The organism is Rhodococcoides kyotonense, from assembly GCF_001645385.1.
Taxonomy (GTDB): Bacteria; Actinomycetota; Actinomycetes; order Mycobacteriales; family Mycobacteriaceae; genus Rhodococcoides; species Rhodococcoides kyotonensis_B.
Map to the genome: position 1 here is coordinate 1 of NZ_LVHI01000041.1, position 115,343 is coordinate 115,343.

Sequence of the window (115,343 nt, forward strand, 5' to 3'; positions counted from 1 at the left end):
TCCTGCCCGCCGCCGCGTCACAACTTCACCGAACTGCCCCGTATCCGTTCCGAGCGTCCCGCGTTCGAGCTGCACTACCCACACATGGTCGAACGCATGCGCTCCGAAGCCCACGTCGGACCCGGCAGCCACGGCGGACACACCACCGAAGTACTCGAACAGTCCCGCCGTGCACCTCTGAGCACCAGCGACCACGAACACTCCGGCGACCCCGACGCGTAGTTCGCAGCTCTCTCAGATCGTTCTCAGCAGCGAAAGCAATACTCGACCGATGTCCGACTCCCCCGCGCCGAGGCTGTCGGCATGCCGATAGCCCGACGCGGGCGGTCGCCGCATTTCTCTCTGCACAGTCGGATTCGCCTGCTGATCATGAGCGTGGCCGCGTTGGCGGTCGCCGTCAGCGCGCTCGCGATCTATGCCGTCACCGAACAAGCCCTGCGCGCTCAGGTCGCCGATCGGGTCAGTCGCAACGCGGACGCGCTGATCGCCAGCGCAACATCGGGCGTGACGGCCACGCTGTTCGGTTTCGGCGTCGGTAGTTCCGATGGACCGGCGATCAAGGTCGCCCTCGTCTCCGTGGACGGCGAACTGATCACCTTCACCGCCGAGTCCCGTCCGTTCACCGGAACGAGCGGTGTCCTCGACCCACCCGAACAAGCGGTGGCCGACGGCAATGCCGAGACGTCGCTCCGCGAAGTGCGCGGCTACATGATCTCCGCGAAACGAACGGTGTCGGGAGAGACCGTGATGGTGGCCGAATCTCTGGACACCAACGCGCCCTTACTGGGCAAGCTGACGCTCGCACTCGTGATGATCGGCGCATTCCTCGTCGCGCTCGCCGGCATCGCGGGCGCGGCCGTCGCGCGCACGGGTCTGCGTCCGGTCAAACGACTGCGCAACGCAACCGAACGCATCGCCCGAACCGGCTCGCTGGAGCCGATCGCAGTGACGGGCGACGACGAACTCGCCTCGCTCGCCACGAGTTTCAACGAGATGCTGCTCGCGCTCGACAAATCGGGTGCCCGGCAGAACAAATTGATCACCGACGCGGCCGAAGAGCTGATGGAACCGCTGAACACTCTGCGGTCCAGGATCGACATCCTGATGTCCGTCGACACACAGAACCCTCCCCTCACCCCGGCCGAACACGACGAACTGCGCGCGGGAGTCATGGCCGAGATGGACGTCATCATCCGACTCGTCCAGGAACTCGTCGACCAGGCCCGAGAGGTTCCCGAGTCAACGAATGCGTGACTCTTTCTCGACCCGGTGGACGTCGACGTCTCCGAGAACACCGTCGGTGATCGTCGCCGTCATATAGGTGCAGTAGGGCTGACGACGACGGTCGGTCGGCGAGCCTGGATTGAGCAAACGCAGACCGGTATCCGCCACCGTGTCCCACGGAATGTGGCTGTGCCCGAACACGAGTACATCGGTATCCGGATACAGCGCAGCCATTCGTTTCTCGCGTCCCGCTGCCGCACCGGTCTCGTGGACGACCGTCAACCGCAGCCCGTCGAGTGTCACGTCGGCCCGTTCGGGCATGACGGCCCGCAAGTCGTCACCGTCGTTGTTTCCCCAACACGCGATCAGTCGCTTCGATCGGGCGGAGAGATCGTCGAACAATCCGATTTCGACCCAGTCACCTGCGTGGATGACGACATCGGCGTCGTCGACGGCTGCCCACACCTGCTCGGGCAACGCCCGGGCTCGCTTGGGAACGTGCGTGTCGGCCAACAGAAGTAACTTCACGACGACCAGTGTGCCCGTCAGCGCGCGTAGACCGCAGTTCTGTTGCCGTCGATCGTGTGCACGCGGACCGACGTGTCGAAGACGTCACTCAGAATGTGATCCTGCATCATCTCGTCCGAGGTACCGCCCGTCACGATGATTCCGTCACGCAGTGCAATGATGCGATCGGAATAGGCCGCAGCGAAGTTGATGTCGTGGACGATGAGCACGATGGTCTTGCCGAGTTCGTCCGCTGCTCTGCGCAGCTGCTTCATCATCAGGACCGAGTGCTTCATGTCGAGGTTGTTCAGCGGCTCGTCGAGCAGCACGTAATCGGTGTCCTGCGCCAGCACCATCGCGACGAATGCTCGCTGACGCTGACCTCCGGACAGCTGGTCCAGAAACCGGTGTGCCAATCCGTCCAGTTCGAGGAACGCGAGCGCCCTGTCGACATGTTCGGTGTCGGCTGGGCCGAGCCTCCCCTTCGAGTGCGGGAACCGACCGAATCCGACGAGTTCACGCACCGTCAGACGCGCGGTGATGTGGTTGTCCTGCCGCAGGATCGACAGGTGCCTGGCCAGATCCGCCGATCTGGTCGTTCGAATGTCCATGCCTCCGACCGTGACCGTCCCCGATGTGGGGTCGAGCAGCCGACCGATGACTGTGAGCAACGTGGACTTGCCCGCGCCGTTGGGGCCGATCAGCGATGTGATGCCCCCTTTCGCGATGGTGCCGGTGACGGGCCCCAGCACACGGTGGTCCTGATACGACATGGCAACGTCGACGAATTCGATCACAGCTTGCCCTTACGAAGTATGACGGCGAGAAACAGTGCGCCGCCGACGAATTCGATGATGACCGTCAGGAATCCACCGGCGTAGAAGATATGTTGCATGACGAATTGGCCCAGCACGAGCGTCAGCAAGCCGAGCAGGAAGGCCATCGGCATGACATACACGTGCTTGTAGCTACCGGCGAACTGATACGCCAGCGTTGCGACGACGAAGCCGTAGAACGTCATCGGGCCCACCAACGCCGTCGAGAATGCGACCATCACCGCGATCAGAATCAGCATCAGCGTCAGTTCGCGTTTGTGCGAAACCCCGATGCCCATCGCCGCTTCCCGGCCCAACAGCAACGCGTCGAGATGATGTCTGCGCTTCCACAGAATCAGACCGATCACGATGCAGACGCCGAAGGCCAGCGGAAGGTAGTCCCCCTTGACCGCGCTCAGCCGACCGAACAGCTTGACCGACAACATGTCGTACTCGGTCGGAGACAGCAAACGCTGGAGGAACGTCGAAATGCTGTCGAACGCAAGGCCGATGACGACCCCCACGAGCAGCATCAGGAACAGGCTCCCGAGTTTGCCCGAGAACATCCAGCGGTACAAGATCGTCGCGAAGACGACCATGAGCGCCGTCTGGGCAAGAAGTTTCGGAATGCCCTCGGTGTTCGCCATGACCGTGCCGCCGAAGACGAACACCATCAGCGTCTGCATCAGCGTGTACATCGAATCGAAGCCGATGATCGACGGCGTCAGAATTCGGTTGTCGGTCACCGTGTGAAAAACCACGGTGCCGACTCCCTGCGTGAACGCGGCAATCACCATGGCGCCCAACATGTTCAACCGTCGTGGAAACGCGAATGCGAAGGACCCACGGACGAACAGAAAGAGAAAGCAAGCGATAAGGGCGACCAGAACCACCGACACCAGCACGAGCCGGACACCGGGACTGAGGTACGGGCGCGGTATTCGCCGTCGCACCGGCTCGCGACGCGACGCGACGTGAGATTCAAGCACTGACATAGCGACGCTGCCTCACTATCAACAGAACGAACACGACCGCACCGACGACACCCAGAATCACCGAGGCCGGAATCTCCATGGGCGCGACGACGATTCGTCCGACGATGTCGCACGCCAACAGCAAACCGGCCCCGATGAAGGCAACCCACGGCAGATTCTTGTGCACGTCGTCGCCGAGGATCATGGACACGAGATTCGGCACGATCAATCCGAGGAACGGTATGAAACCGACGACGACGCTCGTGACGCCCGTGGCGACGGCGACCATCGTGACGCCGACGAACACGATCTGTTCGTAGCGTAGACCCACCGACGTCGCGAGGTCCTTGCCCAGACCGGCGACTGTGAACCTGTTGGCCAGCACGTACGCCAGGACTGCGATGACCAGGACAGCCCATAGTGGTTCGTAGAAACCGCGCACGACACTGCTGAATCCGCCGGACCGCCATGCGGACATCGATTGCAGCAGATCGAAGGTTCCCGCAAGGAACGTCGTCACGGCGCCGACGACGGCCCCGAGCATGATTCCGACGAGGGGAACGACCAACGACGACCGTACCGATACCTGACGAAGCACGCCGACGAAGATCATCGTGCCGACGAATGCGAAGCCCGTGGCAACGATCATCTTGACCATCGGGGTAGCACCCGGCAGCACGATGAACGTGAACAGTACTCCGAGTCCGGCCCATTGAGCCGTGCCTGCCGTGGTCGGTTCGACGAACTTGTTCTGCGTGATCATCTGCATGATGACGCCGGAGATGCTCATCGCCATCGCCGCGAAGATCAATGCGAGAGTACGGGGTACACGCGATATCAGGAACATGTTGCGCGCCTCGGGATCGTCGAGCAACGTCCGAAGGGTGATGTCGTAGCCGCCGACGAACAGCGAGAGGACGGCGAGACCGAGAACGGTCACGACGATCGCGGTGAGAAGCAGTGTTCGATGCTTGGTCATGGAGATACCCGTGTGCCGCGGCTTTCGACGGAAAGCCGCGGCACAGCCGGCCGACGAATCAGGCGGCGTTCGCGAACGCGGTCGAGATTCCCTCGAACGCCTCGGTGTACGCCTGGATGCCCTCGCGGGTGTAGAAGTACGGGTCGAGGTAGATGATCTGATCCTGCGTCGTGAACGTGGTGTTCGCGAAGGCCTCCTGTGCTGCGAACACAGCCCCAGCCGGGGACGCACCCTCTTCGCCTGCGGCGGCGTCGCGGTCGAGCACGATGACCCAGTCGGGGTTGGCCTGCGCGATGGTCTCCGGCGCCAGACCCGAATCCCCGTGCACGTCACCGGCTTCTCCGGCGAAGACGTCTCGCAGGTTCAGCGGCTCGAGAAGACGGCCGATGCGCTGGGCACCATTGTCGATCTTGCCGCCGTTGACGTTGGCGAGGAACACAGTCTGCCCGGTGGTCTGGGCGGCAGCGTCGGCCTCGGCTGCGTCGAGGGCCGCGATGATGTCGGCGGCCTGATCCTCCTTGCCGAAGATGGTGCCGAGCTTCTCGGTCTGCGCCTTCAGCGACTCGACGTAGTTCTCGTCGGTCGGCGAGATGTCGATCGTCGGGGCGATTTGGCTGAGCTCGTCGGTGTACTCCTGGAAGCGGTAGCCGCCGATGATCAGGTCGGGTTCGGCTTCGCTGACGACCTCCAGGTTGGGCTCGCGGTGCGTACCGACGTCGAGAATGGCGTCGTTCGAGATCCACTCCTCGAAGCCCTCGTCCGGCATCAACGGCTTGGGGAGCGCGACCGGCTCGATCCCGAACGCCTGCAGCGTTTCGAACGACGTGTTGTCGAGCGCGGCCACACGCACTGGGTTGGCCGGAATCTCGACAGGACCGTTGGCGGTCTCGACGCTGACCGTGTCCGAGGACGAAGCGCTGTCGGCGTCGGTCGACGATTCGCTGCACGCCGACAGAACGAGCATCGACGCAGCGGCGCCGGCCATGAGCAGCATCGACGTACGAGAGATCTTCACGCGTTTCCTCACCAAGGTTTGTTTACGAAGTCTTTAGTCGACGAGAAAAGTAATGGTTTAGGTGAGGCTATGCAAATCATAACGGGGTGACGCCAATCACTGAAAATCTCTGGACTTGGAACGGACACGGAGGTCCATCAGCTGCAGATGATCGGCCACGACGGTGACTGCGCCCTCGGCGTTCTGGACCTTGCCGCGCACGAGCAGAGCCGGTGCCGTGAGGGCCAGTTTGCGGAACTTGGCCCACAGTCCCACCGAGCAGACGACGTTGACCATGCCCGTCTCGTCCTCGAGGTTGAGGAACGTGACACCCCCTGCCGTCGCGGGCCGCTGACGATGCGTCACCGCGCCGCCGACGAGAACACGATCTCCGTCGGGCACCTGCAGCAATCCGTTGGCCGGGACGACACCCATGTCGTCGAGTTTCTCCCGGAAGAACTGTGTCGGGTAGGAATCGGGCGAGACACCGGTCGCCCAGACGTCGGCCGACGCGATGTCCAGGTCGCTCATGCCCGGAAGCATCGGTGCCCGCGTCGACGCGCCGAGACCCGGTAGCAGATGCGACCTTTCCCCCGCGGCCGCACCCGCCGCCCACAGAGCCTCTCTTCTGGTGATGCCGAAACATCCGAGAGCGCCTGCAGTGGCAAGAGATTCGGCTTGCGACGTCGACAGTTCCACTCGTCCGGTCAGATCGAGGAACGACGCGAACGGGCCGTGCAGGACGCGAGATTCGACGATGCGTTCGGCGAGGTCCTGCCCGATGTGCCTCACGTCGGCGAGGCCCATTCGGATTTCGAGGCCGGAGCCGGTGAGATCGGCGTACCACGAACTGGCGTTGACGTCGGGACCGTGCACCTGGACTCCGTGACGACGCGCATCGGCGACGAGGGACTGCGGCGAATAGAAGCCCATCGGCTGCGCGCGGAGCAGACCCGCGCAGAACGCCGCGGGATGATGCAGCTTGAACCACGACGAGTAGAACACCAGCGACGCGAAACTCTGCGAATGACTTTCGGGGAAACCGAAATTGGCGAATGCGGCAAGCTTCTCGTAGATCCGGTCGGCGACGTCGCCGGTGATACCGTGCAGGTTCTGCATGCCGTCGTAGAACCGATCACGCAGCTGGTTCATCTTCTCCGGAGACCGTTTGGACCCCATGGCACGACGCAACTGATCCGCCTCGGCAGGACTGAATCCTGCGACGTCGATGGCCATCTGCATCAATTGTTCCTGGAACAGCGGCACCCCGAGGGTGCGTTCGAGCGCCTTCTTGAGCGACGGGTGATCGAACGTGACGGGTTCGAGTCCGTTGCGGCGCTTGATGTACGGGTGCACCGAACCACCCTGGATGGGGCCGGGCCTGATCAGCGCGACCTCGACCACGAGGTCGTAGAACTCGGACGGCTTCAGTCTGGGCAGCGTCGCCATCTGCGCGCGGGATTCGACCTGGAACACACCGACCGAATCCGCGCGTTGCAGCATGTCGTAGACAGCCTTCTCGCTCAGATCGATGTCGGCGAGATCGACATGGAGGTCCTTGTGCTCGGCCACGAGGTCGATCATGTAGTGCAACGCCGACAGCATGCCGAGCCCCAGCATGTCGAACTTGACCAATCCGACTGCGGCACAGTCGTCCTTGTCCCACTGCAGCACACTGCGATCGGCCATGGTCGCCCATTCCACCGGACACACGTCGGCGATGGGGCGATCACAGATGACCATGCCGCCCGAGTGAATTCCGAGATGCCGCGGAAACCCCTCGATCTGCTGCGCCAACTCGAGGACGGACGCAGGAATCTCACTGTCCTCCTGATCCCCCACCTTGGACCATCGGGTGACCTGCTTGCTCCAGGCATCCTGTTGTCCTTGCGAAAACCCCAACGCGCGAGCCATGTCTCGCACCGAGGACTTTCCTCGATAGGTGATCACATTGGCGACCTGCGCCGCGTACGTGCGGCCGTACTTCTCGTAGACGTGCTGAATGGCCTCCTCACGCCGGTCCGATTCGATGTCGATGTCGATGTCGGGCGGGCCGTCCCGCTCCGGTGCGAGAAAACGTTCGAACAGCAGCTTGTTCGCCACCGGATCCACGTTGGTGATGCCGATGGCGTAACACACCGCAGAGTTTGCCGCGGAACCTCTTCCCTGACACAGGATGTCGTGTGTCTTGCAGAAGTCGACGATGTCGTGCACGACGAGGAAGTAGCCGGGAAATTGCAGCCGTTCGATGATGTCGAGTTCGTACTCGATCTGCGCGTAGGCGGACGGATGCTGTTGCCGCGTACCGTACCTGCGGGCAGCGCCGTCGAACGACAGTGCCCGTAGATAGCTGATTTCGGTATGCCCCGGTGGCACGTCGAACGGCGGGAGCTTCGGCGCGATCAGGCGAAGATCGAACACACACTCGCGCCCGAGTTCGACCGCGCCACGCACGGCGCCGGGGTGATGCGCGAACAACCGTGCCATCTCCGCCCCGGATCGCAGATGCGTGCCCCCGGTCGGAGCGAGCCACCCGGACGCGTCGTCGAGACTGCTGCGGGCGCGAACCGCGGCCATCGCCATCGCGAGTCGGCCGCTGTCGGGTGTCGCATAGTGTGCAGCCGTCGTCGCGACGATCGGGAGCTCGTATCCACGTGCCAGTTGCGCGAGGGCGTCGTTGCGCTCGTCGTCCTCCGCAATGCCGTGATGGGTGAGCTCGACACTGACACGGTCCGCACCGAACCGGTCGACGAGGTCGGCCAACGCCGCGTCGGCTGCCGACAGGCCCCCGGTATCCAGGGCTCGTCGAACATGACCCTTGCGGCACCCGGTGAGAATCTGCCAATGCCCGCCCGCGGCGTCGGACAAGCCGTCGATGTCGTACTGCGGTTTGCCTTTGACGCCACCGCGCAGATGCGCCGCCGCGATCTCGCGTGACAGCCGTCGATACCCTTCCTGTCCCCTGGCCAGGACCAACAGATGGGAACCGTCCGGATCCAGCTCTCCCGCGCGAGACCGCGCCGTGCCCAGGGACAGCTCGGCCCCGAAGATCGTCCCGATGCCGAGCGCTTTGGCTGCCTCGGCGAAACGCACCACACCGTAGAAACCGTCGTGATCGGTGATCGCGATGGCCTCCAGGCCCAGCCGCACCGCCTCTTCGACCATCACCTCCGGCTGGCTCGCGCCGTCGAGGAAACTGAAAGCAGAGTGAGCGTGCAGTTCCGCGTACGCCGTCGTCGACACCGCCGGGCGTGTCACCTCGTTCTCGTATGCTTCGCGTTTACGCGACCACGCCGGACTGTCGCCGCCGTCGCCGACGACCTCGGGCACCGGCCGCGCCGGGCGGCCCGACAGCACACGTTCCATCTCCGACCACGTGGGTGGGCCGTCGTTCCAACCCATGTGCACCTCCGGTCAGTGTTCGAACGTATGTTCCCATTACACCTCGAGCCACCGACACGAATCAATCGTCGGCTCGCGGCACCGATAGGCTCGCCCGGAACACATGCGCGGCCCCCTTCGACCAGATCCGGAGATCTCGAGTGACACGTTGGGCTTCATTCGTCGTGGCCAGGAAGCGATGGGTGCTCACCATCGCCGTCGTCCTCGTCGCACTCGGTGGCATCTGGGGACTCGGGGTGTTCGGCAAGCTCAGCGAAGGCGGCTTCATCGATCCCGGTAGCGAAGCAGCCCAGGTGAGCTCACTCGTATCGGGACTCGGACAACAGACACCCGACATCGTGGCCATCTACACCCCGCCCGAGGGCAAGACCATCGACGACATCGGCCCCGAGGTCGAGGCCGTGTTGAACGACTTCCAGAGCAAGTACACCGTTCAGAACGTCACGTCGTACTGGACGGCGGAGAACCCGGCAGCCAAAGAGCTTCTGGTCTCGAACGACGGAACGAAGGCACTCGCCACCGTCACGCTCGGCTCGAACTCGGGTGTCACGTTCTCGACGTTCGGTCAGCTTCCGCCGCAGCTCGAAGTGCCAGGGGTGACCTCGCAGTTCGCCGGGGGCTCGGTCGTCGGCGTCTCGTTCAGCACGACGCTGCAGAGCGATCTGGTTCGCTCCGAGGCCATCGCAATCCCGATCACGCTCGTCCTGCTCATCGTGATCTTCGGCGGTGTCGTCGCCGCGGCGGTCCCGGTGTTCGTCGGCATTCTCAGCGTCGTCACCGCTCTGACGATTCTGTACGTGCTGACGACGATCACCGAGGTGAGCTCGTTCTCGATCAACGTCGCATCGCTGCTCGGTCTCGGTCTCGCCATCGACTACGGCCTGTTCATCGTCAGCAGATTCCGAGAAGAGATGCGCGACGGCAAGACCCCGGCCGACGCGACCGTGCGCACCGTTCTGACCGCGGGACGAACGATCGTCTTCTCCGGCCTGCTCCTGATCTGCGCGTTCGCAGGCATGCTGGTGTTCCCGCAACCGGTCGTCAAATCGCTCGGCTTCGGCGCGATGGCCGCCGTCGCGGGCGCCGCCGTTCTGTCGCTGACGGCCGTGCCCGCCCTGCTCGCGATCCTCGGGCCGCGAATCAACTCGTTGACGTGGAGCAAGACCGCCTCCGATCGGGGCGACGCACGCGCACAGAAGTTCTGGGGAGGCGTCGTCACCCGGGTGATGCGCAAGCCCGGCATCGTCGCGACCGTCATCGTCGCCGGACTGCTCGTGTTGTCCGCGCCCATCCTGAAGGTGACGCTCGGCGAGGTCGACTACACCGCGCTGCCCGAACACGACCCGGCACGCGTCGCCGTCGAAACCCTCAGCAGCGAGTTCCCGTCCACCGGCGAAGGCGCAGTCGTCGTCCTTCGTGGCACCGACGGCACGAAACCGCAGGGCTCACCGATCGCCGAGGTCACCCGCGAAGCCGGTGAGGTCGACGGCATCGGCAACGTCCAATTCCGTGGATCGACCGACGACGTCGTCGTTCTCCAGGCAACGTACAGCGAACCGGCGGACGGACGGACCGAAGCCGAATCGCAAAGCGCTGCAGTGCAAGGACTGCGCGACATCACTCCGCCGGAGGGCACCGAGATCCTGGTCGGCGGCAACAGGGCCTTGACCGACGACGGGAACGCCGCGATCGCGACGTGGTTACCCGCGATGATCGCGATCATGGTGATCTCCACCCTGATCCTGTTGTTCCTCGCCTTCGGCTCGATCGTGCTGCCGATCAAGGCCGTGCTCATGGCCGGACTCAGCCTCGGCGCGACGTTCGGAGTGCTGACCTGGGTGTTCCAGGAAGGACATGGTGCCGAACTACTCGGGGTGACGCCCGCACCGCTCGAAGCGACCTTCGTCGTCCTCATCCTCGCCGTCGTGTTCGGTCTCTCCACCGACTACGAGGTGTTCCTGATGTCGCGGATGGTCGAAGCACGAGCAGCAGGTGCGACGACCGAGGAAGCCGTCGTCCTCGGCGCCCAACGCACTGGACGCATCGTCACCGCGGCCGCTCTGATCCTCATCGTCGTGACCGGAGCGTTCACGATCTCCGAACTGTCGATCATGCGATTCCTCGGCCTCGGCATGATCGTCGCGCTGATCGTCGACGCCACCATCATCCGCATGCTCCTCGTGCCGTCCCTCGTCAAGCTCATGGGAGAGGCCAACTGGTGGGCGCCTGCGTGGATGAAGAAGGTGCACGACAAGGTGGGGATCGGGCACTGAGCTGCCCCATTACGGACCGAATGTCACACGCGGTCACGTGAGTGAGCACGGGGCGCCCTCGCCCCGTCCCGGCCGCGCGGCGGGTCGGAGCGAGGGCGTCCCTCGGTCACTTCACGTAACCGAGGGTGACATTCGGTCACTCGGGGCGGGACGAACCGAACTGGCCACAGAACTTACTTCGGAGTAAGTTGACGCCCATGGCGAACTACATCGTTACCGGCGGTACGGGATTCCTCGGGCAGAACGTGCTGCCACTGCTGCTTGAACGTGACCCGTCGGCGCAGATTCATGTACTCGTTCGCCAGCAGTCCCTCGCGAAGCTCGAGCAGCAGATCGCCGCACTCGACGGCAAGGACCGCATCCACCCACTGGTCGGCGACCTCACCGAGCCCGCACTCGGCCTGCAGACCACACCTGCGAACATCGACCACATCGTGCATCTCGGGGCGATCTACGACATGACCGCCGGCGACGAACAGGCCGCCACCAATGTCGACGGCACCCGTTCGGTCGTGGAACTCGCGGTACGCACCGGCGCCCGGCTTCACCACATGTCGTCGATCGCCGTCGCGGGCGATTACACGGGCACGTTCACCGAGGACGACTTCGACAAAGGACAGGGCTACCCGACGGCGTATCACCGCACGAAGTTCGAATCGGAAGCGCTCGTTCGCGAATCGGCGACGGACTGGCGCGTCTACCGTCCGTCGGCGGTCGTCGGACGCTCGGACACCGGCGCCATCGACAAGGTCGACGGCCCCTACTTCTTCTTCCCCCTGTTCGCCGAACTGGCGAAGCTTCCCGACGCGTTGCCGGTCACCGTTCCGGACATCGGCGCCACGAATCTGGTGCCGGTCGATTACGTCGCGTCGGCGATCGTCGAGCTGATTCATCGCAACCCGTTGGAGCAGAAAGTCTTTCATCTGGTGAACCCCGAGCCCCAGTCGATGGTCGAGGTCTACCGGGCATTCGGCCGTGCCGCGGGATCGAAGGCGAAGGTCGTCGGACTACCGGGTCTCGTCGCTGCACCTGTCGTGTCCCCGCGGTTCGACGTCGTGAAGACCGGCCGCGACGCGCTCGTGTCCCGACTCGGCGTGCCGCCGGTGATGCTGGACCATCTGACACTGCCGACGACATTCGGTTCGTCGGCGACACGAAACACACTGCGCGACAGTGGCATTACTCCACCTCCCCTGGCCGAGTACGCCGACGCACTGTGGACCTACTGGCAGAAAAATCTCGATCCGAACCGGGCTCGTCGTCAGGATTCGCGCGGACCGCTGGTCGGACGCCACATCGTCATCACCGGCGGCTCGTCGGGTATCGGTCGGGCAAGTGCGGAAGCTGCAGCCCGCAAGGGTGCGACGGTCATCCTGCTCGCCCGGGGAGCCGAGCAGTTGGCATCGGTCGTGGAGGACATTCGCGGACAGGGCGGTGACGCCTACGGCTACCCGTGTGACGTCACCGATTCGGAATCGGTCGACCAGACCGTCAAAGCCATTCTGAGCGAACACGATCACGTCGACATGCTCGTCAACAACGCGGGCCGGTCGATCCGTCGCTCGCTGTACCGCTCGACCGATCGGCTGCACGATTTCGAGCGGACCATGGCCGTCAACTACTTCGGCGCGGTTCGGCTCGTGCTTGCACTGCTTCCCCAGATGCGCGAGCGTCGCTTCGGTCACGTCGTCAACATCAGTAGCGCTGCGGTGCAAGGACATACGCCGAGGTTTGCCGCCTACGTCGCCAGCAAAGCCGCTCTCGACGGGTTCGCCGATGTCGCCGCAGCCGAAACGCTCTCGGACGGCATCACGTTCACGACCATCCACATGCCTCTCGTCGCAACGCCGATGATCGCGCCGACCGGAGACAAGAACGTCGGCCCGGTCGTGTCACCGGAGAAGGCTGCAGCCATGGTGATTCGAGCGCTCGTCGACAGACCGAAGCGCATCGACACCCCGCTCGGAACACTGGGGCAGTTCAGCAGCATCTTCGTTCCGAAGCGCAAGGACCGGACGATGCATCAGTTCTACCGTCGATACCCGGACTCCGCCGCGGCGAAGGGCGAGACGACCGAGACCCCGCCGACGCTCGCCGGCTACGAGCAACGCGCGCAATACGATTCGTCCACCGCAGCCGCGCAGGTGGCGAAACTGGCCCGTCGGCTCGGACGTCTGGTGCCCGGCGCGAACTGGTGAGTGCGCTCAGCGTCGAAGCGCGCGCGACCACACTCCGGTGAACCCAGCGCTCAGGTAGGCCAAGCATCCGAGCGCCAGAACCCATTTGCTCACGCTCACCACGGTCGTCGCACGAACGACCTTGTCGGTGATGTGCTCGGGATGATCGAGCAGATGCAGTCCGACGACGTTCTCGATGTAGTCACCGGCAGCGGAGATCACCGGCGTCGTCGCGAGAATCCGCGCGGTCCGCGGATCGAGTTCGGTGAGCTCACCGAGTCGTGCGGCGCCGGCGCGCAGCGCCAGTGCGTAGAGCGCCGGATGCACCATGTCCGGGTAGTAGTGGCTACGGAAACGGGCGGTCGTGGTCGTGTCCATCGAGTCGAGAATCTGCCGATAACGATCGGCCGACCAGGCCGTCTGAACCTCCAGAACGTGCGGCCCCGCCGGACCGAGCAACCTCACGATGTTCGCCTGCGATGCAGCGAACACGGCCGACCAGCCGATGAGTCGCACATCTCGTCTCCCCAGTCCCATACGCAGATCGTAAAGGGTCGTGTGTCAGTTCCGATGTCGCATCAGAAATGGCATCACAGCTGCTTCGAACTCGGCGTACTTGTCGCGGTGGATGCTGTGTCCCGTCCTGAACGACACGACCGAACAGTCCGGAATCTCGCCGGCCAACAGATCGAGACGCGTGTCGTCCATCATTCCGCCTGGGCCTCCGCGTAGCACCAGCGTCGCCGCGGTGATGTCGGCCAGCTTCTTCCACCATTCGGAGTTGGGGCGACGAAACTGCGCGAGTGCGGGCCCGGTCATCGACCGGTCGAACACGAAGACGGCACGGGGATGGCGAAGGATACTTGTTGCCGCATGCCAGAGTTCGGTGATCGACGGAAGGCGGCCGGTGAGTGTCGGCTCGGCGTCGCCCTGCCGAATGGGAATCGGCATCTCCTCGATGACCAACGACCGAACCGAGCTCGGACGCTCCTGCGCGACCAGCGTCACTGCGTATCCGCCGAGCGAATGTCCCACCAGATCCACCTCGGTCAACCCCAGATGATCGAGGACGGCGACGATGTCGCGACCGAACGACGCGAACGAATAGTCGTCGGTGTGGGAACTTCGGCCGTGGCCACGCAGATCGACGGTGACGACGCGTCGCCCGGCGGCGACCAGCGCCGTCGCGAATCGATCCCATGTGCCGCTGTCACCGCCCATTCCGTGCACCAGCACGACCGGGATGGGCTCGGTGCCGCCGAAGTCTCGGTAGGCGATGTCGACTCCCCCCACATCCAGATGGGCGACGCGCACTCTGTCGGGCTTCAGACCGATCTCCTCCTCATTCGTAGATTCCCTCGACGTGCCATCCTTCCGAGTCGTACGCCAACAGAAGTACCCGGTTCTCGTCGATGTGCACTTGGACCCGCGCGCCGCGGTGACCGACTGCAGGATCCCACCACCGTTCGTCGACCGACCACGGCCCGGCCCATCCCGTCACCGCCCACTTCTTGCTCCCCCATCGCAGGACTGCGGGCGCACGGTCGAAGTCGCCTCGTTCCGAGGTGTGCACCGACGATCCGAGTGCATCTTCGAGCAACACCTCGGGACGTGACTCCATCACCGCCGCGGGCGCCGGCTGCGGCAGCTTCCCCGGCCACGGCGCCGACGGATCGCGCAGCGGAACGAGCTCGTCGCCCAACGAACGAAGCGTCACCTGTTCGACGGGACCACGCCCACCGCTGAGCACACCGATCTTCACCGCGTCACCGCCGAGAAGTCCTTGCACCCGCACCAGAGCGCGACGCGCCCGTTCGTCCTCGTCGCCGACGCTTCCCCACAACCCCAACTGGAGTTCGCCTGCCGCGACGACCTCGACGGGTTCGAGCCGAAGCGTCGTGATGCCCGCGGTCGGCTTGTTCTCACTGCGCCCGGTGAGCCATCCGTCGAGCTGCCACCGCACGCGATCGGCCGTGCCCTCGGGGGTCAACGGCTCGGCACAACGCCAGATGCGCGACAGGTTCTCGCCGTTCCCGGTCGATGCATGAACGAGCAACCGCGTACAGGCAACCCCGGCCGCCGCCAGCTTGGTGTGCAGCTTCATGGCCATGCCTCGACCGGCGAACGCTGCGGCGTCGACGCGGTCGATCGGCGGATCACACGAGTGCTCCACGTTCAGGTCCGGCGGCAGCGCACGAGCGGACGGCGGACGTTCCGGTTCGCCTCGGGCACTGCGATGCGCCAACACGGCATCGGTCCCGAACCGGGACGCGACGTCACCGGGCGTGAGTGCGGCGAACGCCCCGATCGTGCGGAGGCCGAGGCGTCGCAGCAGATCGATCAACTCACCTCGCTCCTGCGCGGCGAGACTCGGCTCTGCGGCGAGTTCGGCGACCGGCAGCGCGGACAGGAACTGCGCACCCCCACCGCGCGGAACGACAGCCGCGTGACGTGCAGCGATGACGGCCGTCGTCAATTCGTCGGCAATGCCGATCTGGCACTCCACCCCGGCGCTCGACGCCTGGTCGATGAGCCGTTCGGCGGCAGCGTGTTCCGAGCCGAAGTACCGACTCACTCCGCGAGCACCGAGTATCAGCAACCCGGGACGCAGAATTTCCACACCGGGTGCGACGGCGTCGATGGCAGCCGCGACAGGTTCGAACAGACGCCCGTCGCGATCCGGATCCGCCGTCGCGACGTGGACGTCGGGGCACCGCGCCTGAGCCTCCCGTTTGCGCAGTCCCCGGCGAACGCCCTCGGTGCGGGCCGTCGCCGAACACGCGATCACCCGGTTGGCCGACGTGACCGCCACCGGATGCGTCGCGGGAAGATCCGCGACGGCGGCAGCGGCCACCGCAGGCCAGTCCGGACACCACAGCGCAAGAACGCGGCTCATGCCAGTACCGCGAGATCGTCGGCATCCGAATCCACTGCCGCACGACGAATCTCAGGTGCGACGGTCCACTGCACCCGCCCCTGCTCGGACCGGAGATCGACACGCGTGGTGCGCGGACGCATCGCCTTGCCCTGCGCCCGCACTTCCAACTGCAGGGTGCGCAGCCGTCCACGTCCCGATCGCGCGCCGGTGCCGACGCCGCCGTAACTCCGCACGACCGCGTCGAGACGCAGTTCGATGCCGTCCCACTGCCCGTCCGTCACCAGCAGCGTCGCCCCTTTGCTTCGGGCGCGCGCCACGACGGCACGGGCACGTGACGGCGGCACCGACCGCCCACCGAGACCGAGTACGACGAGGTCGAGCCCGTCGAGCAGGATCGCGGCCACCTCGACCGGGTCCTCGCCCGGATCGGGAACGACGGCCAGCCGATGCAGCTCGGCACCCATCTCGGCAGCCGCGAGCAGACCGAACCGTGGCTGGCCGATCACCGCGACGTGCTTGCCCGACGCAGTGACCGCAGCCACCATGCCGAGCAGCAACGAACCGGCTCCCGACACCGCGGCCACCGACCCCTGCACCAAACCGCCGTGCGGAAGGATCGACGCGAGAGCATCGGGTACGGCCAGCACCGGCTTGCGAGGAACTTCCGGCTGCGATGGGTGTCGATGTCGGACCATGGGTGCAGGATGGGATCCGTCACTCCGAGATGCGGGAGCCGAAATCTGGACCGGGTCCGCGCGCGTCTCACCACGCGCAGGGACCGACGCCATGCGTCGTCTCAGGTACTCGACTCGCTCCGGCAACGACATGTCTGCCAGAGCTGGGTCACCAGCTGGATCACCGGCAGGAACGGACATGCTTCACTCCCCGAAAATAGACGAACCCACGACACTCGAGCCGGTTCGAAAGGCACGGGGAAGTCTTGCCTTTCGAACAGACTTTCGAACTGCTATCCAGTAAAGCCGGTGCATCGCCACTCGTCAAGACGGCCCCGTATCCGCAGGTAGAGGCGTCGATACGACCCGCCGAGACACCTCGTCGGCACAGAGTGCAGCAGTCAACTAACCTATGGTCGTGACAGAGCAGAAGCGCGCCGCCCGGGTCGTGGGACCCGACTATCTCCTCGCCGGTCGATACCGTCTCGCCTACAAACTCGGCGGTGGTGGAATGGGTGCGGTGTGGCTCGCGCAGGACACACTCATGGGCCGCAAGGTCGCCGTCAAACAGGTCACGTCGACCGTCGGACTGAGCGACAAAGCCGCACGCGAGATCCGCAACCGCGCGATGCGTGAGGGCCGCATCGCCGCACGCCTGTCGAGTGCACATGCCATCGCGATGCACGACGTCGCGATCGAGGACGGCGAACCGTGGCTCGTCATGGAGTACATGCCGTCACGCAGCCTCGCGCAGGCGCTCAACACCGTCGATACGCTGCCGCCGTACGAGGTCGCGCAGATCGGCGCGCAGATCGCCGACGCCCTGACCGAGGCACACGAGGCAGGCATCGTGCACCGCGACATCAAGCCGGGCAACATTCTGATCGCCGATCGCGGGCGCGAACTCGGCGTCGTCAAGATCAGCGACTTCGGTATCTCCCGCGCGAAGGGCGACGTCGAGGAATCCGACTCCTCCGTCATCACCGGAACGCCCGCGTACTTCGCCCCCGAGGTCGCACGCGGACAGGATCCGACGGAGGCCAGCGACGTCTTCTCGCTCGGCGCGACGCTGTACACCGCCATCGAGGGCAAGCCTCCGTTCGACATCGATCAGGATTCCATCGCGTTGCTCCACCGCGTCGCGAAGGGGCAGATCATTCCGCCCACGAAGTCGGGCGATCTGACGAATGCGTTGCTGCACATGCTCGAACCGGATCCGGCTCGGCGCCCGACGATGGCGCAGGCGCGTGACGAGATCATCGTCGCGGCGATCAGCAGCCGGGGAAGTATCGCCCAGATGCGGGGCGTGCCACTGACTTCGGCCGACGGCACCGTGCCGCGGTGGGCACACCGGTCGACGCCTGTCGCCGACACGCGTCGTGCATCGCGCGAATTCGGAAGCACCATCGCAGGATTGCCCGCGGTGCGCTCGGACGGTCTCACCGACTCGCCCAAACCCTATGCGCCGCCGCCCTTCGACCCGCCCAAGAAGAAGAATCCTCTCGATCTCGTCCTCGACTGGATCGACGACGTCGTCGGTGACAAGACCGACATCGAACCGGGAATCATCCTCGCCGGCGCCGTCGCCCTGGTCGTCGTGATCCTCGTTCTGCTCGTCGTTCTGCTGTGATCACGCCCGTCGAGGGCACTCCGGTCAGTCGATGCGACGCTTGTGCGCCCACCGGGTGAGCGCATTTCGGTTGGACTGCTGAGTCTTTCGCAGCACGTTCGACGCGTGGGTCTCGACGGTCTTGACCGAGATGAAGAGATCCTCGGCGATTTCGCGATAGGTGTATCCGCGCGCGAGCAGCCGTAGGACCTCGAGTTCGCGAGGCGTCAGCGAATCGAGTTCGGGGTCGAGCGGAGGTTCGGGTGCAGCGGACTTGCCCGTGAACGAATCCAGCACGAACCCGGCGAGGCGAGGCGAGAACACCGCATCTCCCCCGGCGACGCGTCGGACACCGTCGGCGAGTTCGGAACCGGAGATCGTCTTGGTGACGTAGCCTCGCGCACCCGCTCGAATGACGGCGATGACGTCCTCCGCGGCGTCGGACACCGACAACGCCAGGCACACCGGGCCGTCCGAGATGCGACCCAACACCGCGACGCCCCCACCGTCGGGCATATGCACGTCGAGCAGCACGACATCCGGCTTGGTCGACTCGATCCCGGCTACCGCGTCGGCGACGCCACCTGCCTCACCGACGACCTCGATGTCGGTCTCCCGACCCAATTCCGCGCGTACACCCGAACGAAAAACTGCGTGGTCGTCGACGAGAAAGACACGAAAAGGGTCGGTCACCTGTGCTGCTCCTGCGGTCGAGGTTCTGTCGTCTCGGTTCGATTGTGCTTGGAAGTGTCCTTGCTCGCAGAATCCCGGCCACTACCGCCCCGTGGCATCATGATTCGAACTTCGGTGCCCTTGCCGACGCCGGAGCGCACCGACACCTCTCCTCCTCGCCGTTCGATCCTGCCGCGAATCGATTTGGCGAGGCCGCGGCGATCCTCGGGCACCTGGGACTCGTCGAACCCTGTACCGCGGTCGCGGACGAACACGGTGACCTTGTCGTCCTCGGTCTCGGCGAACAGGTCGACGTTGGTCTCACCCGAATGCTTGGCTGCATTGACGAGCGCCTCACGGGTGGCACCGAGTACCGCGGTGAAGGTCTCGCGCGTCAGACCCGCGCTCGAATCGTCCAGCGCCAACTGCACGTCACCGACGGTGATGGGGCGCACGGTGATGCCGTGCTGGTCCTCGACCTCACCCGAGATGGTCTTCAGTGCTTCGGCAAGCGACGAGTGATCGGGATCGCCGTCCTCGAACAGCCACTTGCGCAGTTCACGTTCCTGGCTGCGCGCCAACCGCATGACCTCACCGGGCTGATCCGACTGCTTCTGAATCAACGCCAGTGTCTGCAGAACCGAGTCGTGCAGATGCGATGCGATCTCCTCGCGCTCGTCGTTGCGGATACGCGCGGAACGTTCGGCGTTCAACGCGCGCCACATGCGCAACCACACGGGAACCGTTAACAATGCGGCGCCCACCAACGTGACGATGACCGCCAGCAGCGACGAGCGCAACGACGCAAGATCCACCCTGGCCAGCACGACGACGCCGAGCCCCAACACGATGAGCGTCGCCCCGCCGACGACGCGTGCCCACCCGAGCACCGTCGGCTTCTTCGCCAGGCCGAGAACAGAACGCGGTCCGTCCGAGTCGAACTCACGCCAGACCAGTGCCGCTCCGACGACCACGACGACGATCGGTACCAATGCCGACGCTGCCGTGCCGTCGAGCAACCAGGCCACCGCTGCCGCCAGTCCGAGACCGACGGCCGCGAGACCGAGTGCCCGTTGACGCTCGACGCTGGTCGGCCGATCGACGTCGTCTCCCGCGGGGCTGAAGATCCACAGCAGTCCGTACGCGAAGATTCCCGCGCCTGCCATGATGGCCAGCAGCACGAACGCGACACGCACCTTGAAGACGTCGACGCCCAGATGGTCGGACAGCCCACCCGCGACTCCACCCACGATGCGTCCACCACCACGCCGGTGGAACGTGGCGGGTTCGTAGCCTCCGGGGGCGGCCGGCTGGTCGACAGGGTGCACTGTTCGATCCTGGCACGAATCGGACACCGTTCGCATCAGGGTCTCCCCTGATCTTCGTTCAGGCGCGCCACTCCGCAGGGCGTTCCTCGGTCGCTTCCGTGAGTGCGGTCGTCACGCCGTCGGCGTCGTAATCCTTGCCGTAGACGGGAGTACCGGGCTGCTGACGCCACGACTCCTCGAGCGTGCCGCCGTCGACCGGGTCGAACCCCAGCTGATCGACGACGTCGAACACGAGCTTCTTGCCCGCGCCGTCCGCGCCTGCGATCGGAAGCGCGATGCGTCCTTCGGATCCTGCGGGAACGCCCTTCTCGAGCAGGTGCTTCCAGTAGATGCCGTTGAAGACCTTCACGACGTCACCACCGCGCGCACCGAGATGCCGTGCAACCCAGACACTTTCCGGTGTGCCGTTCTCGATCTCGGCAATCAGGCCGTCGCGCTGCTGCGGGTAGTAGTTGTTCGTTTCGATGATCGGTGCGCCCGGGTTCGCCGAATCCACGATGTCCGACGGCAGATTCGGGGTGTTCTTCTGCGGAATACTCACGATCACGAGATCGGCGTCCTGCGCCGCCTCGGTGCTCCAGACCGCCTGTGCGCCCGTTTCGGCGGCGAGTTCGGAAAGTGTTTCGGGTGCACGGGAATTCGAGACCCGAACCTCGTGACCCAACTCCGTCAACCTGCGGGTCAACGTCCCACCGATGAATCCAGCTCCGATGATGCCGATCTTCACGTCGATAGCTCCTCGAGAATCGCGATACAGTTCCTCTGCTTCCAAGCCGTTCGGGCGCCGGTTCATTCCGACCCCGACGACCGAAGATCAGGGCGATCCCTGATGCGACAGTCGGCGCCGCGGGCCACGATGGTTCCATGAGCAACGCAACCGTCTCCGATCAGCTACAGCAGATGTGGCGCACACGTCCGTATCGGTTGCCGCAGCGGGGCCACATTGCGGGTGTCGCGGCGGGCATCGGGTACCGCTACAACGTCGATCCGGTCCTGATCCGGGTCGCCTTCGTCGTCGGCACGATCTTCGGCGGCGCCGGGATCGTCCTCTACCTCGCGGCCTGGCTGCTCTTCAGCAAAGCAGGCGACACGGCCTCTCCCGCAGAATCTCTCGTCGGCAAGGGAAACAGCTCCGAGTCCAACACCAAGATCGTGGTGCTGATCGTTGCGCTGATCATCGCCGTCACGACGCTCGGGCCGGTAGGAGTCGGACTCGGCGGTTCCGGCGTCATCAGCGTGCTGGCACTGCTTGCCGGGTGGTGGCTGCTGCACCAGCGGCAACCGGAGCCACCTGCCTTCCTCCCCGGCGGAACCGTCACATACCGACAGCAGGGATTCCCGATCTCGTTCGACAACCCGTACAACCCGTGGGCAGGGGCGAACTACCGTCCGCCGCAGTTCGAGCAGCGCACGACGTCGTACCAGCAGTACACGCCGTACACGCGGCTCCCGAAGAGCTACGTTCCGACGCCCCCGCCCGCCAAGCCCGTCTCCACGCCTGCTGCGGATTCGACAGACCACGTCGACCTCACCAAGCACGACACCCCGGCCGAACCGGCGCTCCCCGAGTCGCCGACGCCACCGTCGTGGGACCCGCTCGGCGTGGCACCGTTCGCCTGGGATCTTCCGGAACCCACGTCGACGACGGTTCCCGCCGTCCCCGAGAAGAAGCGGCGGTCGAGATGGACGTCCAGCTTCATCGGCCTGGCACTCGTCGCGGCCGCGATCACCGGAGCCGTTGCCGCAGCGACCGATTCGGAATGGTTGACGCCGGCCCGTATCGCCGCCGTCGCACTCGTGGTCGTCGGTACCGGTCTCGTGCTCGGCGCGTTCCTTCGCAAGGGCTACGGGTTGCTGATCGTGACGGGTCCGCTCGCGGCATTCGTCGTCTTCGCCTCGATCGTCGGGCCGGTGCAGTTCGACGGCCGGTACTCGGGCCAGCAGAACTACGCGCCGACCACCGTCGCCGGACTGCAGCCGACGTACACCGTGCAGGGCGGGGACCTTCAGCTCGATCTTCGCGGGCTGACGTTGACCGAGGACAAGACGATCGAGGTCGACGTCACGGCAGGCAACGCCACCATCACGTTGCCCCCGAGCATGAACTACCGCACCGAGTGCGTCGCGATCGCAGCGAGCACCACTTGCGCGGAACCTGGTGTGCAGCAGGGAAATTCACCGGACAACAGCGCAGTTCTGACGATCGACGCCACCGCACGCGCAGGAAACCTGGAGGTCATCCGTGGCTGAGACATGGCAGTACGGCGACAGCGACACCGACACTCCCGAGGAGAACAAGGCGCGGACTCGCCCGTCCGCACTTCTGTTCCTCGTCGGACTCGCAGCGCTCGTCGTCGGCATCAGCGCTCTGATCGGACCGTCCGCGATCGAAGCCCTGGGGGACGTGCAGTTCCGCTGGGTGTTCGTCGTCGCGGCGATCGTCGTCGGCCTGGCGCTGCTCATCGCGCCAGGCCGCTCACGCGGCTAGCGCGTCACTCCCACTCGATGGTGCCCGGCGGCTTGCTCGTCACGTCGAGAACGACTCGGTTGACCTCCGACACCTCGTTGGTCACCCGAGTCGAGATCGTTTCCAGGACGTCGTAGGGCAGTCGCGTCCAGTCGGCCGTCATCGCGTCCTCGCTCGACACGGGACGCAGCACGATGGGGTGACCGTAGGTGCGGCCGTCGCCCTGCACGCCGACGCTGCGAACGTCGGCCAACAGCACCACCGGGCACTGCCAGATCTGCTGGTCGAGACCGGCGGCGGTCAGTTCTTCGCGCACGATCGAATCGGCTTGACGCAGCGTCGCGAGGCGATCCTGCGTGATCTCGCCGACGATGCGGATCGCCAGACCCGGGCCGGGGAACGGCTGACGGTTCACGATGTCCTCGGGCAAGCCGAGTTCGCGGCCCACCGCCCGCACCTCGTCCTTGAACAACGTGCGCAGCGGCTCGACGAGCGTGAACTGCAGATCCTCGGGCAGCCCGCCCACATTGTGGTGGCTCTTGATGTTGGCCGTCCCCGACCCTCCGCCGGATTCGACGACGTCGGGGTACAGCGTGCCCTGCACGAGGAACTCGACCTCGGCGCCGTGAGATGCGTTCTCCCCCAACACCTCCGACACAGCGCCTTCGAAGCTGCGAATGAACTCGCGGCCGATGATCTTGCGCTTCTCCTCCGGGTCGGAAACGCCTTCGAGAGCCGACAGGAAGGTGTCGACGGCGTCGACGGTGACCAGCTTGGCCCCGGTCGCCGCGACGAAATCCTGCTGGACCTGCTCCCGCTCACCCTCGCGCAGAAGGCCGTGGTCGACGAACACACACGTCAGACGGTCGCCGATCGCGCGCTGCACCAACGCCGCTGCCACGGCGGAGTCGACGCCGCCGGACAGACCGCAGATGGCCTGACCCGTCGGGCCGACCTGCTGCTGCACCTGCTCGACGAGTGCGTCGGCGATGTTGGCCGCGGTCCACTCGCCCTTGATGCCCGCGGTCTCGTGCAGGAAGCGGCTGAGCACCTGCTGTCCGTGCGGCGAGTGCAGCACCTCGGGGTGGTACTGGACACCTGCGAATCGACGTTCCGTGTTCTCGAACGCCGCGACGGGCGCGCCCGCACTCGTCGCCGTGACGATGAATCCCTCGGGGGCGTCGGTGACCGCGTCGCCGTGACTCATCCATACGGGCTGCGTCGCAGGAAGACCGTCGTGCAGCACGCCGCCGTCGACGGACAGCTGCGTACGGCCGTACTCGCGAGTCCCGGTGTGCGCCACCGTTCCACCGAGCGCCTGCGCCATGGCCTGGAATCCGTAGCAGATACCGAAGACAGGCACTTCGAGATCGAACACGCGAGGATCGAGCGCAGGCGCACCCTCGGCGTACACGCTCGACGGACCACCGGACAGCACCAGAGCGGCCGGATTCTTCTCGGCGATCTCTTCGACCGTCGCGGTATGCGAGATGACCTCGGAGTACACGTTCGCCTCACGCACACGACGTGCGATCAGCTGGGCGTACTGGGCACCGAAGTCGACGACGAGTACTGGCCTGGGCAGCGCGGGATCGGGCTGTTGCGTAGCGGTCACCGGGTCAGTCTAGTTGCGTACGCGTCGTGCACTTACGCTGCACCCGTGGTGGCAGGCTTGTCGCGGCGAACCGGGGTGATCGTGAGCCGCAGTGCCGCCGGCGCGGACACCGGCACGACCGGATTGTTCGGTGCGATCGGTTCGATGCGCTCGTACGGCAGACCCTGCCGCGGACGTAGGTCCTGCTCGCCCTTGTTCGGCCACAACGCCGCCGAACGCTCTGCCTGGGCGCTGATCGTCAACGACGGGTTCACACCCAGATTGGCCGACACGGACGAGCCGTCGACGACGAACATCGTGGGGTAGCCGTACACACGGTGATACGGGTCGATGACACCGTGCTCCGCGTCCGACGCGATCGCACAACCACCGAGGAAGTGCGCGGTGAGCGGGATGTTGAACAACTCGCCCCACGTGCCACCTGCGATTCCGCCGATCTTCTTCGCGATGCGTCGGGTGGCGTCGTTGCCCTCGGGAATCCAGGTCGGGTTCGGTTCGCCGTGTCCCTGCTTGCTCGACACCGTGCGGCCGAACAGTCCGCGCTTGGTGAACGTCGTGATCGAGTTGTCCAGGTTCTGCATGACCAGCGCGATGATGGTCCGCTCACTCCAGTTCTTCACGTTCAGCACTCGCACGAAGTCGAGCGGACGCGCGACGACCATGACGAGGAATTTCAGCCATCGCGGGATTCGACCGCCGCCGTCGGTCATCAAGGTCTGCAACATGCCCATGGCGTTCGACCCCTTGCCGTAGCGCACCGGCTCGATATGCGTGCTCGCCGACGGGTGGAACGACGACGTGATGGCCACTCCCCTGGTCAGATCCACGTTCGGATCGACCTTCATCTTCGCGGCGCCGACGATGGACTCGGAGTTGGTGCGGGTGAGTTCACCGAGCGTGTCCGACAGCCGGGGCAGGGCACCCTCGTCCTTCATCTTGTGCAGCAAGTTCTGTGTGCCCCACGTGCCCGCGGCGAGTACGAGATTGGCGGCCGTGTACGTCGTGGGGCGTTTGCGCATCCAGGCACCCGTCCGCTCGGTGGCGACGTCCCAGGTGCCGTCGGGCAAGGCTCGAACGCCCGTGACGGTGGTCATCGGGATGATCTCGGCGCCTGCGCGCTCGGCCAGGGCCAGGTAGTTCTTGAGCAGTGTGTTCTTGGCCCCGTGACGGCACCCCGTCATGCACTCGCCGCACTCGATGCACCCGGTGCGCTCGGGGCCGACGCCGCCGAAGTACGGATCCGCGACCTTCTTGCCCGGCTCGTCACCGAAGAACACACCGACGGGCGTCTGAATGAACGTGTCGCCGACACCCATGTCTTCGGCGACGGACTTCATGACCTCGTCCGCGGGCGTCATGTGCGGGTTGCGTACGACTCCCAGCATGCGGGTGGCCTGCTCGTAGAAGGGAGACAGCTCGCTGTTCCAGTCGGTGATGTGGGCCCACTGCTTGTCCTTGAAGAACGGCTCCGGCGGCTGGTAGAGCGTGTTGGCGTAGTTCAGCGAACCGCCGCCGACGCCTGCTCCCGCGAGTATGAGGCAGTCACGCAGCAGGTGAACGCGTTGGATGCCGTAGCAGCCGAGCTTGGGAGCCCACAGAAATCGCTTCAGGTCCCAACTCGTCTTGGCGAAGTCCTTGTCCTCGTACCGTCTTCCGGCCTCGAGGATGCCGACCTTGTAGCCCTTTTCGACGAGTCTCAGCGCAGTGACGCTGCCACCGAAGCCCGATCCGACGATCAACACGTCGTAGTCGGTCTTGCGAGCCTGTGAACCCATGTTCGACCTCCGCCTCTACGCGCCCACCCCGACGTGTGACCGGAGCCACATTTCAGGCGACATTTCTTCCGAAGTGCCAACGGTCCTGTGACAGTCGGCACAAGCCACTGTAGCTGTAACCCGGAGTATCACCAAGTGCGGCTGCGCCACCCGTGCGGGGATAGTTGCAACCTGGGCCAACTATGCGCGCACGGGCGCCGTAGGCGCATGAAAAAGCGCGCATCCCGAAGGGACACGCGCTTTTTTCGTGCGGCTACGACGCCTTATGCCCGAACGTTCAGTCCGACCTTCTGGAACTCCTTGAGGTCCGAGTAGCCCGATTTAGCCATGGACCGACGGAGGCCGCCGACGAGGTTGATGGAACCGTACGGATCGTTCGACGGCCCGTGCAGCACCTGGTCGAGGCTCGGACGGTCACCTGCCGCGACCGGCAGGAGGGCGCCACGCGGCATCGACGGGTGCGCTGCCGCCGACGGCCAGTACCAGCCACCGCCGGGAGCTTCGGCGGCAACGGCGAGCGGCGCGCCGAGCACAGCGGCGTCGGCGCCGCAGGCGATCGCCTTCGCGAGGTCGCCCGAGGAAACGATGTCACCGTCGGCGATGACGTGGACGTAGCGTCCGCCGGTCTCGTCGAGGTAGTCGCGACGTGCAGCCGCGGCGTCGGCGATGGCCGTCGCCATCGGTACGCCGATTCCGAGCACCTCGCCGGTGGTGGTGCCGCCCTCTACGGATCCGTACCCGACGATGACGCCCGCCGCACCGGTACGCATGAGGTGCAGCGCGGTGCGGTGGTCGCTGACGCCGCCCGCGATGACCGGGACGTCGAGATCGGCGATGAACGTCTTCAGGTTCAGCGGCGTCTCGTCACCGTGCGCGACGTGCTCGGCGGAGATGATGGTGCCCTGGATGACCAGCAGGTCGATTCCGGCCGCCACCAGAGCGGGCGTCAGGCTCGCCGCGCTCTGCGGGCTCACTCGAACCGCAACCGTCACCCCGGCGTCGCGCACCTGTGCGACGGCGGCAGCCAGCAGATCCGGCTGCAGCGGTGCCGCGTGCAGCTTCTGCAGGAACTTCACCGGCGCGTCGGCGTCGAACTCGTTCTCCGCGATGGCCACCAGCTCGTCGAGCTTCGCCTGAACGTCGGCGTGCCGACCCCACAGCCCTTCGCCGTTGATGACACCGAGGCCACCGTGCTTACCCAGTTCGATGGCGAACTCGGGCGAGACCAGCGCGTCGGTCGGATGCGCCATCACCGGAATGTCGAACCGGTACGCGTCGAGCTGCCACGCCGTCGACACCTCCTTCGACGAACGAGTACGGCGCGAAGGCACGATGTCGATGTCGTCGAGCTGGTAGGTACGCCGGGCTGCTCTGCCCATGCCGATTTCAACGAGGTCGCGCACGCGCGCCCCTTTCTCGAGAGGTTCGGGAACTGTTTCTGGCCGGTCGGGTCAGCGCGTGGTGTAGTTCGGCGCTTCCGCGGTCATGGTGATGTCGTGCGGGTGGCTTTCCTTCAGACCGGCCGCCGTGATCTGCACGAACTGCGCCTCCTGCAGCTGCTCGATCGACGTCGATCCGGTGTACCCCATCGCAGCACGCAGACCACCGGTCAGCTGGTGAATGACCTGCGACAGCGGACCCCGGTAGGGAACCCGGCCTTCGATGCCCTCGGGCACCAGCTTGTCCTCGGCCAGCACGTCGTCCTGGAAGTAGCGGTCCTTCGAGTAGGACTTGGCGGCGCCACGTCCCTGCATCGCACCGAGCGAACCCATGCCGCGGTAGCTCTTGAACTGCTTGCCACCGACGAGGATCAATTCACCGGGCGATTCGGCGGTACCCGCGAGCAGCGAGCCGAGCATGGCCGTCGACGCGCCCGCTGCGAGTGCCTTCGCGATGTCGCCGGAGAACTGAAGGCCGCCGTCGGCGATGACGGGAACGCCGTGCGGCTTGCAGGCTGCGACGGCCTCGAGGATGGCCGTGATCTGCGGCGCGCCGACGCCTGCGACGACTCGGGTGGTGCAGATCGAGCCGGGTCCGACGCCGACCTTGACCGCGTCGGCCCCTGCCTCGACGAGCGCCAGTGCGCCCGCACGGGTCGCGACGTTGCCGCCGACGACCTGCACGCGCTCGCCCACCTCGGACTTGAGCTTGCTGACCATCTCGAGCACGCCCGAGTTGTGCCCGTGTGCAGTGTCGACGATGAGGACGTCGACGCCCGCGTCGGCCAGCGCCATCGAACGCGCCCACGCGTCCTGTCCGACGCCCACCGCCGCACCGACGAGCAGTCGGCCGTCACGGTCCTTGGTGGCGTTCGGGTGCTGCTCGGTCTTGACGAAGTCCTTGACCGTGATGAGCCCGGTGAGAGCTCCCTGGCCGTCGACGATGGGAAGCTTCTCGATCTTGTGGCGACGCAGCAGACCGAGCGCCGCTTCGGCGGTGACGCCTTCCTGCGCCGTGATGAGCGGTGCCTTCGTCATCACATCGGCGACGCGACGGTTCTGATCGACCTCGAAGCGCATGTCGCGGTTGGTGATGATGCCGACGAGCGCACCGGTCTCGTCCGTGACGGGGAGGCCCGAGATGCGGAAGCGGGCGCACATGGCGTCGACCTCGGCAAGCGTGTCGGTCGGCTTGCAGGTGACCGGGTCGGTGACCATGCCGGCCTCGGAGCGCTTGACCGTCTCCACCTGGGACGCCTGGTCTTGCAGTGACAGGTTGCGGTGCAGGACCCCCATGCCGCCTGCGCGCGCCATCGCAATGGCCATTCGCGCCTCGGTGACGGTGTCCATCGCGGACGAGACCAACGGAACCCGCAGCCGGATCTCCTTGGTGAGCTGGCTGGACGTGTCGACCGCGCTGGGGATCAGATCCGACGCAGCAGGAAGCAGCAGAACGTCGTCGAACGTGAGACCGAGCATGGCGACCTTGTTGGGGTCGTCGCCACCGGTACGGACATGGGCTCCGGAACTACTCATCTAAATCTGGCCCTCCCTAGAGCCGGGTGCCTCTCGGGCGCACGGACGGCGGCACCAGAGATAGGCGTGTTCGAGAACGGATGGAGACAGTGCGGCATCGAAACATGGACGCGGGCGCGCGGCGCCTCGTTCCATGGTATCGGCTCCGCTGTGCCAGCGTGAACGCGCATCGGGCACTCCGCTGCATGCACCCGGAACCCTTGCCGACGTCCCGGATATTCCCGCGCGAGAGCCGAACAGCTGGCGCATACCCACCGATCCTGCGTACCGTGGAGGCGTGCGCGATCAATTGCCTCCAGGTCTACCGCCGGACCCCTTCGCCGGAGACCCAGCCGACCCCTCGGCCGCCCTCGATGCCATCGAGCCGGGCCAGCCGCTGGATCCTCAGGAGCGGCTCGCCGTCGAGGAGGATCTTGCCGACCTCGCCGTCTACGAAGCACTCCTGGGCCACCGAGGCATTCGCGGCCTCGTCGTGTGCTGCGAGGACTGCCAGCAGGACCACTATCACGACTGGGACATGCTGCGAGCCAACCTGCTGCAGCTACTCGTCGACGGCACCGTCCGTCCCCACGAGCCCGCCTACGACCCCGTCCCCGACGCGTACGTCACGTGGGACTACTGCCGCGGCTACGCCGACGCGTCGATGAACGACGCGCTGCAGGGCGACGGCTTCGAGAACTAGCACTTCGGACACGAAGAAGCCCGGCTCCGATGTTCGGAGCCGGGCTTCTTCGTGTGTCGAGCTCTGGGTGGCTGATCAGCCGCCGTTCTGAGAGGTGTCGATCCGCGGCGACGAGACATCGGCACCGGTGGATCCACTCGCCGACGCCGTGGTCGGGCTCGGCTCGTTCAGAATCGTCGGAGCAGGCGGCACAGTGGTTTGCGTGACCTGAGGCAGCGACGGCTCCTGGCTGATCGGACCGCTGGTATCCGTCGGCGGTACCTGACCGGTCGACGTCACCACGGGCGGAACATCCGGGACCGACGTCGTCGGAATCCCCGGCAGTATCGGAGACTGCAGAACATCGGGCGACGGCAGCTGCGGAATCACCGTCTGCACGGGCGGTACGGGCGGGAACGTCGGGATCAGCGCCTGCAACTGCTCGTTGAGTCGCTGCAACCAGATCTCAAGATCCGACTTCTGGCTCGGGTCGATGACACCGCCGCTGGTCTGCGATGCGCCGTCGAGCAGCGCGCGTGCACCGTCGACGTCACCGGCAGCGATCAGCTCCTCTGCCTGAGACAGCTTCGTCGTCGTATCGATCTGCGCGACAGTGGAATCCGCCTGCTGCGAGAAGACGACCGACTTGACGCTCCACAGTGGATCGCCCGGCGCAGAGTTGTACGAGAAGACCACGAGCCCACCGAGGACCACGGCGATCGCGGCGGCTGCTCCGGCGACCGGTCGCAGCAGTCCGGAACGGGTCCGCGATCGAGCCTTGCGGTTCATTCCAGCGGCACGGATCTCTTCGTCCACCGCGGCGGCGACGTCATCGAGCGAGGGGCCGGTAGGTAGAGCCGGTGTCGTGACCTCGGCTCGCCAGCCCGCGAGCAGCAGCGCGAGCTGGTACTCGTCGGCATTGTCGGTGGCGATGGGGCCGTCGCCGCGAATGGCTTCGATGAACTCGTCGTCCCGGCGTACCGACGCGATGTCCACGGGACCCGTCTCCGACGCCGAATCCGCGTACGCGCTGTCGGCGGGAGTGGCAGCCGACCCGTCGGGTCGACCGATACGGGGAATGCCATCGCGGCCGTTGTTCCTAGCCATACATTTCACCCGCCTTCACGACTTCGTTCTTCAACTTCGCGATGGCTCGGTGTTGAGCCACGCGGATGGCACCTGCAGTACTGCCCACCGCGGCTGCTGTCTCCTCCGCCGACAGTCCGACGATCAAACGAAGCACGAGAATCTCTCGATGCTTCGCCGGGAGAGTGTCCAGCAATGCGGTCATCTGTCTACTCGACTCGGACTCCAGAGCACGCTGCTCGGGACCGTGTTCCGTGGACACGACATCTGGTACTTCGGCGGCCGGGTCCGATTTGTTACGCGACGCGCTTCGATGCGCATCTGCGACCTTGTGAGCGGCAATTCCGTATACGAATGCCATGAACGGCCGACCTTGATCCTGGTACCGCGGCAGGGCGGTCATGACTGCCAAGCAGACCTCCTGCGCAACGTCGTCCGCCGAGAGTTGACCACGCTCGGCGGACCCGACTCGCGCACGGCAGTACCGCACGACGAGTGGACGGATTATTTCCAGTACCCGGGAGAGTGCGGCACGCTCGCCCTGCGCTGCGGCAGCGACGAAGGAGTCCAACTCCTCACCCGTGTTGTTCATCGCTCAAGGAATCCCCGCGTTACAGCGACGCCGTCGGCCTTCGACAGGCGTATCCACCCCAGGTGGAACCTTGTAAGGATAGCGACCTCGCCGCTCCCGGATCGAACCATGCGGTCCGCAATCTCACGAAGCAGCGACGAAGCCACCGCGGTGCGCGAGAAGCGCCCGGCACTCCGCCACGATCGACTGCGCAGGCGTTACCTCACCGAGACCGCACAGCAGCATCGCCGACGCCCACGCCAAGGGAACGAGCCCGTGCTCCGAGCAGGCCTCGAGCACCGCCCTCGCGCCGTCCACCGCCGTCCGAACCTCGCCCGCGGAACTCAGGGCCGCGGCCACTATCAGATCGGTCTTCACCCTGTGACGTAACGAATCGGTATCGGAGGCACGGTCGCGCGCGTCGTACGCGTGCCGGACGGCGGCGGGCCCGTCGCCCGACATCATCGCGAGTTCGGCGGACACCCAGAGCTCCCGCAACCGACACCGCCACAGGCCGTCGGATTCGGCGTCGCCCAGGACTTGCCTCGACCTCGCCAGCAACATGGCAGCACGGGCGAAGCCCCCTGACCCGAGTGCGTCGGCGGCGAGTCCGGTCAACGCGTCGCAGCGTGCTTCCAGAACGAGGAGCGACGACGGCTCCCGAGGCAGACCCACTCGAGCGAGAGCGGACCCGTCGTGGCGTGCGGCGTCCGCGTGTCGGCCGACCTGGCGCAGCCACGACGCACGCGTCGACGACGCGAGCGAGGCCAGGGCGTCGTCGGTCCGCCCGACGCGTTCGAGCGCGTCGAGTTCCGCAGCTGCCTGGCTGTATCGCCCTTGGCCGCCGAGTGCCACGGCACGGTCCCATCGCTCGGACGGCGTACGGGCCGACGGCAACGGCCACGCACCTGGAACGTGCCCCCACGCAGCGTCTCGCAATGCCACTGCCGCACCTGTCACGTCGGCAACAGTACTGCGCCCTCCGCCCGATCCCGGCCGTCGCGGTCGATCGGTACCCGGTATTCGGTCGAATCAACTGCTTCGCCGAGATTGTCCGGCCGTTTCACGCTTTGTTTCATGGAATTAACAAAAAGGGCGAGTTACGCGCAGATGAGCATTTTCTGACATTCATGTGGCCGTCAGGTTAATCGCCGACGTCGCACTGCTCCGAAAAAGACCGGCTTCGATTCGAGTCTCGCGCGGACGCTCATCGACGACAGGACGGTTTCCACCGCGTCGTGTGGAGATCGCATGCGGAGAACGCGGCGTCGACCGACTGCGCCAGAACGGCGTCGAGCAGCGGAAACACAAACAGCGTCGATATCGTCAGCGCCGACGTGACAGGTGCCCGGTCCTATCGAGAACGCACCCATGGTCTCGCGACTCCACGACTTTTTCAACACGAAACGCACGCACGAAATCGTCGCGAAGTAAATGTCCGGCGCGTTAATTTATCGAGTTCGCCTATGGAAATGGCCACGTTCGCGCGGCATTGACGTCATTTCGCCGCCCAACATAACGTTGTTTCCGTTCGACAGAGATTCGAGAAGTCTCCCGCGAATCACGACAGCAGAAACGGCCCCTGCGGCTCATGAGGCGTCAGCGGCACCACACCGAGGTGCGGCTGCTCCACACGAGGCAAGCACAACACCCTAGGAGTTCCCATGCCACAGCCGAACCACCTCCCTGGGCCCAACGCCGACATCTGGGATTGGCAGATGCACGGCGTGTGCCGTGGAGTCGACTCGTCGATGTTCTTCCATCCCGACGGTGAACGCGGACGCGCCCGCGCACAGCGCGAGATGCGCGCCAAGGAGATGTGCCGCACCTGCCCCGTACTGGCTCAGTGCCGAACGCACGCACTGAGTGTCGCCGAGCCCTACGGCATCTGGGGCGGAATGTCGGAGACCGAGCGCGAGATGCACGCACGGCACGCGCGCCGCCGCATCGCGGTCTAGACGAGCCAGGCGCACAACCGATCGACCACCGAGAACGGCCCCCTTCGTCACGGAAGGGGGCCGTTTTCGTTCGGCCACTCGGTGGTCGACTATGGGTTCGCTCACATACCACCCTGATTTGAACGGTTCCAGAAACCGATTGCAGGGCTTATAGCCGGGCGCTATCGAAGATCGCGGGATCATCGATTGGTGCGATCAATCTTCGGTCGTTAGGGTCGAAAACCGACACACCAACAACCGAGAACGAATGAGGCTGTACATGTCGCTCATCAACAAGAAGATCAAGCCCTTCACCGCGGAGGCCTTCAAAGACGGTGCGTTCGTGACCGTTTCGAACGAGGACATCACGGGCAAGTGGGCCATCTTCTTCTTCTACCCGGCCGATTTCACGTTCGTGTGCCCCACCGAATTGGGCGATCTCGCCGATCACCACGAAGAACTGCAGCGCCTCGGCGTCGAGGTGTTCTCCGTCTCCACCGACACGCACTTCACGCACAAGGCGTGGCACGCGTCGTCCGACACCATCGGCAAGATCAAGTACACGATGATCGGTGACCCGACTCTGAAGATCAGCACCGACTTCGAGGTGCTCCGCGAAGAGCAGGGCCTCGCAGACCGCGGCACCTTCCTCGTCGACCCGGACGGCGTCGTCCAGTTCACCGAGGTCACCGCAGAAGGCATCGGCCGCAACGCTGCCGAGCTGCTCCGCAAGGTCAAGGCCGCGCAGTACGTTCGCTCGCACCCGGGCGAGGTCTGCCCCGCGAAGTGGGAAGAGGGCGAAGACACCCTGGCCCCGTCGCTGGAGCTCGTCGGCAAGATCTGATCCACGCGACAGCAAGCATGCGGCGGCACGGGGCGTTCGTCCCGTGCCGCCCGCATCTTCCCTGTTCGGATCGCTCGGCTCGAGCCGAGAAGTTCGCCGACCGAAGTGACCGCCCTTTCAATCACAGGAGTAACACTCGTGCTCGAAGCCGCCCTCGCCACTCAACTGAAGTCGTTGCTGGAGAAGGTCACTCAGCCCATCGAGCTGGTGTCCTCGCTCGACGACAAGCCCAAGTCCGTCGAACTCGGAGACCTGCTCGACCAGATCGCCGGCCTGTCCGAGTCGGTCACCCACTCGCGCACCGGCACCGATCCTCGACGTCCGTCGTTCGCTATCCGTCGCGTCGGCACCGACATCGAGGTGCAGTTCGCCGGCATCCCCCTCGGTCACGAATTCACATCCCTCGTGCTCGCGCTTCTGCAGGTCGGTGGACACCCCTCCAAGGAAGACGCCGCTCTGCTCGCTCAGGTGCGAGACCTCGAGGGCGACTTCTACTTCGAGACCTACTTCTCGCTGTCGTGCCAGAACTGCCCGGACGTCGTGCAGGCACTGAACGTGATGGCCGTCCTCAACGCGAACGTCAAGCACATCGCGATCGACGGCGCCCTGTTCCAGGACGAGGTCGACGATCGCGGCGTCATGGCCGTGCCGTCGGTGTTCCTCAACGGTGAGCCGTTCGGATCCGGACGCATGACTCTCGAACAGATCGTCGGCAAGCTCGACACCGGTTCCGCCGAGCGCACCGCGACCGCGATCTCGGAGAAGGACCCTTTCGACGTCCTCGTCGTCGGCGGAGGCCCTGCAGGAGCGACCGCGGCGATCTACGCCGCCCGCAAGGGAATTCGCACCGGTGTCGTCGCCGAACGCTTCGGCGGACAGGTGCTGGACACGATGGGCATCGAGAACTTCGCGTCCGTCGCCTACACCGAAGGCCCCAAGTTCGCAGCCGAGCTGGAGAACCACGTTCGTCAGTACGACGTCGACATCATGAACGTCCAGAACGCCACGAAGCTCACCCCCGCGGCCACCGAGCAGGGCCTCGTCGAGATCGAACTCGAAAGCGGTGCACGCCTGCTCTCGCGCAGCGTCATCCTGTCCACCGGTGCCCGCTGGCGTTCGATGAACGTCCCCGGCGAGACCGAGTACCGCAACAAGGGCGTCACGTACTGCCCGCACTGCGACGGCCCGCTGTTCAAGGGCAAGCGCGTCGCGGTTATCGGTGGCGGTAACTCCGGCGTCGAGGCCGCCATCGACCTCGCGGGCATCGTCGAACACGTGACCCTCGTCGAGTTCGACAGCCAGTTGCGCGCCGACGACGTGCTGCAGCGCAAGCTCCGCAGCCTGCCGAACGTCGACATTCTGCTCAGCACGCTGAGCACCGAGGTCATCGGCGACGGCGCCAAGGTCACCGGTCTGGCCTTCACCGATCGGACCACCGACACCTCTCACTCGGTCGCTCTCGACGGCGTGTTCGTCCAGATCGGTCTGCTCCCCAACACCGAATGGCTGTCCGGCAGCGTGGATCTCACTCCTCGCGGGGAGATCGTCGTCGACGATCACGCTCGCACGTCGGTGCCCGGTGTGTTCGCGGCCGGTGACTGCACCACGGCCCCGTACAAGCAGATCATCGTCGCCGCCGGATCGGGCGCGACCGCCGCTCTCGGCGCGTTCGACCACCTGATCCGCACCAGCACCCCGGCCGAGGAATCGGTCGCGGTCGGCTGACCCGTAACGATCCGACGACCCGGTCCGCATGTGCGGGCCGGGTCGTTATGCTTTCGGGCTTCCCACCCGTCGAAACCGGCAACTACCCTGGCGGCATGGACCCGCTGACGACGTGGTACGTCCAGCGCGACGGTCACGCACTCGCCTATCAAGCTGCGGGTGCAGGAAACAGTGCAGTCGTGTGGTACTTCGAGATCGGCCTGCACCCCGACCTGATGTGGACGGACCCACATCTCCACTACCTGCTCGACCGGATCGCTGCACAGAGCCGCACATTCGACCTGCAACGCCGGGGCCTCGGAATGTCCGACCCGGTCGACCGCATCCCCACGCTGGACGAGCAGGCAGAGGACCTGATTGCCGTCATGGACGCGGAAGAGCTCGACTCCGCTGTGGTCTGCGGGACCGGAAGTACGTGCGGTCCCTGTCTGCTCGCAGCCGCACTGCATCCCGACCGGATATCCGGACTGGTGTTGAACACGCCGTTGGTCGAAGGGCTCGTGCGCTCCGACGGCACCGTCCCTCCCGGATGGGAAGGACATGACCTCGCCGGCTATGTGTCGGGCTGGCAGGACGCGTACGACGCCTGGGGTTCGGGGAGCTCTCTGTCCATGTGGGACTCCACGACGAATTCGCCGTTGAACCGCCGCTTGATGGGCTTGCTGGAACGGTCCGCAGCGTCTCCCGCAGTTGCTCGCGTGCACCTCGAATGGACGCTGCGACAGAATCTCTGGGACGTTCTCGGCTCGGTGCAGTGCACCACGCGAATCCTGCAACCGGGTGGATCGCCGCGTCCGCAGTCCGTCGCACAGCGGATAGCCGACGCAATCCCCGGCGCGACGCTGCACGTCCTTCCACCGCCGAACCCGGCGCAGCGCTCGGCGAAGCATGGCTGCCGGTTCTCGAGAACGTCGAGGCGGTGCTCGCACGGGAGGACGCTCGGCCGGTCGACATCGATCGTTTTCTCGGCTGCGTCCTGTTCACCGACATCGTCGACTCGACTTCACTGCTCGCGACGCTCGGTGACCACGACTATCGAGACCTGCGCTCGGCACACGAGCGCGATGTCCGCCTGGCCGTGGACACTGCGGGCGGCCGGTTGGTCAACGTGACCGGTGACGGCACGTTCAGCGTCTTCGACGGCCCGACCGAGGCAGTGCGCTGCGCCGAGACCGTCTGCCGTGATGGCCGGAACCTAGGCTTGGAGGTCCGCGCGGGCGTGCATTCGGGCGCTCTCGAGCGCAGCGGATCCGACCTCACCGGAATGACCGTGCACACCGGGGCACGCATCGGCGCCCTGGCCGGGCCGGGTGAAGTCCTCGTCTCCGGTACCGTCCGCGACCTCACGGGTGGTTCCGGCCTCACCTACACCGAGCGAGGTACGCACACCCTGAAAGGCGTTCCCGGTCGATGGCCTCTCCATGCGTTGACGGCCGACGTCGCCACCCCGGTGCCGCGCCGACGCCCGCGACTCACAGCCGTGGATCGTGCTGTTCTCGCCTCGGCCCGACGCATACCGTCGGCGCTTCGGGCGGCCGCACGCGTCGCGTACGTGTGGCAGCGACGACGCAGCCATCGACAGTGAACACGCAGAACGGCCCCCTTCCGGGTTCGGAAGGGGCCGTTCTGCGTGTTACGAGTCGATCAGTGGCTGTGACCGTGGCCGGCAGCCGGCTCTTCCTCGTCGGCAGGCTTCTCGACGACGGCGCTCTCCGTCGTAAGGATCATGCGTGCGACGGAAGCAGCGTTGACGACGGCGGAACGCGTCACCTTGACCGGGTCGACGACGCCGTCGGCGAGCAGGTCACCGTAGGTGAGTGTCGCTGCGTTGAAGCCGTGCCCTGCACCCAGCTCGGCAACCTTGGAGACGACGACGGACCCGTCGATGCCCGCGTTGGTCGCGATCCAGAACAGCGGCGCGTTGAGTGCGTCGCGAACCACGGCGACACCGGTGGCCTCGTCGCCCGACAGCCCGAGGTTGTCTGCGAGCGACAGAGCAGCCTGCGTCAGGGCGGTACCACCACCGGGGACGATTCCTTCCTCGACAGCAGCCTTGGCTGCGCTGACCGCGTCCTCGACACGGAACTTGCGTTCCTTCAGCTCGGTCTCGGTGGCAGCGCCGACCTTGATGACGGCGACGCCGCCCGACAGCTTCGCAAGGCGCTCTTCGAGCTTCTCGCGATCCCACTCGGAGTCGGTGGCTTCGATCTCACGACGCAGCTGACCGACGCGAGCGTCGATGTCGTCCTGCGTGCCCGCGCCGTCGACGATGGTGGTCTCGTCCTTGGTGACGACGACGCGACGTGCCTTGCCGAGGAGCTCCAGACCGGCTTCCTTCAGGCTGAGGCCGACATCGGAGGTGATGACCGTACCGGCGGTGACGACGGCGAGGTCGTCGAGGAACGCCTTGCGACGGTCCCCGAAGAACGGCGCCTTCACGGCGACGGCCTTGATCGTCTTGCGGATCGAGTTGACGACGAGCGTCGACAGAACTTCGCCTTCGGTGTCCTCGGCGATGATCAGCAACGGCTTGCCGCTCTCGGCGACCTTCTCGAGCAGCGGAAGGAAGTCGGGAAGCGACGTGATCTTCTCGCGGTACAGCAGCACGAAGGCGTCTTCGAGGACTGCCTGCTGCGCGTCGACGTCGGTGACGAAGTACGGCGACAGGTAACCCTTGTCGAACTGCACGCCCTCGGTGACGGCCAGTTCGGTGTTCAGAGTCGACGACTCCTCGACCGTGACGACGCCGTCCGCGCCGACGCGGGTGAGCGCCTCGCCGACGAGCTCGCCGATCTCGGGATCGCGCGACGACACGGTGGCGACCTGCGCGATCGCTTCCTTGCCGTCGACGGGCGTCGACGCGGCGAGAAGCGCCTCGGCAACCTTGTCGGCCGCTTTCGCGATGCCGGAGCCGAGTGCGATCGGGTTCGCGCCCGCCGCGATGTTCTTCAGACCGCCGCGGACGAGAGCCTGCGCGAGCACGGTCGCGGTCGTCGTTCCGTCACCGGCGACGTCGTTGGTCTTCGTTGCGACGCTCTTGACCAGCTGCGCGCCGAGGTTCTCGAACGGGTCTTCCAGTTCGACCTCGCGAGCGATCGAGACGCCGTCGTTGGTCACCGTCGGGCCACCGAATGCCTTGGCCAGTACGACGTGCCGTCCACGCGGGCCGAGCGTCACCTTGACGGCGTCGGCGAGCTTGTCGACGCCACGCTCGAGAGCGCGGCGCGCGTTCTCGTTGAATTCGATTTGCTTGGACATCTCTTGGGGCAACTCCTTCGAGGAGGAAAGTACGTGAACGCAGTCCGCCCCGGGACCGAGTGAGTCGGGCTCCGGGGCGGAAGGCGTGAGGCTTACTTGGCGATGACAGCCAGCACGTCGCGTGCCGACAGGATCAGGTACTCCTCGCCGGCGTACTTGATCTCGGTGCCGCCGTACTTGCTGTAGATGACGGTGTCGCCTTCTTTGACGTCGACCGGGATGCGGTTGCCCTTCTCGGTGACACGGCCTTCGCCGACGGCGACGACGGTGCCTTCCTGAGGCTTTTCCTTGGCTGTGTCGGGGATGACCAGACCAGAGGCGGTCGTCGTCTCGGCCTCGTTGGCCTGGACGAGGATCTTGTCCTCGAGCGGCTTGATTTTCACGCTCGCCACGTTGAGCCCTCCATTGGGTACGGGGTACGCGTTCGGGGTCGGATCCCCGAACTGCTGTATCTGTCTTCTACTTCGACGGCTCTGTGCTCGTTCCCGTCGTCGCGGGTGCCGGGACTTCGCTCAGCGCTGACTAGCACTCTATACACGCGAGTGCCAGCACTCAAGGTTTAGGTTCGCCAGAATCGCCGACGGCGCTACGCCTCCAGCGAAAATCCCGCCATCGCGTCGCGCACACGCGGCGCAACTTCCTTACCGAGCAATTCGATCGCGCGCAGCACCTTCTCGTGCGGAAGTGTCCCGACGCTGATGTGCAGCATGAAGCGTTCCAGTCCGAGTTCCTGCGCCGTGCGCACGATCTTGTCGGCCACGACGTCGGGGTCGCCGATGAACAGCGATCCGTCAGGTGAGCGAGAGTCGTCGAACGACGCCCTCGAGATCGGCCCCCATCCGCGCTCGCGGCCGATGTGCGACATCGCGACTCGATAGGGAGGAAAGAACTCTTCGGCCGCGGATTCGGTGTCGTCGCCGACGTAACCGTGCGCGTGAACGGCGATCGGTGCCGGGCTCATGCCGTACTCGGTCAGCGCCTGACGATGCAGATCGGCGAAGGGAGCGAACCGTGCCGGCTCGCCACCGATGATCGCCAGTGCCATGGGCAGACCGTACGACGCCGCCCGAATCACGGATTCGGGATTGCCACCGACGCCGACCCACACCGGCAGCGGATTCTGGAACGGCCGCGGATAGACCGCATGATCGACCAGCGCACTCCGATGCGTACCGGACCACGTCACTCGCTCGGAGTCGCGGATGGCCACGAGCAGGTCGAGCTTCTCGGCGAACAGTTCGTCGTAGTCGGCGAGGTCGTATCCGAAGAGCGGGAACGATTCGACGAACGAACCGCGACCGGCGATAATCTCCGCACGTCCGGACGACATCTGGTCGAGCGTCGCGAAATCCTGGAACACACGGACGGGATCGTCGGAACTGAGAACGGTGACCGCGCTCGTGAGACGGATCTCGCGCGTCGACCCGGCGATGACTCCGAGTACGACAGCGGGCGACGACGCCGCGAAGTCCTCACGGTGATGTTCACCGACGCCGTAGATGTCGAGCCCGCCTGCTTCGGCCTGCTGCGCTTCCTCCACTACTTGACGCAGACGGTCTCCGTGGGAGGTGGTCAAGTTCGTCTGCGGGTCCGGATACGTCTCGACGAAAGTGGTGACACCCAGTTCGAAGGGCTGTGTACTCATGACACGAGGTTAGTGTTTGCGGCGCGCCTGTCCTCGTCGGATGGCTGCGACGAACAATCTGCCGCCGAGCGCGATGATCAACAGATTGCAGACCATCTGCACGGTGACGATGGCGCGCGTGAAATCGGTCGAGGCTGCGATATCGCCGAATCCGACGGTCGCGAACACCGACATCGTGAAATAGAGGCTTCCCATTCTGGAGACCGGTTCGGTGAAATTCTGAGAGGACGCTGCATAGGCCAGGTAATAAACGGTCGAAAAACCGATCAGATATGCCGGAATCACGGCCGCGAGGGCTTCGACGGCCTGAACCGCCGGATAGTCGGATCGAATCACCCTGACCACCTGCCACACGCAGACGACACCCACGACGACGAGTACCAGCGCGAGCAGAGCCACCGTCGTGATGTCCCTGATGTCCTTCATCGGAACGACGAAGTAGACCGTGGTCAGGACGAGGGCGGTGACGAGCGGCCGTGCGATCGCGCGTCGCAACAATGCTCGACGCTGCTGGTCGGTCAACGCCGAATAGGGGTTGCGTTCGTCCATGATCACCTCGATGGCTCCGACGAAAACAGCGAACTTCCTTGTCATAGCGTTTTTCGAGTGCCGAGTTTCACATACGCGGGAATTGTTCTGTAACGTTAAGATAACGGGGCGTGATAGTCGGCGCAGAGCTGTGCGCGCGAAAAGCAGAAATTCTCGGGGCGCGATGACCGACGAACAGGGCAGGAGGTGCACGATGCGAGTCGGACTCGGAGTCTCGACGGGAACCGAAGTCGTGTGCGCCGCCCTCGTCGTCGCCGAGGACGACGGCTCGACCACCGTCGAGTACCGCACGGTGTCGGCCGATTCTCAAGCGAACACCGACATCGGGGAGCTCGTGGCCTCCGCCGTCGAGCTGATGACGTCGTTGGCGCCCGTCTCTGCCGGTCACGGCACACATTCGACCGAACGGCACCAGCCGGACGCGATCTCCGTGTCGTACCGCACTCCCGAACAGGCAGCGTCGATACGGTCGGCACTTGCGCAGTCCCGCCGCACCGTCGCCTTGATTCCGGAGACCACCGCTGCCCATGCGTTCCTGGCCGAATCCGGTCTCATCGCCCGCTACGGCAACGTCGCGATCGTCGACGTCGGCGCGTCCGGCACCACCGTGTCGGTCGTGGACTCGTCGTCGGGCGTCGTGCATGCAAGCGAGCGCACCGACACCTTCGGTGGTGACGTCGTCGACACACTGGTCAAGGACCTCGTTCACGGCGATCCCACCCGCCGCCGCGACGTGCGTGACGACCTTCGCGACGAACGCGGCGTCGGTTCGGCCCGCTACCGTTCGACGAAGGAACACCTGTCCACCCAAGATTCGGTCGACCTCGGCACGTCCACCGTGAGCCGGGCAGATCTCGATGCCGCGATGCGCCCGCTGGTGACGACCGTGGCACAGACTGCGGGCCGTCTCGCCACCGATCACGACGTCGATGCAGAGGCCGTCGTGCTGGTCGGCGGCGGCGCGAACACGCCGTCGATCCGCACCGTGTTCGAGGCAGTGCTCGGCGTGCCGGTTCTCGTGGTGTCCGAACCCGACACGGTTCTCGCACAGGGAGCCGCGCAGGTGTCCCTCACCGGAACCGGGCATCTGTACCCCACCATCGGTGCGCGCGGCGACGGCCAGACGAAGTCCGTCGGCCGCTTCTCGGGCGCACTGGTCGGCGCGCTCGTCGTCGGCGGAATCGTCCTGGCATACGGCGTGCAGATGTTGGTGCCGTCCGACGACGCGGGCTACTCCCCCGCAGGCTCCGCTTCCCCGTCGCAGCCGCAGACGTCTCAGGTCGGCGAGGAGGTGCCGAACGCGACGACCGGCACTTCGTCGGCAGCCACCTCGCGTGAGCCCGCCCCCGCCCTGTCGACCGACAGCGATGCGTCGTACTCGCAGCGGCCGACGTCGCCAGATGCCGTCCCGGCCACGCCTGCTCCGTCGTCGACCCGCACGCCGACACTGCATCCGGCGCCGGACCTGCCGCTCATCCCGTACCCGGCACAGCCGACCGAACCGTCGACGCCGCCGGTGACCCGGACGCCGGAATCGTCGACGCCTCCTCCGCCCGAGAGCACGACCGAACCCGTGAGTCCCACGCCGTCGCCGGGAGGACCGACAGAAAACCCGTCCGACACACCGTCGAACTCGCCGTCGGAGCCGACGGAGCCGACGGCCATCGTGACCGTGCCGTCCATACCGACCACGGTCGTCGACAGCTCACCCACGTCACCGGAATTGGCTCCGCCGCCCACCGTGTGGTCCCCGCCTGCACCCACGCCCAGCGCGTCCGCGCAGCCTGCGCCCACGACGGCGTCGCAACCGAACCCGACCACCACGTCGAGCGAGTAGGTACTAGTCGCGCCCCGACACGATCGAGGTGGACACTTCGAGTCCCGGATCGGTCGCGGCACGCAGGTCCGACGGCGCGGCTCCCCCGGCGACGAGGTGCGCACCCAACGACGCGATCATGACCCCGTTGTCGGTGCACAGACGCGGCTTGGGGATGCGAAGCGTCAAACCTGCTGCTGCACAGCGTGACTCGACCAACGAGCGAATACGCGAGTTGGCGGTTGCGCCGCCACCCAGAACCAGGGTGTCGACCCCGACGTCCTCGGCCGCGCGCACGGCCTTCATCGTCAGGACGTCCGCGACGGACTCCTGGAACGACGCGGCGATGTCCGCCACGGGGACGGTGTCACCGGCACGCTTGCGCGCTTCGACGAATCGGGCCACCGCCGTCTTCACACCGGAGAACGAGAAGTCGTAGCGGGCGTCCCTCGGACCGGTCATGCCACGCGGGAATGCGATGGCGTGCGGATCGCCCTCGCGCGCAGCGGCATCGAGCGCGGGCCCACCGGGGAAACCGAGGCCCAGCAACCGCGCCACCTTGTCGAACGCTTCACCCGCTGCGTCGTCGACGGTGGTGCCGAGCTCGGTGATCGGCGAGCCGAGATCCTTCACGTGCAGCAGATGGGTGTGGCCGCCCGACACCAGCAGCGCGACGCACGACGGCATCGGACCATGCTCGATCGTGTCGACGGCGACGTGTCCGCCGAGATGGTTGACGGCGTAGAACGGTACACCCCACGCTGCCGAATATGCTTTGGCTGCAGCAACTCCCACCAGGAGGGCACCGGCAAGACCAGGACCGATCGTGACTGCGACGGCGTCGGGACGGTCGATGTCCGCGGCCGCGAGTGCACGACGCATCGTCGGGACGATCGCCTCGAGATGCGCGCGCGACGCGACTTCGGGCACGACGCCGCCGTAGCGCGCGTGTTCGTCGACACTCGATGCGACCTCGTCGGCGAGCATCTCGCACACACCGGGCTCGCGCCACCGGACGACTCCGACACCCGTTTCGTCACACGAGCTTTCGATCCCCATGACGATCACGACAGTTCACCTTCACTTCCAGCTGCCGGACGCCGCATCGTGTACGCGTCCGCGCCGCTCGGCTGATAATAGTTGCGCCGGGTGCCGACGACGACGAAGCCTTCGCGCACATAGAGTTCGATGGCGGCGGTGTTGTCGGTGCGCACTTCGAGGAACACCGGGCCGCCGTGCCGATCTGCCGCAGCGAGAAGGTCGTTCATCAACGCGCCGCCGACTCCGCGGCGGTGCATCGACGGGTCGACGCCGATGGTGTGCACTTCGGACTCCGCAGATTCACCCCGCCCGAGCAGGGCGATACCCGCATACCCCACCAACAGGCCGTTCTCGCGCGCCGCAACGTAATGATTGTGCGGCGCAGCGAGTTCCGACAGAAACGCCTGTGCCGTCCACGGGTCGTCGCCGGGAAACAACACCGTCTCGAGCTCGGCGCACGCCTCGGCGTCGGCTGGTGTCAACGGCGACAGCGTCACGGTCACGACGACGCCTTCTTCTCGGCCGCGCGCTCGTCGAGAGTCTTGGCGTCGGGCCTGCGCAGATACAGCGGAACGAGCGGAGCCGGCTCGATTCCGTCCGTCAGCAGATTCTGTGCTGCCAGAACGAGTCCCGTCGGGCTCGGCGACGTGACGTCGCGCGCGGGCAGATCGAACAGCGCGGTGTGCGGCGGCGAGCCTGCGGTCGCTGTGGCACCCGCGACATCGAGCGCACCGGGGGCGCAGACGTCCGGCCCTGACACGCGGACACCGTCTCGATAACGCGCCCAATAGATTTCGCGTCGGCGAGCGTCGGTGATCACGAGCAGCTCCGACTCGTCGGCGAGTTCGGACGCGATGCCGTCGAGACTGCAGACGCCGTGGACGGGGATCGACAAGGCGTCACCGAATGCGGCCGCGGTGGCCATACCGACACGAAGACCGGTGAACGGTCCCGGTCCGACGCCCACGACGACGGCACCCAAGTCACCGGGCGCCAGGCCGGCGTCGGACAGGCATTCGAGAATGTTCGGGGTCAGGATCTCGGCGTGCAGGCGAGCGTCGACCACCACGCGCTGCGAGACAGGAACGACGGTTCCGTCGGTGAGCCGCACCACACCGGCAGTGACGGCGGGCGTGGAGGTGTCGACGGCGAGAACAAGCACGGTTGTTCAGGGTACCCGCACGTCAGTGCGCCTACGACGCCGCATCGGACGATTCGACACGGCGCAGCTGCACGGTTCGAACGTCGGATTCGGGGTCACGCCGGATTCGCACCGACACGTGCCCGTCGCTCAGCTTCTCGACCAGCCCCTCGCCCCACTCGACCACGACCACCGCACCATCGAGGTCGGTGTCGAGATCCAGGGCGTCGAGTTCGTCGAGAGCCGACTGACCCGTCATGCCCAGTCGGTACGCGTCGACATGCACGAGAGCCACCGGGGCATCCCCGTTCGGACGCACTCCCGGTCGATGCTCGCGCGCGATGACGAACGTCGGCGAGCTGACACGGCCCCGCACGCCGAGGCCGGCCGCGATACCCCTCGTCATCGCGGTCTTGCCTGCGCCGAGCGGACCGTCGAGCACCACGAGGTCACCCGCAACGAGTTCCTGCGCGAGCCGGTACCCGAACGCTTCGGTGTCCGCTGCCTCGGGCAGGAAGATCTCCCGACCGTCGAAGAACAGCTCGTCGTGCTCAGCCAATGCCCCGCCGCCCCGCACGTCGTCGACTACGCAATTCGGTTGCGCGCGAACCCAATCGGATCAGAGCAGCATTGACCTTGTCGGGGAACTCCAGCTGAACCAAGTGCCCGGCCTGACGGATGCGCACCATCTCCGATTCCGGCAACGCGTCGGCGAGCGCCTGCGAGCTCGCGAACGGAATGATCCAATCGTCGTCACCGCAGATGACCGACACGGGAATACGCTCGAGTTCGGTCAGAGCATCCTTCTCGTCGTGGAGTTCGAGCGTCTTCAGGAAATTGACGATGGTCACGACGGACGTGTCGTCGATCATCGACTGCGAGAACTCGACGAGGCGTGGACTGACCCGCGTGCCGTACGACGCGGCCCGCAGCACCGGAGCGATCAAGGCGCGCACCGCGCCCCGCCCGAACTGGACCACGCCAGGCGACGTCCGCACCGCGAGCCGGAACGCGTCGACGACGGGGTTGTCGAGACTGCGACCGAGGCCCGTCTCGGCGAGACCTGCTGCCGTCGTCGAGATGAGTCCGACGCCGACGACCCTGTCTCGCACCGATTCCGGGCGTTGACGGACCATCGACAGAATGGACATGCCGCCCATCGAGTGGCCGATCAGCATCAGGTGTCCGCGCGGGGCAACGGCACGAATGACGGCGTCGAGATCGAGACCGAGTTGCTTGATGGTGCAGCTCTCCGGCGTCGGGACACCGGAGCGTCCGTGCCCGCGCTGGTCGTAGAAGACCATCCGAATCGACGAGCCCCACTCTTGTTCGAGGGCTTGCCGCTGAAAGTGCCACGACGCCATGCGAAGGCAGTATCCGTGCACGAACACCACGGTGATCGGCGCGTCGGAGGGACCTACTTCTCGCACGGCGAGCGAAACCCCGTCGTCGGCCGTCACGATCGACCCGCGATCGGCGTCCATCAGGTCCAGGTTCTCACCTGCCAGCGGATCCTTGTTCGACCTCAGAACCGTCTCGCGCAAGGCGATGCCGACGCTGCTGACGATGCCGAAATTGGACGACCACTTCACGCCTGCACCTCCCCCGCTGCAGTGTTGCCCGCTCCGACTCCCCCGAATTCGCGCTTGATTCGCCCGCCGATGCCGGTGACCACCTCGTAGTGGATGGTGTCCAACGTGTCGGCCCAGTCCTGCGCGACCGGCTCGCCGTTCTCCCCGGAGCCGAACAGTACTGCAGTATCGCCGACCGCGACGCCTGCGCCGTCGGGCCCGAGGTCGACGACGAATTGATCCATGCAGACGCGTCCGACGGCGGGGAACCGACGGCCACCGATGCCGACGTCGAAGCGGCCGCTGAGGTTGCGTCGGACGCCGTCCGCGTAACCCATCGGAATCAGGGCGACGACGGTGTCCTCCGGCGCGCTCCAGGTGTGCCCGTAGGACACTCCCTGCCCGGCACGGACCTTCTTCACCAGCGCGACCTTCGTCGACACGGTCATGGCCGGCCGCAGACCGAAGTCTCCGAGTTCGGGTATCGGCGACAGACCGTAGGCAGCGATTCCGGGTCGCACGAGGTCGAAGTGCAGATCCGGCCGTGTCAGAGTGGCCGCGGAGTTCGCGAGGTGAGTGACCTCGGGGTGCAGGTTCGCCGCGCGAAGCCTCGCCACCGCGGCGCGCAACGACTCGGCTTGCTCGTCGTTGGCCGGATGATCGGGCACATCGGCGCACGCGAGATGGGAGAACACACCGCGCAGCCGGGCCGTGCCGTCGGCCACTGCGCCGCGGAGCACGTCGATCACGTCGTCCAGGTCCGCGGGGTCGATTCCGTTCCGGTTCAGTCCGGTGTCGATCTTCAGCGTGACCGTGGCTGCCCTGCCGACCGATCGCGCGGCGGTGAGGACCGCCTCGAGCTGCATCGTCGACGACAGCCCCAGTTCGACATCCGCGACGATCGCAGGCGCGAAATCGGTGTCCACGTGGTGCAGCCACGCCAGGATCGGCGCAGTGATGCCTGCGTTGCGCAGAACGAGAGCCTCGTGGACCGTTGTGACGCCGAGTTCCCGCGCCCCAGCTCCGAGAGCCGTGCGAGCCACCTCGACAGCACCGTGGTTGTAGGCGTCCGCCTTGACTACGACCATGACCCCGGCGCCACCCGCGTGGTCGCGCAGAATTCGTACGTTGTGCGCTATGGCGTCGAGATCGACGAACACCGTGGACACGGCATCCGAATCACCGCGATCCCGGTCGATAGGTTCCGTCGTTCCACTCTGCACAGCATTCGATAGTGCCATTCGACCCCGCCGAAGCCCCATTCGACCCGACGAGCTGCTTCTCTCGTTACTCGCCGGTGGTGACGGACCGCACAATCCTGATCGCATCCGGTAGTGCCGACAGCAGCGGACTCGCCGAGATGGGGGCGGCGAACTCGCCGTCGACCCCATGGGCGGCCGTCGCCGCGGCGAGAGCGTGCACCCGCGCGCCGCATGCCGCGGCCGTCGACGGGGTCATGCCCGACGCCAGCAGCGCGCCCAGAATGCCGGACAGCACATCTCCCGAGCCGGCCGTCGACGCAGCCGACCCACCCGCGTCGTTGACGTAGGTGTTGCCGTCGGGATCCGCGATGACGGTCGCCCTGCCCTTGAGCAGCACGGTCACACCCCATTCGGCAGCCAACGCGCGAACCGGGGCGACGCGGTCGGGGCCGGGCGCCTGTCCCGTGAGCCGCTCGAACTCACCTGCATGCGGGGTCAGCAGCGTCGGCGCCGTCCGGGCCCTCACGAGCTCGGGGTTCGACGCCAGGACGGTCAGCCCGTCGGCATCGACGACGACGGGGAGATCGGTGGCCAGGATGGTCGTGAGCCACTGCGTGGAGACGTCGTCGGTGCCGAAGCCAGGCCCGACCGCCCAGGCCTGCACGCGGCCACTGCTCTGTGGGTCGGACGCGGCGATGACTTCCGGGTAGTGCGACACGACCTCTGCCGCAGCACTTCCCACGTATCGGACCATGCCCGACGTCGCCGCGACGGCCGCGCCCGTGCACAGCAATGCCGCGCCCGGATAGCGATCGCTACCCGCCGACACTCCGACGACGCCCTGGGTGTACTTGTCGTCCGTCGCTCTCGGAATGGGCCACAGGGCACCGACGTCCGCGGGCTCGAACGCGGACAGATACGGATCCGGCAAATCCAGGCCGATGTCGACGAGTTCGACTCTGCCGCAATACGGTACGGCCAGCACGTGCGCGGGCTTGCGCGCGCCGAACGCCACCGTGACCGCAGCGCGCACGGCCGGGCCGTCGACACTGCCGGTCTCCGGGTCGACGCCGCTCGGGATGTCGGCGGCGACGATCGGTGCGTCGAGGGCGGATACGAGTGCGTCGGCGTCGCGACGCAGCGGACCCTTGCCGGAGATTCCGACGATGGCGTCGACCACGAGGTCCGGCTGACCGGGAGACTCGACGACCTTGCCGCCCGCTCTCCGGAATGCGGCGAGGCCCTCGGCATGCGCGCGATCCGGCTTCAGCAGAACGGCTTTCACCGCGACGCCGCGTTGTCGCAGCATCGCACCGGCCCACAAACCGTCGCCGCCGTTGTCTCCCGATCCGACGAGCACGCAGACCTCACGGCCGACGACGCCGCCCGTCCGGGCGAGCAGTTCGCCGACCACGACGTTCGTCAGGCCGTATGCGGCGCGGCGCATCAACGCCCCGGGCGGGCCCGCCTCGAGCAGCGGTCGTTCGGCGTCGCGGACCTGGTCCGGTGTGTAGTAGCCCCGCATGGTCGTCCTTTCGGGCGGCTGCGCCACCCGTGCGCGGATAGTCGGCCCAGAGTCCGACCATCCGCGCACCGGCGCCGCAGGCGCATCACTCGACGGTGACGGATTTCGCCAGGTTGCGCGGCTTGTCGACGTCGTACCCGCGTGCCTGCGCCACCTCGGCGGCGAACGCCTGCAACGGAACGGTCGACAGCAACGGCTGCAGCAGCGTGGGTGCCGCCGGGATCTCGATGAGGTGGTCGGCGAACGGACGCACGGCCTCGTCGCCTTCCTCCGCGATGACGATGGTCAGAGCGCCACGTGCCTGGACCTCGCGGATGTTCGACAGCAGCTTCGAATGCAACACCGCGCGGCCCTTGGGCGACGGCATCACGACGATGACCGGGACGCCGTCCTCGATCAGCGCGATCGGACCGTGCTTGAGCTCGCCTGCGGCGAATCCCTCCGCGTGCATGTACGCGAGTTCCTTGAGCTTCAAGGCGCCCTCCAACGCGACCGGGTACCCGACGTGCCGTCCCAGGAACAGGATGGTCGACGTGTGTGCCAGCTCGCGGGCCAGAGCGCGGATCGGCTCGACGGTGTCGAGCACCCGTTGCACCAGCTTCGGCATCGCCTCGAGGTCGGCGTACTCGCGAGCCACCTCGTCGGGGTACTTCGTGCCGCGGGCCTGCGCCAACGCGAGTCCGACGACGTAGTTCGCGGTCACCTGGGCGAGGAACGCCTTGGTCGACGCGACGCCGATCTCCGGACCGGTCCGCGTGTAGACGACGGCGTCGGCCTCACGCGGAATCTGCGAGCCGTTGGTGTTGCAGACCGCGAGGACGCGCGCGTTCTGTTCCTTCGCGTGCCGGACGGCTTCGAGAGTGTCCGCGGTCTCACCCGACTGCGAGATCGCGACGACCAGAGTCGACCGGTCCAGAACCGGGTCGCGGTAGCGGAACTCGCTGGCCAGTTCGACCTCGACGGGAAGACGCGTCCAGTGTTCGATCGCGTACTTGGCGAGCAGGCCCGAGTGGTACGAGCTGCCGCACGCGACGACGAAGACCTTGTCCACGTCGCGGAGCTCCTGTTCCGACAACCGCTGCTCGTCGAGCACGATGCGCCGGTCCTCGAAGTGGCCGAGCAGTGTGTCGCCGACCGCAGCGGGCTGCTCCTGGATCTCCTTCAGCATGAAGTAGTCGTAGCCGCCCTTCTCCGCGGCCGCGAGGTCCCAATCGATGTGGAACGGGCGTCCCGACGCCTCGTTGCCGTCGAAATCGGAGATCTCGTAGCCGTCCGAAGTGATGACGACGACCTGGTCCTGCCCGAGCTCGACCGCGTCGCGCGTGTGCTCGATGAACGCCGCGACATCCGATCCGATGAACGTCTCGCCGTCACCGACGCCGACGACCAGCGGCGTCGAACGACGTGCCGCGACGATCGTGTCCGCGTGATCGGAATGCGTGAACACCAGCGTGAACGCGCCTTCGAGTCGGCGCAGCACCGCCTTGGCGCTCGCGACGAAGTCACCGGCCGTCGGACCGCTCGCGTACGCCAGCGACACGAGGTGAACGGCCACCTCGGTGTCGGTGTCGCTCTTGAACTCGACGCCCTCGGCTTCGAGTTCGGCCCGCAGCGGACCGAAGTTCTCGATGATGCCGTTGTGGACGACCGCCACCGAGCCGGAGACGTCCCGGTGCGGGTGGGCGTTGCGATCGGTAGGACGACCGTGCGTCGCCCACCGAGTGTGGCCCATACCCGTCGTCCCGACGAACTTCTCGGTTCCGACCTCGTCGAGCTCGGCCTCCAGATTGGCGAGTCGGCCCGCCTTGCGCTCGATGGCGGTGTTGCCCTGACCGTCGAGGATCGCAATGCCTGCGGAGTCGTACCCCCGGTATTCCATACGCCGAAGCGCCTCGACAACGACCCCGAGAGCGGGGCGATGGCCGACGTATCCCACGATTCCGCACATGGTGGTTCAGGCTACCCGCGCCGGAACCGTCAACCCGAATCCGTTCGTCGTGGGTCACTTTCTCGCCACTCGTCGGCGGCGCTCACCCCCACACTTCCGGCTATCCGATAGCGTCTACTTCCGTGGCGACATCCAGCAAGCTCGCAGCACAGTTGACCAAGCGCGGCCCGCACAAGGTGCTCCGCGGTGATCTCGCGCTCGCCGGACAACCCGGTGTCGTCTACACCCCCGCCGAGGGCTACAACCTCCCTGCCGTCGCGTTCGGCCACGGCTGGATGCTCGGTGCAGCTCGCTACTCGGACACGTTGAAACACCTCGCGTCCTGGGGCATCGTCGCCGCGGCACCGGACACCGAGCGCGGCCCGATGCCGTCGCACCGCGGGCTGGCAGCCGACCTCGGCACCGTCCTCGACATCATGACCGGGGTGCGCTTGGGCACCGGAGACATCAGCGTGCACCCGGAGAAGTTGGCCGTCGCCGGACACGGCATGGGTGCCAGCGTCGCCGTCCTCGCGGCTGCAGCACGATCGGACGTCAAGGCCGTCGCCTCGCTCTTCCCGGCACCGAGCACCCCCAGTGCGGAAGAAGCCGCTGCCGGACTGACCGTTCCCGGTCTCGTGCTGGGCGACGCCGCCTTCACCGACTCGCTCGACGACAACACTCTCGCGCTCGCGGGCGCCTGGGGCGGACCGTCCGTGCTGCGCCGGATCGACAAGGCGTCGTCCGACGGCATCGTCGAAGGCAGGCGACTTCTCGCGCCCATCGGCGTCGGCGGCACCGAGAAGTCGACGGTCAAGAGCGTGCGTTCGCTCCTGACCGCGTTCCTCCTCTTCCACATCGCAGGCGAGAAGAAGTACGAGGAGTTGGCGGGAAGCGTGGAACTGAAGGGCAGCCGCGTCATCGACCCGCACGCGCCCATCGAAGAGCAGCCCAAGCCCAGTCCCCTGTCGGCTGCACGCGCCCTCATCGGTCGCTGATCAGACCAACCAGCCTGTCGACGGTTCGTCGGCCGCGGGCCGGGGAGCGACCCGGCGGGTATCCAGGTTCGCCGGGAGCAGGAACGATGGCTCCGATTCGTAGGCCGGTTCGATAGACGGCGGCTTGTCCGGCGGCGATCGTCTCGACGCGTTCTCCAGCCGTGTCGACGCTCTGCCCACCGCGTGTCGATGGGCTTCGCGAACGACGTCGAGTTTCGCCTGCCATTCGTTCACAGCGGACCTGCCTCGACGAGTCGTGCGCCCGATGAGCTGTCGGGTGGTGGTGATCCTGTGATCGATTCAGCCGGAACCGGCTCCGGCTCGGCAGGCTCCGGAGGGCAGTGCGCGACCGCTGGCGCGGGCTCGGAGTCCGGCTCGAGATACGGCGCCGGCGCCGCATCCGGCAGCGGGCTCGGCTGGGGTGCGACGGGTGTCCGGTCGACGACCGGCGCGGGCGGCTGCTGACCAGGTGCCGTTTCCGGTACGGGTGGAGTCACCTCCGGCGCGACGTCCTCGTCGAACATTTCGACGACGACGGGCAGACCCATCGGACCGATCCGCAACTCGAACCGCCTGCTCCCACCGTCGGGTGTGCCGAGATTCAAGGACAACGTGCCGTCGTGCGCCAACGCGACACGGGCGTGGTAGCCGTCGAGCTCGGCTTCGAGGTGCCCGCGTTCGGTGCCGTCACCGGGCAGCCCAGGAGGCGGCGGAGGGCCCGGCTGCGGGTTCGGTTCGAGAAGTGAATCATGTTGCGACGGTTCATCATCGGCGGATTCGGGTGATGTCTCCGGTCGTTCGACGGCGGGCGGTGCATCGCCGGACTGCCGGTCGTCGTCGAGTGGAGCCGCGTACTCCGACGGTGCGGCATGCTCGTGTTGCTGCCGGAAGTCGTCCAATGCAGCTCGTATCTGTTCGCCGATGTCGTCGGCGACCGTCGCGACGGCGGCCTCGACCACCGCAGCGAACTCGGCGAGACTCGGAATCCGTTCGAGCGACGGGGATTCGAGCGCACGGACGTCGGGCATCTGCGAACCGGATGGCGAAGGCTTGGACTCCGGAGACGGCAGCGTCGCAGCGGGCGTGGACGTGGGCGCCGAATCATGCTGCTGCACAGCACTTTTGTTCCCGCACGACGGAGCAGGCTCCACCGATGCAGGCCGCACGGGCGCGAACTGCGCATCCGGTGCCGTGGGGAAAGCCGATGCGTCCACCGCCTCGGCGGCCTGCGCGACGACCGCCAACGCGTCGCGCACCGCGGTGTCCGTGCCCGCGCAGAGGTCGACGAACGCGGCACACGTCTCGATCACACAGGTCGCGAACACGGACCCCAGCCAGTCGCGGCACAGTTCCTGCACCTGCCGAAGTGCGGCGTCGTCGAGTCGGTCCCGCTCGCCGACGTAGTCGGCGACCGCCGGGAGCCACCGCGTCAGCATCGGCACGTCCAGGTTGGCGACGATGCCGATGTTCGCGCCTGATCCGATCGTCGTCGTCCCGTACTTCACGATCGCGGCCACGGCCGACGCGGGAACTCCGTCGATCTGCGCGTCGTCGATCCGTCCGCACGTGTCCGCCTTGTCGCGAACGCTTGCGGCGATCACGTCGGCAGCGTCATGCATCGCCACCGACAACTGCCCCGCCGCGTCGACGCGATCGGCGGCGTTGCGCGCATCCTGGCGGGCATCCTCGACCGCAGCGACGCCGCCCTCACCGATCCACGACTGCCCGAGTGCCGATGCGAGGCGTTCCGACTCGTCGACGTGGCGCCGGGCCTCCACGACCATCCGACCGAGCGCATCTGCATCGGCCCGCAGCCTCGTGAGGTCCAGCCCTCGCTGCTGGTCGTAGCGAGCGCACAACTCCGGGTAGGTCCAGTCGGTCTCCTGGCCGAGCATCTCGAGCACGGGCAGGTTCCGCTCGAAGTACTGCAGACCGTGCGCGCCTGCGTCGAGAAGGTGGTCGACCGACATGCCCTGCACGGGCGAACTCACCGCGGTGCGCCGATCGATGCCGCACTCTCGACATCCGCGGCGCGATACGCGTCGACGCTCACCCGTAGCCGTCCGGCGTTCTCGTCCAGCGCCTCACCCCATCGACGAAACGCCGACGCGACCTGCTCGTACCCCGCGACGATGCGGACGGCCACATCACCGTAGCCGCGTCCCGCCGCCGCGCGGCCGAAGGCGAATCCGGATACCGAGTCCGCCAGAGCCGACACCGACCGCGCCGTGCCCTCGACCGTGGTCGCCACCTCGGTCACCGCGTCCACATCGAGTTCCATGCCGTGCCCCACTGGACCCACCCTCTCGCTCACCGTCTCTGTGAGGTTGGACGCATCCCCGGTGACACAGGTTCCACCCAGTCGGCTAACGTCCGACAAGAGAAACTCGGGTCACAGATAACGCTCACACCTGCGAGGAGTCCCATGCACATCGGAACGATGCTCAATTACTCGGGCGGTTTCACCGAAACCGTCGCCGAGGTTGCAGAACTCGAGAAGGCCGGGCTGGACATCATCTTCGTCCCCGAGGCCTACTCGTTCGACGCCGTGAGCCAGCTGGGCTTCCTGGCGGCGAAGACGTCGACGATCAAGATCGCGTCGGGCATCTTTCAGATCTACACACGGACGCCGTCGCTGACTGCCATGACGGCAGCAGGCCTCGACTACGTCTCGGACGGCCGTTTCGTGCTCGGCCTCGGAGCCTCCGGACCCCAGGTGGTCGAGGGATTCCACGGCGTCAAGTACGACGCCCCGATCGCTCGCACGCGCGAGGTCGTCGAGATCTGCCGCCAAGTGTGGCGTCGGGAGAAGGTCGAGCACCAAGGCAAGCACTATCAGATTCCGCTGCCCGCCGAGAAGGGCACCGGCCTCGGCAAACCACTCAAGCTCATCAATCACCCTGTGCGCGAACGCATTCCGGTGGTCATTGCAGCGCTGGGGCCGAAGAACGTCGAGCTGACTGCCGAGATCGCCGAAGGGTGGCAGCCGATCTTCTACTTCCCCGAGAAAGCCGATCAGGTCTGGGGAGACGCGCTGGCAGCCGGTCGAGCCAAGCGGGACGAGTCACTCGGTGACCTGCAGATCTTCGCCAGCCCGACGCTCGCCATCGGTGAGGACGCCGACAAGTACCTGCCGTGGGTCAAGCCGCACCTCGCGCTGTACATCGGCGGCATGGGCGCGAAGGGCAAGAACTTCTACAACGACCTCGCGCAGCGCTACGGGTACGAGGCCGAAGCCGAGACGATCCAGGATCTTTACCTGGCAGGCAAGAAGGAAGAGGCCGCCGCGGCGGTGCCGGACGAACTCGCGCGCGCGGTCAACCTCATCGGTCCCGAGAGCTTCGTGAAGGAGCGCGTCGCGGCGTTCGCCGAAGCAGGCGTGACGACCCTCAACGTCGCGCCGCTCGCGGAGAACACCGCGGGCCGCGTCGCGCAGCTGACTGCGCTCCGCGAGCTGACCGACTGACCCTCCGGCTCAGACCTGCCCGACCCGGTCCGCGAGATCCTGCGCGAGCCGGCGGGCCAGGTCGGGCTCGGAGGCTTCGACCATCACACGCACCAGCTGCTCGGTTCCGCTGGGACGCAACAGCACCCGACCGTTGTCCCCCAGCTGCCGTTCCACCTCGGCGACGCCGTCGACGACGATCTTCGACGACGCGACGGCGGCCTTGTCGGACACCTTCACGTTGATCAACACCTGCGGCAAGGTCTGCATCACCGACGCCAGATCGGCCAGCGTGCGTCCGGTCTGCGCCATCCGTGCCATCAACCGCAGCGCGGTCAGAATGCCGTCGCCGGTGGTGCCGAGCGCTGGAATCACGACGTGCCCGCTCTGCTCGCCGCCGAGCGAGAAGTTTCCCGCGCGCAGCTCTTCGAGAACGTAGCGGTCACCGACCGCGGCGGTGCGCAGGGCGATCCCGGCCTGACGCATCGCGATGTGCAGTCCGAGGTTGCTCATGACCGTGGCGACGAGCGTGTTCTCGGCGAGCTCGCCGGACTCCTTCATCGCGATCGCCAGCACCGCCATGATCGCGTCGCCGTCGACGACGGCACCCGACGCGTCGACGGCCAGGCAGCGGTCTGCGTCGCCGTCGTGGCCGATTCCGATGTCGGCTCCGTGCTTCACGACGGCGTTCTGCAGATCCTCGAGGTGGGTGGATCCGCACTCGTCGTTGATGTTGAGACCGTCGGGATCGGCATGGATGGCGACGACCGTCGCGCCCGCTGCCGAGTACACCGCAGGAGCAACCGACGATGCGGCGCCGTTCGCGCAGTCGACGACGACGGTCAGTCCGGCGAGGTCGTGGCCCACAGCGGTGCGCAGATGCTCGACGTACTTCTCGCCTGCATCGGCGTCGACGCGAACGCGGCCGATCGCGGCACCGGTCGGTGCGGGCAACTCGCCGTCACCCGTGATGAGCGACTCGATGCGGTTCTCGACGTCGTCCTCGAGCTTGTGTCCGCCGGAGGCGAAGATCTTGATGCCGTTGTCGGGCATCGGGTTGTGCGACGCCGAGATCATGACGCCGAGGGCCGCGTCGTACGAGGCCGTCAGGCACGCCACTGCGGGCGTCGGGAGCACGCCGACGTCGACGACGTCCACACCCGACGCGGTCAGACCGGCGATCACGGCGGCGGACAGCATCTCGCCGCTCGCACGGGGATCGCGGCCCACGACCGCGACCGGACGCGACCCGTTGCGTGGCGCCAACACCGTGGCCGCTGCCCGGGCGACCTTCACCGCCAACTCCGGAGTCAGCAACGCGTTGGCCAACCCTCGAACGCCATCGGTACCGAACAGTCGAGTCATACGCACCCGTCCCCCTTGCCGCAAAACGAAAGTGATCCATCGGTGAAAAGCCACGAGGGCAGGCATCCGGTCGTTGCCGGGCGCCTGCCCTCGCAGGTGGAACTGTAAGACGCGTCAGCGCTTGGAGTACTGCGACGCCTTGCGGGCCTTCTTCAGGCCGTACTTCTTGCGCTCGACGGCACGCGCGTCACGCGTCAGGAAGCCTGCGCTCTTGAGAGCGGGGCGATCCTCCGGGGTGACCTCGATGAGTGCACGCGAGATGGCCAGACGCAGTGCGCCTGCCTGTCCCGACGGGCCGCCACCGTGCAGCAGAGCGATGATGTCGAACGACTCGGTGCGGTCGACGAGAACCAGCGGAGCCTTGATGAGCTGCTGGTGGACCTTGTTCGGGAAGTAGTCCTCGAGGCTGCGGCCGTTCAGCGTGAAGCCACCGGCACCCGGCGCGAACCGGACACGAGCGACAGCTTCCTTACGACGACCGACGGTCTGAACCGGGCGGTCGAACACGATCGGAGCAGGCGCTGCAGCAGCGGCTTCGATCTCGGCGGTGACCTCGGGCTCTTCCACGGACACGAACTCGTCCGCAGCGATCTCGGCCTCGTTGACCTCGACCTCTGCCGGGTTTTCCTGCGACGTCACGTCATTTCCCTCCGGCGCCGTCACTGGGACACCTGCTTGATCTCGAACGGAACGGGCTGCTGCGCTGCGTGCGGGTGGTTCGGTCCCGCGTACACCTTCAGCTTGCTCGCGATGGCATTACCGAGCTTGTTCTTCGGGATCATGCCCTTGACGGCCTTCTCCACGAGACGATCGGGGTTGTTTTCCAACACCTGACGCGTCGAGCGCGACTTCAGACCGCCCGGGTGGCCGGAGTGGTGGTGGTGGAACTTGTCGTCGAGCTTGTTACCGCTGATGGCAACCTTCTCGGCGTTGATGATGACGACGAAGTCGCCACCGTCGACGTTGGGTGCGTACGTCGGCTTGTGCTTGCCGCGAAGCAGAGTCGCGGCCTGGACGGCAAGGCGTCCCAGCACGACGTCCGTCGCGTCGATCACATGCCACGCCCGGGTGGTGTCCCCGGCCTTCGGGCTGTATGTAGACACGTAAGAGTCCTGTCTTCATGATGTCGCTGCTGGCCACGGCGTGTTGATGAGCTCGGCGGCCAGTTGAGACCCGAGATCGAGAGCTCGTCCGCGCACGAATGCATGCGGCGAGCCCGTACACGCCAACGAAGGACGATACCGGCTTCGGCCGGCCCAGGTCAAAACGCCTCTTCGGCGTCGACCCCCGAGTCAGCGACGGCCGGTGCAGTCGATGCAGCGACGAGCCGTCACCAACGCCTCCAACCGGGCGTCCGAGATCGCCGAGCCACACCGTTCGCAGCGACCGTAGGTTCCGGCGTCGAGCCTCGCGGCGGCTGCGTCGAGCTCGCGCAATTCGTCTTCGGCGTCGCGCGCGAGGCCTGAGATCTTCGCGCGCTCGAAGGCGATGGTGGAGCCTTCGGGGTCGTGCTCGTCGTCGGCAGTGCTGAATTCCGACCCTGCGACGATCGCGGCGAACTGCTCACGCAGAGAAACCAGGCGCGCGGCAGTGGCGGCACGCACCTCGTCGATGCGATGCCGGGCGACGTCGGGGTCCATGACACCAGTGAACACCACGAAGGCCGGGCCCGACATCGTCATGACGTCGGCCCGGCCCGTGCAGGTGTCGCCGATCAGGCGAAGCGAGCCCGGTTGATCGCTTCCTGCTCGATCATCTTCTGGTTGCCCGCGGAGACGGCGCCGATGAGGCTCTGCAGGACCGTGTTGAGTTCGGCTTGAGCGGCGTTCCACTCGCCCTGGCGGACCTGGTACGCATCGGCGTCGGCGCCCTGCCACGTGGCGACGAGCGGCTGGATCGAGGACTTGATCTCGTCGAGTTTCTCGTTCAAAGACTGCCACTTGACCGTCATGCCGCTTGCCAGATCGGCGATCGAGCCGAAGTTGTATCTGATTTCGCCGTCCATGTGTCGGTTCCTCTTTCTCGGTTCGGTGCGTGGATGGGGTGACGGTCAGAGATTGAGGGTGCCGGCGACCGAGTTGATCGACGAGACGTTGTCCTGCTCGGACTGGTCGTACTCGACACCGGAAGTCTTGATGGCCTGGCTGATACCGGCCAGAGCGTTCTCCAGCTTGAAGGCGCTGGCATCCCAGTTGGTCATGACCTGGGCGAACGTCGTCGACGCCGCACCCTTCCAGATTCCCGACGCGGCCAGGTCGACATCGCCCCGAAGCGCTCTCAACTGCCCCGCGATCTGATCTCGCAGCCCGTCGACCTTCGCGGCGACGGCGAGCATGGTGTCGATATTTGCATCTGCCATGTCAACTCCTGATTCTTCGATGATGGGTTCTCGCGGTGGGTCCGCCGCAGCGATGGACGTGCGGGACGAAGCTGCCGGTATGTCCTACATCTGCTTGGACGCACCGACGCACGTGATCGGTTCCGCCATCTCTCACTTGTTCTCGGACTCAGTTCGGTCGAACCGTCAACGACGTGGTGGCCCGTGCGCAGTCGTCCTCGAGGACGGCCTCCTCCCCGAGCGTCGACTGGCAACCGATGGCGATCTGAAGATCGTCCTCGACGAAGACGCGCCACCTCACGATCGACTCGTCGTCCGGCGACTCGGTGTACGACAGGGCCACTCGCCCACCGACATCCGTTGCACGCGTGAGGTTTCCGAGAGACGTGTCACCCCCTCTCCGATCGGCCTCGGCGAACAGGTCGTCGGCGACGTCGTCGAACGTCGCACCGGGTGTCAACGGGGTGGTCGCCACCACGATCCGCCGGTCAGGCAGGTCGTCGGGGACCAACACCAGCCGGTCGGGTTCCTCGCGCGCCGACCACGTCGACGGAAGTTCGAGCCGGACACGCCCTACCTCGAAGCCGGTTACCGCAGGTGGGGACGGCGAGGTCGTCGCCGGAACGACAGGCGGTGCTCGGACCGCCGTCGAGCCCACGACCGACGTCGTCGGCGGTGGACGAGGCGTCGAGAGATGTCGAGCCGCAGCGGGTTGGGTCGGTGCAGGCGCGCCGCGCATCAGAACGACGACGAACGCGACGAGAATCACCACGGCGACCGCGATCAACGTAGCCGGAATCGCACCACCGCGTCGACGAACCTCGTCCGACTCCGCCGTCACTTCACTCAACCAGGCAGCCGACCGCACCGGCAACGGAATGTCCGAGATGTAGTCCGCTACCTCGATTTCCGGCACTCGCCCCTCAGGGGAGATACCCGCTCGACCCGCCATGGCACGCACGACGTCACTGCCGTCGAGTCGACGGAGAACGTGAGGCACCGTAACGGAGAGCGGATTCGGCTGCGCCCCAGCGGAATCGACGACGAAGACGTGCACCGGATCTCGGCTCGGCCGGGAGGCGATGGCGGCGGCGACGCGCTCCTCGACCCGTCGCCAGCCCGAGCCGTCGGCCACGAGATCCAGCGCCCCGGTGGTGATCCAGTCTCCGGAAACGGTCGCCGACCCGTCGGCGTCGAGAGTCACTGCACTCACCGCGGAGTCGAGAAGCGCCATCTCGACGACGACCGCGAATTCGGGCGCCCGCTCTCCCACGCTGTGCACGGCCGCGACGGCGGTGTCGACGAGCAGCACCTCGCGAGCGACGGGCTGAGCGGCGAGCCGAACCGTCCGCCGCCGGTGGTGGCCCCACGTCGCCGGACACGATATCTCCAGCACGTCGACGCCGTCCGACGCACCTGCGCTGTGCAAGGCGGCCTTCAGCGTGCCTGCCAGGACCTCCGCGGTCGCGACGGGTGTGACCCCGACGATCGTCACGGGGTCGTCGATCGTGCGCGACAGGTGACACACGGTGTCCGGGTCGTCGAGATCGACAGGGAACGACAGAACCCCGTCGCGCACCACTGCCGACGTCGTATGACGGGTCTCGATCACCTCGTCACCGCGCGCGTGGAGCACCGACATCACACCGTCGCCGAGATGCACTGCGGCGTAACTCCGTTCGCCCCTCACTCGGGTATCCAGGCCAGCTGGACCAACGACTGCCCACGGCGATCGACGAGCGTTCCACGTCCCGGGGGCAGCGGAGTCGGCTTGACCGACCCGATCAGAGCGCCCTCGTCACGGCTTCCACTCATGACGAGACCGGCCGAGACGAGGTCACGCAACCGCGACACCACCTGGTCGTACAGCGACCTCGACGCTCCCCCGGACCGTCTCGCCACGACGAGATGGAAGCCGATGTCTCGCGCGTGCGGAAGGTATTCGACGATTACCGACAACGGATTTCCCGACGGCGTCGCCACCAGGTCGTAGTCGTCGACGACCACGAAGATCTCGGGCCCGGTCCACCACGACCGTTCACGCAGTTCACGCTGCGTCACGTCAGGACCGGGCATGCGGGCAGCCAGCTTGACGGCCAACTCTCCCATCATCGTCGTAAGAACCGAGTGCGACGCAGCGTATCCGGCGAGGTGATCACCGGTCACGGTGCCGAGCATCGTGCGCCGATAGTCGACGAGAATGACCTTGACCTGTGCCGATGTGTTCGCTTCGACGAGCGATGCACACATCGAGCGGAGCAGAGCAGTCTTGCCGCACTCGGTGTCACCGAACATGAGAAAGTGCGGTTGCTCCCCGAAATCGACTGCGACAGGCTTCAACTCGGCCTCGTCGACGCCGATCGGAACGGTGATCTCGGGACGACCACCCCCCTGTCTCGGCCAGCGTCCAGTCAGCATGTCGAGAAGCGCAGCGCGCGAGAGGTTCTCGGGCAACATGCGAACACCGGGCGCCGACATGCCGGTGAAGACACGCGCTACCGCCGTGACCGCGGCCTGGACACCGGCACCGAGATCGACCGTCGCCGATGTGTCGTCGATCCTTGGCAGCGCGGTCAACAGGTGCAAACCGTCCTTCGTGATTCCACGCCCGGGACGGTTCTCGGGGACACGAGCAGCCTTGGCACGCCCGAACTCGGAGTCCGATGCGTCACCGAGTTTCAACTCGATCCGAGTACCGACCAGATCCTTCGTCGCGGGGCGCACCTCGGCCCATCGAGAGGCACTGAGAACAAGGTGCACACCGTACGACAGCCCCTGTGCCGTCAACGCCGCAAGGTCAGGTTCGAGCGATTCGAAATCGGACCTGATGCTCGCCCACCCGTCGACCACCAGGAACACATCGCCGAACCCGTCGTCGGTATCGACCGGACCCCCGGCGCGTCGTCGACGGAAGTCGACCATCGAATCGATTCCCGCTGAACGGAAATGATTTTCGCGACGAGCGATCACCGCGGTCACCTCGGCCACGGTGCGTCTGACACGGTCGACGTCCGTCCTGCCCGCAACCGAACCGACGTGCGGAAGAGCCTGCAGAGCTCCGAGTGTGCCGCCGCCGAAGTCGAGGCAGTAGAACTGCACCTGCTCGGGCGTGTGCGTCAGAGCGAGCGACAGGATCAGCGTTCGAAGAACCGTCGATTTGCCCGACTGCGGGCCGCCGACGACGGCCATGTGTCCCTGTGCCGCGGACAAGTCGACCGTCAGAAGGTCGCGGCGCTGGTCGTACGGACGGTCGACGATGCCGATCGGCACCCGGAGCGACGCGGACGCCGGGGCCGGGCCCGTCAGCACCGAGTCGGGTATCAACCGATCGAGGGTCGGTGGGAGGTCGAGCGGTGGTAACCACACCTCGTGCGCAGCCGATCCTCTACCGCGTATCCGATCCACGACGACGTCGAGCACCGTCCGTCCATTCGCCGCCGGCTCGGGCGTCTGCACGGCAGCAGAAGTGGCGGCCGGCCGTACTGACACCACCTCCTCGTTCCGGAGCCGAACCGGGAATGCGCCGAACACGCGCGGTCGGATGTCGATCGCTGCCCGCCCTGCAGCTCGTTCGGCACCCCGCGGTCGGACGTAGGGCCCCGACACGTACGCCGCCGCGAAACGCACGATCTCCGAGGAATCGCACTTCAGATAGCCGACGCCGGGCTGCGCAGGCAGGTGGTAGGCGTCGGGAACACCGAGTACCGAACGAGACTCGTTGGCGGAGAACGTCTTCAACCCGATCCGGTACGACAGATGGCTGTCGAGACCTCGCAGTTTGCCCTCTTCGAGCCGCTGACTCGCCAGCAACAGATGCATGTGCAGCGATCGCCCGAGACGCCCGACAGCGACGAACAGTTCGGCGAATTCCGGCTGCTGGCCGATCAATTCGGAGAACTCGTCGACGACGATGAACAACGCAGGCAGCGGCGCGAGCGGCGCGCCCGCCGCACGGGCTCTCTCGTAGTCCGACACGTTCGCGTAATTGCCTGCGTCCCGCAGCAATTCCTGACGCCGGTTCATCTCACCGGCGATCGCGTCGCGCATCCGGTCGACGAGCGCCAGATCGTCCGCGAGATTGGTGATCACCGCGGCTACGTGCGGCGCGTCCTCCAACCCGGCGAACGTCGCACCACCCTTGAAGTCGACGAGCACCACGTTGAGCTGATCCGGGCCGTGTCGGGCGACCATGCCGAGCACCAGTGTGCGCAGAAACTCCGATTTCCCCGATCCTGTTGCACCGATGCACAATCCGTGCGGACCCATGCCGTTCTCGGCGGACTCCTTCAGGTCGATCTCGACGGGGCTGCCATCGGGTGCGACGCCGATCGGAACCCGCAACCGGTCACGACCGCGGCGCGGAACCCACGTGCGGTCGGTGTCGAGCACACCGACGTCGGGGATGCCCAACAACCGATGCCACTCCGACATCGATCCCGTGTCGTCCGACCCGTCGTCGGTAGCCGCGTGCGCGGCCGCGGTGCGGTAGGGCGAGAGGCGTCGGGCAACGGTCTCGGCCTGGGCGACGCTCAGTCCGTCCACCGCACCGAAGAGTTCGATGCGGTTGCCGCTGACCGCCCCGATCGTCCCGTTCTCGGTCACCAACCGCAGCCCTCTACCGGCTGCGAGACCCGAGGCGAAGTCGGACAGGTCGACGACGGTGACGGCATCGAGTCCGGTGCGGACGACGTCGGTATCAGAATTGTCGAGCAACCCGCCGTCGACGACGATCACGAGCTGAGGCACTCCGGGTGACGGCGCGGAACCGCGCGCGAAGCGCGTACGCAACGAAAGATGCTCCGCGAGAGACGATTCGAGCTCCAGGAACGATCCGTAGATCGTTCTCGCGGTTCCGACGTCGTCGCGCGCACTGTCGTGTTGGGCGTGCGGCAGCCACTTGGTCCAATCCCAGTACGTCACGGTGTCCGGCCCGCAGACGACGGCGAGGCGTACCTGGTCGGGATCGTGAAAAGTACAGAGCGACGCGAGCATCGCACGCACCAAAGCTCGCCCGGCATCCCGGTCACCGGCTACCGAGATGGCCGCGAACCCGCGCAGCGACACGGCCGTCGGCAGCGTCGATACCACCGAGTGCGCCCTCACGAATCTCCGCAGCGACACCGCCGACACCGGTTCCAACTCCTCCACCGGTCCCGTCTCGGGTGGGACGAGGCGCGTCGCGAGCCGTTGGTCGCCGGTGCCGAGGCGCACGTGGCAGAAATCCGGGTCCGACGTGCGTCGCTCCCACATGCGAGTGGTTCCCGAGTAGGTCCATAAGACCTCCGGAGCCGGATGCGACCACTCCAGTGCTGCGCGTTGGCTTTCCGCGGTCGCGGCGACGTCGCGCCGCAGCCCGTCCAGATAGCGCAGATAGTCCTTGCGGTCCTCGTTCGCCTCCGCCGTTCGTGCACCGCTGCCGCGACCGCCACCGGCGACCATTCCGAGCATCGACACCAGCATCATCGCCGGGAACATCAACATCATCGGGTTCGCCGCCATGCCGGAGGTGAACATCAACGCGACCATCCCGACCATGGCCGCGACCATGACGACCGGCATCAGCTTGGTCATCAGATTGCCCGGGACGACGCGCGAAATCTCCGGCGGCGCCTGCAGCGTCACTTCGCCGCCAGGGGTGCGCGGAACCGGCCGACGCTGCCCGCGCACGAAACGAATCGTGCTCACGTACTACTACTCACGCTGAACGACGCCCCCCACCGTTCGGTGTCCCCCGTTACCGCAGACTGCTCGTTCCCAGGCGAGCGGTCTGTTTCCGCGACAGACTAGCCCATGGGCACGTTCTCCGCGAGGGACGAGCACGGAATAGTTGCACGTACACAGGAGTTGAGGATCGGAGACGACGAGCACCGAAGCGAACGAAAGGTTGGCGTCACCCGATGTCAGTACCACTCTCCATCCTCGACCTGGCCCACATCGGAACCGGCGAGAGCGTCAAGGACAGCTTCGACGCGAGTGTCACGCTCGCGCAACGCGCCGAGGACTGGGGTTACCGTCGAATCTGGTACGCCGAGCACCACAACATGAGTTCGATCGCCTCGTCCGCCACGAGCGTCCTGATCGGACACGTCGCCGCGAACACCAGTCGAATTCGGCTCGGCTCGGGAGGCATCATGCTCCCCAATCACGCACCGTTGACCATCGCCGAACAGTTCGGAACTCTTGCCACGCTTCACCCAGGCCGCATCGACCTCGGACTCGGTCGCGCACCCGGCAGCGACCAGGTGACGATGCGCGCGATGCGTCGTGATCCCGCATCGGCCGATCGATTCCCCCAGGACGTGCAGGAACTCCAGGGCTACCTGTCCGACGAGTCTCGCGTCGCAGGCGTTCGCGCGACGCCGGGTGCGGGTACGCACGTGCCGCTGTACATGCTCGGATCGTCCCTGTTCGGCGCACAGCTCGCGGCGCTCCTCGGCCTGCCGTACGCATTCGCGTCGCACTTCGCTCCCGACGCGCTCGAGCAGGCCGTCGAGATCTACCGTCGCGAGTTCCGACCGTCCGAGCAGCTCGACGCGCCGTACGTCATCGCGGGCGTCAACGTCATCGCGGCCGACACGAACGACGACGCTCAACGGCAGTTCCTCGCCACCAAGCGCAGCCGCGTCAGTTTGCTGCTGGGACGCGGACGCACCTTCACCGACGAGGAAGCCGACATGCTCCTCGACGCGCCCCAGGGCAGGCAGATCATGCAGATGACCAAGTACTCCGCAGTCGGCACGCCCGACGTCGTCAAGGACTACCTGGAGAAGTTCGCCGAGCACGCCGACGCCGACGAACTCATCGTGGCGTCCGGAGTCGTCGAGCGCGAGTCGTGGCTTCGGTCCTACGAACTGCTGGCCGACGTCAGCAATCTCGCGTCCGTCTGACACCCTCCCCGTTGTCGGACCGATGTCGTAGAGTCTGACGCTGCCAGACACGCCGGTGTCGGCACGACGACCATTCCGGGGGGATTGGATGACGGGGGATCTCGCGCGGTCCGTCGACGGTGACGGCGCGACGCACGCGGCGATGGATCTGTGCAGACTCACCGTCGTCGCGGAGTCGACGCAGGTGGACATGGCGTTGCCGACGGATGTGCCGCTCGCGCTGCTTCTTCCGGGCATCGTGGACCTGCTCGGTGGGCAGGCGGACGGTCCCGCGGCCGCTCGGCAGACGCCGTTGGTGCTCGGGCGCGTGGGCAGTCCGCCGCTACCCGGCACGCGCACTCTCCACGAGTCCGGCGTCCGCGACGGCGAGCTTCTCGTTCTCTGTGACGCCGAATCGCCCGCTCCGGCACCGCTGTTCGACGATTTGATGTATGCGGTCGCGACGACGGGCACGGACCCCGGGTCGCTCTGGACACCGCGCACGGCACGGACCGTCGGATTCGCGGTGAGTGCCGTCGCACTGCTGCTCGGATGCGTAGGCGTGGTCTCGGACGCGCTCCGCGAGAGCACCTCGGACACACCGGCCGGCGCGTTCGCCGCCGCGACCACCGCGTTCGTCTTTCTCGTGGCGGGCTCGGTCTGGAGCCGCATCGGACCGGATTCACGCACGGGCGTGTTCGTGTCGGCGTGTTCGGCGTTGCTGGCCGGGACTGCAGGCATCCTGTTCGTACCGCTGCCCCTCGGCGCTCCACACCTACTGCTGAGCGCCTCCGCCGTCGGAGTCGCCGCAATTATCGCGCTCCGCCTCGGTGGGCAGGGCTCGGCGCTGTTCACGGGCACGGCGGTGGCGTCGTGTGCTGCCGCAGCGGCGGCCGCGGTGACGGAGTTCACCGAGCTACCCGTCACTACCGTCGGAGGCGGTACCGGCGTTCTCGCCCTGGCCGGTCTGACATTCGCTCCACGTCTGTCGATGATGCAGGCTCGGATCCCGCTTCCGCCGGTACCCACCGCGGGCGCTCCGCTCGACGCACACGACGAGGACGACTCTCCCTCGTACGACAACCTGGACACCGCAGCCGCCGACGCGCGCAGCTACCTGACGGGTCTCGTGTGCGCGGGCGCCGCGACGACCGCAGTCGGAGTCCTCGTCGCCGCAGTCGCGGGCGGATCCGACACCTATTGGCCGGGAATCACTCTGGCGCTGCTGACGGCGTTGGTACTCGTCCTACGCGGTCGCACCTTCGCGGAACTGAATCAGGCGGTCCCGCTCGTCGCGGCCGGGGCAACCATCGTCCTCGGCTTGTTCGGCGCCGCCATCGTGCGACTACCGTCGTCGTCGTTGGTCACCTTGTCGGCTGCGACCGCCGTGGCGGTCGTCGCGCTGGTGTTCGGCTCGATCGTCCCGACGCGCGAGTACTCACCCGTCCTGCGCCGCACCGCCGAGCTGATCGAGTACGCGGCGATCGCCGGAATCGTGCCGGTCGCATGCTGGGTGTGCGGGCTGTACTCGGCCATGCGCGCGCTGTGACGACGCAGCTTCTCCGCGTCGGATGCCTGATCGGCGCCGTCGTGGTCCTGACTGCAGCGGGTCCCGGTGTCGGCGTCTCGGGCGCCGAGAGACCCGTCGTCGACGCGTCGCTTCTTCCTGAGCCCGCACCGCCGGTGCCGCCGGACCCGACCGAGCAACGCAACGCCTGCGTCCCGGTCACGTCGGTAGTCGACGGACCCGCAGTTCCCGACGCGCAGCGCGCCCTCGACTTCGGTGCAGTCTGGCCGATCACCCGTGGCGCCGGACAACTGGTGGCCGTCATCGACACCGGCGTCACACCGCACCCCAGACTGCCCGGTCTGCGTCCTGGAGGCGATTACGTCCACACCGATGACGGCCTGTCCGACTGCGACGCTCACGGCACCCTCGTCGCCGGCCTCATCGCCGCGCAGACCGTCCCGGGCAGCGGTTTCGCCGGCGGGGCACCCGACGCCCAGATCATCTCGATACGGCAGTCCAGCAATGCCTTTCAGAAGGAGCGAACGCCGGAGGAGGAAGAGCAGTCGCCGGTGGAGAATGCTGCCGGGTACGGCAACGTGATGACGATGGCACGAGCGGTGCGAACCGCAGCAGACCTCGGTGCGACGGTCATCAACATCTCGGAAGTCGCCTGCGTACCGGCCTCGGGCGGTATTGCCGACGGTCCGCTGGGCGCCGCGATCGACTATGCGGCACGAATCAAGAACGTCGTGATCGTGGCGGCGGCGGGCAACATCGGGGGCGGCGGCGAGGGACAGTGCAGCGCACAGAATCCGCTGCCCGACCCCACGGATCCCTATGCGGATCAATGGAATCGAACGGCGACGATCGCGACACCGGCATGGTTCGACGATCAGGTGCTCACCGTCGGCTCGGTCGACCCCGACGGATACCCCTCGGGCTTCACACTGGCCGGACCGTGGGTCGACGTCGCGGCACCGGGCACCGGTATGACGTCGCTGTCACCGAGCGGAAACGGTCTGACCGACGGCACCGTCGACAACCAGGGGAACGCGCGTCCGATCCAGGGCACCAGCTTCGCGGCTCCCTTGGTCGCTGCCGTTGCCGCCCTCGTCCGCGCACATCGACCCGATCTTTCGGCCGCACAGGTGATCGAACGTATCGAGGCGACCGCCCATCAGCCGGCCGAGGGGTGGAACCCGTTGGTGGGCAACGGCGTCGTCGATCCTGTTGCGGCTGTCACGGGACAGGTCGACGGAATGCCCGCTATCTCGGCGGCCGCGCCGGTGCCCGTTCCCGCACCGGTCGTGCCCGTCCCACCCGATCCACGTCCGCGGTCCGCGGCGCTGTGGGGAACCGCTGCCGTGGGCGTGCTGCTCGCGCTCGGCCTCGGCGTCGCGGTCCCCCTCCGGGCACAGCGACGGCCCGTCAATTCGACGGCAACGCAGCGGCATTCGGTGGCGGATCGACGCCGTCGTGGGCCGTGAGAGCTGCCGCGCGACTCAACGCCGGCCCGGGTCCGAGAAGTTCGACCATCTGCCACGGTGCCGAGACCGGTTCGTCGAGACCGAGAGCCTTCGCGGACTCCGCATCCGGCACCCCGAATCTGACACCGGTGTCGGCCACGAAGAACGACGAGTCCTGGCGTGTGCTGTTCGCGCCGATTCCCGTCGTTCGTACGAACCGCCCGCTACCAGGAGTCAGAAAGACGGCGTCGGCCGCGGGTCCGCCGCTGTCCGCCTGAGCGAGTCGGACCGGCGCGGCCCGAGCGTCGAGCGGCAACGCGCTCCCGGACGACGCGACGATACGTGCCGTGGGTCCACCGTCGGCGGCGGTCAGGGGACTCCACGTCACGCACCCGACCGGCGCGGACGAGGTATCGACGAGAGTGGGCGCTGCGGCCGGAAAGGTCTGGACGGCAAGGTCGGTCACAGTCGGGGCGTCGAACAGCACGTCCGGCAGGACTGCGTCGATCTGCTGGTTGCCTTGAGAATCGGCGAACACGATCAGCTGCGCTGTCGCCTCCGAGATCGCCTGAATTCCCTTCTCCAGCACCACATAGTAGGCGACATTCACCCCGGTGACCTTGACGACGGACCCGATCGTCTTGCCTACCATCGGATAGTTGGGCAACTCCCCTGCACGAGGAATGAACGGTGGCGTGATCGCGGGAACGACCGGAACCGCATCGGCCATACCCGGACTGACCGGCGACGCGACAGCGTCGTCCAGTCCCAGCGCGCGAACCACGGCTCGGTCTCCGAGATCGATGCGGGCGCGGCCGCCGCCGTACACGAGGTACGTGCCGTCGAGCGTCGACCACAGAAGGGCCTCATCGTCTCGTAGAGGCTCGATGTCGTTGCCGTACACCGGGTCCCCGATCACGACCGTCGTTTCCGAGACGCTTCCGGTAGCGCCGAGCGTGTCACACACCGTCCACGCACCCGCGGCCGCGTCGTCCTGCGGCAGCGCCGACGGCGCACCCGGGATACCGACGAGCGAACCACGGGGTCTACCAGCGAGTTCGGATTCCTTCACGATCGTCGGCGTCTCGGGGCGCCCGACGACCAGTCGCGCCGACGCGAGATTCAGCACCGGATGGAACACGTCGTCGACTCGCACGAACATAGCGCCCGAATCCTTCGCCACCACGACGGACGCGTCGCCGATCTTGTCCTGCGGACGAAGCAACGCCAAGGCCGCGCATCCCGCGAGACCGATGCAGGCGATGACCAATCCGACCGACAGTGCCCGGGACTGAGACCGCATCGGATCGTGCAACATACGAACATCTCGGCGGACCAGCGCGTGTTCCATCCGTCGGACCAGAAAGCGGTATCCGCCCACCTGCCATTTCGTTGTCGGCGTCGCCGCCACGAGCCCTCCCCTGCGCCGTGTCCGACCCGACCCCCCGAGCCGTTCCCCGGCCGACACAGTACAGTCCCAGGAACGAGTGGGCGATGCCCTTCTCGTCAGCAGAGCCTTCGGGGGGAGGATTCGATCTGTGATGTCCACGTCTCCACGTCGACGCACGGCGTCTGTCGACCAGGTGATCGCACTTCGGATGCCAGGGCTTGCCCGCGTGGTGTGGACCGAATCGGTTCTGGCGTTCGCCGCGCTCGGAGCTGTCTGCCTTGGTACATCGCTCACCGTCGTGATCTCGGGTGCTGCCGTCGTCGCCGTCCTCCCGTTCGTCGCGGTGGCCGGTCGCGGCGTGTTCGACTGGCTGTGGACCGTCGGGCGGTACGCGACGGGACGCACGCCGGAGCTCGGGGTCGTCACCGACCGCACCGAGGCCGACGGCCGATCCTTCGGTGTGCACTGGCACGCCGGACGGGTGACGTCGGTGCTGGAGTTGCTCCCGCCCCGCGGTGCTGTCACGAGGCTCGGACGATCCGAGGCCCACACCGAATCCTTCGTCGACCTCGCCGCCCTCGCCGAATGTCTACGCCAACACGACATCTCACTCAGCGGCATCGACATCGTGGCGCACGGGATGCGGACTGCGTCTGGAACACCTGCCGCCGACGTGTACGAGCATCTCATCGGCCCGCTTCCCGCAGTTGCATCGCGACGCGTCTGGGTGGCCGTATCGCTGGACATCGCGTCGAATCGACGTGCGATCGACGCGCGCGGTGGAGGTCGAACGGGGATCGCGCGGACGGTCGGGATCGCCACAGAACGCGTCGCACGCGCACTCGCCGCCGGCGGGACCGCCTCGCGGACGCTGACCGGTACCGACATAACGACCGTCGCGTCGACGCTCCTGCGCGGCGTCCACGCCGACGAACTGACCGAGAGCTGGTCGAGCGCACCACTTCCCGGCGTGTCGAACACAGGATTCGGATTCGACTGTCGCCGTCTCGACTCGACAGTTCTGGCCGACGTCTGGGCAACTCCCTCGCTCGGCACGACCGTCGCACTTCGACTGACACCTGGATCGTCGCCCGGCCTGGTGCGTGTCGACGGCGAATGCCGCTTCGTGTCGCGAGGGACTCGACCCGCGCCGAGAATCCCGGGTGCCGTGTCCATGAACGGCCGTCATCGCGAAGCGTTGTCGACGTCGTTACCGCTCGGCATCGCCGCGCCCGGTCACGCGGAACCCGTCCGAGAAATGGCCGTCGCCCGGATCGCGACGTTGCGCATGCCCATCAGCGGATGCGGTCAGCTGTTGGGGTCGAATGCGTCGGGACATGGGTTGGCGATGCGTCTGCACGGACCCGATCTCGCGACGGTTCTGGTCGCCGGAGAGCTGTATCTGGCACAGCAGTTGGTCTTTCGCGCGGTCGCCACCGGCGCACGAGTCCTCATCCGAACGGACCGGGCGCACGCGTGGGCGCCGCTGGTCGACTCGGTGGCGTCGCCCGATCGCCTGCACGTCGAGAGTGGGACGCTTCGCGCCGACACACGTTTCGACGTCGTACTGCACGATCACGCCGATGCCGTGTTGCCCAGCGGCCGACGTTCCGACGGGGCGACGACGATGGTCCTCACCGAACACCTCCCGCGCACACCGATGCCCGACCCCGACCTGAGCATCGTGCAACCAGGCGCGGCAGGCGACCGACTGTTCGTGCGGACCGGTACCTCCGAAACCGAACTGATCCTGGTCACGATCTCGCAGGAAACCGCGTTCATCGGTCGACCGCGCATCGTCCGACCGACCCCGGTGGGTCAGCCCGGATAAGGATGCTCGACGCGTATCGCCCTCGCCGCCGTTGCCCACCAACGCACTTGCTCGAGCATGGTCGCCGACGCATCCAACGCCACCGCGTCCGTCGTACGGCCGTGCGCGTCGAACGCCTTCTTGACCCGATGAAATCCGACACTCGTCCGCACCGACACCATGTGCAGTTCGGCCACGACCTGTCGCAACTGTTCGGTGGCCCGCAGTCCTCCGGCCATCCCGCCGTAGGACACGAAACCGATCGGCTTGCCACGCCACTCATACTTGACGCTGTCCAGGGCAGTCTTCAGAGATGCCGGGTAGCCATGATTGTATTCGGGCGTCACCACCACGAACGCATCGGCAGCATCGATCGCTGCGGCGAATTTCTCACCTGCCGCCGATGAACGCAGATCGACCGGTAGGTCGAAGTCGCGCAGATCCAGTGTCGTGGCAGCGAATCCGGGCGTTTCGGCGACGCGACCGAGGAACCAGTCCGCAACCACCGGACCCACCCGTTCGGGCCGGACACTGGCCACGATGACCGCCAACTTCACCGGATCCTCGTTCGTCACCACACCCATCAGCTTAGGCCGCTGTCAGCAGCACCCTGTCACGCTCGGCGGTATGTCCCCGCGAACCTCGCGCGTCGCCACGTTCCGTGCCGCCAGGTCCGCGGCCGCAGGGTAATCCACACGCACGAGCGACAATCCGTGCGCGGGCGCCACGGTCACCGCACTCGAACGGTCGCGCGTCTCCAGCAATCCAGCCGTCCATTCCGGTGTCCGACGGCCCTCTCCGACCGCCTGCATCGCACCGACCAGGCTTCGGACCATCGACCAGCAGAAGGCGTCGGCGCTCACGTAGGCGGTCACCCGGTCTCCGACGCGTTCCCAGTCGAACCGTTGCAGTTCACGCACGGTCGTCGCGCCGTCGCGACGCTTGCAGAACGCGGCGAAGTCGTGCAAGCCGAGCAGGCGGGACGACGCGTCGCGCACGGCGTCGAGATCGATGTCGCGCGGCCAGGACACGACGCCGCGCACGTCCAGCGGATCGACGCCGTATCGCGCTGTGCTGAAACGGTATTCGTAGTGGCGTCGCAGAGCCGAGAAGCGGGCGTCGAAGTCGGAGGACACAGCGGTCACTGCGGTCACACGAACGTCCGTCGGCAGGAATCTGGCCATCCGTCGTACGAGACGATCAGGCTCGTCTATGACGGCGGTGGAGTCGAAGTGGGCAACCTGCCCGCTCGCATGCACGCCGGCGTCGGTGCGCCCCGCGACGGTCAGCTCGATCGTCTGCCGCAGCACGGTCGAGAAGGCTTCTTCGAGAACGCCGCACACCGTGCGGATTCCGGGTTGACGTGCCCAGCCCGAGAAGTCGGTGCCGTCGTACGAGACGTCGAGCCGATACCTGTGGGGAACCGAAAAAGCGGACCCGCCGTCCCCTGTGGGAACGACGGGTCCGCTTCGGTCTTGCTCCGAAACCAAGAGGACTAGTCCTTCTTGGCGTCTTCTGCCTCGGACGCGTCCGCTGCGTGAGCGTCCTTGTCCTCGATGCCGTCGACGACTGCGTCGGCGTTCTCGACCTGGGCGTCGGTCGCGTCGGCTTCGACAGCCTCGACGACGTTCTCCTCGGCGGGAGCCTCGGCAGCGGCCGGTGCAGCCTGCGATGCCTTCACGCGGCGAGCGCGATCGGCTTCGTTGGACACCGTCTGCTCGTTGACGAGCTCGATGATGGCCATCGGCGAGTTGTCGCCCTTGCGGGGGACGGTCTTGATGATGCGCGTGTAGCCACCGTCGCGATCGGCGAAGAACGGACCGATCTCGGCGAAGAGCTTGTGCACGACATCTTTGTTGTTGATGACCTTGAGGACCTCGCGACGATGAGCCAGGTCACCCTTCTTGGCGTGGGTCACCAGCTTCTCGGCGTGGGGACGAAGGCGCTTGGCCTTCGACTCGGTCGTGGTGATGCGTCCGTGCTCGAAGAGTGCCGTCGCCAGGTTGGCCAGGATGGCCTTCTGGTGCGACGCCGACCCGCCGAGACGGCGGCCCTTGGTGGGCTTGGGCATGATGAATCTCCTAGTAAGAGCTCCCGCGAGAGCTGATTACAGCTGTTCTGTCTCGGCGTAGTCCTGCTCGGTTCCCTCGGTGTCCGAGAAGGAACCGGCGTCGGTGTCGCTCCACGTTCCCGTGGTGGCGTCGTATCCGGGCACGGTGGTCGGATCGAAGGACGCGGGGCTGTCCTTGAGGGAGAGGCCCAGCGAATGCAGCTTGACCTTGACCTCGTCGATGGACTTCTGTCCGAAGTTACGGATGTCCAGCAGATCGGACTCGGTACGACCAACCAACTCGCCGACGGTGTGAACACCCTCGCGCTTGAGGCAGTTGTAGGAACGGACCGTCAGGTCCAGATCCTCGATGGGGAGTCCGAAGGAAGCGATGTGATCGGCCTCGGCGGGCGAGGGTCCGATCTCGATTCCTTCTGCTTCGACGTTCAGCTCACGGGCAAGGCCGAAGAGCTCAACCAGGGTCTTGCCCGCCGAAGCGAGCGCGTCCCGCGCGGTGATGGAGTTCTTGGTCTCCACGTCGAGAACGAGCCGATCGAAGTCGGTGCGCTGTTCGACGCGGGTGGCCTCCACCTTGTAGGTGACCTTGAGGACCGGCGAGTAGATCGAGTCGACCGGGATACGGCCGATCTCTGCGCCGGACGCCTTGTTCTGAACGGCAGGGACGTAGCCGCGACCGCGCTCGACGACGAGCTCGATCTCCAGCTTGCCCTTGTCGTTCAGGGTCGCGATGTGCAGATCCGGGTTGTTCACCGTGACGCCGGCCGGGGGAACGATGTCGCCTGCGGTAACAGCGCCGGGGCCCTGCTTGCGGACGTACATGGTGACCGGCTCGTCCTCTTCGGAGCTCACGACGAGTCCCTTGAGGTTCAGGATGATGTCGGTGACGTCTTCCTTGACTCCGGGAACGGTGGTGAACTCGTGGAGAACGCCGTCGATACGGATGCTGGTGACAGCAGCGCCGGGGATCGACGACAGCAGGGTACGGCGGAGCGAGTTGCCGAGGGTGTAACCGAAGCCAGGCTCGAGCGGCTCGATGACGAACTTCGAGCGGTTGTCGGCGATGACCGCTTCGGTCAACGTCGGGCGCTGTGAAATGAGCATTGTTTCTTCCTCCTGTACGGACGTCCGCTATTTGACGCCCACGTGTGGAGGCGAGAACGCCTGCGGATGAATACGACACCCGCAGGCGTGCTGCGCCTTACTTCGAGTAGTACTCGACGATGAGCTGCTCCTGGAGCGGCACATCGATCTGTGCGCGCTCCGGTACCCGGTGAACCAGGATCCGCAGGCGGTTCGGGACGACCTGCAGCCACGAGGCAACGGGACGCTCGCCGACCGTCTCACGGGCGACCTGGAACGGAAGCGTGGACAGCGACTTCTCGCGGACATCGATGATGTCGTACTGCGAGACGCGGTAGCTGGGAATGTCCACTCGCTGGTTGTTCACGAGGAAGTGCCCGTGGGTGACCAGCTGACGTGCCTGACGACGCGTGCGTGCGAGTCCGGCGCGGTAGACGACGTTGTCGAGACGCGTCTCGAGGATCGTCAACAAGTTCTCACCGGTCTTGCCGGGACGCTTGTTGGCTTCCTTGTAGTAGAGACGGAACTGCTTCTCCATGACGCCGTAGGTGAAGCGAGCCTTTTGCTTCTCCTGCAGCTGGAGCAGGTACTCGCTCTCCTTGATCCGCGCGCGGCCGTGCTGGCCGGGCGGGTAAGGACGACGCTCGAACGCCTGGTCGCCTCCAACGAGGTCGACGCGCAGACGACGCGACTTGCGGGTAGCGGGACCGGTATAACGTGCCATTTTCTAAAACCTTTCCTTCCCGCTAGACCCGACGCCGCTTCGGCGGACGGCAGCCGTTGTGCGGCTGGGGGGTGACATCGGAGATGGTGCCGACCTCGAGGCCAGCAGCCTGAAGCGAGCGGATCGCGGTCTCACGGCCGGAGCCGGGACCCTTGACGAACACGTCGACCTTCTTGACGCCGTGCTCCTGTGCCTTGCGCGCAGCGTTCTCGGCCGCGAGCTGAGCAGCGAACGGAGTCGACTTACGCGAGCCCTTGAAGCCCACGTGGCCCGACGACGCCCACGAGATGACGTTGCCCGACGGGTCGGTGATCGACACGATCGTGTTGTTGAACGTGCTCTTGATGTGTGCAGATCCGTGCGGGACGTTCTTCTTGTCCCTGCGACGCGCCTTCTGCGTCTTCTTCGGACCGGTACCGCGTGCTTTGGGGGGCATTACTTCGCCTTCTTCTTGCCGGCAATGGTGCGCTTCGGTCCCTTACGGGTGCGCGCATTGGTCTTGGTGCGCTGTCCACGGACGGGCAGACCACGACGGTGGCGAAGGCCCTGGTAGCAGCCGATTTCGATCTTGCGACGGATGTCGGCCTGAACCTCGCGGCGCAGGTCGCCCTCGACCTTGAGGGACTCCTCGATGTACTCGCGGAGCTTCGTCAGATCTTCGTCGGACAGATCCTTGCTGCGCAGGTCCGGGCTGATGCCGGTTGCGTCGAGGATCTCCTTCGAGCGGGTACGGCCGATGCCGTAGATGTAGGTCAGTGCGATCTCCATGCGCTTTTCGCGCGGCAGATCCACACCTGCGAGACGTGCCATGTGGCAATCCTTATCTTGTTCCGGAGGTCTGCTCCCAGTCCGTCCCCTGTGCCTCTGTACTGCTGGGAACCGAAATTCCCTCGAACTCAGTGGGGCCCCGGCCTCCGTGCCGGGGGTATGCCGTGACGCGTATGTCGCGGTTGGTGCTGGGAGGTCTTCTTCTAGCTATGTGCCAAGCAGAAACGCGAATGCTCGGTGGTTATCCCTGACGCTGCTTGTGACGCAGGTTGTCGCAGATGACCATGACTCGCCCGTTACGACGAATCACCTTGCACTTCTCGCAGATCTTCTTGACGCTCGGCTGAACCTTCACGTCGCTGATCTCCTGTGTTCTGCCCACGCGCGCCGAATTGCACGGCACCGCCGCGAGCATGGTTCTCTCCGACCGGATCTGGCCGAAGAAGCTTTTTACTTGTAGCGGTAAACGATGCGCCCACGCGTGAGGTCGTACGGAGAGAGCTCCACTACGACGCGATCCTCGGGGAGGATGCGAATGTAGTGCTGGCGCATCTTTCCGCTGATGTGTGCGAGCACCTTGTGGCCGTTCTCCAGCTCAATGCGAAACATCGCATTGGGCAGGGGTTCGACGACCCGGCCCTCGACCTCGATGGCACCGTCTTTCTTAGCCATATCCTCCGCGTCCCTGGCTTCACGCCTGGTTGATTGCATCTGTTTCCGTTACCGTGATGCTCACTGCCCGGTCGCACGAGCGCCGGCTCACGCAGGCATGCGGACAACCGGTACGCAGAGCGCACCGCCGACCTATGCTACCGGCAAACTCCCACCAGGCCAAATGAGCCTCCCGCGGGGATGGCAAGCTACGGGGATGCGCGCGCTGATTCAACGGGTGACATCCGCATCGGTCCAGGTAGACGGCTCTGTAGTCGGCACCTTGGACCTCGCCGACGGCAGGCAGGGGTTGGTCGTGCTCGTCGGAGCAACACACACCGACACCGTGGAGTCGAGCGACGCTCTCGCCGAGAAGATCTGGAAAATGCGAATTCTCGACGACGAGAAATCGGCCTCGGACGTCGGTGCTCCCCTACTGGTGATCAGTCAGTTCACGCTGTACGCCAACACTGCCAAGGGCCGGCGACCGTCATGGAACCAGGCCGCGCCCGGGACGGTCGCCGAACCACTCGTCCAACGGGTGGTCGATCGCCTTCGCGAACTCGGAGCCATCGTCGAGACCGGGACGTTCGGGGCTCACATGAAGGTGGCGCTCGTCAACGACGGTCCGGTGACCATTTCGGTCGAGCTCTGACAGACCGGATGTCACCCTCGCTCACCCCGCCCGCACCGAGGGCGTCCCTCGGTCACTCGGAGTGACAGAATGCGTCCCTCGCTCACCCCGCCCGCACCGAGAGCGTCCCTCGGTCACTCGGAGTGACCGAATGTCACCTTCGGTCGGAGCGGGGACGAAGCGCGGGGATGGAGCGCGACGCCGGATTACCTATTCAGGCCGCAGCGTCAGGATGCGCGGACCGTCCTCGGTGACGGCGACGGTGTGTTCCCAGTGCGCTGCTCGGGAACCGTCGGTGGTGACGACGGTCCAGTCGTCACCCAGAACCTCGGTCTCGTAGGTGCCGAGGGTGAGCATCGGTTCGATCGCGAGGGTCGAACCGACTACGAGCTCGGGGCCCTTGCCAGGTGCGCCTTCGTTCGCGAGGAACGGTTCCATGTGCATTTCGCGACCGATGCCGTGGCCGCCGTATCCGTCGACGATGCCGTACTTGCGGCCGTGTGCCTTCTCGGCCGCGTGCGTGCCTGTCTCGATGGCATGCGAGACATCCGTCAGACGGTTGCCCGCGATCATGGCCGCGATGCCCGCTTCCATCGACAACCGCGTTGCTTCGCTGAGCAACTCGTCGGCCTCGATGATGTGGCCGACACCGAAGGTCCAGGCGGAATCGCCGTGCCATCCATCGAGAATGGCGCCGCAGTCGATCGAGATCAGGTCGCCGTCGGCGAGAACGTCGTCGGCGGACGGAATGCCGTGCACGACACGGTCGTTCACCGACGAGCAGATGCTGCCGGTGAAGCCGTGGTAACCGAGGAACGACGGGACAGCACCTGCATCCCGGATGACGGCCTCCGCGACCCGGTCCAGTTCCAGGGTCGATACTCCCGGTTTGGCCGCGTCACGGACGGCTACCAATGCGGCGCCGACGACAGCGCCGGCCGCAGCCATGGCGTCGAGCTCTCCTGGACTGCGGAACGGCACTACCTTGCGCTTACGACCGAACGCCATTACTTGTCGAAACCCTCGATAGCTTTCAGAGCGCGTGCGCTGACTTCGTCGACTTCACCGATCGCGTCGACCGTGACGATCGAGTCCGAGTAGTAGTCGAGCAACGGTGCGGTCTCGTCGCGGTAGACGTTGAGGCGGTTACGAATCACGTCTTCCTTGTCGTCCGCGCGGCCGCGGGCCAGCATGCGCTCGACGACGACGTCCTCGTCGACGACGAAGGACAGGACCGCGTCGAGCTTCGCGCCCATGTCGGCGAGAATTCCGACGAGCGCCTCAGCCTGGTTGACCGAACGCGGGAAGCCGTCGAGGAGGAAGCCGTTGACGGCGTCCGGCTCGGCGAGGCGGCTGCGCACCATGTCGACGGTGAGTTCGCTCGGGACGAGGTCGCCCGCGTCGAGGTACTTCTTCGCCTCGATACCGAGTGCGGTCTGCTCGCTGATGTTCGCGCGGAACAGATCTCCGGTGGAGATGTGGGGTACACCCAGCTTCTCCGACAGGATCGTTGCCTGGGTGCCCTTACCGGCACCGGGAGGACCAAGAAGAACAAGTCTCACTTGAGGAACCCTTCGTAGTTACGCTGCATCAGCTGGCTTTCGATCTGTTTCACGGTGTCGAGGCCGACGCTGACCATGATGAGCACGGCAGTACCGCCGAACGGCAAGTTCTGCGCGCCGCCCGAGCTACCGATGTCGAGGAACAGGTTGGGCAGCACGGCGATGGTGCCCAGGTAGATCGCGCCCGGCAGTGTGATGCGGCTGAGCACGTAGTTCAAGTAGTCGGCGGTCGGCCTGCCCGGGCGGATGCCCGGGATGAATCCACCGAACTTCTTCATCTCGTCGGCGCGTTCCTCCGGGTTGAAGGTGATGGCGACGTAGAAGTAGGTGAAGAAGACGATGAGTCCGAAGTAGATGGCGATGTAGACCGGGTTCGCCGGGTTCACCAAGTACTCGTTGATGATTCGCTGCCACCAGCTCGGGTCCGTCGCGGTACTCGCGGACGTCAGCTGGGCGATCAAGTTGGGGAGGTACAGAAGCGACGACGCGAAGATCACGGGGATGACGCCTGCCTGGTTGACCTTCAAAGGCAGGTACGTCGACGAACCGCCGTACATCTTGCGCCCGACCATGCGCTTGGCGTACTGCACCGGGATACGACGCTGGCCCTGCTCGACGAAGACGACGCCGGCGATGATCAGTAGCGCCGCGACGCAGACCAGGCCGAAGACCAGGCCTCCACGGCTGTCCAGAATCGACTTGCCCTCGGACGGGATGCGCGACGCGATGCCGGCGAAGATCAGCAGCGACATACCGTTGCCGACGCCGCGTTCGGTGATGACCTCGCCGAACCACATCACGAGCGCCGCACCGGCAGTCATGACGAGCACGATGATGATCAGACCGAAGATGCTCGTGTCCGCGATGATGTCCTGTTGGCAGCCCTGCAGCAGCTGACCGCGCGACGCGAGTGCAACCAGACCCGTTGCCTGCAGGATCGCGAGAGCGATCGACAGATACCGGGTGTACTGGGTCATCTTCGCCTGGCCGGACTGGCCTTCCTTGCGAAGTTCTTCGAACTTCGGGATGACGACCGTCAACAGCTGAACGATGATGCTGGCCGTGATGTACGGCATGATGCCGATCGCGAAGACCGACAGTTGCAGAAGTGCGCCGCCGGAGAACAGGTTGATCAACGAGTAGATGCCCGCCTGGTCGCCACCGGAGACCTGGTCGATACATGCTCGGACGTTGGCGTAGTCGACGCCGGGAGACGGCAGGGTTGCACCGAACCGATAGAGGGCAACCAACCCGAGGGTGAAGAGGATCTTCCGTCTCAGGTCAGGAGTCCTGAGGGCCGACACGAAGGCGGAAAGCAAAGATCCTCCTGGCACAAGGCGCGTTGGCGTCGAGATCCGTCGGACCGTGATCGGTCCGGCCGAGCTTCGACCGTGGACTGCAGACGATGTTCGTCGCCCGCATTCGAGCAATGAAAGTGAACTCTAGAACTCTAACAGTGTGCGCCGTGCGGGCTGACGGTCAGTTGCCGTGCTACCCGATCGGGCACCGTCTTCGCCATCCGGGTGGAACCCACGGACGCCCGGTGAGGCACGGATGGCCGCAGTGCACGCCTCCATGAGGAAGTGCACTGCGGCCATCGCGCGATGTACCTACCGGCACCCGCAAGCACGGCGGGTGCCGGAGCAGGCTAGACCTCGGTTGCAGAACCGCCGGCAGCGGCGATCTTTTCCTTGGCAGAGCCGGTGAATTTGTTGACGGAGATGTCGACCTTGACGGTCAGCTTTCCGTCGCCCAGAACCTTGACGGGCTGGTTCTTGCGAACCGCACCCTTGGCGATGAGATCGGCAATGCTGATCTCGCCGCCCTGGGGGAAGAGCCGCTCGATGTCGCGAAGGTTCACGACCTGGAACTCGACCCGGTTCGGGTTGGTGAAGCCCTTGAGCTTCGGCAGACGCATCTGCAGGGGCATCTGGCCGCCCTCGAAACGCGACGGCACGTTCTTGCGTGCGCCGGTTCCCTTGGTACCGCGACCAGCGGTCTTGCCGCGCTTGCCGCCTTCACCGCGGCCGACGCGAATCTTCGCCGACTTGGATCCGGGAGCGGGGCGCAGGTGGTGCAGTTTGATGGTCATGGTTAGACCTCCTCAACTGTGACGAGGTGGCGCACCACGTTGACCAGTCCGCGAGTCTGCGGCGTGTCCTCGCGAACGACGGACTGGCGAATGCCCTTCAGTCCGAGCGTCCGCAGGCTGTCCCGCTGGTTCGACTTCTGGCCGATGGTGCTCTTGATCTGAGTGACCTTCAGCTGTGCCATTACTTCACCGCTCCTGCCTGTGCGCGCGCACGGAGCATGCCTGCGGGAGCAACCTCTTCGAGGGTCAGGCCGCGGCGAGCCGCGACTTCCTCGGGACGCTGCAGTTCCTTCAGAGCCTGCACGGTGGCGTGGACGACGTTGATGGCGTTGTCGCTTCCGAGCGACTTCGACAGCACGTCGTGGATTCCGGCGCACTCCAGCACGGCGCGGACAGCACCACCGGCGATGACACCGGTACCGGCGCTGGCCGGACGGAGCATGACGATGCCTGCTGCAGCTTCACCCTGGACGGGGTGCGTGATGGTGCCGCCGATCATCGGAACGCGGAAGAAGCCCTTGCGTGCCTCTTCGACGCCCTTCTGGATCGCCGCGGGAACTTCCTTGGCCTTGCCGTAGCCGACGCCGACCAAGCCGTTGCCGTCGCCGACGATGACGAGGGCGGTGAAGCTGAAGCGACGACCACCCTTGACGACCTTGGAGACGCGGTTGATCGCGACTACGCGCTCGATGAAGTTCGACTTCTCGGCAGCGTTTCCGCCACGCGAGTTGTCGCGACGATCGCGTCCACCGCGGTTGTCACCGCGGTTGTCGCCGCTGTTCGGTCCACTGTTCTGTCCGGCGGGGCCGTTTCCGCCGTCACGCCGTTGACGTCCCGGCATCAGGCTGTCCTTCCGTTGTTCGTGGTCATCATCAGAATGCCAACCCGCCTTCGCGGGCAGCATCTGCCAGAGCCGCGATGCGGCCGCTGTAGGTGTTGCCGCCGCGGTCGAAGACGACCGCGTCGATTCCAGCTGCCTTGGCGCGGCTGGCGATGAGCTCGCCGACCTTGGCGCTCTGCGCCTTCTTGTCGCCGTCCAACGCGCGCACGTCCGCCTCGATGGTCGACGCGCTGGCCAACGTGTGGCCTGCGAGGTCGTCCACGAGCTGGACATGGATGTGGCGTGAGGAGCGGTTGACGACCAACCGGGGACGCTCGGGCGTTCCGGAGATCTTCTTGCGCAGGCGGAAGTGGCGACGTGCCTTGGAGAGGCGGCGCTTCGTCGAGACGTCGGTTCCGCGAGGAGTGCGGTCGACCTTCGCCTTGTCTGTTGTCTGGCTCATATCACTTACCCGTCTTTCCGACCTTGCGGCGGATGACTTCACCCTCGTAGCGGATGCCCTTGCCCTTGTACGGGTCCGGACGCCGCAGACGACGAATGTTGGCAGCGATCTGGCCGACTGCCTGCTTGTCGATGCCGCTGATGGTGAATCGCGTGGGCGACTCCACCGTGAACGTGATGCCTTCCGGTGCCTCGATCAGCACGGGGTGGCTGTACCCGAGAGCGAACTCGAGGTCCTTGCCCTTGAGGACAACGCGGTAACCGACGCCGTGAATCTCCATCTTGGTGGTGTAACCGTTGGTGACACCGGTGATGAGGTTGGCGACGAGGGTGCGCGAGAGGCCATGCAGCGAGCGGCTACGACGCTCGTCGTCCGGACGGGTGACAGCGATGCTGCCGTCCTCGGCTCGGGCGATCTGGATGGGCTCGGCGATCGTCAGCTCGAGGGAACCCTTGGGGCCCTTGACCGCGACGTTCTGGCCGTCGATGGTGATGTCGACGCCCGCGGGAACCGCGACCGGCAATTTTCCAATACGTGACATGGTGGTGGCCTCCCCTACCAGACGTAGGCGAGGACTTCTCCGCCCACACCCTGCTTGGCCGCCTGACGCTCCGTGAGCAGACCGGTGGACGTGGAGATGATCGCCACGCCCAGTCCGCCGAGAACCTTGGGCAGATTGGTGGATTTCGCGTACACACGAAGGCCGGGCTTCGAGATGCGACGCACGCCGGCGAGGCTGCGCTCACGGCTGGGTCCGTACTTGAGGTCGACGACGAGGGTCTTGCCCACCTCTGCGTCCTCGGTACGGTAATCAGCGATGTAGCCCTCGCGCTTCAGGATGTCGGCGATGTTCGCCTTCAGCTTCGAGTGAGGAAGCTTCACCTGGTCGTGGTACGCCGAGTTGGCGTTGCGCAGACGAGTCAAGAAGTCTGCGATTGGATCGGTCATCGTCATGGTGTGACCTGTGCACCTTTCTCGCAGCGGTTCCCATGCAGCACGCGCGAACTGGTGCCACCGGGTCGAAAGAAAACCCTTGGCCTGGCTCGTCACATCGTGGGCCTACAGCGAAGTGAACATGTCCTGACCGACTGTTGCCGGTCAGGGGTTGCGCTCCTGGCAATGCATCGCTGCACTGCCAGGTGTTACGAGTTTCAACGTGGAAGACTCGAGGTTGCGTCTGTCATTGCAAGGACTCGTGTGCAGGCACGACGAAGCCCGGGCAACCGCACAAGTGTAGGCAATGGGCCGCCGATCTCCAAATCGTCCGTTACGCGCAAAAACGGGCGTGGGTTCCATTCGGAACCCACGCCCGTCAGCGTGGTGCGAGGCCCGAGGGCCTCAGATCACCAGGAGCTCTTGTGAACGCCAGGAAGCTCACCGCGGTGCGCCATCTCGCGAACGCAGATACGGCACAAGCCGAACTTGCGGAACACCGAGTGGGGACGGCCGCAGCGGTTGCAACGCGTGTAGGCGCGCACAGCGAACTTCGGCTTCTTGTTGGCCTTGTTGACCAATGCCTTCTTAGCCATGGACTCAGTTCTCCTTGAACGGGAAGCCGAGGTGCTTGAGCAGCGCGCGGCCTTCTTCGTTGTTGGTTGCGGTGGTCACCACAGTGATGTCCATGCCGCGCGGACGATCGATCTTGTCCACGTCGATCTCGTGGAACATCGACTGCTCGTTGAGGCCGAACGTGTAGTTGCCGTTGCCGTCGAACTGCGTGCCGGAGAGGCCACGGAAGTCCCTGATTCGGGGAAGGGCAATGGAGGTCAGGCGGTCCAGGAACTCCCACATGCGGTCGCCGCGCAGCGTGACGCGCGCACCGATGGGCATTCCTTCGCGGAGCTTGAACTGTGCGATGGACTTGCGCGCCTTGCGGATCTCCGGCTTCTGACCGGTGATCGCAGCGAGGTCGGCAACTGCGCCGTTGATCAGCTTCGCGTCACGGGCGGCGTCGCCGACACCCATGTTGACGACGACCTTCACAACACCCGGGATCTGCATGACGTTGTCGTATGCGAACTCGGAGTTGAGAGCGTCGCGGATCTCGGCGCGGTAGCGCGCCTTCAGCCGAGGCTGCGTGTTCTCAGTGGTAGTCATCTCAGATGTCCTTCCCGTTCTTCCGGGAAATACGAACGCGCTTGCCGGTCTCTTCGTCGGTCCGGTAGCCCACGCGGGTGGGGTTGCCGTCCGAGTCGATGACCGCGACGTTCGAAACGTGGATCGGGGCTTCCTGCGTGACGATGCCGCCCGAGGAGGCGCCACGCTGGTTCGCGGAAACCGCGGTGTGCTTCTTGATGCGGTTCACGCCCTCGACGAGGACCTTGGAATCAGCCGGGTAGGCCTGGATGACCTTGCCCTTGGCGCCCTTGTCCTTACCTGCGATCACGAGAACGGTGTCGCCCTTGTGCACCTTCATTTACAGCACCTCCGGGGCGAGCGAGACGATCTTCATGAACTTCTTCTCGCGGAGCTCGCGGCCGACCGGGCCGAAGATACGAGTTCCACGGGGATCGTTGTCGGCCTTGATGAGCACCGCAGCGTTCTCGTCGAAACGGATGTACGAGCCATCCGGACGACGGCGCTCCTTGACGGTACGCACGATGACGGCCTTGACGACCTCACCCTTCTTGATGTTGCCGCCGGGAATGGCGTCCTTCACCGTTGCCACGATGACGTCGCCGATTCCGGCGTAGCGACGTGACGAGCCGCCGAGAACGCGGATGCAAAGGATTTCCTTCGCGCCCGTGTTATCAGCAACGCGTACGCGCGACTCCTGCTGAATCACAAACTTCTCCTAGACCTGGATGTGCTTACGTGCCGGATTTCCGTCCCGACACGCGCGGTCGGCTGCCGCAACACGGGCGCACGAGGGCACACCGCTGCCACAGGCAACTGGTCAAGTGTAGGGAACTACCGAGCCGAAACCAAATCGAGGCTGGTCACCAGACGAACGTGTGGTACTTCAATCCCCCGCGTACCTCACCGACGTGGGCAGCTACGGCGCGCAACCATTGTCCACGCGAGACTCGCGTGACGAATCGCGGCACGAGCGGGTTGCCGAGAAGCAACAGCCCCCACCATCGCATGGCCCGTCGTAGATGGACCGGCGGGCAGCCCTGGGCGCGATAGAGCCCTTGCACCTGGGCGAACCCGTAGCCCAATTTGTAGGACTGTCTGATCAACGGCACAAGCCTGTCGCGGAGTCGATATCCGACCAGTTGTTTTTGCGCGAAAGCAAGGGTGTACCCCGTCAATTGCGCGCGCCAGCAGAATTCGACGTCCTCGCTTGCTTTCAATTCGGACGACATTCCTCCGAGTGCGCGATATACCGAAGCCCAGCAACCGAAACTCGCACCGATCGCAAAAGGCAGAAATGTGGTCTTCCCTTGCGTCTCAGGCGGACTCGTCGGCGTCCAGTCGAGCGCCTTGGCCGTATTGATCGAGTCGGTCTCGACAGCGGTGCCGACGACGTCGCTCTCCTGCGCCAGATCGACCAACGTGGCAAGCCAGTCTGCGTGCACGACGTCGTCCGCGTCGCAGAAGGCAAGGAACTCACCACGGGCAGCGTTCGCGCCCTGGTTGCGTGCATACGACGGTCCCGCCTTCCCCGACGCGTCCACGTAGCGCACGTCGAGCAGTCCCTTGCGGGCGTATTCGCGCACATGTTGGTCGAGGCCGTCGTCCGACCCGTTGTCGGCGATCACGACCTCGACCGGGCCCGGGTAGCTCTGCTTGGCGAGACTGTCCAGCTGGTCGTCGAGATCCGGCAGCGAATTCTTTGCGGGAATGACGACGGAGACCAGGATCTCGTCGTGATGGCGTTTGGATTCCGATTTCTCGGAAACCTGCAGTTCGGTCATCGAAACCCCGCTCGCGTCGGCAGCCGGAAAACATGAAGAGACGTACAGCGATTCGACACTAATCCATTCGGACCGTCCTGTGCATCTCGTAACAGGTCGAACGAAATTGTTGTCGGTCGATTGATCGACTTGAAACCGCCGAAAGAATAATTTCGCCATTTCCGTTCGATTCTGCGGCCGATCCCCCGGTTCTGCCGACGTCGGGCACACTGGATCTCGTGAAGACACTCGCCCCTGGGGAGAATTGTCCGGCCCCGTCGTCCACCATGACGATCCACGTCGAGAGCGCGTATCCGCTGGACGTGTCGGCGTTGTTGCTCGCCGCGGACGGCCGTGTTCGTTCGGATGCGGACCTGATCTTCTACAACCAACCCGTCGGGCCCGGCGTCGAGTACCGCCACGAGGGCAGCCGTCACCGTATCGTCGTCGACACCGCCCACATTCCGTCCGACATCGACACAGTCGCAATCACGGCATCGCTGGATGGCACAGGCCCGACGACCTTCGCGGCCGCCGGTCCTGTCGCGACGACAGTGGGCGACGCGTCGGGAAGCGCCGTCGTGAGCTACCGAGCCGATGCCGGAGCTGACGAGTCCGCCCTGGTCTGTCTCGAGATCTACCGCCGCGGCTCGGACTGGAAGCTCCGCGCGGTGGGCCAAGGCTATGCCGACGGATTGGCCGGGCTGGCAACAGCTTTCGGCATCAGCATCGACGAAGAGCCAGCCCACGCGTCGGCCGCGTCGCCCACGATCACTCCCCCACCCACCCCGGCGGCCGCTCCCACATCGCCGGCTCCTACGTCAGGAGGGCATCAGCCCATGAAGAGTGACCTGTTCGCGCCCGCGCATTCCGAGGTCCCCGGCGCGGGTATTCAGAAGCAAGGCAGCAAGATGTGCCGGGTCGGCATGAACGGCGACGTCATGGCACGCGCCGGCTCGATGGTCGCCTACCAGGGCGATCTGAGCTTCGAAGCGAAGGGCTCGGGTGGCTTCGGCAGAGCCGTGCGTCAGGCGCTGTCCGGTGAGGGCGTGCCACTCATGAAGGTTTCCGGGCGCGGGGATCTGTTCCTCGCGAACGCCGCCCAGGACGTTCACCTGATAGATCTCGACGGGTCCGACGGTCTGACGATCAACGGTGCGAACGTACTGGCGTTCGATTCGTCGCTGAGCTACGACGTCAAACGCGTCCAGGGCGCGGCATCGGGCGGGAATGCCGGATTCTTCAACTGCGTGTTCACCGGACGAGGCCGTATCGCGATCACGACCGACGGCGTTCCTGTCGTGCTGAACGTGGATCAGCCGACGTTCGCCGATCCGCAGGCGGCGGTCGCATGGTCGTCCAGCCTGTCTACGCGAGTGAAGAAGAACGACTCGTTCGGCCTGGGGACGTTGATCGGTCGATCGACCGGCGAGCGCTTCACACTGGAGTTCGCGGGTCAGGGATTCGTCGTCGTCCAACCGTCGGAGCTGCCGCCTGTCGGCATGATCGGCGGTAGTGGAAGCGGCGAACAGGCGGGTGTCGGTGGCGCGCTCGGTGGACTCCTCGGACGCTGAGAGCCTCGCCGGAACATACGAAAAAGCCCGCTCCCATTCGGGAGCGGGCTTCGTTCGCAGTAAGGACGGGAGTCCTACTTGGCCTTCTCGAGGACCTCGACCAGTCGCCAGTGCTTCGTGGCGGACAGCGGGCGGGTCTCCATGAGCTGAACGCGGTCACCGATTCCGGCGACTCCGTTCTCGTCGTGGGCCTTCACCTTGGTCGTGCGACGGATGACCTTGCTGTAGAGCGGGTGCTTGACCCGGTCTTCCAGCTCGACCACGATCGTCTTCTGCATCTTGTCGGATACGACGTATCCGATGCGGGTCTTGCGGTTGTTGCGTCCTTCAGTCACAGTCTTTTCCTCGCTCATGCCGCGTCACCTGCAGTGTCGTCGGCAGGGCCGGTGGCCAGACCGAGCTCACGCTCACGCAGGACGGTGTAGATGCGCGCGATCTCGTGACGAACGGTGCGCAGTCGACGGTTGTTGTCCAGCTGGCCGGTAGCCATCTGGAAACGAAGGTTGAACAGCTCTTCCTTCGACTCGCGCAGCTTGGTGACCAGCTCTTCACCGGTGAGCTCGCGAAGCTCTGCGGCTGGGGTTCCGGTAGCCATCAGAACTGCTCCTCCCTGGTGATGATGCGTGCCTTCATCGGCAGCTTGTGGATTGCGCGAGTCAGTGCTGCACGCGCGGTTGCTTCGTCGGGGAACGAGAGCTCGAAGAGCACCCGACCCGGCTTGACGTTCGCGACCCACCACTCGGGCGAACCCTTACCGGAACCCATTCGGGTCTCGGCAGGCTTCTTGGTGAGCGGGCGGTCCGGGAAGATGTTGATCCAGACCTTGCCGCCACGCTTGATGTGGCGAGTGATCGCGATTCGGGAAGCTTCGATCTGACGGTTGGTGATGTAGGCGGGCTCGAGAGCCTGGATGCCGTAGTCACCGAACGTCACGTGGTTGCCGCCCTTGGACGCACCCGATCGCTTCGGGTGGTGCTGCTTCCGGTGCTTGACCCGGCGTGGGATCAACATCGTCAGCCCTCCTGATTCGACTCGGTCGAGGCCGGAGCCTCTGCGGATGCCGCGCGACCGGCCTCGGTGCTGGTCGCCGTGGTGCCCGAAGCACCGGAACGACGCGGACGCGAGGGACGCTCACGACGCGGGCGGTCGTTGCCTGCAGCAGGTGCAGCAGCGGCCAGCTCACGACGGCCACCGACGATGTCGCCCTTGTAGATCCAGACCTTCACGCCGATGCGGCCGAAGGTGGTCTTGGCTTCGTACAGTCCGTAGTCGATGTCCGCACGAAGCGTGTGCAGCGGCACACGGCCTTCGCGGTAGAACTCCGAGCGGGACATCTCGGCGCCGCCGAGACGGCCGGAGCACTGGACACGAATGCCCTTGACGTTCGGCTGACGCATGGCCGACTGGATGGCCTTACGCATCGCGCGACGGAATGCGACGCGGTTGCTGAGCTGCTCGGCAACACCCTGGGCCACGAGCTGAGCCTCGGACTCGGCGTTCTTGACCTCGAGGATGTTGAGCTGAACCTGCTTGCCGGTCAGCTTCTCGAGTGCTCCGCGGATGCGGTCGGCTTCGGCGCCACGGCGACCGATGACGATGCCCGGGCGTGCCGTGTGGATGTCCACGCGAACACGGTCACGGGTGCGCTCGATCTCGACCTTCGCGATACCCGCGCGCTCCATGCCGGTGGCGAGAAGCTTGCGGATCGCGACGTCTTCCTTGACGTACTCCGAGTACTGCTTGTCTGCGTACCAACGCGACTTCCAGTCAGTGGTGATACCCAAGCGGAAGCCGTGCGGGTTGATTTTCTGACCCACTACTGAGCCCCTTCCTTGGACGCCTGACCCTTGCGGCGGTTACGGCTGGTTCCACCGGTCTTGGGCAGGCTCTCGACGATCACCGTGATGTGGCTCGTGCGCTTGCGGATCCGGAATGCCCGGCCCTGAGCACGCGGCTGGAAACGCTTGAGGGTTGCGCCCTCGTCCACGAATGCAGTCGCGACGACCAGCGTGCTGGGGTCGAGATCCAGGTTGTTCTCGGCGTTGGCCGCTGCGGACGCGATCACCTTGGCGACCGGCTCGCTGGCTGCCTGCGGCGCGAACTTCAGGATGTTGAGCGCGTCCTCGACGGAGCGCCCGCGAACCAGATCGACGACGCGGCGTGCCTTCATGGGCGTGACGCGTACGTGCTTCGCGACGGCCTTTGCAGTCGGGTTGGCGGTTTCGGTCTTGCTCATCGCCTCTTCGCCTTCCGGTCGTCCTTGATGTGACCCTTGAACGTGCGGGTCGGTGCGAACTCTCCGAGCTTGTGGCCGACCATCGAGTCGGACACGAACACCGGCACGTGCTTACGGCCGTCGTGGACGGCGAAGGTGTGACCGATGAAGTCGGGGAGAATTGTCGAGCGACGGGACCAGGTCTTGATGACCTGCTTGGTTCCCTTGTCGTTCTGGACGTCGACCTTCGCGAGGAGGTGATCGTCTACGAACGGGCCTTTCTTCAGGCTGCGTGGCATTCTGAACTCCCTCCTAGCGCTTGTTCTTGCCGGTACGGCGACGACGGACGATGAGCTTGTCGCTCGCCTTGTTCTTGCGGGTACGGCCTTCAGGCTGTCCCCAGGGGCTGACCGGGTGGCGACCACCGGAGGTCTTGCCCTCACCACCACCGTGCGGGTGGTCGACCGGGTTCATGACGACACCACGGACGGTCGGGCGCTTGCCCTTCCAGCGCATACGGCCGGCCTTGCCCCAGTTGATGTTCGACTGCTCGGCGTTGCCGACCTCGCCGACGGTTGCGCGGCAGCGCACGTCGACGCGACGGATCTCGCCGGAGGGCATACGCAGGGTGGCGTAGGTGCCTTCCTTGCCGAGGAGCTGGATGCTCGATCCGGCGGAGCGGGCCATCTTGGCGCCGCCACCGGGACGAAGCTCCACAGCGTGGATGGTCGTACCCGTGGGGATGTTGCGCAGCGGCAGGTTGTTACCCGGCTTGATGTCGGCGCCTGCGCCGGACTCGATCGGGGATCCCTGGCTGATGCCCTTGGGTGCGACGATGTAGCGCTTCTCGCCGTCCGCGTAGTGCAGCAGTGCGATGTTGGCGGTGCGGTTGGGGTCGTACTCGATGTGAGCGACCTTGGCCGGCACGCCGTCCTTGTCGTTGCGACGGAAATCGATCAGACGGTACGCGCGCTTGTGACCGCCACCCTTGTGCCGGGTGGTGATACGACCGTGTGCGTTACGTCCACCGCGACCGTGCAGGGGGCGAATCAGCGACTTCTCGGGCGTGCTGCGAGTGATCTCCGCGAAATCGGAGACACTGGAGCCGCGGCGGCCCGGAGTGGTCGGCTTGTACTTACGGATTGCCATGAGTCTTCTCGTCCTCTAGTTCCGAAGAATCCCAGCCGCTTACGCGACCGGACCTCCGAAGATCTCGATGGGCTTGCTGTCGGCGGAGAGCGTCACGAGCGCGCGCTTGGTGTCCTTGCGCTTGCCGTAACCGAACCGGGTCCGCTTGCGCTTGCCCTGACGGTTCTGCGTGTTGACGCTGGTCACGGTGACGTCGAAGATCTTCTCGACGGCAATCTTGATCTGCGTCTTGTTCGAATCCGGGTGCACCAGGAAGGTGTAGGTGCCTTCCTCGATCAGTCCGTAGGACTTCTCGGAGATGACCGGCGCCAGCAAGATGTCGCGGGGATCGGCGATGGTGGTCACTTGCTTCCCTCCTCGTTCTTCGCAGGCCCTGCGATGAACGTGTTCAGCGCTTCAACGCTGAATACGACGTCATCGGCTTCGAGCACGTCGTACGTGTTGAGCTGGTCGGGTGCGATGGGGTGCACGCCGTCCAGGTTCTGGACGCTCTTCCACGCTGCGATGTCTTCGCGGCCGACGACCAGAAGGACCTTCTTGCGGTCCGAGATCTCGGCGAGGAACGACTTGGCAACCTTGGTCGACGGGGTCTGTCCGGCCACCAGTTCGGTGATCACGTGCAGACGCTCGTTGCGGGTCCGGTCGGAGAGGGCTCCGCGCAGAGCGGCGGCCTTCATCTTCTTCGGGGTCCGCTGGCTGTAGTCACGCGGCTGCGGTCCGTGAACGGTTCCACCGCCGACGAACTGCGGAGCGCGGGTCGAGCCCTGACGAGCGCGGCCGGTGCCCTTCTGGCGGTACGGCTTCTTGCCGCCACCGCGAACGTCGCCACGAGTCTTCGTGGAGTGCGTTCCCTGACGAGCAGCAGCGAGCTGTGCGACGACGACCTGATGCATCAGCGCGACGTTCGCAGGAGCGTCGAAGATCTCGGCGGGGAGATCGACGGTGCCGTTGGTCTTGCCACCGGCTTCCTTGACGTCCAGCGTCAGATTGGTCTTCTTCTCGAGGCTGGTCATGCCCGTGCACCACCCTTCAATGCGGACTTGACGATCACGACGTTGCCGCGACGGCCGGGGATCGCTCCCTTGATCAAGAGCAGACCGTTCTCGCTGTCCACCTTGTGGACCGAGAGGTTCTGCGTGGTGACGCGGTCGCCACCCATGCGTCCGGACATGCGCATTCCCTTGAAGACGCGACCGGGGGTTGCACAACCACCGATGGATCCGGGACGACGGTGGACAGCCTGCGCACCGTGGCTTGCACCCTGGCCGGCAAAGCCGTGGCGCTTCATGGTTCCGGCGAAGCCCTTGCCCTTGCTGGTGCCGGTGACGTCGACGAATGCGCCGTCCTCGAACACAGCGGCGGTGAGCTCCTGGCCGACCTCGAACTGCGAGGCGTCGGCGACACGGATCTCCACGACGTGGCGGCGGGGCGTGACACCTGCCTTCTCGAACTGGCCTGTGGTCGGCTTGTTCACCTTGCGCGGGTCGATCGCACCGAAGGCGACCTGGACTGCGCTGTAGCCGTCGCGCTCCTGCGTGCGGATCTGGGTGACCACGTTCGGGCCTGCCTTGATCACGGTCACGGGAACGACGCGGTTGTTCTCGTCGAAGACCTGGGTCATTCCGAGCTTCGTGCCCAGAATTCCTGTCGCAGGCCGATTCTTGTTATCAGTCATCGTTGTCTCCGCGCTCACTGGATGTTGACGTCGACACTGGCAGGCAGATCGATGCGCATGAGCGCGTCGACCGTCTTCGGCGTCGGGTCGAGGATGTCAATGAGCCGCTTGTGAGTACGCATCTCGAAGTGTTCGCGCGAATCCTTGTACTTGTGGGGCGAACGGATGACGCAGTACACGTTCTTTTCGGTCGGCAACGGCACCGGTCCGACGACGCGGGCACCCGTACGGGTGACCGTCTCGACGATCTTGCGCGCTGACGCATCGATCGCCTCATGGTCGTAGGCCTTGAGCCTGATGCGGATCTTTTGTCCCGCCACGCTTAGTGTCCTTTTCTTGCCGCTTGTCGTAGAACCGGCCACTCGGCCTGCTCCACCTCGTATGCACAGTCCCCGAGTCGTTCGGTTTCCCCGAATAGGACTCGAACTGCCTTCGTGCTCGCACGACAGACCGAACGTTGGCGATCAGGCGGGTACCCGATCCGTTGCCGCTGTTCATCTGTCATGGTTCTCCGGTCCACGCGGTCGGGCGTGTCGTACTTCTACTCATACTTCGACCGCTTGCTCTTCTCCGAAGCTCCATGGCGCGAGGCCGTCGGTGCATCTCCGAGCTGGCGAACCGGACGCACTCACGTAAGAGTGCTGGTCCGTTCTGCTGTTCTTACCTGTTCGAGGCCGCACAGAAGCGCGTCCCTGCCCAGGCAACCCGACCAGTATGCCGTACACCGGCCGTGAGTACAAATCCGCCCCGATTGCCCAGCGCATGCCGCTGTCGCCCGAACTTACTCGGCGGTAAGGTGCGGACATGACCGCCACTGTGAACACCGTCGGACCTACGTACCGCACCTGGCAGCGCCTGCCACGCACTGTCGTGGGAGAAGCACTGTTCTCTCTGGGAATGTGCGTGCGCGTACCGTACTTCGGCACCATTCTCCCCCACATCCGATCGCTCGAACCAGGCCGATGCGAGGTGACAACGCCGAAGTGGTGGGGCATCCGCAATCACCTCGGGACCTTCCACGCCATCGCCGCGTGCAATCTCGCCGAGGTCGCGATGGGAATGCTCGCGGAGGCGACGGTCCCGACGACGCACCGCTGGATCCCCAAGGAGATGAGGGTGCAGTACCTGACCAAGGCGACGACATCGCTCCACGCCGTCGCCGAGATCGAAATACCCGACTTCGACACGATCGACAACGGCATGGATCTCGTCGTTCCCGTACGGATCACCGACAAGGCCGGGACCGAGGTCGTGCATGCCGACATCACGATCTGGGTCTCGCGCGCCGCGCGCACGCACGATCGGTGAACCGCTGCACTACATACTGGTCGCATGAAGACGTACGACGCCGTGGTCGCGGGCGGCAGCGGTGCCGTCGGCACCCTGCTCGCCCACCTTCTGGCGGATGACGGGTCGACGGTCCTGACAGTCGACCGTGTCGCTCCACACGACCGGGACGCGAGCATCGACCACGTCGTCGGTGACATCACGGACCCTGACGAACAGTTGGCGTCACACCTGAGCACAGCCGGCGTCGTCGTGCTTGCGGTTCCGGAATCCGTTGCGCTGCAATCAATTTCGCAGTGGCGCGCTCCGACCGGCCTGCTTGTCGAAACGCTGTCGGTGAAGTCGGGATTCGCGTCGTCCGTGGGCGACATCGCGGGCCCGGTCATCGGCATCAACCCGATGTTCGCGCCGGCCCTCGGTATGCAGGGCCGCCCGGTAGCCGCCGTCACGCACCGATCCGGAACAGCTGCGACCGAGTTCCTGGACAGGGTCCGACGCTGGGGTGGGCGCGTGGTCGAACTCGACGCGGATACGCACGACAGGTTGGCGGCCGCGACGCAGGCGCTGACGCACGCGGCGGTGCTGGCCTTCGGTTCGGCGCTGGGCGAACTGGGCGTCGACGCGTCCCTGGTCGACGCCGTCGCTCCTCCCCCGGCCCGGACTCTCCTCGCCCTCCTCGCACGGGTCTCGGGTGGTCAACCGGAGGTCTACTGGGACGTTCAGGCCGGCAATCCCCATGCGGCCGCGGCACGCGCGGCGTTGGCGCGCGGGCTTCGTGACCTCGACGCGACCGTCGCGTCCGGAACCGAGCCGGACTTCGCCGAACTCATGCGACGTGCGGGCGCATCGGTGCCGAACGGTGACGTCTATTCGGCGTTGTGTACCGAGCTTTTCGGTACGGTTCGAGGTAGCGCCACGTGACAGAGGACTACGCAATGATCGAACACCCCTCGCTTCCCGAGTACGACGCCACCGACCCCGTCGAAAGCGCCGTGGTCAAGCGTCTGGCCGGAAACTGGGAGCACCGGGCAACCGTCAAGAAGGCCGAACCGGATCTCGACGACCTCTTCGATCCTGCCAAGCACGATTTCCCCGAAGCTCTCATTCCGTTCGCGGAGCACGACACCTACCGCGAACTCCCCGAGGCCAGGCGCGAGAAGCTCCGAGCGTGGGGCTGGATCGCCTACAATAAGAACGTCATGGACGTCGAGCAGCAGGTCGTCAATCCGGGTTTCTCGTTGCTGGCGCAGGATGCCTTCGAGACCGGACTCGGCGACACACTCGCGGTCGCCGTCACTCAGGCAATGGTCGACGAGCAGTACCACACCCTCATGCACCTCAACGCGAGCGTCCTGACGCGTCGCAGGCGCGGTTGGCCCCTTCGAACGCAGAGCCTTCCCTTCAGCGCGACGGTTCGACGACGCCAGAAAGCACAGCTGACGGCACCGGACTCGGAGAGCGCAGCTCTCAGCGCCCTCGCGTTCACGACGGTGGCAGAGATCTCGATCACCTCCTACCTCGACCTGATAGAGGACAACGAACTGGTCCAGCCGGTGAACCGGGCAACCGTCAAGCTGCACAACCGAGACGAGTACTGCCACGCGTCGATCGCCGACGACCTGGCGGGCATCGTGTTCGAGAAGCTCGACGACCGAGGTCGACGCAGTTTTCTCGACGGCCTGAAAGACGGAATGGACGCGTTCTCCAGTACGGACTTCTCGACGTGGCGAGCCATTCTGCGTCAGGAGGAGGTCCCCGACTTCGAGCGAATGCTGAACGAGGTCGAGTCCGACGGGAGCAGGCGGCAGCTGATCCAGGACTACAGCGGCATCAGGGCGCTGTGCCGAAAACTCGACGTCGAGGACGAAATCGGTATCGACTGGGCGTGAGCGTTCGCTCGGGTTCGCTGTGACCGCAGGTAACATCTCAGGGCGGAACTGCTCGACCCTCACTGTCCCCGACCGTACGGAGAATCGATGGCCTTGTCCGAGGACGCAGCTGTACTGGTGGAGGACGTCCACAAGTCTTTCGACGACGTCCACGCTCTCCGCGGGATCAGCTTCTCGGCCCCTCGCGGTTCGGTTCTGGGAATCCTCGGCCCCAACGGCGCAGGCAAGACGACGACGGTCAAGGTTCTGTCGACGTTGATCAAGCCCGACCGAGGGCGCGCTCTCGTCGCAGGACACGACGTGTCCGCCGAGGCGCCGGCAGTGCGGCGGTCGATCATGATGACCGGCCAGTACGCCGCACTCGACGACACGCTGTCCGGGCGCGAGAACATCGAGCTGTTCGGCCGATTGATGGGGCTCGACAAGAAGGCGTCCAAGGCTCGCGCCCAGGCCCTCCTCGAGGAGTTCGACCTGGTCCACACCGGAAAGCGTCCTGTGCGCGGCTACTCGGGCGGTATGCGTCGCCGTATCGACATCGCGTGCGGGCTTGTCGTTCGCCCCAAGGTCGTGTTCCTCGACGAGCCGACGACCGGTCTCGATCCCCGCTCTCGTCAGGGCGTGTGGTCGCTGGTCGAGGCACTGAAGGCGCAGGGCATCACCGTGTTGTTGACGACGCAGTACCTCGAAGAGGCCGACGTGCTCAGCGACAACATCATCGTCATCGACAAAGGCACCGTCATCGCCGAAGGCACGTCGGACGAGTTGAAGGCGATGACGGGCGGCAACTTCTGCGAGGTCGTGCCGTTGGATCCCGATCAGCTGCCCGCCGTGGTGACGGTTCTCGGCGAGCTCGTCCCCGAGGCCGTCGCCAAGGATCTGACTCCCGGCGTCGACCGGTTGTCGATTCCGGCTCCGGACGGCGCAGGCACGTTGTCGGAGGTTCTTCGACGGATCGACCAAGCGGGCATTCCCCTCGCCGACATCGCGTTGCGACGGCCGTCTCTCGACGACGTGTTCCTGACTCTGACCGGCCACACCAACCCGGTTCCGACGCCGTGACCACAGCCGAGAGAGATTCGCGATCCTCGGAGAGCGAGGCCGGCGACGACCGCTCACGTCGACGGCGGTTCGAGCCGTCGGGTTTCGTCCAATGGCGTGTCCTGACTGCGCGGACGGTGCGCACGATGGTCAAGAAGGGTGAACTGCTGGTCGCGGTCATCGCACCGCTGATCTTCACCATCGGCTTCTATCTGCCGCTGAAGTTCGTCATGCAGTTCCAGGGCATCGACTACGCCCAGTTCCTGATGCCGATCATCGTCCTGCAGGCCATGGCGTTCACCGCAATCTCGTCTGCGCAGCGCGCGTCGACCGAGGCCTTGACGGGGTTGTCGACGCGGCTCAAGACGATGCCCGTCGTCATCGGGGCCCCGCTGATGGCCCGCATGACCAGCGCGTTCCTGAGATCCACGGTGACGCTCACCGCCGCGCTCATCTACGGCCACGTCATCGGCTTCCGGTTCAGCGCAGGTCCACTGCAGGCCATGATGTTCGGTGCGACGGCTCTGGCCATCAGCACGGTGCTGTCGTTCGGCGCCGACGCGATCGGCACGTTGTCCAAGAGTCCGGAGGCGACGAGCCAGGCGCTGACGCTCCCCCAACTGATTCTCGGGATGGCGTCGACCGGCTTCGTTCCGGAGACCGGGTTCCCCGAATGGATTCGACCGTTCGTCCGCAACCAGCCGATCTCACAGTTCTCGGCCGCGATGCGAGACATGGCCGAAGGCGCCATCACGTTCTCGGTCATTCTGCCGGCGCTGCTGTGGATCATCGGATTGAGTGTCGTGCTGATTCCGCTCGCTCTGTGGGCGAGCCTGCGACGGAGAGAGTGAGCATGACCGACCTGCACCCGGCCCGTTCGACACCGACATCGACCCTGGATTTCCCCGAGGTCGAACATCCGCTGCCCGAGTCTTCCCCCCGCGCACTGTGGACGCACAGCCTGATTCAGTGCAAACGTCTGCTGATCCGGTGGTCGCGTGACCCGTCGACGATGATTCAGGCGATCCTGTACCCGGCGCTGATGCTGCTGATGTTTCGGGTCGTGCTCGGCAACTCGATCACGCTGGCCACGGGTCAGCCCGCCGTGTACGGACAGGTTCCGCTCATTGCGCTGATCGGCGCAATGTTCGGGTCGATCGTCAGTGCCGTCGGGCTCAAGGGCGAGCGGAACAGCGGTCTGTTGTCTCGCTTCTACACGCTGCCGACGCATCGGGCCGCTGGTCTGCTCGGACGCATGATGGCCGAGGCCGTGCGAGTTCTGGTCACGACGATCGTCATCGTTGCGATGGGCTTCGTTCTCGGGTTCCGATTCAACAACGGCCTGCTGGCTGGAATCGGGTTGATTCTGCTGCCGATCGTGTTCGGTCTCGGCTTCGCGGTGATGGTGACGTTCCTCGCGACGGCCGCCGGAGACGCTCCGCTCGTCGAACTGGTGTCGATGCTGTGCACGCTGCTGCTGTTCTTCAATTCGGGCTTCGTACCCGTTGCGGCGTATCCCACGTGGCTACAGCCTGTCGTCGCGGCGCAGCCGATGTCGTGTGCGGTCGACGCGATGAGAGCTCTGGCGTTGGGCGGTCCCACCCTCGTCCCGGTGCTGCAGACGCTGGCGTGGTCGTTCGGTCTGGTGGCGGTGTTCCTCGTCCCGGCGATTCGCGGATACCGACGCGCTTCGTCGTCGGCCTGACAATCGAGAGCGGCGCCGTACGAGTCGTACCGAACGGTTGTGTGGACTACAGTTCGGACTCGGACCCGCTCCCATCGACGGGCTGACTGCAGGAGTGCCATGTCCGAGGGTCGATCCCTTACCCCGCACGTAACCGTCGTCATCCCTACGAGGAACCCCATCCAATTGCTCGACGAGCAGTTGAACGGACTCGCAAAGCAGAATTATCCGGGAGCCTTCGACGTCGTGGTCTCGGACAACGGAGGCAGCGCGGACATGGCCGACCACGTCTCGAGCCATCCGCTGAAAGATGCGTTGACGCTGACCTACGTGGATTCGTCCGACAGTTCCGGGGCGGCCCATGCCCGTAACCGAGGCGTCGAGGCCGCGACGGGCGACTTCCTGGCGTTCTGCGACGCGGACGACGTCGTACACCCCACATGGCTCGGTGAATTGGTGACCCTGGCGCAGCAGCACGATCTCGTGGGTACCGCCGTCGAGACGACCAGCCTGAATTCAGCGCGTGCCCTGTCCTGGACACCGACCACTCGGCCGGAGCGTCAGGGCAAATCCCCGTTCCTACCCTTCGCCATCGGCGCGAGCCTCGGCTGTTGGACGTCCGTCTACCGCGATCTGGGCGGTATGGACAACCGCTATTCGACCAGCCAGGACGTCGAGTTCAGCTGGCGAGCGCAGCTGGCCGGGTACTCGCTGGGTTTCAGCAACGAGCAACTGGTGGCCTATCGCCTCCGCGACGAGTTCAAGCCGCTGATCCGCCAGTCGTACCGACTCGGTTACGGCTTCGCGAAGCTACAAGGTGACTACCGCGACCGAGGCTGCCCGCCGGTGAAGGTCAGGCGGGTTCTGTACTGGTGGACGTTGCTGCTGTTGGGCAATCCGCTGGTTCCGAGGTTCGTCGTACGCGTCTCGCGAGGCCAGTGGGTCAGAGCGGTCGCCGCGCACACGGGCGAAGTGCGCGGCGGAATAAGGTACCGCACATTCGGGTGGTAGCAAGTTGATTTCTCCAACGTTTGCCGCAATCCTGGTGGGCGACCCCGACGAATCCCCACAAGGGCAACACAGGGAACGCAAAGGAGAAACTGTTGAGTTTTCGCGGTACGGCCCGTTTTCGCAGGACCTACTCGCTACTCGCATCGTTGCTGCTTCTCCTCGGCGCCGGAGCACTGGTGACCGCGCCGAGCGCGGCCGCAAGTCCTCCACCGTTCGTCGACCAGATGGGTGTGCCTCCTGCGGGCTCGAACGATTGGTCGTGCACACCGTCACCTGAGCACCCTCGTCCGGTGGTTCTGATTCACGGCACCGACACCGACATGCAGGAGAGCTGGCCGACGCTGTCTCCCGAGCTGGCATCGCAGGGCTACTGCGTCTTCGCGCTCAACTACGGCGCGATGCCGGTCATGTGGGACCACAGCAGACTCGTCTGGGGCATCGACGACATCACGAAGTCCGCCGCGGAGCTCGACCGGTTCGTCGATTCGGTTCTGACCAGCACCGGCGCATCCCAGGTCGATCTCATCGGTCACTCGCAGGGCGGAACTCTCGCGCGCCAGTACCTGAAGTTCAACGGCGGCGCCGACGCGGCCGACCCGGCTCGGAACAAGGTGCATCGCGTCATCACCCTCGGCGCCACGAATCACGGCACCAATTTCGCCGGTCTGCAGCAGCTCTACCTCGTCGGGGTTTCCCTCGGGCTACCGCGTGACGTGACGTCGCAGCTCATCTTCGGTGTGGCAGGCACTCAGCAGCTCATCGGTTCGCCGCTCCTCAAGCAGCTCAACGCAGGCAGCGAGGTCATGCCAGGTGTCGAATACACCGTCATCGCCACGCGCCACGACGCCGTCGTGACTCCTCCCGAGCGCACGTTCCTCGACGACGGCGGCAGCGGGCAGGTCACCAACGAATGGGTTCAGGACGTCTGCCCGGCGAACCAGGCGTCGCACATGGGACTGACGCGTGATCCCGACGTCGCCCACATGATCAGCACTGCCCTTGACCCCAGTTACGCCGAGACACACCCGCTGGTGTGTGCGGCGCCCGCTGAGTAGCCCAGGGACGGGCGGCGTCGGTCTCGATCACCGCATCCAGGTCGAGAATGTCAGGGTCCAATTCCGTCGCCGACGGCGCGAACAGATGCGTCACCCACAGCTGCTCGACGGTGTCCGCGACGCTACCGCCCGGCACCCCGACAGCGATCGAGGCGCCTGTCACGGACGCGGCGAGAACAGCGAATGCGTCCCACGCACGCGCGGCGGCGGACTCGTCCACGACGAGGATTCGAGACTCGTACGTCAGCTTCCAGGTATCCACCGCCGCGAGCGCTCGTGTCGCAACGTCGCCGTGGGTCAGTACGGTCTCGCCCAGCTCGTCGACGACGATCATCGCCGCGTCGTCGGCCAGCAGCGTGCGAGTTCGTGACGCGTAATCGACCGGCCTGCTCGACTGCCCGGCGATCGAGTCGGCGGTGACCGGATCCTCGAGAGCAATCGAGCCGCGTCGGGTGTCGGCGCCTGCGTGAACGACGAGCGTGTCCGCCGAGTCGGCGGGCCCTACGACGAGCGCAGCGCCCGCGGACCACACCGCCCACGCCGCGGTGACGGAAGCGATCGACATCGGCAGGTCGACGGCGACGCGGTCTCCCGGCCCGATTCCGCGCGCGACGAGGTATCGCGCCAGACGGGCTGCGCCTGCGGCGATCTCGGCGTAGCTCACCTCGGTCTCGTGGGTGACGACGGCGGGAGCGTCGGGTTCGGAATCGACGGCAGCCTCGATCGTCTGCGGGAGCAGACGGACGTTCCGACGCGGCGCGACGGCGGGTGCGTCGACGGCCGGCTCTGTCCGCTCGGCCTCGGTGCGCACGTCGATGTCGCCGACGACGGTGTCCGGTGACTCGGTCAGGACGCGCAGTACCCGCGTCAGCCGTTCCGCGAGGCTACGAACGGTGACGTGGTCGTAGACGTCCGTGGCGTAGACGATCGAGCAGGTGAGAGCGCTGGTGCCGTCCTCCCCTACGCCGTCGGAGAACACGAACTGCAGGTCGTAATTGGCCGTCTGGGTGCCCGAGGCGAGGCCCGAGATCGACAGTCCCGGCAGATCGAGCCACGAGGTTCCGTGATTCTGCAGTGCGACGACGACCTGGAAGAACGGTGTCCTCGATTCCGAGCGCGGTGGGTCGAGCAGTTCGACGATGCGCTCGAACGGCACGTCCGCGTGGGCGAAGGCGTCGAGATCGACCTCCCGTGCGCCCGTCAGGACGTCCGACACCGTGGCGTCGGCCGCGACGTCCGTACGCAGCACGAGCGTGTTCACGAACATGCCGACCACGTCGTCGAGTGCCGATTCGCCGCGCCCGGCCACCGGGGTGCCCACCGCGATGTCGTCGTTCCCCGACAGCCGTGCGAGCAGTACCGCGACGGCAGTGTGCAATGCCATGAACAACGTCGCGTTGTGGCTGCGCGCCACCTCGTCGAGCGCGGTCAGCAAGGCCTTGCCGATCGCGAACTCATGGGTGGCACCGATACCCGTCGGTGCCCCCACACGCACCCGATCCGGCGTCGGACCGTCCTGCTCGGCAAGGCCGGCCAACGCGCTGCGCCAGAACGATTCCTGGGTCGCCACGATCGACGCCGGGTCGTCGGCGTCGCCGAGAACGTCCCGATGCCACAGCACGTAGTCGGCGTATTGCACGGTGAGAGGCGCCCATTCGGGTACGCGCCCTACCGCACGTGCCGCGTACGCAGCCATGAGGTCGCGTGTGAGTGGCCCCATCGAGAACCCGTCGGCCGCGATGTGATGGACGACGAGTACCAGGATGCGCTCGCTGCCGGACATCTCGAGCACACGCACGAGCAGCGGCACCGACGATGCGACGTCGAACGGGTGATCCACCAGCTGTCGCACACGATCCGCCGCGTCATCGGCGTCGACATGTTCGCGCCCGACGAGCGACAGGACGTCCGCGACGGGCAGTACTTCCTGAGTGCCGATGCCGTCGACGTCCGGGTACCGCGTCCGCAACGTTTCGTGACGAGCGATGACGTCGGTGATCGCAGACATCAGCGCGTCGACGTCGAGATCTCCGCTCATCCGAAGTGCCAGGGAGATGTTGTAGGCGGCCGACGTCGGATCCAGTCTGTTGGCCAGCCACATTCGACGCTGAGCGAGCGACAACGGGATGGTGTCCGGTCGCGTGCGTGCACCGAGCGCTGGCCGATCGTCGTCGCCGACGGCCGTCTCGAGTCTGGCCGCGAGCTCGGCGACCGTGGACGCCTCGAACAGGGTGCGCACGTCGACGCGTGAGTCCAGCGCCGCACCGAGCCTCGACACGACGCGGGTCGCGATCAGCGAGTTGCCGCCCAGGGCGAAGAAATCGTCGTCGGCTCCGACGCGCTGCCGCCCGAGGACGTCCGCGAAGACGTCGGCCACGACTTCCTCGATCGGATTCGACGGTGCCCGGAAGGCGGTTTCGACGAGAACCGGCGCGGGCAGCGCCGACCGATCCAGCTTTCCGTTGACTGTCAGTGGTATCGATTCCACCGCGACGAACGCCGACGGCACCATGTAGTCCGGCACCCAGGTGCCGACGCCTCGACGAAGATTCTCCGGTTCCAGCTCCTCGTTCTCGCCGAGCACGACGTAGGCGACGAGCTGCACACCGGCCGGTGAGTCCTCACGCAGGACGACGGCCACCGACGCCACCGACGGCTGCGCCGCGACCGCCGCTTCGACCTCGCCGATCTCGATTCGGAATCCCCGCACCTTGACCTGATCGTCGGTACGTCCGAGATACTCGAGCTCGCCGGTCGACTCCGCCCGACGCCATCGAGCCCGGTCACCGGTTCGGTAGAGCACTCCGCCGTCACCGTCGAACGGGTCCGCGACGAAGCGCGTCGCCGTCAGCCCGGAGCGCCCGACGTACCCACGTGCGGCCTGTCCACCCGAGACGTAGAGCTCGCCCGCGACGCCGATCGGCACCGGACGCAACCGTCGGTCCAGGACGTACATGCGCAGCCCGGGAATCGGTACCCCGATCATCGACGCCGACCGCGTGTCGTGCGCGGTGATCCGGCGGATCGACACGTGCACCGTGGTCTCGGTGATGCCGTACATGTTGATCAGCGCGGGCCCGACGCGTCCGTCGGCGTCCTCGGTGCCGTCCCCGTGGCGCTCGATCCAGTTCTGCAGACGACGCGGTTCGAGCGCCTCGCCGCCGAACACGATGTAGCGCAGTGCAAGTGGGACCGCGGGCAGGACCCGATCGACCTCGGCGAGTTGGTGGAACGCGGACGGCGTCTGATTCAGGACGGTGACCTTCTCGGTGGCCAGCAGCTCACGGAAGGCTTCCGGGGAACGGGACGTGAAGTAGTCGACGACGACGAGCGTGCCGCCGTGCAGCAACGGTCCCCACATCTCCCACACGGAGAAGTCGAACGCGTAGGAATGGAACATGGTCCACACGTCGTTCTCGTCGAACCGGAACGCCGCGGATGTCCCGGCGAACAGCCGCAGCACGTTGTCGTGCGTGACGACGACGCCTTTCGGTCGTCCCGTGGAACCCGACGTGTAGATGACGTAGGCGGTGTTGCCCGACGACACCGGCACCCGCACCTCGCCCCGGACGGCTCCGTCGGTCTCCGGTGTCGATTCCGACGGATCGATCACAGGCAACGTTCCGAAGTCGAGATCGTCACCGGATGCGACGACGGCGACGGGCCGGGCGTCGTCGAGCATGAAATGGATGCGTTCCCTCGGGTACGACGGGTCGACGGGCAGGTATCCCGCTCCCGACATCACGACGGCGAGAAGCGCGACGACCAGATCGATCGATCGCGGAAGTGCCACGGCCACCAGTGTTTCCGGCCGTGCGCCCGCAGCCGTCAGACGACGTGCGAGTACATGCACTCGGTGGAGAAGTTCGGCGTACGAGCAGGATTCGTCGCCGTGACGAACCGCAACGCGGTCCGGACAGCGCGTCGCCGCCGTTTCGAACGCCTCGGCCAGCGTCGCCGAGACCGGTAGCTCCTCCGGTCCCGAAATGCTCCAACGGTTCACGATGATGTCGAGCTCGTCGGGCGGGGTGAGGTCGACGTCACCGACCACCGTGCCCGGCTTCTCGACGAATGCGGTGAGCAGCCGCACGAAAGCCGAGGCCCAGCCCCGAACCGTCACGTCGTCGAACAGGTCCGTCGCATAGGTGAATTCGACAGCCCATCCGTCGACGTCGCCGCCCGAACCATACGCGTCGGCAACGGTCACCTGCAGGTCGAACTTGGCTGCGATGGCATCGAACTCCATGCCGCTGACGGTCAGATTCGGCAACTCCAGCAGAGTGGTCGCCAGATTCTGGAACGTCAGCATCACCTGGAACAGCGGGTGCCGTCCGCGCGAACGATTCGGATCGAGAACTTCGACGAGCTTCTCGAACGGTATGTCCGCGTGAGCGAATGCCGACAGGTCGTTCTCCCGCACCTCGTCGAGCACGTCCTCGAAGGATGCGCCCGTGTCGACGCGGGTCCGCAGGACGAGTGTGTTGACGAACATGCCGATCATGTCGTCGAGTTCGGACTCGCCGCGTCCGGCCACCGGTGTGCCGACGGCAATGTCGTCCGACGCGGACAACCGTGCCAGCAGTACGGCCAGCGCGGAATGCACGACCATGAACGGCGTCGCGCCTGCAGCATGCGCGACGTCGGTGACCCGGCGACGTACCTCGGCGTCGATCGACACCGTCACCACTGCGCCCGTGTGCGATTCCGTCGTGGGGCGCGGGCGATCGGCCGGGAGTTCGATCTCGTCGGGAAGGTCGGCGAGTTGGCGTGTCCAGTAGTCGATCTGGGTCGACGTGATCGACGACGGGTCGTCTTCCGAGCCGAGCACTTCGCGTTGCCACAATGCGTAGTCGGCGTACTGGATCGCCGGACGTTCCCACCCGGGATCCTGCCCGATCACCCGTGCCGCGTAGGCGCGCACGAGATCCCGGGTCAGGGGCCCGATCGAATAGCCGTCCACCGAGATGTGGTGGGCGACGACGACGAGCACATGCATCGTCGGCGATTCGCGGAACAGCGTCGCTCGGACAGGTACGGCCGCAGTGATGTCGAACGGTGCGCCGACCAGCTCGAGGACCCGAGCGGAGACCGTCGCGGAATCGATGTCCTCCATGTGCAGCACGACGGAACTGTCCGACACCGGCTCGATGACCTGGTACCCGACCCCGGCGATGTCGGGGTACACCGTGCGCAGTATGTCGTGCCGAGCGGTCACGTCGTGGAACGCCGAGGTGAACGCATCGACGTCGAGTTCTCCGGCGAGCCGAATCGTCACCGGTACGTTGTGGGCGGCGGACTCGGGGTCGAGTCGACCCAGAAACCACATGCGTTGCTGCGCAAGCGACAACGGGACGGGTGCGTGTACGTCTCGTCGAACGTGAACGGGTACGCGGTGCGCCGGTTCGGTGTGCATTTCGATGCGCGCGGCGAGGGCTTCGACGCCGGGAGATTCGAAGACCGATCTGAGCGAGACGTCCGCGTTCAGCGCCGAGGACAACCGCGCGACGACGCGCGTCGCCGTCAGCGAATTGCCGCCCAGCGAGAAGAAGTCGTCGTCCAGACCCACCTGCTCGGCGCCGAGCAGGTCGGCGAACGTCGCCGCGACGACTTCCTCGATCGGCGTGGACGGCGGCCGGAAGGCCTTGACCTCGAAGATCGGTCGCGGAAGCGCACGTCGATCCAGTTTGCCGGTCGGCCCGACCGGCAGCGTCTCGACGACCATCACCGACGTGGGCACCATGTAGTCGGGCACCCCGCGGGTCGCCGTACGACGCACCTCGACCGGGTCCACGACACGTCCTGGATTCGGGACGACGTACGCGACGAGGATGTCACCGACAGTGGCGTCCGTGCGCAGTACCACGACGGCTTGGCCGACGCCGTCGTGCGCGAGCACCGCCGCTTCGATCTCGCCCAGTTCGATGCGCTGGCCACGGAGCTTGACCTGGAAATCGCGTCGGCCGAAGTATTCGAGTTCGCCGTGCGGATTCCACCGTGCGAGATCGCCGGTGCGGTACATCCGAGAACCCTTGGCGGAGAACGGATCGGCGACGAATCGATCGGCGCTGAGCTCCGGGCGTCCGACGTAGCCTCGCGCCAACTGCACTCCGGCGACGTACAGTTCGCCGACCACTCCCGGTGGCACCGGGTGCAATCGACCGTCGAGCACGAAGCATCGCGTGTTCGACACGGGCCGTCCGATGGGCACGGCCACGACGTCGGACGGCACGAACTCGTGATACGTCACGTCGACCGCGGTCTCGGTCGGGCCGTACAGATTGATTACACGAGTCGACGGCAGTAGCTCCCGTGCGGTTCCCGCCGTGGCCGCCGGAAGCGCCTCACCGGATGCGAACACCCAGCGTAGCGACGTGACGGCGTCGACGGCAGGTCCGGCGAGAAACACCGCAAGCATCGACGGAACGAAATGCGCGACGGTGACCGACTCTTCGGCGAACAATCCAGCCAGGTAGGCCGGGTCGCGATGGCCGTCGGGCCTTGCGACGACGAGTTCGGCTCCGATCTGCAGCGGCCAGAACAATTCCCACACCGACACGTCGAATGTCACCGGCGTCTTCTGCACCACGACATCGTCGACGCGAAGCCGGTACTCGGCCTGCATCCAGGACAATCGATTCACGATCGCACGATGGTCGACGACGACGCCCTTCGGTCGCCCGGTCGATCCGGACGTGAACAAGACGTAGGCGGGATGGCGCGGTCGCAGCGGCGCAGTCCGTTCCTCGTCCGTCACCGGTGCACCGGACATGCCGCTCAGGTCGACGGTATCGACGTCGACGCGCCGGATCCCGGACGGGACGACGTCGTTCGAGGCCGCCAACACCACGGACACGCTCGCGGCGCCCAGTACGTAGTCGACTCGATCGGCCGGCTGGGTCGAATCCACGGGAACGTACGCGCCTCCCGCCGTCACCACTGCGTAGATCGCGACCAGCATGTCGATCGAACGCGGAAGAGTCACTGCGACAGCGGATTCCGGTCCGACGCCCTCTCCGATCAGAACGCGGGCGAGCTGGTTCACCCGAGAACCGAACTGCGCGTAACTGATCGACTCGCCCGAACAGGTGAGCGCAACGGCGTCCGGCGTCGCCTGCACCCGCTCGGAGAACCGGTCGAGGAGCAATTCGTCGGCCGACGCCACGTCGGTGGCGTTCCATTCCCGCAGCACCAACTGCTGCTCGTGGTCGTCGACGACGTCGATGTCACCGACGATCGTCGACGGGTCGTTCACGATGGTCCGAAGAATTTGCAGGAACCGCCGTGCCATGCGCACCACTGTCGGTTCGTCGAACAGGTCGGTGAGGTACAGGAACTGTGCCAACATGCCGATCGGCTCACCCGACGCGTCGAACTCCTCCGACATCGTCAGGTACAGATCGAATTTGGCGAGCCCCGTCTCGAGTTCGACGCCTGCCGCACTGAGGCCGGGAAGTTCGACGGTGGTGCGCTCGAGGTTCTGGAATGCGAGCATCACCTGGAACAGCGGTTGGCGCGCCGTCGATCGAGGTGGGTCCAGAATCTCGACCAGCCTCTCGAACGGAATGTCGGCGTGTGCGAAGGCGTCGAGATCGACGTCGCGGACGGAACTCAACAGGTCGGAGATCGCCATGCCCGACGGCACGGCGGTGCGCAGCACGAGCGTGTTGACGAACATGCCGATCACGTCGTCCAGCGCCCGCTCACCGCGTCCGGCGATGGGAGTGCCGATCGCGATGTCGTCACTTCCCGACAACCGCGCGAGCGTGATCGCGAACGCAGCGTGCACGATCATGAACGGCGTGCATCCGACCTCGAGCCCGAGGGCGACGATCGATCTGTGCAGCGCCGCGTCGATGCCGAAGGCGTGGATGCCTCCATGCTCGGTCAGAGTGACCGGACGTGGGCGATCGGTCGGTAGGTCGAGCTGTTCGGGGATCCCGTCGAGAGCCCGCTTCCAGAACGCGATCTGCGTACTCATGATGGAGTTCGGATCCGATTCGTTACCGAGCATGTCTCGTTGCCACACAGCGTAATCCGCATACTGGACCGACAGGTTCTGCCACTGCGGCGCTCGACCACCGATGCGCGCGGCATAGGCCGTCACGATGTCCCGCATCAACGGTCCCATCGAGAAGCCGTCGGCGGCGATGTGATGCACGACAACAGCGAGAATGTCCTCGGTCTCGCTCATCCGGTACAGGTGGGCACGGAACGGCGGTTCGTTCGCCAGGTCGAACCCGCGGACGACGAGCAGCCGGATGTCCTGCAGCGCATCCGCTTCGGTGCACTCGGCCACGCCGAGCGTGAACTCCGACGACGACAGCGGAAGCACCACTTGATGACCGACGCCGTCGACGTCGGGATAGACGGTGCGCAACGACTCGTGGCGTCCGCGCACGTCGTCGATCGCCGACCCGAGTGCATCCGCATCGATTCCACCGCGGAGCCTGACGACGATGGGAATGTTGTAGGCCGCGGAGTTCGGATCGAACCTGTCGAGGAACCACATGCGTTGCTGCGCAAGGGACAACGGAACGCGACGCGGTCGTCGACCGGCACGAAGCGGCACTCGACCGCCGCTTCCGACGCTGCCATGCAGGAGTGCCGCCAGGCCCTCGACCGTGGAGACGTCGAAGATGGCTCTGACCGGCACCTGGGCATCGAGGGCAGCACCGAGCCGGGACACCACCTGCGTCGCGACCAACGAATTGCCGCCGAGCGCGAAGAAGTCGTCGTCCAGACCCACGCGCGGTACACCGAGTATCTCCTCGAACACGCGAGCGACCGCGACCTCGGTGTCCGTCGTCGGTTCGCGGAATTGCCGGACCTCGAACACGGGATTCGGCAACGCCTTTCGGTCGAGCTTGCCCGACGGCCCGAGCGGCAACTCGTCGAGCACCAGGATCACCGCGGGGACCATGTACTCCGGTACCGACCGGCCCGCCGACGCGCGCAGCGCATCGACGTCGATCGAACGATCCACTGCTGCGACGACATACCCGACCAACCGATCGCCGCGGACCTGGACGACGGCCTGTGCAACAGCGTCGTCGGTCAACAGCGCCGACTCGATCTCCCCCAACTCGATACGCAGACCACGCAACTTCACCTGGAAATCACTACGACCGATGTACTCGAGTTCGCCCGACGCAGTCCAGCGCACCAGGTCCCCGGTCCGATACAACCGACCACCCACATCGAACGGATCCGCCACGAACCGATCCGCCGACAAATCCGGACGACCGTAATACCCGCGCGCCAACTGCACACCCGCCAGATACAACTCACCCACACCCGACGCAGTCCAGCGCACCAGGTCCCCGGTCCGATACAACCGACCACCCACATCGAACGGATCCGCCACGAACCGATCCGCCGACAAATCCGGACGACCGTAATACCCGCGCGCCAACTGCACACCCGCCAGATACAACTCACCCACCATGCCCACCGACACCGCACGCAGCCGGCCATCGAGCACATACACCCGCGTGTTGAACACCGGCCGCCCGATCGGAACAACAGCAACATCATCCGAGGTGTACTCGTGGAACGTCACATCCACCGCAGCCTCGGTCGGACCATACAAATTCACCAACCGAGCCGACGGMARCACCGCCGCGAACGACCGCGCCGTCGCCACCGGCAACGCCTCACCAGAGGCGAACACCCACCGCASACCCGACGCCTCSGCTGCCGACGGCTCCCCCGCGAACACCGCCAACATCGACGGCACGAAATGCGCCACCGACACCCGCTCATCCCGCATCAACGACGCCAAATACACCGGATCCCGATGACCATCCGGCCGCGCCACCACCAACCGCGCACCGACCTGCAACGGCCAGAACAACTCCCACACCGACACATCGAACGTCACCGGCGTCTTCTGNGCCACCGACACCCGCTCATCCCGCATCAACGACGCCAAATACACCGGATCCCGATGACCATCCGGCCGCGCCACCACCAACCGCGCACCGACCTGCAACGGCCAGAACAACTCCCACACCGACACATCGAACGTCACCGGCGTCTTCTGMACAACGACATCGGAATCGGTCAGCGCGTACTCCGCCTGCATCCACACCAGACGATTCACGATCGCCGCATGGCTGATCGCCACACCCTTCGGCCGACCCGTCGACCCCGAAGTGAACAACACATACGCCACATGCTCAGGGCGCAGAGGCCGGACCCGATCCGCATCCGACACAGGCTCATCGGAGAACCCGCCCAGCTCGACCTTGTCCACGAGAACGACATCCACACCATCAGCGGCGAAGCCATCCCGCGACGTCGACAACACCGTCGACACCCCGGCCGTCTCCAGAATGTAAGCCACCCGCTCGCCAGGCTGATCCGGATCCACCGGCACATACCCCGCACCAGCCTTGATCACGCCATACAAACCGACCATCAAATCCAACGACCGACGCATCGCCAACGCCTCCGGCGTCGACCCCCACATCCCGTCCAACCCACCCCCCCCACCATCAGCGGCGAAGCCATCCCGCGACGTCGACAACACCGTCGACACCCCGGCCGTCTCCAGAATGTAAGCCACCCGCTCGCCAGGCTGATCCGGATCCACCGGCACATACCCCGCACCAGCCTTGATCACGCCATACAAACCGACCATCAAATCCAACGACCGACGCATCGCCACAGCCACCAACGACTCCGGACCCACACCCCGCGAAATCAAATATCTCGCAACACGATTCGCCCGAGCATCGAACTCCGCGTACGACAGCGACTCACCCTCGAACACCAACGCCACCGCATCCGGCGACGCCGCGACCTGCGCATCGAACAACGACACCAACGTCGCCGNACCCACACCCCGCGAAATCAAATATCTCGCAACACGATTCGCCCGAGCATCGAACTCCGCGTACGACAGCGACTCACCCTCGAACACCAACGCCACCGCATCCGGCGACGCCGCGACCTGCGCATCGAACAACGACACCAACGTCGCCGCCGAATCCACCACGCGTGCAGTGTCGTTCACCCCAGCCAACAACACCCGCTCGGCATCGTCGATCAGATCGATGTCGCCGACGGGCTGAGCCTGATCGGCTGCGATGGCCTGGAAGATGCGCTCCAGCTTGCCCATCATCGATGCCACGTCGGCTGCGCCGAACACATCGGTGAGGTACTTCAGCTTCAGGTGCACCTGGCTGTCGACGGCGATGAGCAGCGTCAGCGGGTAGTGCGTGGCGTCCTCGAGAGCCACCCCTGCGACGGACATGCCGTCGATGTTCTTCGCCTGCTCCGCGAGTCCGGCTTCGTCGACCGGGTACGACTCGAAGACCGTGAGCGTGTCGAACAGCGCACCGATCTTCGCGTCACGCTGAATCTCGCCCAGGCTCACGTAATGGTGATCGAGGAGATCCGCCTGCTCACCCTGAAGTCTGGTCAGCAACGACTCGACGGATTCGTGCCCGTCGACGCGAACGCGGATCGGCAGGGTGTTGATGAACAACCCGACCATCGACTCGACACCGGCAAGTCCTGCCGGGCGGCCCGACACCGTTGCACCGAAGACGACGTCGTCGCTGCCGAGGGTGCGTCCGAGCAGGATGCCCCACGCTGCCTGCACCATCGTGTTCAGCGTGACGCCGAGACGTGCGGCCGAGGATTGCAGTGCCGACGACAACGACGGGCTCAGATCGAGGGAAAGCTCGTCGGCGTCCGCGGACACCGCACGGTTCTGGTCGACGGACGACAGCATCGTGGGTTCTTCGACGCCGTCGAGCGTCTCGGCCCACTTCTGCCGCGATACCGACGCGTCCTGCTCTGCCACCCAGGCCAGGAAGTTGCGGTACGAGCGCACCCGCGGGAGCGCCGACGCGTCACCCCGAAGTGCGTACAGCGCCAACAGGTCTCGCATCAGCAGCGGCGAGGACCAGCCGTCGAGCAGCAGGTGGTGGCTGGACACGAGGAAGCGGTAATCGCCCTCGGCCATCTTCACGAGCGTGAAGCGCATCAGCGGCGCCGACGTCAGCTCGAAGTGCTCCGCCTTGTCGCGGGCACGAACGGCCTCGAATTCGGCCTCTCGCGCGTCGGCGGGGCGATCGCTCAGATCCAGCTCACGCCACGGCACCGTGACCGAGTCGAGGACGAGTTGGACGGACGTGCCGTCTGCATTCTGAACGAACGCGGTCCGAAGGTTCGGGTACCTGTCGAGCAGTGCTTGCGACGCGCCGCGAAGCCGGTCCGCATCCACGTCGCCGGTCAGCTCCAGCAACACCCGCATCGTGTAGACGTCGAGCGACTGGGTCGCGATGAGTGCGTGGAACAACAGTCCGGACTGCAGCGGTGCCAGCGACCAGATGTCGGAGACGCCTGCGAAGCCGGACTCCCAGACGTCGATGTCGCGCTGCGACACCGGCACCAGCGAGATGTCCGAGGGCGTCAGGCCGCCTGCATCCGGACCTGCCACGTGTTCGGCCAACGCGCCGAGAGCGTCGGACCACAATGCCGCGAATTCCTCGACGTCCGAGCGCGACAGCACACCCTGCGGGTACGTGAAGCTCGCGGTGAGGCGCGGACCGTCTGCAGTGTCGACGACGGCCGAGTTGATGTCGATCGTCGCGTTGGCAGGCATATCCGGGTCGCCGGGTGCACCGACGTCCGCGAGCAGGCGGTTCGGCAACCACGCACCACCGGTGAGCTCCTCGGAGATGCCCTCCGTGCTGACCCGACCGAGGTAGTTGAAGCTGACCTGCGGTGCGGCAGAGGCAGATTCGAGGACGTGGGACGTCTCGCCGTTGATGTAGCGCAGAAGGCCGTAGCCCATTCCCTTGTCGGGGACCGCGAGCAACTGCTCCTTGACTGCCTTGACGACGGCACCCATCGACGGGCCTGCGGCGAGCGCAGCCGCGACGTCGATCCCGCGGACGTCGAAGCGAACGGGGTACGCACTGGTGAACCAGCCGACCGTTCGAGACAGGTCTGCACCGGGCACGATCGATTCTTCGCGTCCGTGCCCTTCGAGCTTGACGAGCGCTTCGGGCAATTCGACGCCG

108 protein-coding genes and 1 pseudogene (1 of these 109 running past the window's edge) are annotated in these 115,343 nt (G+C 65.8%); 30 read left to right on the forward strand and 79 right to left on the reverse strand.

Translation table 11 applies throughout. The features are described 5' to 3' along the window. Together A3K89_RS24505 and A3K89_RS24510 are read left to right on the forward strand one after the other, a co-directional pair. Positions 1-222, forward strand: a pseudogene (locus A3K89_RS24505) (cytochrome ubiquinol oxidase subunit I); the annotation flags it as partial. A gap of 147 nt (positions 223-369) precedes the next feature. Continuing rightward, the gene (locus A3K89_RS24510; protein ID WP_254303670.1) at positions 370-1,254 is read left to right on the forward strand and encodes a HAMP domain-containing protein; all 885 of its coding nucleotides are present in this window, start codon (positions 370-372) and stop codon (positions 1,252-1,254) included. On the opposite strand, the gene A3K89_RS24515 is transcribed toward A3K89_RS24510, so the two are convergent. The 6 genes from A3K89_RS24515 to A3K89_RS24540 form a co-directional block, all read right to left on the reverse strand. Further along, on the reverse strand, positions 1,240-1,752 hold the full coding sequence (locus A3K89_RS24515) for a metallophosphoesterase family protein (protein WP_068432110.1): 513 nt from the start codon (positions 1,750-1,752) through the stop codon (positions 1,240-1,242). The genes A3K89_RS24510 and A3K89_RS24515 overlap by 15 nt on opposite strands. Before the next feature lie 17 nt (positions 1,753-1,769). After that, positions 1,770-2,528, reverse strand: coding sequence for an iron ABC transporter ATP-binding protein (locus A3K89_RS24520; protein ID WP_068432112.1), 759 nt, complete (start codon positions 2,526-2,528; stop codon positions 1,770-1,772). Continuing rightward, positions 2,525-3,541 carry an iron chelate uptake ABC transporter family permease subunit gene (locus A3K89_RS24525; protein ID WP_068432114.1) on the reverse strand — a complete coding sequence of 339 codons (1,017 nt, stop codon included), beginning with the start codon at positions 3,539-3,541 and terminating at the stop codon, positions 2,525-2,527. The genes A3K89_RS24520 and A3K89_RS24525 overlap by 4 nt, the downstream gene beginning before the upstream one ends. After that, positions 3,528-4,499, reverse strand: coding sequence for an ABC transporter permease (locus A3K89_RS24530; protein ID WP_068432117.1), 972 nt, complete (start codon positions 4,497-4,499; stop codon positions 3,528-3,530). The genes A3K89_RS24525 and A3K89_RS24530 overlap by 14 nt, the downstream gene beginning before the upstream one ends. A gap of 58 nt (positions 4,500-4,557) precedes the next feature. Then, positions 4,558-5,514, reverse strand: a complete 957-nt coding sequence (locus A3K89_RS24535) for a siderophore ABC transporter substrate-binding protein (protein ID WP_254303672.1) — start codon at positions 5,512-5,514, stop codon at positions 4,558-4,560. A gap of 96 nt (positions 5,515-5,610) precedes the next feature. Beyond that, positions 5,611-8,895, reverse strand: coding sequence for an error-prone DNA polymerase (locus A3K89_RS24540; RefSeq protein WP_068432120.1), 3,285 nt, complete (start codon positions 8,893-8,895; stop codon positions 5,611-5,613). A 140-nt stretch (positions 8,896-9,035) separates the two neighbouring features. On the opposite strand from A3K89_RS24540, the gene A3K89_RS24545 reads away from it, so the two are divergent. After that, complete coding sequence (locus tag A3K89_RS24545) at positions 9,036-11,168, forward strand: MMPL family transporter (protein ID WP_068432123.1); 2,133 nt, start codon at positions 9,036-9,038, stop codon at positions 11,166-11,168. Positions 11,169-11,365: 197 nt separating this feature from the next. Further along, positions 11,366-13,366 carry an SDR family oxidoreductase gene (locus A3K89_RS24550; protein WP_068432126.1) on the forward strand — a complete coding sequence of 667 codons (2,001 nt, stop codon included), beginning with the start codon at positions 11,366-11,368 and terminating at the stop codon, positions 13,364-13,366. A 6-nt stretch (positions 13,367-13,372) separates the two neighbouring features. Here A3K89_RS24550 and A3K89_RS24555 read toward each other — a convergent pair whose 3' ends face one another. From A3K89_RS24555 to A3K89_RS24570, 4 genes are read right to left on the reverse strand one after another with little or no spacing between them, the layout of a single operon-like run. Then, positions 13,373-13,882 carry a hypothetical protein gene (locus tag A3K89_RS24555; RefSeq protein WP_068432129.1) on the reverse strand — a complete coding sequence of 170 codons (510 nt, stop codon included), beginning with the start codon at positions 13,880-13,882 and terminating at the stop codon, positions 13,373-13,375. Positions 13,883-13,906: 24 nt separating this feature from the next. Next, positions 13,907-14,638, reverse strand: a complete 732-nt coding sequence (locus A3K89_RS24560; protein WP_308115123.1) for an alpha/beta fold hydrolase — start codon at positions 14,636-14,638, stop codon at positions 13,907-13,909. Positions 14,639-14,687: 49 nt separating this feature from the next. Beyond that, positions 14,688-16,241, reverse strand: coding sequence for a DNA polymerase Y family protein (locus A3K89_RS24565; RefSeq protein ID WP_068432135.1), 1,554 nt, complete (start codon positions 16,239-16,241; stop codon positions 14,688-14,690). Further along, positions 16,238-17,098 carry a hypothetical protein gene (locus A3K89_RS24570; RefSeq protein WP_157105443.1) on the reverse strand — a complete coding sequence of 287 codons (861 nt, stop codon included), beginning with the start codon at positions 17,096-17,098 and terminating at the stop codon, positions 16,238-16,240. The genes A3K89_RS24565 and A3K89_RS24570 overlap by 4 nt, the downstream gene beginning before the upstream one ends. Positions 17,099-17,309: 211 nt before the next feature. Here A3K89_RS24570 and A3K89_RS24575 point away from each other — a divergent pair, with 211 nt between their 5' ends. Further along, positions 17,310-18,527, forward strand: a complete 1,218-nt coding sequence (locus A3K89_RS24575; RefSeq protein WP_068432138.1) for a serine/threonine-protein kinase — start codon at positions 17,310-17,312, stop codon at positions 18,525-18,527. Between the two features lie 24 nt (positions 18,528-18,551). Here A3K89_RS24575 and A3K89_RS24580 read toward each other — a convergent pair whose 3' ends face one another. The 3 genes from A3K89_RS24580 to A3K89_RS24590 are packed head-to-tail and all read right to left on the reverse strand — an operon-like array spanning position 18,552 to position 21,233. Beyond that, positions 18,552-19,199 carry a response regulator gene (locus tag A3K89_RS24580; protein ID WP_068432141.1) on the reverse strand — a complete coding sequence of 216 codons (648 nt, stop codon included), beginning with the start codon at positions 19,197-19,199 and terminating at the stop codon, positions 18,552-18,554. Continuing rightward, positions 19,196-20,542 carry an ATP-binding protein gene (locus A3K89_RS24585; protein ID WP_157105444.1) on the reverse strand — a complete coding sequence of 449 codons (1,347 nt, stop codon included), beginning with the start codon at positions 20,540-20,542 and terminating at the stop codon, positions 19,196-19,198. Before A3K89_RS24585 ends, A3K89_RS24580 begins: the two co-directional genes overlap by 4 nt. Before the next feature lie 22 nt (positions 20,543-20,564). Continuing rightward, positions 20,565-21,233 carry an NADPH-dependent F420 reductase gene (locus A3K89_RS24590; protein ID WP_068432468.1) on the reverse strand — a complete coding sequence of 223 codons (669 nt, stop codon included), beginning with the start codon at positions 21,231-21,233 and terminating at the stop codon, positions 20,565-20,567. A gap of 137 nt (positions 21,234-21,370) precedes the next feature. On the opposite strand from A3K89_RS24590, the gene A3K89_RS24595 reads away from it, so the two are divergent. Beyond that, on the forward strand, positions 21,371-22,756 hold the full coding sequence (locus tag A3K89_RS24595; RefSeq protein WP_068432145.1) for a PspC domain-containing protein: 1,386 nt from the start codon (positions 21,371-21,373) through the stop codon (positions 22,754-22,756). After that, positions 22,749-22,994 carry a hypothetical protein gene (locus A3K89_RS24600; RefSeq protein ID WP_068432148.1) on the forward strand — a complete coding sequence of 82 codons (246 nt, stop codon included), beginning with the start codon at positions 22,749-22,751 and terminating at the stop codon, positions 22,992-22,994. The genes A3K89_RS24595 and A3K89_RS24600 overlap by 8 nt, the downstream gene beginning before the upstream one ends. A gap of 4 nt (positions 22,995-22,998) precedes the next feature. Here the strand turns inward: A3K89_RS24600 and guaA are convergent, their stop codons facing one another. The 4 genes from guaA to guaB form a co-directional block, all read right to left on the reverse strand. Then, positions 22,999-24,588, reverse strand: a complete 1,590-nt coding sequence (gene guaA / locus A3K89_RS24605) for a glutamine-hydrolyzing GMP synthase (protein ID WP_068432150.1) — start codon at positions 24,586-24,588, stop codon at positions 22,999-23,001. A 32-nt stretch (positions 24,589-24,620) separates the two neighbouring features. After that, the gene (locus A3K89_RS24610; RefSeq protein WP_068432153.1) at positions 24,621-26,363 is read right to left on the reverse strand and encodes a GMC oxidoreductase; all 1,743 of its coding nucleotides are present in this window, start codon (positions 26,361-26,363) and stop codon (positions 24,621-24,623) included. A gap of 263 nt (positions 26,364-26,626) precedes the next feature. After that, positions 26,627-27,766, reverse strand: coding sequence for a GuaB3 family IMP dehydrogenase-related protein (locus tag A3K89_RS24615; RefSeq protein WP_068432156.1), 1,140 nt, complete (start codon positions 27,764-27,766; stop codon positions 26,627-26,629). 48 nt (positions 27,767-27,814) lie between these two features. Next, positions 27,815-29,338 carry an IMP dehydrogenase gene (gene guaB, locus A3K89_RS24620; RefSeq protein ID WP_165839629.1) on the reverse strand — a complete coding sequence of 508 codons (1,524 nt, stop codon included), beginning with the start codon at positions 29,336-29,338 and terminating at the stop codon, positions 27,815-27,817. A 277-nt stretch (positions 29,339-29,615) separates the two neighbouring features. On the opposite strand from guaB, the gene A3K89_RS24625 reads away from it, so the two are divergent. Next, positions 29,616-30,020 (forward strand): DUF5319 domain-containing protein, encoded by a 405-nt coding sequence (locus A3K89_RS24625; protein ID WP_068432470.1) that lies wholly within the window; start codon positions 29,616-29,618, stop codon positions 30,018-30,020. Positions 30,021-30,095: 75 nt separating this feature from the next. On the opposite strand, the gene A3K89_RS24630 is transcribed toward A3K89_RS24625, so the two are convergent. From A3K89_RS24630 to A3K89_RS26635, 4 genes are all read right to left on the reverse strand, one after another. Then, the gene (locus A3K89_RS24630; RefSeq protein ID WP_068432159.1) at positions 30,096-31,106 is read right to left on the reverse strand and encodes an anti-sigma-D factor RsdA; all 1,011 of its coding nucleotides are present in this window, start codon (positions 31,104-31,106) and stop codon (positions 30,096-30,098) included. Then, on the reverse strand, positions 31,099-31,677 hold the full coding sequence (locus tag A3K89_RS24635; RefSeq protein WP_068432163.1) for a sigma-70 family RNA polymerase sigma factor: 579 nt from the start codon (positions 31,675-31,677) through the stop codon (positions 31,099-31,101). The genes A3K89_RS24630 and A3K89_RS24635 overlap by 8 nt, the downstream gene beginning before the upstream one ends. Before the next feature lie 123 nt (positions 31,678-31,800). Further along, positions 31,801-32,616, reverse strand: coding sequence for a hypothetical protein (locus A3K89_RS24640; protein WP_068432166.1), 816 nt, complete (start codon positions 32,614-32,616; stop codon positions 31,801-31,803). Then, complete coding sequence (locus tag A3K89_RS26635) at positions 32,613-32,735, reverse strand: hypothetical protein (protein ID WP_302050747.1); 123 nt, start codon at positions 32,733-32,735, stop codon at positions 32,613-32,615. The genes A3K89_RS24640 and A3K89_RS26635 overlap by 4 nt, the downstream gene beginning before the upstream one ends. Positions 32,736-33,320: 585 nt before the next feature. Between A3K89_RS26635 and A3K89_RS24645 the strand changes: the two genes are divergently transcribed. The 5 genes from A3K89_RS24645 to A3K89_RS26755 all read left to right on the forward strand — a co-directional run bounded on the left by A3K89_RS24645 (position 33,321) and on the right by A3K89_RS26755 (position 37,747). Next, positions 33,321-33,614, forward strand: coding sequence for a WhiB family transcriptional regulator (locus A3K89_RS24645; protein WP_068432169.1), 294 nt, complete (start codon positions 33,321-33,323; stop codon positions 33,612-33,614). A 259-nt stretch (positions 33,615-33,873) separates the two neighbouring features. After that, positions 33,874-34,437: an alkyl hydroperoxide reductase subunit C gene (ahpC, locus tag A3K89_RS24650; RefSeq protein ID WP_068432471.1), complete on the forward strand. Its 564-nt coding sequence runs from the start codon at positions 33,874-33,876 to the stop codon at positions 34,435-34,437. A gap of 138 nt (positions 34,438-34,575) precedes the next feature. Continuing rightward, complete coding sequence (ahpF, locus tag A3K89_RS24655; RefSeq protein ID WP_068432172.1) at positions 34,576-36,162, forward strand: alkyl hydroperoxide reductase subunit F; 1,587 nt, start codon at positions 34,576-34,578, stop codon at positions 36,160-36,162. A 95-nt stretch (positions 36,163-36,257) separates the two neighbouring features. Continuing rightward, complete coding sequence (locus A3K89_RS24660) at positions 36,258-37,274, forward strand: alpha/beta fold hydrolase (RefSeq protein WP_367946716.1); 1,017 nt, start codon at positions 36,258-36,260, stop codon at positions 37,272-37,274. Continuing rightward, complete coding sequence (locus A3K89_RS26755; protein WP_371828823.1) at positions 37,241-37,747, forward strand: adenylate/guanylate cyclase domain-containing protein; 507 nt, start codon at positions 37,241-37,243, stop codon at positions 37,745-37,747. The genes A3K89_RS24660 and A3K89_RS26755 overlap by 34 nt, the downstream gene beginning before the upstream one ends. A 59-nt stretch (positions 37,748-37,806) precedes the next feature. Here A3K89_RS26755 and groL read toward each other — a convergent pair whose 3' ends face one another. From groL to A3K89_RS24680, 4 genes are all read right to left on the reverse strand, one after another. Continuing rightward, complete coding sequence (groL, locus tag A3K89_RS24665; protein ID WP_068432175.1) at positions 37,807-39,420, reverse strand: chaperonin GroEL; 1,614 nt, start codon at positions 39,418-39,420, stop codon at positions 37,807-37,809. A 92-nt stretch (positions 39,421-39,512) separates the two neighbouring features. Next, positions 39,513-39,812: a co-chaperone GroES gene (gene groES / locus A3K89_RS24670; RefSeq protein WP_008718149.1), complete on the reverse strand. Its 300-nt coding sequence runs from the start codon at positions 39,810-39,812 to the stop codon at positions 39,513-39,515. 194 nt (positions 39,813-40,006) lie between these two features. Further along, complete coding sequence (locus A3K89_RS24675) at positions 40,007-41,065, reverse strand: LLM class flavin-dependent oxidoreductase (protein WP_068432178.1); 1,059 nt, start codon at positions 41,063-41,065, stop codon at positions 40,007-40,009. Positions 41,066-41,074: 9 nt separating this feature from the next. After that, positions 41,075-41,659, reverse strand: a complete 585-nt coding sequence (locus A3K89_RS24680) for a potassium channel family protein (protein ID WP_084424113.1) — start codon at positions 41,657-41,659, stop codon at positions 41,075-41,077. Positions 41,660-41,807: 148 nt separating this feature from the next. Here A3K89_RS24680 and A3K89_RS24685 point away from each other — a divergent pair, with 148 nt between their 5' ends. After that, the gene (locus tag A3K89_RS24685) at positions 41,808-43,451 is read left to right on the forward strand and encodes an Hsp70 family protein (protein ID WP_068432181.1); all 1,644 of its coding nucleotides are present in this window, start codon (positions 41,808-41,810) and stop codon (positions 43,449-43,451) included. A gap of 3 nt (positions 43,452-43,454) precedes the next feature. On the opposite strand, the gene tsaD is transcribed toward A3K89_RS24685, so the two are convergent. The 8 genes from tsaD to glmS form a co-directional block, all read right to left on the reverse strand. Next, positions 43,455-44,498 (reverse strand): tRNA (adenosine(37)-N6)-threonylcarbamoyltransferase complex transferase subunit TsaD, encoded by a 1,044-nt coding sequence (gene tsaD / locus A3K89_RS24690; RefSeq protein ID WP_068432184.1) that lies wholly within the window; start codon positions 44,496-44,498, stop codon positions 43,455-43,457. Next, a complete protein-coding gene (rimI, locus tag A3K89_RS24695) occupies positions 44,495-44,974 on the reverse strand; it encodes a ribosomal protein S18-alanine N-acetyltransferase (protein WP_068432187.1) in 480 nt (159 codons plus the stop codon). Before rimI ends, tsaD begins: the two co-directional genes overlap by 4 nt. Then, a complete protein-coding gene (tsaB, locus tag A3K89_RS24700) occupies positions 44,971-45,633 on the reverse strand; it encodes a tRNA (adenosine(37)-N6)-threonylcarbamoyltransferase complex dimerization subunit type 1 TsaB (protein WP_068432190.1) in 663 nt (220 codons plus the stop codon). Before tsaB ends, rimI begins: the two co-directional genes overlap by 4 nt. 31 nt (positions 45,634-45,664) lie before the next feature. Next, positions 45,665-46,171, reverse strand: a complete 507-nt coding sequence (gene tsaE, locus A3K89_RS24705) for a tRNA (adenosine(37)-N6)-threonylcarbamoyltransferase complex ATPase subunit type 1 TsaE (protein ID WP_068432473.1) — start codon at positions 46,169-46,171, stop codon at positions 45,665-45,667. Beyond that, the gene (locus tag A3K89_RS24710) at positions 46,164-47,204 is read right to left on the reverse strand and encodes an alpha/beta fold hydrolase (RefSeq protein WP_068432193.1); all 1,041 of its coding nucleotides are present in this window, start codon (positions 47,202-47,204) and stop codon (positions 46,164-46,166) included. The genes tsaE and A3K89_RS24710 overlap by 8 nt, the downstream gene beginning before the upstream one ends. Next, a complete protein-coding gene (gene alr, locus A3K89_RS24715) occupies positions 47,201-48,424 on the reverse strand; it encodes an alanine racemase (protein WP_068432195.1) in 1,224 nt (407 codons plus the stop codon). The genes A3K89_RS24710 and alr overlap by 4 nt, the downstream gene beginning before the upstream one ends. A 46-nt stretch (positions 48,425-48,470) precedes the next feature. Then, positions 48,471-49,910 (reverse strand): bifunctional ADP-dependent NAD(P)H-hydrate dehydratase/NAD(P)H-hydrate epimerase, encoded by a 1,440-nt coding sequence (locus tag A3K89_RS24720; RefSeq protein WP_068432199.1) that lies wholly within the window; start codon positions 49,908-49,910, stop codon positions 48,471-48,473. Between the two features lie 85 nt (positions 49,911-49,995). After that, positions 49,996-51,858, reverse strand: coding sequence for a glutamine--fructose-6-phosphate transaminase (isomerizing) (gene glmS, locus A3K89_RS24725; RefSeq protein ID WP_068432202.1), 1,863 nt, complete (start codon positions 51,856-51,858; stop codon positions 49,996-49,998). A 122-nt stretch (positions 51,859-51,980) separates the two neighbouring features. Between glmS and A3K89_RS24730 the strand changes: the two genes are divergently transcribed. Further along, on the forward strand, positions 51,981-52,835 hold the full coding sequence (locus tag A3K89_RS24730; RefSeq protein WP_068432204.1) for a dienelactone hydrolase family protein: 855 nt from the start codon (positions 51,981-51,983) through the stop codon (positions 52,833-52,835). A 230-nt stretch (positions 52,836-53,065) separates the two neighbouring features. On the opposite strand, the gene A3K89_RS24740 is transcribed toward A3K89_RS24730, so the two are convergent. Then, on the reverse strand, positions 53,066-54,826 hold the full coding sequence (locus A3K89_RS24740; RefSeq protein ID WP_068432210.1) for a hypothetical protein: 1,761 nt from the start codon (positions 54,824-54,826) through the stop codon (positions 53,066-53,068). Beyond that, positions 54,823-55,116, reverse strand: a complete 294-nt coding sequence (locus A3K89_RS24745; RefSeq protein ID WP_068432212.1) for a hypothetical protein — start codon at positions 55,114-55,116, stop codon at positions 54,823-54,825. Before A3K89_RS24745 ends, A3K89_RS24740 begins: the two co-directional genes overlap by 4 nt. A gap of 144 nt (positions 55,117-55,260) precedes the next feature. Here A3K89_RS24745 and A3K89_RS24750 point away from each other — a divergent pair, with 144 nt between their 5' ends. Beyond that, complete coding sequence (locus tag A3K89_RS24750) at positions 55,261-56,301, forward strand: LLM class F420-dependent oxidoreductase (protein ID WP_068432216.1); 1,041 nt, start codon at positions 55,261-55,263, stop codon at positions 56,299-56,301. A gap of 9 nt (positions 56,302-56,310) precedes the next feature. On the opposite strand, the gene glmM is transcribed toward A3K89_RS24750, so the two are convergent. From glmM to eccCa, 8 genes are all read right to left on the reverse strand, one after another. Further along, positions 56,311-57,645, reverse strand: coding sequence for a phosphoglucosamine mutase (gene glmM / locus A3K89_RS24755; protein ID WP_068432219.1), 1,335 nt, complete (start codon positions 57,643-57,645; stop codon positions 56,311-56,313). A 114-nt stretch (positions 57,646-57,759) separates the two neighbouring features. After that, complete coding sequence (gene rpsI, locus A3K89_RS24760) at positions 57,760-58,308, reverse strand: 30S ribosomal protein S9 (RefSeq protein ID WP_084424115.1); 549 nt, start codon at positions 58,306-58,308, stop codon at positions 57,760-57,762. Next, positions 58,305-58,748 (reverse strand): 50S ribosomal protein L13, encoded by a 444-nt coding sequence (gene rplM / locus A3K89_RS24765; RefSeq protein WP_068432222.1) that lies wholly within the window; start codon positions 58,746-58,748, stop codon positions 58,305-58,307. The genes rpsI and rplM overlap by 4 nt, the downstream gene beginning before the upstream one ends. A 189-nt stretch (positions 58,749-58,937) precedes the next feature. After that, positions 58,938-59,285, reverse strand: a complete 348-nt coding sequence (locus A3K89_RS24770; protein WP_068432477.1) for a TraR/DksA C4-type zinc finger protein — start codon at positions 59,283-59,285, stop codon at positions 58,938-58,940. 74 nt (positions 59,286-59,359) lie between these two features. Continuing rightward, positions 59,360-59,650 (reverse strand): WXG100 family type VII secretion target, encoded by a 291-nt coding sequence (locus A3K89_RS24775; protein WP_068432225.1) that lies wholly within the window; start codon positions 59,648-59,650, stop codon positions 59,360-59,362. 45 nt (positions 59,651-59,695) lie between these two features. Beyond that, a complete protein-coding gene (locus tag A3K89_RS24780; RefSeq protein ID WP_068432228.1) occupies positions 59,696-60,004 on the reverse strand; it encodes a WXG100 family type VII secretion target in 309 nt (102 codons plus the stop codon). 148 nt (positions 60,005-60,152) lie between these two features. Further along, complete coding sequence (locus A3K89_RS24785) at positions 60,153-61,673, reverse strand: type VII secretion-associated protein (protein WP_068432230.1); 1,521 nt, start codon at positions 61,671-61,673, stop codon at positions 60,153-60,155. After that, positions 61,670-65,668 (reverse strand): type VII secretion protein EccCa, encoded by a 3,999-nt coding sequence (gene eccCa / locus A3K89_RS24790; protein WP_068432233.1) that lies wholly within the window; start codon positions 65,666-65,668, stop codon positions 61,670-61,672. Before eccCa ends, A3K89_RS24785 begins: the two co-directional genes overlap by 4 nt. A gap of 212 nt (positions 65,669-65,880) precedes the next feature. Between eccCa and A3K89_RS24795 the strand changes: the two genes are divergently transcribed. The 3 genes from A3K89_RS24795 to mycP all read left to right on the forward strand — a co-directional run bounded on the left by A3K89_RS24795 (position 65,881) and on the right by mycP (position 69,846). Continuing rightward, positions 65,881-66,870: an LLM class flavin-dependent oxidoreductase gene (locus A3K89_RS24795; RefSeq protein ID WP_068432236.1), complete on the forward strand. Its 990-nt coding sequence runs from the start codon at positions 65,881-65,883 to the stop codon at positions 66,868-66,870. Positions 66,871-66,958: 88 nt separating this feature from the next. Beyond that, entirely contained in the window at positions 66,959-68,398 is a 1,440-nt protein-coding gene (gene eccD, locus A3K89_RS24800) for a type VII secretion integral membrane protein EccD (RefSeq protein ID WP_068432238.1), read from the forward strand. Further along, positions 68,395-69,846, forward strand: coding sequence for a type VII secretion-associated serine protease mycosin (gene mycP, locus A3K89_RS24805; protein WP_157105448.1), 1,452 nt, complete (start codon positions 68,395-68,397; stop codon positions 69,844-69,846). Before eccD ends, mycP begins: the two co-directional genes overlap by 4 nt. On the opposite strand, the gene eccB is transcribed toward mycP, so the two are convergent. After that, entirely contained in the window at positions 69,788-71,236 is a 1,449-nt protein-coding gene (gene eccB, locus A3K89_RS24810; RefSeq protein WP_068432244.1) for a type VII secretion protein EccB, read from the reverse strand. The genes mycP and eccB overlap by 59 nt on opposite strands. Positions 71,237-71,366: 130 nt before the next feature. Between eccB and eccE the strand changes: the two genes are divergently transcribed. Further along, a complete protein-coding gene (gene eccE / locus A3K89_RS24815) occupies positions 71,367-73,046 on the forward strand; it encodes a type VII secretion protein EccE (protein ID WP_084424117.1) in 1,680 nt (559 codons plus the stop codon). On the opposite strand, the gene A3K89_RS24820 is transcribed toward eccE, so the two are convergent. The 9 genes from A3K89_RS24820 to infA form a co-directional block, all read right to left on the reverse strand. After that, complete coding sequence (locus A3K89_RS24820) at positions 73,034-73,600, reverse strand: NADPH-dependent FMN reductase (protein ID WP_114331923.1); 567 nt, start codon at positions 73,598-73,600, stop codon at positions 73,034-73,036. The two genes, eccE and A3K89_RS24820, sit on opposite strands and share 13 nt — an antisense overlap. Before the next feature lie 24 nt (positions 73,601-73,624). Next, on the reverse strand, positions 73,625-74,515 hold the full coding sequence (truA, locus tag A3K89_RS24825; RefSeq protein ID WP_068432250.1) for a tRNA pseudouridine(38-40) synthase TruA: 891 nt from the start codon (positions 74,513-74,515) through the stop codon (positions 73,625-73,627). Between the two features lie 5 nt (positions 74,516-74,520). Next, positions 74,521-75,096: a 50S ribosomal protein L17 gene (rplQ, locus tag A3K89_RS24830; RefSeq protein ID WP_068432253.1), complete on the reverse strand. Its 576-nt coding sequence runs from the start codon at positions 75,094-75,096 to the stop codon at positions 74,521-74,523. Between the two features lie 36 nt (positions 75,097-75,132). Then, entirely contained in the window at positions 75,133-76,197 is a 1,065-nt protein-coding gene (locus A3K89_RS24835) for a DNA-directed RNA polymerase subunit alpha (protein ID WP_068432256.1), read from the reverse strand. 97 nt (positions 76,198-76,294) lie between these two features. Beyond that, complete coding sequence (gene rpsD / locus A3K89_RS24840; protein WP_068432259.1) at positions 76,295-76,900, reverse strand: 30S ribosomal protein S4; 606 nt, start codon at positions 76,898-76,900, stop codon at positions 76,295-76,297. Between the two features lie 22 nt (positions 76,901-76,922). Continuing rightward, positions 76,923-77,336, reverse strand: a complete 414-nt coding sequence (gene rpsK / locus A3K89_RS24845; RefSeq protein WP_068432262.1) for a 30S ribosomal protein S11 — start codon at positions 77,334-77,336, stop codon at positions 76,923-76,925. After that, positions 77,336-77,710: a 30S ribosomal protein S13 gene (gene rpsM / locus A3K89_RS24850; protein ID WP_068432265.1), complete on the reverse strand. Its 375-nt coding sequence runs from the start codon at positions 77,708-77,710 to the stop codon at positions 77,336-77,338. The genes rpsK and rpsM overlap by 1 nt, the downstream gene beginning before the upstream one ends. Positions 77,711-77,909: 199 nt before the next feature. Then, positions 77,910-78,023: a 50S ribosomal protein L36 gene (gene rpmJ, locus A3K89_RS24855; RefSeq protein ID WP_025347279.1), complete on the reverse strand. Its 114-nt coding sequence runs from the start codon at positions 78,021-78,023 to the stop codon at positions 77,910-77,912. A gap of 95 nt (positions 78,024-78,118) precedes the next feature. Further along, on the reverse strand, positions 78,119-78,340 hold the full coding sequence (gene infA / locus A3K89_RS24860) for a translation initiation factor IF-1 (protein WP_005140011.1): 222 nt from the start codon (positions 78,338-78,340) through the stop codon (positions 78,119-78,121). A 196-nt stretch (positions 78,341-78,536) separates the two neighbouring features. Between infA and dtd the strand changes: the two genes are divergently transcribed. Further along, on the forward strand, positions 78,537-78,974 hold the full coding sequence (gene dtd / locus A3K89_RS24865) for a D-aminoacyl-tRNA deacylase (RefSeq protein WP_068432268.1): 438 nt from the start codon (positions 78,537-78,539) through the stop codon (positions 78,972-78,974). A gap of 189 nt (positions 78,975-79,163) precedes the next feature. Here the strand turns inward: dtd and map are convergent, their stop codons facing one another. The 14 genes from map to A3K89_RS24930 all read right to left on the reverse strand — a co-directional run bounded on the left by map (position 79,164) and on the right by A3K89_RS24930 (position 87,750). After that, entirely contained in the window at positions 79,164-79,961 is a 798-nt protein-coding gene (gene map / locus A3K89_RS24870) for a type I methionyl aminopeptidase (RefSeq protein ID WP_068432270.1), read from the reverse strand. Beyond that, complete coding sequence (locus A3K89_RS24875) at positions 79,961-80,515, reverse strand: adenylate kinase (protein ID WP_068432273.1); 555 nt, start codon at positions 80,513-80,515, stop codon at positions 79,961-79,963. Before A3K89_RS24875 ends, map begins: the two co-directional genes overlap by 1 nt. Continuing rightward, on the reverse strand, positions 80,512-81,834 hold the full coding sequence (gene secY, locus A3K89_RS24880) for a preprotein translocase subunit SecY (RefSeq protein WP_068432276.1): 1,323 nt from the start codon (positions 81,832-81,834) through the stop codon (positions 80,512-80,514). Before secY ends, A3K89_RS24875 begins: the two co-directional genes overlap by 4 nt. Positions 81,835-82,163: 329 nt before the next feature. Then, entirely contained in the window at positions 82,164-82,607 is a 444-nt protein-coding gene (gene rplO / locus A3K89_RS24885; protein WP_068432279.1) for a 50S ribosomal protein L15, read from the reverse strand. Positions 82,608-82,609: 2 nt separating this feature from the next. Further along, a complete protein-coding gene (gene rpmD / locus A3K89_RS24890) occupies positions 82,610-82,789 on the reverse strand; it encodes a 50S ribosomal protein L30 (RefSeq protein ID WP_019663565.1) in 180 nt (59 codons plus the stop codon). After that, the gene (gene rpsE / locus A3K89_RS24895; protein WP_068432282.1) at positions 82,789-83,448 is read right to left on the reverse strand and encodes a 30S ribosomal protein S5; all 660 of its coding nucleotides are present in this window, start codon (positions 83,446-83,448) and stop codon (positions 82,789-82,791) included. Before rpsE ends, rpmD begins: the two co-directional genes overlap by 1 nt. A 31-nt stretch (positions 83,449-83,479) precedes the next feature. Next, positions 83,480-83,890, reverse strand: a complete 411-nt coding sequence (rplR, locus tag A3K89_RS24900) for a 50S ribosomal protein L18 (protein ID WP_068432286.1) — start codon at positions 83,888-83,890, stop codon at positions 83,480-83,482. 1 nt (position 83,891) lies between these two features. Then, a complete protein-coding gene (gene rplF, locus A3K89_RS24905) occupies positions 83,892-84,431 on the reverse strand; it encodes a 50S ribosomal protein L6 (RefSeq protein WP_068432288.1) in 540 nt (179 codons plus the stop codon). 14 nt (positions 84,432-84,445) lie between these two features. Continuing rightward, on the reverse strand, positions 84,446-84,844 hold the full coding sequence (gene rpsH, locus A3K89_RS24910) for a 30S ribosomal protein S8 (protein WP_068432291.1): 399 nt from the start codon (positions 84,842-84,844) through the stop codon (positions 84,446-84,448). A 389-nt stretch (positions 84,845-85,233) separates the two neighbouring features. Further along, positions 85,234-85,419, reverse strand: a complete 186-nt coding sequence (locus tag A3K89_RS25635) for a type Z 30S ribosomal protein S14 (RefSeq protein ID WP_084424121.1) — start codon at positions 85,417-85,419, stop codon at positions 85,234-85,236. Positions 85,420-85,423: 4 nt separating this feature from the next. Then, positions 85,424-85,987, reverse strand: coding sequence for a 50S ribosomal protein L5 (rplE, locus tag A3K89_RS24915; protein ID WP_068432294.1), 564 nt, complete (start codon positions 85,985-85,987; stop codon positions 85,424-85,426). A gap of 1 nt (position 85,988) precedes the next feature. Next, the gene (rplX, locus tag A3K89_RS24920; RefSeq protein WP_068432297.1) at positions 85,989-86,306 is read right to left on the reverse strand and encodes a 50S ribosomal protein L24; all 318 of its coding nucleotides are present in this window, start codon (positions 86,304-86,306) and stop codon (positions 85,989-85,991) included. Next, entirely contained in the window at positions 86,307-86,675 is a 369-nt protein-coding gene (gene rplN, locus A3K89_RS24925; protein WP_068432300.1) for a 50S ribosomal protein L14, read from the reverse strand. Between the two features lie 154 nt (positions 86,676-86,829). Continuing rightward, a complete protein-coding gene (locus A3K89_RS24930; RefSeq protein ID WP_068432305.1) occupies positions 86,830-87,750 on the reverse strand; it encodes a glycosyltransferase in 921 nt (306 codons plus the stop codon). 209 nt (positions 87,751-87,959) lie between these two features. Between A3K89_RS24930 and A3K89_RS24935 the strand changes: the two genes are divergently transcribed. Then, complete coding sequence (locus tag A3K89_RS24935) at positions 87,960-89,303, forward strand: AIM24 family protein (protein ID WP_174551512.1); 1,344 nt, start codon at positions 87,960-87,962, stop codon at positions 89,301-89,303. Between the two features lie 74 nt (positions 89,304-89,377). Here A3K89_RS24935 and rpsQ read toward each other — a convergent pair whose 3' ends face one another. From rpsQ to rpsJ, 11 genes are read right to left on the reverse strand one after another with little or no spacing between them, the layout of a single operon-like run. Beyond that, positions 89,378-89,656, reverse strand: a complete 279-nt coding sequence (gene rpsQ, locus A3K89_RS24940) for a 30S ribosomal protein S17 (protein ID WP_068432307.1) — start codon at positions 89,654-89,656, stop codon at positions 89,378-89,380. Beyond that, complete coding sequence (gene rpmC, locus A3K89_RS24945) at positions 89,653-89,898, reverse strand: 50S ribosomal protein L29 (RefSeq protein WP_019663551.1); 246 nt, start codon at positions 89,896-89,898, stop codon at positions 89,653-89,655. The genes rpsQ and rpmC overlap by 4 nt, the downstream gene beginning before the upstream one ends. Continuing rightward, positions 89,898-90,314 carry a 50S ribosomal protein L16 gene (rplP, locus tag A3K89_RS24950; RefSeq protein ID WP_068432308.1) on the reverse strand — a complete coding sequence of 139 codons (417 nt, stop codon included), beginning with the start codon at positions 90,312-90,314 and terminating at the stop codon, positions 89,898-89,900. The genes rpmC and rplP overlap by 1 nt, the downstream gene beginning before the upstream one ends. Before the next feature lie 2 nt (positions 90,315-90,316). Next, a complete protein-coding gene (rpsC, locus tag A3K89_RS24955) occupies positions 90,317-91,120 on the reverse strand; it encodes a 30S ribosomal protein S3 (protein WP_068432310.1) in 804 nt (267 codons plus the stop codon). Next, positions 91,120-91,539 carry a 50S ribosomal protein L22 gene (gene rplV, locus A3K89_RS24960; RefSeq protein ID WP_068432312.1) on the reverse strand — a complete coding sequence of 140 codons (420 nt, stop codon included), beginning with the start codon at positions 91,537-91,539 and terminating at the stop codon, positions 91,120-91,122. The genes rpsC and rplV overlap by 1 nt, the downstream gene beginning before the upstream one ends. Then, complete coding sequence (gene rpsS, locus A3K89_RS24965; protein WP_008718309.1) at positions 91,536-91,817, reverse strand: 30S ribosomal protein S19; 282 nt, start codon at positions 91,815-91,817, stop codon at positions 91,536-91,538. The genes rplV and rpsS overlap by 4 nt, the downstream gene beginning before the upstream one ends. A gap of 13 nt (positions 91,818-91,830) precedes the next feature. Further along, positions 91,831-92,667, reverse strand: a complete 837-nt coding sequence (rplB, locus tag A3K89_RS24970) for a 50S ribosomal protein L2 (protein ID WP_068432314.1) — start codon at positions 92,665-92,667, stop codon at positions 91,831-91,833. Positions 92,668-92,706: 39 nt separating this feature from the next. After that, positions 92,707-93,012 (reverse strand): 50S ribosomal protein L23, encoded by a 306-nt coding sequence (rplW, locus tag A3K89_RS24975; RefSeq protein WP_068432316.1) that lies wholly within the window; start codon positions 93,010-93,012, stop codon positions 92,707-92,709. Continuing rightward, positions 93,009-93,680, reverse strand: a complete 672-nt coding sequence (rplD, locus tag A3K89_RS24980; protein WP_068432322.1) for a 50S ribosomal protein L4 — start codon at positions 93,678-93,680, stop codon at positions 93,009-93,011. The genes rplW and rplD overlap by 4 nt, the downstream gene beginning before the upstream one ends. Next, positions 93,677-94,342: a 50S ribosomal protein L3 gene (rplC, locus tag A3K89_RS24985; protein ID WP_068432479.1), complete on the reverse strand. Its 666-nt coding sequence runs from the start codon at positions 94,340-94,342 to the stop codon at positions 93,677-93,679. Before rplC ends, rplD begins: the two co-directional genes overlap by 4 nt. Positions 94,343-94,356: 14 nt before the next feature. After that, positions 94,357-94,662 (reverse strand): 30S ribosomal protein S10, encoded by a 306-nt coding sequence (rpsJ, locus tag A3K89_RS24990; RefSeq protein WP_003938093.1) that lies wholly within the window; start codon positions 94,660-94,662, stop codon positions 94,357-94,359. A gap of 484 nt (positions 94,663-95,146) precedes the next feature. On the opposite strand from rpsJ, the gene A3K89_RS24995 reads away from it, so the two are divergent. The 8 genes from A3K89_RS24995 (at position 95,147) to A3K89_RS25030 (ending at position 102,306) form a co-directional block, all read left to right on the forward strand. After that, positions 95,147-95,650, forward strand: a complete 504-nt coding sequence (locus A3K89_RS24995; RefSeq protein ID WP_068432325.1) for a hotdog fold domain-containing protein — start codon at positions 95,147-95,149, stop codon at positions 95,648-95,650. 24 nt (positions 95,651-95,674) lie between these two features. Beyond that, the gene (locus tag A3K89_RS25000; RefSeq protein WP_068432331.1) at positions 95,675-96,550 is read left to right on the forward strand and encodes a prephenate dehydrogenase dimerization domain-containing protein; all 876 of its coding nucleotides are present in this window, start codon (positions 95,675-95,677) and stop codon (positions 96,548-96,550) included. 14 nt (positions 96,551-96,564) lie between these two features. Beyond that, complete coding sequence (locus A3K89_RS25005; RefSeq protein ID WP_068432480.1) at positions 96,565-97,518, forward strand: AurF N-oxygenase family protein; 954 nt, start codon at positions 96,565-96,567, stop codon at positions 97,516-97,518. Positions 97,519-97,605: 87 nt separating this feature from the next. Beyond that, the gene (locus A3K89_RS25010) at positions 97,606-98,577 is read left to right on the forward strand and encodes a daunorubicin/doxorubicin resistance ABC transporter ATP-binding protein DrrA (protein WP_068432332.1); all 972 of its coding nucleotides are present in this window, start codon (positions 97,606-97,608) and stop codon (positions 98,575-98,577) included. Continuing rightward, on the forward strand, positions 98,574-99,407 hold the full coding sequence (locus A3K89_RS25015) for an ABC transporter permease (RefSeq protein WP_068432333.1): 834 nt from the start codon (positions 98,574-98,576) through the stop codon (positions 99,405-99,407). The genes A3K89_RS25010 and A3K89_RS25015 overlap by 4 nt, the downstream gene beginning before the upstream one ends. A 2-nt stretch (positions 99,408-99,409) precedes the next feature. Continuing rightward, on the forward strand, positions 99,410-100,261 hold the full coding sequence (locus A3K89_RS25020) for an ABC transporter permease (protein ID WP_068432334.1): 852 nt from the start codon (positions 99,410-99,412) through the stop codon (positions 100,259-100,261). 99 nt (positions 100,262-100,360) lie between these two features. Next, complete coding sequence (locus A3K89_RS25025; RefSeq protein WP_084424125.1) at positions 100,361-101,251, forward strand: glycosyltransferase; 891 nt, start codon at positions 100,361-100,363, stop codon at positions 101,249-101,251. A 92-nt stretch (positions 101,252-101,343) separates the two neighbouring features. Further along, positions 101,344-102,306: an esterase/lipase family protein gene (locus tag A3K89_RS25030; protein WP_243636920.1), complete on the forward strand. Its 963-nt coding sequence runs from the start codon at positions 101,344-101,346 to the stop codon at positions 102,304-102,306. On the opposite strand, the gene A3K89_RS25035 is transcribed toward A3K89_RS25030, so the two are convergent. Next, positions 102,239-115,343, reverse strand: the 3' end of a protein-coding gene (locus tag A3K89_RS25035) for a non-ribosomal peptide synthase/polyketide synthase (protein WP_157105446.1). The gene runs 13,562 nt beyond the window's last position; 13,105 of the gene's 26,667 nt are visible here — the last part of the coding sequence; its start codon lies off the right edge, out of view — the gene reads right to left on this strand; its stop codon occupies positions 102,239-102,241. The two genes, A3K89_RS25030 and A3K89_RS25035, sit on opposite strands and share 68 nt — an antisense overlap.

What these genes read in the sequence shown, in the direction of transcription:
- A3K89_RS24510 (WP_254303670.1), top strand. Translation starts at nt 370, where the DNA reads ATGAGCGTGGCCGCGTTGGCGGTCGCCGTCAGCGCGCTCGCGATCTAT.
- A3K89_RS24525 (WP_068432114.1), bottom strand. Translation starts at nt 3,541, where the DNA reads ATGTCAGTGCTTGAATCTCACGTCGCGTCGCGTCGCGAGCCGGTGCGA.
- A3K89_RS24530 (WP_068432117.1), bottom strand. Translation starts at nt 4,499, where the DNA reads ATGACCAAGCATCGAACACTGCTTCTCACCGCGATCGTCGTGACCGTT.
- A3K89_RS24540 (WP_068432120.1), bottom strand. Translation starts at nt 8,895, where the DNA reads ATGGGTTGGAACGACGGCCCACCCACGTGGTCGGAGATGGAACGTGTG.
- A3K89_RS24550 (WP_068432126.1), top strand. Translation starts at nt 11,366, where the DNA reads ATGGCGAACTACATCGTTACCGGCGGTACGGGATTCCTCGGGCAGAAC.
- A3K89_RS24555 (WP_068432129.1), bottom strand. Translation starts at nt 13,882, where the DNA reads ATGGGACTGGGGAGACGAGATGTGCGACTCATCGGCTGGTCGGCCGTG.
- A3K89_RS24565 (WP_068432135.1), bottom strand. Translation starts at nt 16,241, where the DNA reads ATGAGCCGCGTTCTTGCGCTGTGGTGTCCGGACTGGCCTGCGGTGGCC.
- A3K89_RS24570 (WP_157105443.1), bottom strand. Translation starts at nt 17,098, where the DNA reads ATGTCCGTTCCTGCCGGTGATCCAGCTGGTGACCCAGCTCTGGCAGAC.
- A3K89_RS24575 (WP_068432138.1), top strand. Translation starts at nt 17,310, where the DNA reads ATGGTCGTGACAGAGCAGAAGCGCGCCGCCCGGGTCGTGGGACCCGAC.
- A3K89_RS24585 (WP_157105444.1), bottom strand. Translation starts at nt 20,542, where the DNA reads ATGCGAACGGTGTCCGATTCGTGCCAGGATCGAACAGTGCACCCTGTC.
- A3K89_RS24595 (WP_068432145.1), top strand. Translation starts at nt 21,371, where the DNA reads ATGAGCAACGCAACCGTCTCCGATCAGCTACAGCAGATGTGGCGCACA.
- A3K89_RS24610 (WP_068432153.1), bottom strand. Translation starts at nt 26,363, where the DNA reads ATGGGTTCACAGGCTCGCAAGACCGACTACGACGTGTTGATCGTCGGA.
- guaB (WP_165839629.1), bottom strand. Translation starts at nt 29,338, where the DNA reads ATGAGTAGTTCCGGAGCCCATGTCCGTACCGGTGGCGACGACCCCAAC.
- A3K89_RS24630 (WP_068432159.1), bottom strand. Translation starts at nt 31,106, where the DNA reads ATGGCTAGGAACAACGGCCGCGATGGCATTCCCCGTATCGGTCGACCC.
- A3K89_RS24635 (WP_068432163.1), bottom strand. Translation starts at nt 31,677, where the DNA reads ATGAACAACACGGGTGAGGAGTTGGACTCCTTCGTCGCTGCCGCAGCG.
- A3K89_RS26635 (WP_302050747.1), bottom strand. Translation starts at nt 32,735, where the DNA reads ATGAAACAAAGCGTGAAACGGCCGGACAATCTCGGCGAAGCAGTTGAT.
- A3K89_RS24645 (WP_068432169.1), top strand. Translation starts at nt 33,321, where the DNA reads ATGCCACAGCCGAACCACCTCCCTGGGCCCAACGCCGACATCTGGGAT.
- ahpC (WP_068432471.1), top strand. Translation starts at nt 33,874, where the DNA reads ATGTCGCTCATCAACAAGAAGATCAAGCCCTTCACCGCGGAGGCCTTC.
- A3K89_RS24660 (WP_367946716.1), top strand. Translation starts at nt 36,258, where the DNA reads ATGGACCCGCTGACGACGTGGTACGTCCAGCGCGACGGTCACGCACTC.
- groL (WP_068432175.1), bottom strand. Translation starts at nt 39,420, where the DNA reads ATGTCCAAGCAAATCGAATTCAACGAGAACGCGCGCCGCGCTCTCGAG.
- A3K89_RS24675 (WP_068432178.1), bottom strand. Translation starts at nt 41,065, where the DNA reads ATGAGTACACAGCCCTTCGAACTGGGTGTCACCACTTTCGTCGAGACG.
- A3K89_RS24680 (WP_084424113.1), bottom strand. Translation starts at nt 41,659, where the DNA reads ATGACAAGGAAGTTCGCTGTTTTCGTCGGAGCCATCGAGGTGATCATG.
- A3K89_RS24685 (WP_068432181.1), top strand. Translation starts at nt 41,808, where the DNA reads ATGCGAGTCGGACTCGGAGTCTCGACGGGAACCGAAGTCGTGTGCGCC.
- alr (WP_068432195.1), bottom strand. Translation starts at nt 48,424, where the DNA reads ATGGCACTATCGAATGCTGTGCAGAGTGGAACGACGGAACCTATCGAC.
- A3K89_RS24720 (WP_068432199.1), bottom strand. Translation starts at nt 49,910, where the DNA reads ATGCGGGGCTACTACACACCGGACCAGGTCCGCGACGCCGAACGACCG.
- glmS (WP_068432202.1), bottom strand. Translation starts at nt 51,858, where the DNA reads ATGTGCGGAATCGTGGGATACGTCGGCCATCGCCCCGCTCTCGGGGTC.
- A3K89_RS24745 (WP_068432212.1), bottom strand. Translation starts at nt 55,116, where the DNA reads ATGGAACTCGATGTGGACGCGGTGACCGAGGTGGCGACCACGGTCGAG.
- A3K89_RS24750 (WP_068432216.1), top strand. Translation starts at nt 55,261, where the DNA reads ATGCACATCGGAACGATGCTCAATTACTCGGGCGGTTTCACCGAAACC.
- glmM (WP_068432219.1), bottom strand. Translation starts at nt 57,645, where the DNA reads ATGACTCGACTGTTCGGTACCGATGGCGTTCGAGGGTTGGCCAACGCG.
- A3K89_RS24770 (WP_068432477.1), bottom strand. Translation starts at nt 59,285, where the DNA reads ATGGACCCCGACGTCGCCCGGCATCGCATCGACGAGGTGCGTGCCGCC.
- A3K89_RS24775 (WP_068432225.1), bottom strand. Translation starts at nt 59,650, where the DNA reads ATGGACGGCGAAATCAGATACAACTTCGGCTCGATCGCCGATCTGGCA.
- A3K89_RS24780 (WP_068432228.1), bottom strand. Translation starts at nt 60,004, where the DNA reads ATGGCAGATGCAAATATCGACACCATGCTCGCCGTCGCCGCGAAGGTC.
- A3K89_RS24795 (WP_068432236.1), top strand. Translation starts at nt 65,881, where the DNA reads ATGTCAGTACCACTCTCCATCCTCGACCTGGCCCACATCGGAACCGGC.
- eccD (WP_068432238.1), top strand. Translation starts at nt 66,959, where the DNA reads ATGACGGGGGATCTCGCGCGGTCCGTCGACGGTGACGGCGCGACGCAC.
- eccE (WP_084424117.1), top strand. Translation starts at nt 71,367, where the DNA reads ATGTCCACGTCTCCACGTCGACGCACGGCGTCTGTCGACCAGGTGATC.
- rplQ (WP_068432253.1), bottom strand. Translation starts at nt 75,096, where the DNA reads ATGCCCAAGCCCACCAAGGGCCGCCGTCTCGGCGGGTCGGCGTCGCAC.
- A3K89_RS24835 (WP_068432256.1), bottom strand. Translation starts at nt 76,197, where the DNA reads ATGCTCATTTCACAGCGCCCGACGTTGACCGAAGCGGTCATCGCCGAC.
- rpsD (WP_068432259.1), bottom strand. Translation starts at nt 76,900, where the DNA reads ATGGCACGTTATACCGGTCCCGCTACCCGCAAGTCGCGTCGTCTGCGC.
- rpsK (WP_068432262.1), bottom strand. Translation starts at nt 77,336, where the DNA reads ATGCCCCCCAAAGCACGCGGTACCGGTCCGAAGAAGACGCAGAAGGCG.
- rpsM (WP_068432265.1), bottom strand. Translation starts at nt 77,710, where the DNA reads ATGGCACGTCTCGCAGGTGTGGATCTGCCGCGCGAAAAGCGCATGGAG.
- infA (WP_005140011.1), bottom strand. Translation starts at nt 78,340, where the DNA reads ATGGCTAAGAAAGACGGTGCCATCGAGGTCGAGGGCCGGGTCGTCGAA.
- dtd (WP_068432268.1), top strand. Translation starts at nt 78,537, where the DNA reads ATGCGCGCGCTGATTCAACGGGTGACATCCGCATCGGTCCAGGTAGAC.
- map (WP_068432270.1), bottom strand. Translation starts at nt 79,961, where the DNA reads ATGGCGTTCGGTCGTAAGCGCAAGGTAGTGCCGTTCCGCAGTCCAGGA.
- rplO (WP_068432279.1), bottom strand. Translation starts at nt 82,607, where the DNA reads ATGACCATCAAACTGCACCACCTGCGCCCCGCTCCCGGATCCAAGTCG.
- rpmD (WP_019663565.1), bottom strand. Translation starts at nt 82,789, where the DNA reads ATGGCACAGCTGAAGGTCACTCAGATCAAGAGCACCATCGGCCAGAAG.
- rpsE (WP_068432282.1), bottom strand. Translation starts at nt 83,448, where the DNA reads ATGCCGGGACGTCAACGGCGTGACGGCGGAAACGGCCCCGCCGGACAG.
- rplR (WP_068432286.1), bottom strand. Translation starts at nt 83,890, where the DNA reads ATGAGCCAGACAACAGACAAGGCGAAGGTCGACCGCACTCCTCGCGGA.
- rplF (WP_068432288.1), bottom strand. Translation starts at nt 84,431, where the DNA reads ATGTCACGTATTGGAAAATTGCCGGTCGCGGTTCCCGCGGGCGTCGAC.
- rpsH (WP_068432291.1), bottom strand. Translation starts at nt 84,844, where the DNA reads ATGACGATGACCGATCCAATCGCAGACTTCTTGACTCGTCTGCGCAAC.
- A3K89_RS25635 (WP_084424121.1), bottom strand. Translation starts at nt 85,419, where the DNA reads ATGGCTAAGAAGGCATTGGTCAACAAGGCCAACAAGAAGCCGAAGTTC.
- rplE (WP_068432294.1), bottom strand. Translation starts at nt 85,987, where the DNA reads ATGACTACCACTGAGAACACGCAGCCTCGGCTGAAGGCGCGCTACCGC.
- rplX (WP_068432297.1), bottom strand. Translation starts at nt 86,306, where the DNA reads ATGAAGGTGCACAAGGGCGACACCGTTCTCGTGATCGCAGGTAAGGAC.
- A3K89_RS24930 (WP_068432305.1), bottom strand. Translation starts at nt 87,750, where the DNA reads ATGACCGAACTGCAGGTTTCCGAGAAATCGGAATCCAAACGCCATCAC.
- rpsQ (WP_068432307.1), bottom strand. Translation starts at nt 89,656, where the DNA reads ATGAGCGAGGAAAAGACTGTGACTGAAGGACGCAACAACCGCAAGACC.
- rpmC (WP_019663551.1), bottom strand. Translation starts at nt 89,898, where the DNA reads ATGGCTACCGGAACCCCAGCCGCAGAGCTTCGCGAGCTCACCGGTGAA.
- rplP (WP_068432308.1), bottom strand. Translation starts at nt 90,314, where the DNA reads ATGTTGATCCCACGCCGGGTCAAGCACCGGAAGCAGCACCACCCGAAG.
- rplV (WP_068432312.1), bottom strand. Translation starts at nt 91,539, where the DNA reads ATGAGCAAGACCGAAACCGCCAACCCGACTGCAAAGGCCGTCGCGAAG.
- rpsS (WP_008718309.1), bottom strand. Translation starts at nt 91,817, where the DNA reads ATGCCACGCAGCCTGAAGAAAGGCCCGTTCGTAGACGATCACCTCCTC.
- rplB (WP_068432314.1), bottom strand. Translation starts at nt 92,667, where the DNA reads ATGGCAATCCGTAAGTACAAGCCGACCACTCCGGGCCGCCGCGGCTCC.
- rplD (WP_068432322.1), bottom strand. Translation starts at nt 93,680, where the DNA reads ATGACCAGCCTCGAGAAGAAGACCAATCTGACGCTGGACGTCAAGGAA.
- rplC (WP_068432479.1), bottom strand. Translation starts at nt 94,342, where the DNA reads ATGACTGATAACAAGAATCGGCCTGCGACAGGAATTCTGGGCACGAAG.
- A3K89_RS24995 (WP_068432325.1), top strand. Translation starts at nt 95,147, where the DNA reads ATGACCGCCACTGTGAACACCGTCGGACCTACGTACCGCACCTGGCAG.
- A3K89_RS25000 (WP_068432331.1), top strand. Translation starts at nt 95,675, where the DNA reads ATGAAGACGTACGACGCCGTGGTCGCGGGCGGCAGCGGTGCCGTCGGC.
- A3K89_RS25005 (WP_068432480.1), top strand. Translation starts at nt 96,565, where the DNA reads ATGATCGAACACCCCTCGCTTCCCGAGTACGACGCCACCGACCCCGTC.
- A3K89_RS25010 (WP_068432332.1), top strand. Translation starts at nt 97,606, where the DNA reads ATGGCCTTGTCCGAGGACGCAGCTGTACTGGTGGAGGACGTCCACAAG.
- A3K89_RS25020 (WP_068432334.1), top strand. Translation starts at nt 99,410, where the DNA reads ATGACCGACCTGCACCCGGCCCGTTCGACACCGACATCGACCCTGGAT.
- A3K89_RS25025 (WP_084424125.1), top strand. Translation starts at nt 100,361, where the DNA reads ATGTCCGAGGGTCGATCCCTTACCCCGCACGTAACCGTCGTCATCCCT.